This is a genomic window from Paenibacillus sp. FSL P4-0081, from assembly GCF_000758565.1.
Classification (GTDB): domain Bacteria; phylum Bacillota; class Bacilli; order Paenibacillales; family Paenibacillaceae; genus Paenibacillus_AQ; species Paenibacillus_AQ phytohabitans.
On record NZ_CP009280.1, the window covers coordinates 1,960,831 to 2,076,173 of the forward strand.

Consider the following 115,343-nt stretch of genomic DNA (forward strand, 5'->3'; position numbering starts at 1 on the left):
GGACTTGCTAAACTTCCTTCTTGCTTGGACGTTGTATCTGTCCGTGTGACATCGAATTTCCTTGTAAAAGGCCGGCAAAGCCTGTTCTGCTTGATGGAAGCCGCTGTTCGCGGCAGCAATCCGTTGACTGCATTGCATTTGTAAACAGAATGGAGAGAAGAGATGAGGCTGACGTTATATACCGACTACTCCTTGCGAATCCTCATGTATCTCGGAGCGAAGCAGCGGGAAGAGCTTACAACTATACAGGATATCTCCAGCGCATATGGCATTTCCAAGAATCATCTGATGAAGGTCTCGCATGAACTAGGCAAGGCGGGCTATATTGAAACGGTCAGAGGGCGCGGGGGAGGGATCAGGCTTGCGCTTGCGCCGGGGAAGATCAATATCGGGGAGGTCGTACGCCGGATGGAGGATGATTTCTATCTCGTCGAATGCTTCCATCCTTCAGGCGGCAGTTGTCCGATCTCCCCGGTGTGCGGACTCAAAGGCGTGCTGGGCAGAGCCCTGCAAGCTTATCTGCAGGTACTGGGCGAGTATACGCTTGAGGACCTGTTGATGAATAGAGATGATCTGCGTGCCATTCTGCAGGAGAGCAGCAGCCGTGCTACTCCGCGAACAGAAGACGTTCCTCATCCCGGCTATGAACCGCGTTCACTACCAGCAGTGCGTGGAACTGGTGAACAACCTCAGGAGTGAGACCTTCTTCTGCCAGCATTACTTTGACATCCTGAACTATAATCCGCAGTAAATCATGATCACGTGCAAGCCGGAGAACTGCGTCTTGCAGGCCGGGATTCTTCCCGGCCATCTCCTGATAGAATCCGTCCTCCTCCGCATCGGCGTGGCTGATAATCCGCGTCTCCCAGTACTCGATTAAATGCTCGGCGGCCTGGTGCGCCACTTCGAATTCCTTCGCTTCCAGCAGTTCCTCCATTTCTTCCGTCTTGGCTATAGCGCCGGAGAGCCCGCCCTGATGAATGGCATGGTGAGCGTGCAATTGGCGCAGTGAGGGTCCTGGCATATTGCTTCATCCTCCCGTTTTTGTGTCAGTATAACACAGAGATTTGTAATGTAATTCCCGCTAAGGCATTCCCCGGACAAGAAAGAGGGAAGTCCCTAACAGGCCCCCTGCCGGGTACAATAAACGGCCAGAACCAAGCTTTTCTCCTCAGCGGGAAAGGCTTATTTGCATTGGATTCAGATCAAGGGAATTCCCGAGGTTCAATAGGTGTTTCCCTAATGGGAAGCCGGGCCGGGGAGATCCATAATGGACTTAACTGAATAGATTTTGAAGGGAGTGTTCCTGAGCGATGAAGAAGAAATTCGGCCTTAACTTTTTTAAACCGGTGGAGAGCTATTCCGGGAACTGGTCCATTCTTGAAGAGAAAAACAGAGATTGGGAGAATATGTACCGCCAGCGCTGGTCTCACGATAAAGTAGTGCGCACCACTCACGGTGTCAACTGTACAGGCTCCTGCAGCTGGAAGGTGTTCGTGAAGAACGGAATCATCACCTGGGAGAACCAGCAGATTGATTATCCTTCCTGCGGACCGGACATGCCGGAATTTGAGCCGCGCGGCTGTCCCCGCGGAGCTACCTTCTCCTGGTACGAATACAGCCCGCTGCGCGTGAAATACCCGTATATCAGAGGGAAGCTGTGGCGGCTGTGGCAGACGGCGCTCCAGGAGCATGACAATTATGTCGACGCCTGGGCCAGCATTGTTGAAGACCCTGAGAAGGCAAGCCAGTACAAGAAGGCGCGCGGGAAAGGCGGCCATATCCGTGTGGCCTGGGACGACGCGCTGCGGCTTATCTCCGCACAGCTGATCTATACGATCCGTAAATACGGCCCCGACCGGATCGCCGGCTTCACCCCGATTCCGGCTATGTCGATGGTCAGCTACGCCTCGGGGGCGCGGTTCATCTCCCTCCTCGGCGGTCAAATGCTGAGCTTCTATGACTGGTATGCCGATCTTCCTCCGGCTTCGCCGCAGATCTGGGGGGAGCAGACGGATGTGCCGGAATCTTCGGACTGGTACAACGCCGGTTACCTGATGATGTGGGGCTCTAATGTACCGCTAACCCGGACGCCGGATGCCCACTTTATGACGGAAGTACGCTATAAGGGAACCAAAGTCGTGTCGGTCGCGCCGGATCTCGCCGAGAACGTCAAATTCGCCGACAACTGGCTGGCTCCGAATCCAGGCTCGGACGCTGCGCTTGCCCAGGCCATGACGCATGTCATCCTGCAGGAGTTCTACCAGGAACGACAGGAGCCGATGTTCCTGAATTACGCGAAGCAATATACAGATATGCCCTTCCTGATTCTGCTTGACCCTCATGAGGATGCCCTGAAGGGCGGACGTTTCCTGCGGGCGAGTGATCTAGGAGATACCTCCCCGCACTCGGACTGGAAGCCGGTCATCTTCGACGAAGCAGCGGGTGAGATGATGGTTCCGAACGGTACGATGGGGCAGCGCTGGGAAGAGGGCAAGAAGTGGAACCTGATTCTCGAGCGGGAGGACGGCAGCAGGGTCGAGCCGGCCCTGACCATTGAGGGCCATGGGGAAGAGTGGACGGAAATCGTGTTCCCGTTCTTTGATAATGCGGGCAACGGCACGTTCAGACGGATGATTCCGGCCCGGACCATACGGCTCGCCGACGGCACAGAACGTTATGCCGCCACAGTCTATGATCTGATGATGAGCCAGTATGGCGTGGCGCGTACAGACAGCCCGCTTAATGCCAAGGGGTATGAGGATGAATCCTCTCCGTACACCCCGGCCTGGCAAGAGAAGATTACGACGGTGAAGGCGAGTGTCGTCGTGCAGATTGCCCGCGAATTCGCCCAGAATTCGCTGGATACGGGCGGGCGCTCCATGATCATCATGGGCGCAGGGATCAACCACTGGTTCAACAGTGATACCATCTACCGTTCCATTCTGAATCTGGTGGTGCTGACCGCTTCCCAGGGTGTTAACGGCGGCGGCTGGGCGCATTATGTCGGCCAGGAGAAATGCCGCCCGATTGAAGGCTGGTCAACGGTTGCCTTTGCCAAGGACTGGCAGGGTCCGGCACGCCAGCAGAACGCGACATCCTTCTTCTACTTTGCCACAGAGCAATGGCGTTATGAGGAGAGCGGCACTGATTCGCTGAAATCACCGACGGGCGGGGATGTAGCTTACCAGCATCCGGCGGACTATAACGTGCTGGCTGCACGTCTCGGCTGGCTGCCTTCCTTCCCGCAATTTAACAAGAACAGCCTGCTGTTCGCCGAGGAGGCTGCGCAGCAGGGCAAGAAGACGAATGCAGAGATTATCAGCCACACCGTGGAAGAGATCACCTCGCGGAAAACACGGTTTGCCGTGGAAGATCCCGGCGCACCGGAGAACTTCCCACGCTCCCTGTTCATCTGGCGCTCAAACCTGATCTCCAGCTCTGCCAAAGGGCAGGAATACTTCATGAAGCATCTGCTTGGAGCCTCCGATGGTCTCCTGGCCGAGCCGAATGAAGAGCAGAAGCCGGAGGAGATTGTCTGGCGCGGGGATGTGGAGGGCAAGCTCGACCTGATGGTTGCCCTGGATTTCCGGATGACCACCACACCGCTCTATGCGGATGTCGTGCTGCCGGCCGCAACGTGGTATGAGAAGACTGACCTGTCGTCCACCGACATGCATCCGTTTGTGCATCCGTTCAATCCGGCCGTGAATCCGCTATGGGAATCCCGTTCCGACTGGGATATCTACCGCCAATTGTCAGAGGTATTCTCCGAGATGGCGAAGTCGCAGCTGCCCGGCGTCTATAAGGATGTTGTGATGTCACCGTTGGGCCATGACTCCATCAGCGAAATTTCGCAGCCGATGGGTCTGGTCAAAGACTGGGCCAAGGGCGAAGTGCCGGCCATTCCGGGTAAAACTATGCCGAACTTCACCATTGTGGAGCGGGATTACACCCAGATTCATGACAAATACACTTCACTTGGACCGAATCTGGCAACCGGCAAGGCAGGCGCGCACGGCATCAGCTTCTCTGTCGCTGAAGAATATGAGGAACTCAAGAAGATCAGCGGCGTGCATTACGATGAATCGATTAAGAACGGACTGCCGAAGCTGCTAACCGCCCGTCAGGCCGCAGATACCATCCTTCATCTGTCTTCAGCCACCAACGGCCGCGTCTCCCAGAAGGCTTATGCTGCAGCGGAGAAGGATTCAGGTGTAGAGCTGAGGGATATCTCGGCAGACCGGGCGGCCGAGAAAATTACGTTCCAGAGCATTACCGCACAGCCGCGCGAAGTGATTCCGACCCCGGTATTCAGCGGCTCGAACAAGCAGGGACGGCGTTATTCCCCGTTCACCACGAATATTGAACGTCTCGTTCCGTTCCGGACCCTGACGGGAAGACAGCATTTCTACATTGACCATGAGATCTTCCAGCAGTTCGGCGAAGCGCTGCCGGTCTACAAGCCGACGCTGCCTCCGATGGTCTTCGGCCCGCGTGACAAGGCAGTGAAGGGCGGAACCGATGCCCTGGTTCTGAGATATCTGACACCGCACGGGAAATGGAACATCCATTCAACCTATCAGGATAACCAGCACATGCTGACATTGTTCCGGGGCGGTCCAACGGTGTGGATCAATAATGAGGATGCTGCGGCCCATCAGATTGCTGATAATGACTGGCTCGAGGTCTATAACCGCAACGGTGTCGTAACGGCACGCGCGGTAGTCAGCCACCGGATGCCGAGAGGTACCATGTTCATGTACCACGCCCAGGACAAGCACATTCAGGTGCCGGGTTCTGAAATTACGGATACGCGCGGCGGAAGCCACAATGCGCCTACCCGGATTCATCTGAAGCCTACCCAGATGGTCGGCGGATATGCACAGCTCAGCTACGGCTTCAACTACTATGGTCCGATCGGCAACCAGCGTGATGTCTACGTAGCCGTCCGCAAAATGAAGGAGGTCAACTGGCTTGAAAATTAAAGCGCAAGTGGCAATGGTAATGAACCTGGATAAATGCATCGGCTGCCACACCTGCAGCGTGACCTGCAAGACGACCTGGACGAACCGCAAGGGTGCGGAATATATGTGGTTCAATAACGTGGAAACGAAGCCCGGTATCGGTTATCCGAAACGCTGGGAGGACCAGGAGCTCTACAAGGGCGGCTGGCAGCTGCGCAAGGGGAGGCTGGAGCTGAAATCCGGCAATAAGCTGTCCAAGATCGCACTCGGCAAAATCTTCTACAACCCCGACATGCCGGAGATGAAGGATTATTATGAGCCGTGGACGTACAACTACGAGCATCTGACGAATGCGGGGGAACAAAAGCATTCCCCGGTGGCGCGGGCCCATTCCGCTGTAACCGGCGAGAAGATGGATCTGGAATGGGGACCGAACTGGGAGGATGATCTGGCGGGAGCCCATGTAACCGGCCCGCTGGACCCGAATATCCAGAAGATCGAAGAAGAAATCAAATTCAACTTCGAGAAATCGTTCATGATCTATCTGCCGCGCCTCTGTGAGCACTGCCTGAATCCAAGCTGTGTCGCCTCCTGTCCTTCCGGTGCGATGTACAAGCGGGATGAGGACGGCATTGTCCTCGTGGATCAGGAAGCCTGCCGCGGCTGGAGATACTGCATGACCGGCTGTCCGTACAAAAAAGTATATTTCAACTGGCAGACCAACAAAGCAGAGAAGTGCACCTTCTGCTTCCCGCGCGTGGAAGCCGGGCTGCCTACAGTATGCTCCGAGACCTGTACCGGCCGGATCCGCTATCTCGGGGTACTGCTGTATGACGCCGACAAGGTTCTTGAGGCGGCATCCACGCCGGACGAGAAGGATTTATACAAGGCGCAATGTGATCTGTTCCTGAACCCGCATGATCCGGAGATTATGGCGCAGGCGAGAAAAGACGGCATCTCCGAGGATTGGCTGGAAGCCGCCCAGAACTCGCCGGTCTATAAGCTGGCGATTGAGCACAAGCTGGCCTTCCCGCTTCACCCGGAATACCGCACACTGCCTATGGTGTGGTATGTACCGCCGCTTAGCCCGATTATGAATTATTTCGAAGGCAAGGATTCGCTGAAGAATCCCGATATGATCTTCCCGGCCATCGAGGAGATGCGCACACCGATCCAGTATCTGGCGAACATGCTGACGGCCGGCGACACGGAAACGGTCAAAGAAGCCCTGCAGCGGATGGCGATGATGCGCTCCTATATGCGCGCCCAGTCCACCGGCCGGGAATTTGATCTTACCCGTCTGGACCGTGTCGGCATGACCGCACAGCAGACTGAGGAAATGTACCGGCTGCTCGCAATTGCCAAATATGAAGACCGTTTCGTCATCCCGACCTCCCACAAGGAGCAGCACATGAATCCTTACCGTGCCCAAGGCTCGGCAGGTTACGGCAGCGGGATGGGAGACATGGGCTCCGGCTCCGGCTGTGACGGGTGCGGACCGGCCAGCCCTTCCGGCGACACCATGAAGACCGGCAAGGAAATGTATGAAGAGAATTTCTACGGGGGGATTTGGCGTGATTGATCTGATCAAACTGCATGATTACAAGGAATCCTTCGGTTATTTCGCCCTGCAGCTGATGTATCCGGAGAAGCTGGACTTTCATCCGGCTTTTCTGGAAGAGGCGTTTGACAGCACTCATCCGGGTTATGCCCACGTGCATGCCTATTGGAAGCAAATGCAGAGCTTCAGCCTGGATGAGATTCAGGAGAGCTATGCGGCCACCTTTGATTTTCAGAAGGACTGCGCGCTGTATATGACCTATTTCAAATTCGAGGAGGCCAAGGAACGGGGGCAGATGCTCGCCAAGCTGAAGCTTCTGTACGAAATGTTCGGCCTTGCCATGCCGGAGGGGGAGCTGCCTGATTATTTACCGCTGATGTGTGAATTTATATATGCCGCGCAGTGGCTGGAGGTCCCGGGAGCGCCGGAGAATTTCAGGATGCTGATGGCGATTCTTGAGGACGGCACCTACCATCTGCTCAAGGCGCTGGAGCGGAATGAAAGTCCCTATTACCATCTGGTTAAGGGATTGCGCGAAACCTTCAAAGCTTGTGTTGAACAGGAGGCCCTGAGTCAATGAATATGTCAGGTCAGTTTTTATGGGTCATTTTCCCCTATATGTGTCTGGTGGTCTTTATCGGCGGCCATATCTTCCGTTACCGTAAGGATCAATTCAACTGGACAGCTAAATCAAGTGAATTTATTGAAAAGAAACAGCTGAAATTCGGCAGCATTCTGTTTCATCTCGGCATTATGCCGGTTATTCTGGGCCATATCGGCGGGCTCGCTGTCCCGAAATCTTGGCTGGAGGCCGTCGGTGTGAGTGATCATCTCTACCACATCGGCGCGGTATATATCGGGGGAATCTTCGGCGCAGCTACCCTGCTCGGGATGCTGATCCTGACCTCGCGGCGCTTTACGCTGAAGAACGTCCGCCGGCTCAGCAGCGCATCGGACCTGATCGTCAACTCCCTCCTCCTGTTCATCGTGTTTATGGGGATGTACTCCACGATTGTAACGAATGCCGTACAGCCTGAGTTTGATTACCGTGATACGATTTCTGTCTGGTTCCGCGGTTTATTCATGTTCCGGCCGGACCCGTCGCTGATGGGTGAGGTGCCGTTTTCCTTCAAGCTTCACATTCTGTCAGGGTTTGCGATCTTTGCCTTTTGGCCGTTCACCCGGCTCGTCCATGTATGGAGTGTTCCGTTGAATTATGTAGGCAGAAGTTATATCCTATACAGAAGAAATAAATCGAATTAACGGAAAGAGCCGGGTGAATTTCTTTCCCTGTTCAAATGAGGAGAGAAACGATGAACAATAAGGTGGATTACCAAATCGAGCTTGACCGGATGCGCATAGCTTTGGGATATGACTTCATGTCGCTGGCTTTCGCTGAACCGGCGGAATATGACTATGTCATCCGGTGGAAATACGCCTCAGGGAACACAACGGACCGTTACAAACGGATTGTTCTTCAATCCGGCAGAGGGATTGCCGGCATCGTGTTCAAGACCGGCAAGCCTTTCTTAATCCCGTCTGTGCAGACAGATGTGCAGCCGGACACCTTGTTTAACTATCCCATTACCAAGATGGAGAATCTGAGCAGCATCGGGGCTGTGCCGGTGTGGAATGATGCCCGTGTCGCAGGCGTGCTTCTTGGCGGTTTCAGGGGCGAACGGCAGGTAAGCCCTGACATGCTGGGGGACCTGGACAGGGCAGCGCGTAAGGGGATTGGAGACTTGAACGGAAAGGAATTGTTGCTCAGTTGATGACACCCGGAACGGATCTGCAGAGTCTGCTCATGACAAAGCTGTTTGAGAACAGCTCGGAGGCGATGTTCTTTTTTGACCGGCAAGGGAAAGCCCTGGCCATGAATCCGGCTGCCGAGAACATCGTGGACAAGGATATTCTGAAGCAGCTGTATCAGGGGAATCCTGAGGCGCTTTGCGGGACCTGCCGGGGATACACGAGTGAGACGGAGCTCCGTACCTGCCTCAATTGTTATTTTCATACACCGGACTCCGAGGAGTTCACCTCATACCAGGTATATCTGGAGACGAAGGATAAGGGGATTGTCCCTTATGCCGCCACCTTTCACACCATAGATGACGAGAAGGGTATCAGAGTATTTATGCTTAGGGATCTGACCAGACAGTTCAAGACGCAAGAGAAGTTCTACCAGAACAAAATGATGAAGCATATCATTGAGGCGCAGGAGAATGAACGCAAGCGGATCTCCCGGGAACTGCATGACAGCGTAGCCCAGGAGCTGATGAGTGCCGTGATTGATCTGCGTGTGCTGAAATATATGACAGCGGATGAGCAGCTGCTGAAGAAGATGAAGCAGACCGAGGTCTCCATGACCCGGCTTCTGAATGATATCCGCAACCTTTCGGTAGAGCTTAGGCCGGCGGCCCTGGATGATTTCGGTCTGGAGGCCGCATTCCGGTCACACTTCAAGCGGGTGGAGCAAACCTATGGCCTGGTGATTGATTATGAGTCCCGGCTCTCCGAGAAACGGTATGGGAGTGAGATCGAAACCGTCATGTACCGTGTGTGCCAGGAGGCGGTGCTGAACGCCCTGAAGTATGCGCAGGTTGACAGTGTTAAAGTTTCCCTTACCGAAAAGGACGGCGTACTGCTGCTTCGGGTAGAGGATAAGGGAACCGGCTTTAATCAGGGTGACGAGCCGGATGGAACCGGACTTGGCCTGTTTGGCATGCAGGAGCGGGCGGAGCTGGTGGGCGGCACCTTCAGCGTAGATTCAGAGATAGGCAGGGGTACGGTGATTATTTTACAGGTGCCTGTATGATTTGCGCGAGGAAAGGAATGAGCTTCTGATGAAGATCGTCATTGCAGACGACCATGCGATCGTACGCAGCGGATTCTCCATGATTCTCAATTTTCAGAATGACATTGAAGTGATCGGGGCGGCGGCAGACGGCAGGGAAGCTTACACTATGGTCGCCAAATTCCGGCCGGACATTCTGATTATGGATTTAAGCATGCCCCCGGGAGAGAGCGGGCTGACCGCTACCGGCAAGATTAAAGAGGATTACCCCGATACCAAAATCCTGATTCTGACGATGCATGATGATGATGAATATCTCTTCCATGTGCTGAAGAACGGGGCCTCCGGTTATGTGCTCAAGAGTGCGCCGGACGAGGAGCTGCTGCTGGCCATCCGGACCATTTATGAAGGCGGCACCTATATTCATCCCAAGATGGCAACCTCGCTGGTCCGTGAGTTCATTAAGCAGGATAAAACGGCAGGCACAGAGGATCTGTTCGAGCTGTTATCCAAGCGGGAGCTGGAGATCCTGCCGCTCATCGCCAAGGGATACGGGAACAAGGAAATCGCCGAGAAGCTGTTCATTTCAGTGAAAACAGTGGAAGCCCACAAGGCGAAAATTATGGAGAAATTAAACCTTAAGAGCCGGCCCGAGCTGGTCGAGTATGCTTTGAGGAAAAAAATGCTGGATTTCTGACCGGCGAATGGAGGTAAGCCTTGATGCCGGAACATGCAGGGCTCAAGTTTACGGTGCCCGCCATGCGCATTCTTGAGAATGAACACCGCTATTTATCCTTTCTGATGGAAGAATGGCATGAGATCGTACTTTGGTTTGAGGGGGAGCAGCCCGCTCCGGAAGAAGCCAGAGCTCAGCTTCATAAGCTGCGTAAGGCGGTTCTGGAGTTTACGGGCCCGCTGAAGAAGCATACCGTGAAGGAAGAAACGCATTTTTTTCCGCTGCTGGGCCGTTACATCGGTTTTGAACAAGGGCCGCTGGTCGGCCTTCAGGAGGAGCACCGCGAGATTGAAGGGTATATTGGACATTTCCTGCATCACACAGAGGGCAATGCCGAACTGATGACGCTTGAGGATATCCATGCTGCGGTGAAGGATGCAGGGGAAGCTTTTGAGGTGCTGACGGTACACTTTGTCAAAGAAGAGACGGTTATCTTTCCGATGGCTGAGCATCAGCTTAGCGCGAAGGACAAAGAGCGGTTAAGCCAACAGCTGAATACGCTTATTACGTGAGAATGCATGAACAGGCTGCTCCTATGTGGGGCGGCTTTTTTTGTGCACAGCAAATTAGACAACAAGAAATGTGGATAAATCGGGGGAGGCAGATTAAGTCACTTGTAACAGCATGGGTTAGGTTTAAATGCAGCTTCTTCCGAAAATAATTGGATTTTCTCCACTTGTTAGTGAACAAAGCCTACCCTGTCAAACAGCAGTTGGAAAAACGGCACTTAATATGCTGCAAACAGTCAGATTAGAGGAAATAAATAAAATTAAGTGACGTTTATCCAACTAATTCCTTTACATGATCCGGAATAATAAAATTAAGATACGTTTTTCCAACTAATGTAACAGAGGCCGAAGTCCGAAGAAGGCGAAAGAGAATATGTAAGATGTTTCGTTTGTGGCAGGAGTTGCAGGAGTGAATCAGGTCTGGAGCAATGCCCCGCTGTGCGGGGTTATTTTTTTTAGGGTTTCCCCTGTCAGGGAAAGGGGACTCCCCTATATCTGAGCCGGGGGACCGGCGGATACAATGAGTACAGGAAGTATTCATACGAATAATCAAGAGAATAAACGGCGAAAAGGTGAGTCGAATGATTAAAAAAGTGCAATTGCCGCTACAAACCTTAAACTTGATTACCGGATTCATGGTGTGGGTGATCATCTCTTCCCTGATGCCCTTTATTTCCGAGGACATCAGCATCCCTCCGGGAAGACTTGCGATGGTCACAGCGATTCCGGTGGTGCTTGGCTCGATTCTAAGAATTCCTTTGGGCTATTATGCGAACATTCTGGGAGCACGCATTATTTTTATGTCCAGCTTTATCCTGCTGTTGTTTCCGGTCTACTTCATCAGTGAAGCGTCCACGGTTACTCACTTGATTATCGGAGGCCTGTTCCTTGGAATCGGCGGGGCCGTATTCTCGGTGGGGGTGACCTCTCTGCCGAAATATTTTCCCAAAGATAAGCATGGTCTGGTCAACGGGATCTACGGAATCGGGAATATCGGCACGGCGGTCACAACCTTCTCGGCTCCGATGGTGGCGGCACAGATAGGCTGGGCCCCTGCGGTGAAAATGTATCTGATTCTGCTGCTGGTGTTCATCGCCTTGAATTTCTTCTTCGGGGACCGTCATGAGCCTAAGCTCAAAACACCGATTATCGAGCAAATCAAAGGCGTATCCAAAAATGAGAAGCTCTGGCTGTTCTCCTTGTTCTATTTCATTACCTTTGGCTCCTTTGTGGCCTTCACGATTTATCTGCCTAACTTTCTGGTATCGAATTTCGGTCTGGACAAGGTGGATGCCGGGATGCGCACAGCCGGCTTCATCGCCGTTGCGACCTTCTTCCGTCCGGTAGGCGGCTGGCTTGCCGACAAGTTCCAGCCGTTGTTCCTGCTTACCGGCACATTCAGTATCTATACAATTGCAGCTATTATCCTGGCCTTTATGCCAGATATGGGATTATATACAGCCGGATGCCTTGCGATTGCGTTCAGTGCAGGAATCGGTAACGGAGTCATTTTCAAATTAGTTCCGCTGTACTTCAATAAGCAGGCGGGTGTCGCGAACGGAATTGTATCGATGATGGGCGGCCTGGGCGGCTTTTTCCCTCCGATCATGCTGTCGGTGATTTATTCGGCGACCGGGCAATATTCCATCGGGTTCATGCTGCTCTCCCAGGTGGCGCTGGCCAGTCTGGTGCTGGTCGTGTGGCTCTATTTCCAGGACCGGCTTGCGCTTACCTCTGAAGTGTTCAATTCTACCGGACAGGGGATTCTGGTTACCGATGTTTCCGGTTTGATTAAGACCGTCAATCCGGCCTTCACGAAGCTCACCGGCTATACGGAAGACGAGGTTCTCGGCAGACAGCCCAGCATTCTCAAGTCAGGCCGCCAATCCAAAGAATTTTACCGCGTTATGTGGGGGGAGGTCAGGGACAAGGGAATGTGGCAGGGGGAGATCTGGAACAGGCGCAAGAACGGGGAAGAGTATCTGCAGTGGCTGAACATCAGCGCTGTGAAGGATGACACCGGCGAGGATGTCCGGTATGTAGGCACATTCAGCGATATTACGCAGAAATAACCGGAGGAAGTGGCGTTGAACCGCTGCAGCCAATCCCTTTCCATACAGGACGGCATAGCCGGTTCTACTGGGTCCGGCATCAAGTTAGGAGCAGATGAAGGTGGAAAAGACCAGAAATCCGGTTACCGTGGCGGAGGCTGTATTCCGGGTAACCGAAAGAGTGTGCTGCACAGGTACAGAAAGAGTGCCGCTTGCCGCAAGCTATGGACGCATCCTGGCGGAGCCGCTGACGGCAACCCATGATGTTCCGCATTTTACGCGGTCACCCTATGACGGGTATGCAATTGCTTCGGCAGATTCAGTTGGTGCTTCCGGCAACAGCCGGATCAGCTTCACGGTTGTAGATCATATCGGCGCAGGGGAGATATCTCAGGTTACGCTTGGGGCATTCGAAGCCGTCCGTCTGATGACGGGAGCCGCGCTGCCGGCGGGTGCAGATGCGGTAGTCATGTTCGAACAGGCCTCGGAAGCGGGCCGGACGTTTACCATCCGCAAAGCCTTTGCCCCGCAGGAGAATCTGTCCCTGCAGGGTGAAGATATGCGGTCAGGAGAAAGGATCGTTCCTGCAGGCAGCTTCATTCATCCCGGAACTGTGGCGCTGCTGGCTACCTTCGGGTACGGGGAGGTGCGGGTCGGCAAGCGGCCGGTTGTAGGCATATTGTCAACGGGAACCGAGCTGCTGGAGGTGACGGCTCCGCTCGTACCCGGTAGAATCCGCAACAGCAACGGGCCGATGATCGCTGCCCAGCTCGCCCGGATGGGGATCCCTTACCGGATGTACGATACGGCAGCGGACCAGCTGGAAGAATGCCTGCTGACGGTCCGGCAGGCGATGACAGAAACAGACTGCCTGATCACCACAGGCGGCGTATCTGTCGGCGACTATGACTACTTGCCGGAAATATACAAGCGCCTCGGGGCCGATGTACTGTTCAACAAGGTGGCGATGCGTCCGGGCAGCGTGACTACAGTCGCGGTTGCCGGGGAGAAGTGCCTGTTCGGATTGTCCGGCAATCCGTCGGCGTGCTTCACAGGCTTCGAGCTGTTTGTCAGGCCCGCCCTGCTCACGATGATGGGGGCAGATAAAGTCTATCTGCCGCGTACGACAGCCGTACTGGCAGAGGATTTCCCGAAGGCCAATCCGTTCACCCGGTTTATCCGGGCTGTTCATGACCGGACCTCGGTGCGTCCCGCCGGCTTCAATAAATCGAATGCGGTATCTTCCATCGCACGCGGGAATTCGCTGATTGTGCTGCCGGGCGGGACAAGAGGTTATGCTGCAGGGGATCCTGTTGATGTACTGCTCCTCGGCGTTGAAGAAGGTACGGACGAATGGGTGCTGTAAGCTTACCGGAAGGGGGATAGACATATGACTGCTCATCCATTGCAGGACCAGCTGCGGCGGCCGATTCATGATTTGCGGATTTCGGTAACGGACCGGTGTAATTTCCGCTGTTCCTACTGCATGCCGAAGGAAGTGTTCGGAGAGGATTATGCCTTCCTCCCGGCAAGCGGGCTGCTTACCTTTGCTGAAATTCTCCGGCTGACGAAGCTCTTCGTCTCCCTTGGCGTAAGCAAAATCAGACTTACCGGAGGCGAGCCGCTCATGCGGCGGAGCCTGCCCGAGCTTGTTGCCGGAATCCGTGCTATAAGTGGTGTCGAAGATATGGGGCTGACGACGAACGGGGTACTGCTGGGCGGGCAGGCAATGCCGCTCTATGCTGCGGGACTCCGCAGGCTGAATGTCAGTCTGGATGCTCTGGAGCCTGGGCTGTTCGGCAGAATGAACGGGCGGGGTTACAAGCCTGGAGTGATTTTAAGGCATATTGATTATGCCATAGCAGCCGGCTTTGAGGTCAAAGTAAACATGGTGGTACAAAGAGGGGTGAACGAATCGGAGATTGTGCCGATGGCGGCCTACTTCAAGGATAGAAATATAACGCTGCGCTTCATCGAATTCATGGATGCCGGCAACGACAACGGCTGGAGCTATGAGAAGGTCGTTACCAAAAAAGAAATTCTGGAGCGCCTCCAGGGTACATTTGTGCTGGAAGCCCTGGAGCACGATTATTTCGGCGAGGTGGCGCAGCGTTATGGCTACAAAGGCAGTCAGGCGCAGATCGGCTTTATCACTTCCGTATCCGAATCCTTCTGCTCCTCCTGCACGCGGGCCCGGCTGTCTTCCGATGGCAAGCTGTATACCTGCCTGTTCGCAACGGAGGGCTTTGATCTCAGGGCAATGCTCCGCAGCGGTGCGGATGATCAACATCTGCTGGCTGCCATTAGAGACGTCTGGGAGAAGCGCGCTGACCGCTATTCCGATGAGCGGACAGAACAGACCGCGGGGAACAGAACCAAGATCGGCATGTCCTATATTGGAGGTTAAGCACAGAACGCATTATTCAGCGGTTGAGCGGGCAGGAATGCAGCCTGTAACTACATTATATATGACGGGAGACGAACTGAACTTATGAACGGAGCACAGCTGCTGATTGAGATGCTGATCGAGAAAAAGATTGAGACCCTGTTCGGCTACCCCGGCGGTGCCGTATTGCCTTTATACGACGCGCTGTATGATTGTGACCGGATTCAGCATGTGCTGGTCAGACATGAACAGGCTGCGGTCCATGCTGCGGACGGATACGCAAGAGCGACGGGACGCCCGGGGGTAGCCCTTGTTACCAGCGGTCCTGGAGCAACCAATGCCGTCACCGGAATTGCTACCGCCTTCATGGATTCGGTTCCGTTAATTGTCCTTACCGGCCAGGTATCCACCGAGCTTATTGGTCTGGACAGCTTTCAGGAAGTGGATATTTACGGGATGACGATGCCGGTTACGAAACACAATTATATCGTAAGGGAGATCAAGGAGCTTCCAAGAATTATACATGAGGCGTTCCATGTGGCGACAACAGGGCGGCCCGGTCCGGTTCTGATCGATCTGCCGAAGAATGTCATGAATGCGGAATTCACTGCAGCAGGTGACTTCTCCGTTCAGTCCTCCCCGCCGGTTATCCGGGGGTACCAGACCGATTATTTCATAGATCCTGCGGATATTCAGCTGGCGGCAGAGCGGCTGAACCGTGCGCAGCGGCCGCTTGTGCTTATTGGCGGAGGCTGTATTCAAGGGGAGACCCCGGCACTCCTGAAGGAATTCGCCGAGCAGCTGGGACTTCCTGTAGCCAGCACGCTGATGGGCCTCGGAGCTTTCCCGTCCGGACACTCCCTGCATCTGGGCATGGTCGGGATGCATGGAACAGTGGCTGCCAACCGTGCACTCCAGGGTGCTGACGTTGTGCTGTGTCTCGGTGTGCGGTTCAGTGACCGGGTAACGGGCAACCGTAAGGCGTTCTCGCCGGGTTCCTATAAAATTCAAGTAGATCTGGATACCTCCGAGCTGAACAAGAACATTCCCATAGATCTTGCGGTCACCGGTTCTTGTGCAGATTTCCTTAGCGGATTACGGGGACAAGTACAGGCAGCGGAGCATTCCGCCTGGGATCAGCAGATCATGGCCTGGCTGAAGCGTCCGGTGAAATCAGGCAAGGGCCAGGATGCCAAGATGACTCCCCAGGAGGTTATCGGATGCATTCAAAAGGCTACAGCGGGCGATGCGATTATAGCCACAGATGTCGGCCAGCATCAGATATGGACGGCTACGCATTACGAGTTCTCGGAAGCACGGTCGTTCCTGACCTCCGGCGGACTGGGCACCATGGGGTACGGCTTGCCTGCTGCAATCGGCGCCGCTGTTGCTTTTCCTGACCGCCATGTGGTTTGTATTACAGGCGACGGAAGCTTTCAGATGAATATGCAGGAGATTATGACGGCTGTTGATCATGGGCTGAACGTCAAGGTTGCGATCTTTAAGAACGGGTATCTGGGGATGGTAAGACAGTGGCAGCAGCTGTTTCTGGGCCGGCGGTATTCCTCGGTGCGGATCAGCTCGCCGGATTTTGTCGCTTTGGCGGAGTCCTTCGGCGCCCACGGGTTCCGGGCACACACGCTTGCTGAAGCGGAGCAGATTATTGAACTTGCGCTGCATACGGAGGGGCTTGTTGTTATGGAGTTCGATATTACCGAGGAGAGCAATGTATACCCCATTGTGCCGCCGGGATCGAGCAATCAGGATATGATTGTGGAATAGCATTACGCAGCAAAAAGGAAGCTCCTCTACCGTGATTACCGGCAGAAGAGCTTCCTGATTTTATACGTTTGGGGTTATTTTATACGCTAGAAGTAGAGCACAAGCACAGACACATATAACATAACGGAGAAGCCGATCTCGATGATTCCGGTACGTTTGGCAGTGATGCCCGTCTTAGGCAGGATGGCCGCCCGCAGGAGCAGGATCAGCAGCGGAACCAGCAGAGACGGAAACAGGAAGAGTCCGGCTGCTGCAACCAGCAGATGATAGAGCACCGAGCCGTAATAGAAGCGGATATTGTTCCGTTCACGGATGACGGTTTTGACATATAATGCGGTTCCTGTGAAGTACAGCACGGCCAGCACGAACAGCTCGGTCGCAGTCTGCCAGCTCCCGCCCTGACCGACATAGAAGACCGGATAGATGATCAGGCAGAAGGCCACTATGGCCGAGATGTCATTGAGCAGGGCCCGTTCATTTTTGGTTCTGGCATAATAGAGATTCACAGCGAACAAAGGCACGAGCGGCAGAACAAACCATAACAGCACAGGTTCAGCTGCCACCAGATAGATGATCAAAGGGAGCAGCAGAATGCCATACAGCTTCAAGGGCTGGGCATAACGCTTGAATTTCCTTGTCTTCACCCCCTGCAGCAAAGGAAAGCTGAACAAATAGATCAGCAGCCAGCAGACAAACAGCGGAATATGTATAAGCTGCCCCCGGGATGCGGCTACCCCGAACAGAAAGGGCAGAACGAGCATCGCCCAGGCGCCGTGTTGGTTAGGGATATATTTCTTCATACTAAACATGACCTCCTACCCTGAACTATCATGGCATGTGAGGATGCCAGACTCCTTAACTATACTTTTTTTGATGGGGGACGCGGGTGATTTGAAGCACAAGATATGCGCTGCTCCCCAGGGTTATCACTGAACGTTATTATGACGAAGGAGAGGCTGCAACGTGACTATGGAATCTCATCATGCAGCAGTACGCGGACCGGTTCCTGTACTGCAAATTGTCGGTTATAAGAATAGCGGAAAAACAACCCTGGCCTGCCGTTTAATCCGCGCCTTATCCGCCCGTGGGCTGCGTGTCGGGTCGGCCAAACATGATGCCCACCACTTTGAATTGGATGATCCGGGCACAGACAGCAGCAAGCATCTGCTGCACGGTGCAGTTGAAGCTGTACTGACCTCGTCAGAAGCTACAAGAATCATGCGGAAATCCGAAACCTCATTGGAAGATATCGCAGCGTCTATGTACGGTAAGGTTGATCTGCTGGTTGCAGAAGGCTTCAAGTCTGCGGATTATCCCAAAATCGCATTGATCCGCAATGCAGACGAGATGAGCCTGCTGCGAAACCAGACTGCGAATATATGCCTATGGCTGAGCTGGGAGGAGAACGCGGTTGAGCATCGTGCAGCCTCTCCGGTCAGCCCGAATACTATCCCTGTACTGCCGCTGCAGGATCAAGTGCTTGTTGATGAAGAAGTTCTTTCTCTGGCTTATTCACTTCTCTAATCAAATGGAGCCGGAATACTTACGGGAGGTGCTTGATTTGCTGACTGGAATCATACTGGCAGGCGGACAGAATTCCCGGATGAAGGGCCGGAATAAAGCGCTCCTGACCTATCAAGGGGAGCGTTTCGTGGATAGACAGCTGAAGGAAATGCGAACCGTCTGCTCTAAAATAATTGTTGTTACGAACGATGCTTCTCCGTACATGGACTACCCTCCCCAAGGAGATATCCGGTATATTCCGGACATCTGTGCGGGGCTTGGACCGCTGAGCGGGTTTCATGCTGCTTTTGCCGGGGTGGAGACGGAATATGCCTGGGTTGTGGGCTGTGATCTCCCTAAGATTTCCGCTCCCGCCGCTTCGTGGATGCTTACCCGGCTCATGGAAGAGGACTATGAGGCTGTTCTTCCCCTGATGAATGGCAAACATCAGATGCTCCATGGAGTATACTGGCCGCACCGGATCCTGGCAGATATTATTGAAAGACTGGATACACGGCAGTACCGGCTATCTGGATTATTAGATTCGATGCACTGGTTAGGGGTAGACAAGGACGATCTTGCTGGTGCGGGTATACATGAGGATTTCACTGCAGATATTGATACACCTGAGCAATATAAGGACTTGCTGCACGCAGATATGGAAAGGGAGTGATCACTTGGGCAGTGCATTATTCGAAATTACAGACAACCCGATTCAGCCGCAGGCGGTCTCTGATAAAGTTCTGCGGAGAGAAGCGGGAGCGGTCACTTTATTCATAGGTACGGTAAGGGAGCTCACGCAGGGTAAGCGGACATTATATCTTGAATATGAAGCGTATCCGCTTATGGCGCTCACGCAATTGGAACGCATCGGGCAGGAGGTCAGAGAACGCTGGCCGGATACCAGGGTTGCTGTGACACATCGGGTAGGAAAGCTTGAAATTATGGATATCGCTGTGGTGATCGCTGTATCTTCTCCGCACCGTAAGGCTGCTTACGAAGCGAATGAATATGTGATAGACCGGATTAAACAGATTGTACCGATCTGGAAAAAAGAAACGGGCGAAGACGGCAAAGCATGGATTGGCGACCAGCTGAATCAATGTGCTTATCCGGAAGGGCGGCCCCTCTTGCCGGATATTCCTGTGGAAGACAGGAAGTAAAGAAGCCGCAATTCACTATCTGATGAACTATCGGATCGCTGATCTGAATGCATTAAGGGAGCTCCCGTAACGGGGCTCCCTGTTTTTGGGTATTCCGGATATACACAAAGCGGTGCAGAGATAGAGCGCGGATACCCGCAGGCTCTGCTTCTGCTTGTTACACATACTCGCACTTAAACTCCGTGAACTCCGCCGATGAACCTTCCCCGCATGCATACAGTCCGATCAGGACACCCGTGAATCCTCCGGCAACCTCGGAAGAGAGGTATCTGGTCTGGGCCGACCCGAGGGGGATTTCCCCGTGTTCATTACTAATGAAGAAGCTGTAGCGCTCCTTACCGGATTTGATCAACAGCGTGGCCTGATTGCTACTGCCCAGAGCCACTTCATGCTGGATGGATTTTACATCTCCAATATTGAGGCGCTCGATCACCCGGTACTGCGCTTCGTCTTGGCGGATTGCCAGATCATAATGATGATTCTCGTCCATATAGAGCGTGATGCCGGCTTCTCCGCCTGTCAGCGTTATGTTGCAGGTAATCACCGCGTCGAAATCCCGTTGGCGGAGGCCTATAAAGGTCGGGGATGCCGGAACATCCAGCGTTACCTCTGTACCTCGTAACGTCAGCTTGTCTTGTCCCAGTAGATAATTCTCTGTGGCCGGATGGCGGAGATAAGCCCAGTCCAGATTCCAGCCGGTATTCTCAAAAGTATAGCTCTTCTTCTCCTGCTGAACCACCGTGTCCGGAATGCGGTCAGTCTCGAAGCTCAGAAGCACCGTTCCGTTATGCCCGGCTGTGAACCAGCCGTCTTCGCCGAAGGTCACCGGAGTCAGGAACACTTCCCGGCCCAGATGGTGGTAAGTGAGCCAGCGTCCGGTTTGCCGGAATCCCAGATGCAAGAGCCACCAGTTCCCTGCGTCATCCTGGATCAGATCGCTGTGCCCGACACCCTGCAGCTCGTAACCGCCCAGATTGCGGTTGGTCAGGACAGGATTCTCCGCATAGGCCTCGAATGGGCCGGAAGGGGAAGTCCCCCGCGCATAAGTCGCCATATGTCCGTATTCGGTTCCGCCTTCGGCTGCGAGCAGGTAGTAGTACCCGTTGATTTTATAGAGATGAGGGCTTTCCAGATAACGTCCGCCCGTTCCCTGCCAGATAGACTGGCTCGGCGATAGCTTGCTGCCTGTCTCAATGTTAATTTCACACTGAATCACACCTGGAGTGCCGTTATCGTCCAACCCGTTGCTCATAAACAAAGTCTTGCCGTCTTCAAAATACAAATCCGGATCGATTCCGCCCTGATCGACATAGACCGGTTCCGACCATTCGCCGTAAATATCGTCCGTCCAGACATAGAAGTTCTGGCGGGTCGTGTCATTGGTAGTCACCATGTAGAAGCAGCCGTTATTGTGGCGGATGGTAGGGGCGAACACGCCGCCGGAGCTGCTCACCGTACCCAGCTGGATCTGGCTCTCGCGGGTCAGGCAATGGCCGATTTGCTTCCAGTTAAGCAGGTCTGTGCTCTCGAAGATAGGCACTCCAGGGAAATACTGAAAGGAGCTGCAGACCATATAATAGATGCCGTCTACTTTGCATACGCTGGGGTCAGGGTAGAAGCCTTTGATTACGGGATTGTTGTATTTCATACATACACCTCTTCTATAAATTCATATATATATAAATTCAATATGATCACTTCTAAGGAAATTAAACACCAACTTGAGATTCATAGCAATAGATTAAGCTTGTCTGCGGGATTTAAATCGGTTAAATTAATAGAAATATGAATTCAGTGATCAGGAGATAATCATGATGATAAAAGCGGACGGGAAACCGGAGTACATGCCTTTATACGAGGCGCTGGCCAGTGAAGTCAGGTGGAGAATTATGAGCCTTATTGCCGAGCGTGAAATGAATGTGAAGGATATCGCGGATAAGCTTGCGCTCAGCCCGTCCATCGTCACCCTGCACATCCGGAAGCTCGAAGCCGCCGGGCTGACGGGGAGCCGCAGGGTCCGGCTGAACGGGGGAACGCATAAGCTGTGCTTCCTCAAAGCAGCAAGCATTGATATCCAGCTGCCGTCTGCCCGCAAGGACGCGAAGATGCTCGAGCAGAGTATTTCTGTGGGTCATTATACGGCGTTTGAAGTTCATCCAACCTGCGGGCTGGGTACACATGAGATGGAGATCGGGGTGTGGGATGATCCGCGTTATTTTTTGGATCCCGAGCGGGTTAACGCCGCTATTCTATGGTTTGGCAGAGGATACGTGGAGTATAAAATGCCCAACTATCTGGCCGCCGGACAGACGGCGGACTTCCTTGAAATTTCCATGGAGCTGGCTTCGGAAGCGCCCGGCTTAAGGGACGAATGGCCGTCGGATATCGGCTTCACGTTTAACGGTGTGTTCCTTGGAGCCTGGACGAGTCCGGCGGATTTCGGCAGAGCGGCACGCGGCAGATACACGCCCGAATGGTGGCACCGGAATGTGAATCAGTACGGGCTGCTCAAGACGATCCGCATTGACGCTTCGGGTACTTTTATAGATGGAGTGCAGATGTCGGAGGTGACCATTCAGGAGGTGAAGCTGCAGGAGCCGTTCTGGACGCTTCGGTTCACTGTGGACGAGCAGGCAGAACATGTAGGCGGATTGACGCTGTATGGAGCGGGCTTCGGCAATCATGATCAGGATATTGTGGTTCGGGTGTATCTCCGGTAGGTTGCGGCTGCGCGAACCGTACAGTACAATTTCAGTAGCCGGTTATGCCGGTCAGGCTTAAGGGATTACTTTGAAGAGAATACTTCGGATAAAGGGAGTGTTATATAATGAATGCAGAAATGGTCATGCAGGAGCTGGAAGAGCTCGGCAAGGAACGAACCAAGAAAATATACAGCTCGAATGGCGCGCAGGAACCGCTTTTTGGTGTAGCTACCGGGGCGATGAAGCCGATTTTCAAAAAAACTAAAATTAATCAGCCGCTGGCTGAAAAGCTATATGCGACGGGGAATTATGACGCGATGTATTTTGCCGGAATCATTGCCGACCCTAACGGGATGACGGAAGCCGATTATGACCGGTGGATGGACGGGGCTTATTTCTATATGCTGTCTGATTTCGTGGTGGCCGTAACTCTGGCGGAGGCGGATATTGCCCAGCAGGTTGCCGATAAATGGATCGCGAGCGGGGAGGACCTGAGAATGTCGGCGGGCTGGAGCTGTTACTGCTGGCTGCTGGGAAGCCGCCCGGATAAGGAATTCTCTGAGAGCAAGCTGGCGGGTATGCTGGAGCTGGTGAGCAGGACGATTCATGACGCCCCGGAGCGTACCAAATATTCAATGAACAACTTCCTGTACACCGTAGCCGTATCCTATTCGCCGCTGCATGACTTGGCGAGTGAGACAGCGAAGAAAGTAGGTCCGGTAGAGGTGGGCAAGGACAAGCCTGCAGGCAAATCCATTAATGCCTACGACAATATTCAAAAGGCGGTCGAAAAAGGCCGCGTCGGATTTAAACGCAAGCATGTGCGCTGCTAGGCGGGTATCCGCTGAATCTGGTACTTTAATTAACATCTGCCTCTTAACGTGGGCAGGTGTTTTTTTTGTTGGCGCGAAGCTCACGATTGTATGCTGTCTGCAAAATACATTCCACTAATGTTTAACTAACGTTCCACCACGTCAACCCTTTTCCACCCACGTCAACCCTGTTCAGCACATGCTCAACCCACGTTTAACCTGTTTTTTGCGCAGCTGGAATCCGGTTGCCTTAATAATCTTGCACAGAATACAACATAATCCTCTTAATCCCGGACATAATCGCGAATTGTTGTATAGAATACAATAATGCTCCTCCTCCAAGCGGCTTTTCAGGAAAATTCTTGTATTTCGTACAACAATTCTCCCGAACTCCCCGGTTTTTGGGCGTCTGAGTTGTAGAACGTACAACATTTCCGTGCTAAGCTTCGGCGGCCGCAGCCATTGTCCGAAAGGATGGACGGATTATGCCTGCGGCCGCTCGCCCCGGGAACCGGGGAGCCGCCCGTGTAGTGCTATGGCTGGACCGCTAGTTGTAACGCATGGTTTTTACATAACGAGATCAACAGAGTCTTATCTGTTGGTCTCTTTTTTAACGCCTGAAACGGAAAAAAATGTCACGCAATCCCCTGCTCAAGTGTTATATCTATATTGATAGCAGAAAGGAGACAAACGTGGACTCTATAGAAGAGAAGATCAGGCGGATACAGGCTGGGGAAGCTTCCCTTTTTTCGGATATTATCAGGCTGTACCAGCAGCGCATTTACCTATACTGCTTCCGCTTGCTGAACAACAAGGAAGAGGCCGAGGATGCAGTGCAGGATGTCCTCATCAAGGCTTATCAGAACATCGGGCAGTTCAGGCCGCAGGCGGATTTCGTCTCATGGCTCTACAAGGTCGCTTATCATCATTGCTTAAACCAGCTGCGCCGGCAGAAATTTCAGCATCAGCTGCGGAAATTACTCAGGCAGGAGGTTACGGTGACAAGCGCCGAACAAACACTAGAGAACCGCCTGTTCAGTGAGCCGGTCTCAGCCGCTTTGGAGCAGCTTAATATGGAAGACCGGAATTTATTGATTCTGCGTATTTTTGAAGATAAATCCTTTGCGGAAATCGGAGAGATTCTGGGTGTCAGCACAGCTACGGTACGCAAAAGATATGAACGGACCAGAGGCAAGCTTAAAAAAGCTATCGAGCGGAGGGAGAAACAACTATGGGCAAGGGCGAATTGACCTCAGAAGAGCAATTTGTAAAAGATGGAGATCGTTCTGCTGAATTTCCGCCCGTTGATGTCCATGACCCTGTGATGGAAGCCATCGGGTTCGGTAAGGTACGCCTTACTGCCGATCTGCAGGCATCGCTGCATGATGGGGACGCTCCTGAGATTATGCAGAGGATAGAGACGGTAACCGGGATAAAGCGCAGCCGTAAACGGATATTACGGATTCCGGTTAGAGGCTGGGCAGCAGCGCTAATCCTGATTGTCTTATTGGGAGGCGGCTATTCCCTATATTCCTCCGTTCCCCGGCAGGCAGCCAAATTCCAATATGAAGTGCAGCCCTATGAGCCGCTTCAGGCGACGGAGGAAGGCGGAACGATAGAAATAATGAAAATGCCTTTAACCCCCGGGCCTGATCTTCCCCAGGCGGAGCCTAGTAAAGAAGATGAGCTGATGAGTGCCAAATATAAGGAAGGCTACGAGGCGATCGGGAAATTATTGCTTCCCGGAGAATACGCTACATTCGTATTAAGACATGAAGGCGGGGACGGACGTTCTCAGATTGGCATATTTAGCCCGCTGATGATATTTACTGACTATTCCAGTTATGTGACCAGTGCAGAGAAGCACACAGCTCCGATTTTGAAGCAGCCTGGATATATGGCGGACGGATATACTTTTGACCAGGCCTATGTTTCCCCCTCGTTCAAACAGATGAATGAGGAAGAACTGCTTGCCCTGTCCGGCGGAATTGAGCTTGAAGGCGGCTTCCGGGTGACCTGGAGACGGGAGCCTGCGGATAACATTACTTTTGATTCCGCTGCATTGGAGTATAAGAATGGTGAAAGTAAGGTAAGAATTAGCGCCAAACGTATGAAGCAGAATACCGGACCTGTAGAAACTCTGATGTGGACCAAAACTACAAACGTAGAGACCATTCATGTCAACGGAAAGCAGCTGATTTATCTTGAACCCTCCAATAACGAAGATTTCAAAATAGGCTATAAGTATAGACTTATCTGGGCTGATCCGGAAACGCGGATGATCTATGATGTGACTGCCCCACCGGAGAATACCACATTAACCAAAGATGACATTATCCATATTGCTGCCGGTATGATGAATTAAGTATTTGCAAATAGAGAAAGGTGGAATCTTAATGAATTACAGAAAAACAATCATGGCTATGACGAGTGCAGCGCTGTTGCTGGGTATAGGGTACGGGGATTCCGGACAGGCATTTGCTGACCCTTCCAGGCTTCAATCTGCAGCAGCTTTGCCTGCCGTCCAGGCGGACACTAAATATATGGCGCAAGTCAGTCAGGAGGAAGCCAAGGCGAAAGCGGAGCAGGAGCTGAAGAAATTCAAGAGTCTCCTGGACCAGCAGAAGAAAGCGTTAAGTGGTACTTATCAGCCTGGAGAGATCAGGTATGTGTACATTAATGACAAGGAATACCAAGCCAGTCCCAGCAGCTCGCCCTATGCGAGTAACTCTTATTCGCTTATATTCAGAAATTATGATGAATACACCAAGAAGAATGCAGCCGGCAAGACCGCAATGCCACTGGAGCTGAAAGAGCTCCCGCATGGCTACAACTTTACTCTGGCAAGAATTGCCCCCTATCAAACATCTTCCGAACAGAAGAAGATGTTCAACCAGGTGATTGCTGAAGGGAAGGCATCCGGCAAGAAAATATATGTTAAGAAGCTGCAGGAGAAGCGTATTTCCATAGAGCTAATCTATACGATGACCGCTCCGGTCAATGGAATAACAGGGGTCCTCGCTATCAGAGCCGAGCCCGCAGGGGCTGCAGGGAAGGCGGTTGAATCGGAGCCGGTACAGCCGCAGTCGGAGAAGCTGAAAGTCGATGGGCAAGAGGTGATATATACCGCTAACGATAAGCAGGAGCACAAGTCGGTGGTATGGATGAATGCAAAAACACATGTCAATTATATTCTCCGGGAAGACCGCGGGCATCTGAACAAGGAGGAACTGCTGGCTTTGGCGGGACAGGTTATGGAGGCATCGAAATAGCCGCAGGCTCTGCTTGCTTGACAATCACCCGCTCCGCTACGTGAAGACCTGCCGGATAGCACCTTCAAAATTGCCCCCTATCTCTAGGATGGGGGACAGCCTTGGAGGTTTTTTTGTGTGCACGCAGACTTCATTTCCGGGAGATTTTATAATAATTCGTGCATTGCTCTTATATGAACTTCAAATCCTAATTGTTACTATAACAATGTAGTAAGAGAATACAGATTTATACAGGAGGGTTAAAGATGTTGAAATGGAAGCGTTCTCTTTCGGTGTTGGCCATGACAGCTATATTGGGTACACTGGCTGCCTGCGGCGGCGGAGGGAATGGAGCAAACAATGCAGGAGCTTCTACTGCGGCACCTGCCAGTACTTATGCTGCGGCAACTACAGCTCCTAGCAGCGGTAGTGGTGAACCTGTCAAACTCCGGATTATGTGGTGGGGCTCCCAGCCGCGCCACGAGGCAACCTTGGCTGCGCTGGACTTGTACACGAAGAATAATCCGAATGTAACGTTTGAGCCGGAGTATTCCGGGATGGACGGATATCTGGACAAATTATCTACCCAGGCTGCGGCCAATAACGCTCCGGATATCGTGCAGCTCGATCCGGGCTGGATGCCGGACTGGATGGCCCGCAAGCAACTCACTGAATTGGCGCCAGAGGTGGATGTCAGCAAATTTGATGAGAAGCTGCTGGCCGGCGGCCAGCTGGACGGCAAACAGTATGCCGTTCCGCTGGGCTCGGTAGCCTTCGGTATGGTTTATGATAAAGCCGCTATGGATAAGCTGGGGATTGCCAATCCGGCCAACGGCTGGACCTGGGATGATTTCTTTGCCTTAGCCAAGGAATCCCAAGCAAAGCTGCCGGACGGCCAGTATTTCACCCTGGACTATGCTGGGAACTACTTCATGTATTCGGCTTACCAATACGCCAGGGGGAAAGGGCAGGTTATCACGGATGAAGGTCATTTCAATGTGGATGAAGCCACGTACCTGGAATGGACCCGGAAATTTGAGGAGCTGCGTAAAGAAGGCCTGGTTCCTCCGGCGGATGTGAATGCATCCGATAAGGAGAATGATCCGCAAATGGACCTGCTGGCAGCAGGGAAAGTCCTGTTCCGGTACAGCTTCTCTAACAACCTGGGAACCTGGGACAGTATTAAACCGGGGGCTTACGCCCTTGTAACGATGCCGCGTGCCGAAGAAGCCGGAGGCTGGCTGAAGCCGTCCATGTTCCTGGCCGTTTCGAAGAATTCTAAGCATGCAGAAGAAGCCAAGAAATTCATCAACTGGTTCGTGAATGATCCGGAGGCAGCCCAAGTCACCCAAACCTTCCGCGGCCTGCCGGCCAATAAGGATAATGCCGCCCTTCTGGAAGCGAACATGAGTGAACTGGATAAAGTAGGGTTAGGACTCCTTCGTGCTACCGAGCCGGATGGCCAGACCTGGTCGGCCGGAGCCGGAGGCTGGACCAACTTCGTGGATAAAGACTGGGTGCTTGTCCGTGACCAGCTCAGCTTCGGGAAATCCACGCCGGAGGAAGCTTATAAGCAGCTTAAGGAAGCAGCGCAATCCTACGAGAAATAGAAGGATTATTGATAGCATAAGGCATATAAATTCTATAGTTGAACGAAAAGCCCGGGACAGCCCTGTCCCGGGCTTTATTCCGGACTATTTTGTTCCCTGGAATTACCGTTATATTTTGAAAGAATTCGAGCATTCCCCTCATTTAGCCGGGTGTGGGCCAATTATATACTTGAGTTATCCAAATTGACCACAAGAGGTGACCACAGATGAACCGTTCCACAACGACTTTAGCCGAAGCGGCTCCATTGCCGAAAAAAAGCTCCTACTTTCGCAGCAGATGGAACGCTCCGCTTGCGGGCTATTTGTTTATTGCGCCCTGGCTGATCGGGTTTCTGGCGCTGACGGCGTATCCGTTATTCTTATCGCTGTACTATTCGTTTACCGACTACACTTTGATGCAGCCGATGCAATGGATCGGGTCCCGCAATTATGAGCGGATATTTACAGCGGACCCGAAATTTATACAATCTGCCAAAGTAACCGTCATGTATGTGCTTGCATCTGTGCCCCTGAAGCTGGCAGCCGCTCTATTCGTTGCCATGATTCTCAGCAAAGCAGTGAGAGGAATTAGTGCTTACCGTACGGCTATCTATTTTCCGTCGCTTATCGGCGGCAGCATCGGAGTTTCCCTGCTCTGGCGTAACATTTTCGGGGTAGAAGGGATTTTTAACAAGCTGATTGCTGTGTTTGGAATAGAGGGTAAAAGCTGGATTACCAATCCCGACACAGCTCTTGGCACATTGATTCTACTGACCGTCTGGCAATTCGGCTCCACCATGGTAATCTTTCTGGCAGGACTGAAGCAGATCCCGAATGATCTTTACGAGGCGTCCTCGGTTGACGGGGCCAGCAAGAGAACGCAATTCTTCAGAATCACCCTGCCGATGCTGTCACCGATCCTCTACTTCAATCTTATCATGGCTGTTATTGGCGCCTTCCAGATGTTCACTTCCGCTTTTGTGATTACGAACGGAGGGCCGATGAACTCCACCTATGTCTATGCAATGTATCTGTATGAGAGGGCCTTCAGCCGTTACGAGCTGGGTTACGCTTCCGCACTGGCCTGGATCATGCTGGTCGCCATCGTTGCTGCAACCGTCCTGATCTCCTACACCTCGAAGTATTGGGTATTCTATGAAACAGACACTGGAGGGAAACAACGTAAATGACAACATTGAAATGGAAGCCGGCAATCCGTCATCTGTTCATGATTCTCTTCAGCTTCGTCATGGTCTATCCGATTGTCTGGTGGATTGGAGCATCGCTGAAAGACAGCACCGAGCTTGGCTCACCGGGGATCTTCCCGGCGGTCCCGCATTGGGACAACTTCACCAAGGGCTGGAATTCGGTTCCCGGCCATACCTTTACGGACTTTTATCTCAACACCTTCGGGCTTGAAATTGCTGTGATTATCGCAACCCTGTTATCCTGCACGCTGGTTGCCTTCGGTTTCGCGAGACTGGATTTTCCGCTGAAGAATTTCTGGTTCTCCATTCTGATGCTGACCCTGATGATGCCCGGACAGGTGCTGATCATCCCGCAATATGCCTTGTTTTATCAGCTGGGCTGGGTCAATACGTATTTACCGTTTATCATTCCCCATCTGCTGGCGGGCGGGGCGGGCGGGAGCTTCTTCGTCTTCCTGCTGATCCAGTTCATCCGCGGGGTTCCAAGAGAGCTTGATGAATCAGCCAAAATCGACGGATGCTCCTGGTTCGGCATCTTCTGGAGAGTCGTTATGCCGCTGGCTTTCCCGGCGATTGTTACGGTGACCATCTTCTGCTTCCTGTGGAACTGGGATGATTTCCTGGGCCATCTCCTCTACATCAACACGGTGGATAAGTATACAGTAGGCCTTGCGCTGCGCATGATCAACGATTCCCAATCCGCGGCGGAGTGGGGCCAGCTGCTTGCTATGTCGCTTGTATCCATTCTTCCGGCTACTATTGTCTTCATGTTCCTGCAGAAGTATTTCGTAGACGGGATTGCGACAACAGGGATAAAGGGATAAGATGTAAAAAAACATCCGTCACATAACGGTAAAGCGCCCGAGCCTCATTCGCAGCTTTACCGTTTCTTTCGTGTGAACCGGAAGTGAAGGAAGGTAAGGACTTGACCAATCCTTTTAAAAAATTCAGGATCGACCGCCTGTTTTTCCACAGCTTTGCTATTGTGCTCATTCTAGTAATCGCAGTTACAGCATGGACAAGCTACAGCAATTCATCCAAAGCCCTCGTGCAGACGACCTCCCATTACCAGCAGCGGCTGCTGGACGAACTGAATAATGAAATCACAACGCGGCTGGATATGATTGAGCAGATTTCACTGTCCAGCTCACGGGACAACGAACTGACCACTTTTCTCCGGAACAGGCAGGATGATTTCGAGCGCTACCGCAGGCGTGTAGGCGTAGAAAGTGCGCTCGCCAATCTGACCTATGCCATTCCTTTAATTCAGGGAATTGATCTGTATATGGATGAACCTATGCCGAGTGAGAGCCAAAGCTACATCCAGTTCCGGAATATTATTGATCTGGATAAGCAGGAATGGTCCAAGCGTCTGGTGAAAAGCGATTTCGCCTGGTCCGGGGAATATACCATTCCCAGCTTTCAGGGGGACGTCCCGGTGCTTAGCTTCGCCCGGAAAATCATGTATGAGAATGACTATCTGGGCGTGCTGGTCGTCCATATTAAGGCCAAGGAAATCCGGCAGCTGCTGACCGGCAATTCCTCCGGGTCAAACCGCATCATGGCCGACAGCGAAGGGAAGCAGATTCTGAGGATCGGGGAGACGCTCGAACAGAACGAGTGGTCTAAGTGGATCGATCTCAAGAGTAAGAAGTCGGGCTATGTGCATATTCCGGGCAAAGCAGGTTCCGGCAACACTCTGCTGGTCTATTCCCGAATGGATAACTCCATCTGGACGCTGATCGAATTCACGTCATGGAAGCAGATTACGGCAAGCAGTCTGAAGCTCGCAGAGTGGATTGGCCTGATCGGTATCGCAGCGATCCTGCTGGTGCTACTGCTGACTCACTATCTGAGTAAGCGATTTACCAAGCCGATCAAGCAGCTTGTAAGCGCTATGAAGATGTACTCTGTTGGAGGGCATAAAGAGGAGCTGCCCACAGATTATGAGAATGAATTCGGTTATTTATTCTCCGGCTACCGCAAGCAGAATGAGCGGATTGAGGAGCTGTATCTCTCGCTGGAACTGCGTTATGAGCAGCAGCGGAAAGCCGAGATTGAGGCGCTGCAGGCCAATATCAATCCCCATTTCCTCTATAATATGCTGGATCAGCTGAACTGGATGGCAATCGATGCCGGGCAGGAGGAGCTCAGCCGGATTCTGGAGCTGATGGGACAGATGTTCCGGATCGGCTTATCCAACGGGGCGAGCTTCATTAAGATCTCTGAAGAGCTGCTGCACATCCGGTGTTATCTCGAAATCCAGCAGCTCCGCTGGGGGGAAGGGCTGGAATACAAGATAGAGGCAGCCCCGGAGCTGCAGGATGTGTACATCCCGAAGCTTACCCTGCAGCCGTTCGTGGAGAATTCAATCGTACACGGCTTTAATAAGCAGAGCAGCGGTGTTGTATCTGTCTATATAGGCAGAGCGGAGGAGGCGCTGCAGATTATTATTGATGATAACGGAGCAGGCTTGAAGCAGCCGGAGGAGCGGCCGCGTAACCGCCATACCGGCGGCTATGGCATTCGCAATGTGCGGGAGAGAATTGCCGGATATTTCGGCAATGACTATGGGGTTACGCTGAAGGAACGTGAAGAAGGCGGAACCAGAGTAGAGGTGAGTCTGCCTCTGCTTGCAGAGGCCCCGGGGCAGCGGCTAAGCGAGCATAGAAAGAGCTAAGTGGAAGGCAGAAGTGGCAGCGCTTCCCTTGCTGTGCAGGGCAGATAACGTTGCAGCGGATAGTGATAGCAAGGAAACTTAAGGAGGCATAGACGATGTGGAAAATCGCCATTATTGATGATGAGCGCCAGGTCCTCCAGGGGATGAAGCGGGCGATCCCATGGGATGAGCTGGATGCAGAATGGGCCGGGGAAGCACTTAACGGGGAGGATGGCCTGGAGATGATCCGCGCAGCCTGTCCGGATATTGTGATCACCGATATCTATATGCCGGTGATGAGCGGCCTTACGATGATGGAGCATCTGAGGAAGGAAGGCTTCAAGGGCAAGATTATTATTTTGAGCGGATATTCAGACTTTGAGCATGCCAGGCAAGCACTCAGGCTTCAAGTAAGTGACTATGTCTCCAAGCCGATCAGTCTGCCGACGCTTAAGTCGATACTGGGCAAGATCATTGAGGAGCTGATCAAGGAGGAGGAGGAGCGGATCAGACAGGGGGAGCTTGAGCTGAAGATGCTGCTGTATGAGCCCTTTGTCGAGAAAGAATGGGTTCGTTCCGCAGCAGTCGGCACCTTGGACCCCTCTTACCGGAACAATACCCACCTGCCGCCTTCTTATCAGTATTGGCTGGAACGCAAGCATGCCACCATCGGTATTGAGCTGATCCGCGATGAGCGGGCCAGCTCCTTCTCTGTCTCCGACTGGAATCTGTTTCGCTTCGCCGTCAGCAATATTGCCTGTGAGGTTGCGCGCAGGTTTTTCACGGACATGGAATATACAGAGCTGAACAGCTATAGGGCATTATTAATTATTCATCCCGGGGAAGAATGTGCGGAGCAGCTGGAAGAGCTTGGAACCCGGCTGATCGATAGCATCAGCTCGTATCTGAGACTGGTAATACGTATCGGAATCGGAGGACTGAAAGAAACGTGGATCAAGATCCCCGAATCGACGGAAGAGGCCTTCCGTGCGATGGATCAGGGAGCCTTGCGGATGAATCCGGCTTATGAAGTGTATCAGTACCGGGAGAGCAGCAGCGGCGGGCAGGAGAGGGGGGCGTTGTTTCCGGTCAAGTTCTCCTATAAGCTGGCTGCTGCGATGAAGGCTACACAGGAAGCCGAAGCGCAGCAGCTTGTAAGCGAATATGTCACCGAGCTGCAGAAACAGCAAGGGGTCTCAGCCGGCTACGTGCAGATGCTTGGCAGTGAACTGTGGGGGATCATAACCTACTCGCTGTATGAATCGGGACTGGTGCTGGATGATCTGTTCACCAATGACCAGATTGCCAAAGAGATCGGCAATCTGGCAGTGCCCGACCAGCTGGCAGGCTGGTTGTCCGCCAAAATAACCGTGATCTGCGCCAGCCGGCAATGGAAAGGCAGCAGCAAACACAGGCAGGTTGTTGATTTCATGACCAGTTACATTCATGAGCACTATGCGGAAGAACTTACGCTGGCCGATCTGTCAGATAAGGTATACATCTCGCGGAATCATCTGTCCATTATATTCAAGAATATTACGGGTGAAACCTTCAACAATTACCTGACCCGGGTGCGGATTGAGAAAGCAAGAGAGCTGTTAATGGAACGGAAGATGCTGGTCTACGAAGTGGCGGAACGGGTAGGCTACAAAAACATCCCTTACTTCAGCACGCTGTTCAAGAAAATTACCGGCATGAACCCTACAGAGCTGATCAACTAAGTAAAGAGTAAATGTAACATTTGGAAATTCGGGAGCGTGAGAGATTATGATTCGCATAGCTATAATCGGTACGGGTTCAATAGCGGCTGTTCATCTGCAGGCCTTCACCATGTTTGCAGACCGCTGCACAGTAGTTGCGCTGGCGGACAACAAGGAAGAGCGGGCTAATGTGCTCCGGGACCGATTCCGGCTGGAGAGCAGGTTTGTACAGGATTACCGCGAATTGCTTAACGATGAGGAAGTGGATATGGTGTCCATCTGCACACCCCCTCATTCCCATGCGCAGATTGCTGCCGACTTCCTGCGGGCTGGCAAGCATGTGCTGGTGGAGAAGCCTATGGCACTGTCGCTTGAAGAGTGCGACTGCATGCTGGCGGCGGCAGCTGAATCGGGCCGTATCCTGTCCGTCGTCGGACAGAACCGTTTCCTGGATTCCAACAGGAGATTGAAGGCTACACTGGACTCCGGAATATTGGGCAGGATTGTGCATGCCCAGGCGGATTCCTTCTGGTGGAGAGGGCAGAGCTACTATGATGTATGGTGGAGGGGAACCTGGGAGGCAGAAGGGGGAGGCTCGACGCTGGGTCATGGAGTACATCAAATGGATCTGCTGCTGTGGATGATAGGCATGCCGGAGACGGTTCAGGCAGTCATACGGAATACCTCGCATGACAAGTCGCAGCTGGAGGATCTGTCAATCGCCATTCTGTCTTATCCGGGAGGCGGTTTGGCCCAGGTTACCAGCTCCATCGTTCATCACGGAGAAGAACAGCAGCTGGTATTTCAGGGGGAGAAGGCGCGTATCTCAGCACCCTGGAAGGTGTATGCCTCTACTTCGCGTGAAGATGGATTCCCGGAGCGGAATACCGGGCTGGAGGAAGAGATCGGGCGGTATTGCAGCAGCATAGCCCCCCTGCAATATACGGGACATGCCGGACAAATGGACGATATGCTGAAGGCTATCGGGGACCCGGCGCGGCGTGTTCTGATTGACGGGCATGAAGGAAGGAAGACGCTGGAGCTGGTCACCGCCATCTATGAAGCCTCGATAACCGGGCGGCCGGTAACTCTTCCAATAACTAAGGACAGTATGCTGTATACGAGGGACGGTATTCTCGCCAATGCCCTGCGGTTCCCTCTCGGCAGCTGATAAGGGAGGTAAGATTATGACAGTGAAATTCAGCATTATCGGCGGAGCGGGCTTCCGCGCACAATATTTCCTCAGAATCGCCCGTTCCTTGCCGGAACGCTTTCAGATTAGCGGGCTTGTGGTAAGGGATGCTGCCAAAGGCAGAGCCATGGAAGAAGCAAGGGGGGTTCAGACTTACCGTTCTCTTGAAGAGTTGCTTATGAGCGAAACCCCGGATTTCGTGCTTGTCTCGGTCAGCGGCCGGGCCTCTCTGGATTATTTGTACCGCCTGGCAGAGAGAGGCATCCCGGCGTTGACGGAGACGCCGCCTGCCGCAAGTCTGGAGGAGCTTGTGCAGCTGCACAAGGAACTGACTATGCACGGAGCGCGGGTTCAAGTAGCCGAGCAGTATCCTTATCATCCGGTGCAAGAGGCGCGGCTGTCGCTGATCCGTTCGGGCAGACTCGGACGGATCACGGAAACGACGGTGTCTGTTTCGCATATGTATCATGGAGCAAGCCTGATCCGCAGGATGCTTGGGCTCGGTTTCGAGGAAGCTAACATTAGAGCCATGCGGTTCGGGTCCCGCTGGGTTAACGGCCCTACCCGCAGCGGCCCTCCGGTTGAAGACAAGCTGATTCCTCTGCAAAGGGATCTGGCCTGGCTGGATTTCGGAGACCGGCTGGGGATTTACGACTTCACCAAGGATCAGCACCGCTCCTGGACGCGTTCGAATCACCTCTCCGTGCGCGGAGAACGGGGAGAAATCTTCGATAACCGTGTGCTGATCCAGCAGGATAACCTGGTTCCGCTTCAGCTGGAGCTGAAGCGCATTAACAAGGGGGAACAGGAGAATGCCGAAGGCTATTATCTTCAAGGGATAATCTGCGGGGAACAATGGCTCTACAACAATCCGTTCACCCCTGCAAGACTGTACGATGATGAGATCGCGATTGCGGCTTGCCTGGACAAGATGTCCGCCTATGCCACCGGAGGTTCCGGATTCTATGGACTGGACGAGGCTTCACAGGACGTGTACCTCGGGCTGATGATTGAGCAGGCAATACAGACCGGTGATACCGTGAGAACTGAGCGGCAGTGCTGGGCGGTTGAGAGATAACACGAGTTAACTTGATTCCACAAAGTCTGTATCAGCTAACCTATTCAATAAGAGATTTCCTTGCGCGGGTGTTGTAGCAATTTCCGCCCTGCGGGAATCTCTTCGTATTTTTAGGTCTGCCAGAGACTTCTGGTTGGCCTATTTTATTGTACTTTTGACACTGGTAAGATGCCTCTTTCTTAGCAAAGTGATTAAGACTAAAGAGTGAATCTGCGGTTAATCCAAAATTTTATATTAAATTTACAATTTCAAAGGAATAATTATCCAGAATAAGATATAATATGATCTGTGTTATATTTCTCATTTAATAAGATGTGGAGGTTGAAATGATGAGGAGAACTGTCGATAAATGCATCCGTCTCTCTTTAATCGGAATCCTTATTGCGGGTGCAGCCAGTCTGGGTGTAAGTACTACGAAGGCCTATGCGGCGGATTATGCAGCGGATAACTTCACCCTGGCAGCAGGGAATAGCTCTGCCTTGTCCGTGACTCTGTTCGCTCAGCCGCCATGGCCGCCCAATGTAACTGCGGATGATGTTGCGAACACCATTACAGGTGCGAACGAGAAGATGGAGTATTCCACCGATGAGGGCTTGAATTGGACTGCCTATGATCCAGTCAACCCGCCGGTCTTCTACGGTGCGGTAAAGGTGCTGGTGCGGATAGCGGGAGACAGCGTGAATTACATTCCGGCAGGGTTCATCACAACGCTGACCTTTACGCCGGATTAATATCAGCTCCCCATCTAGTTCAACGTGAGACCCTCAAGTTCGACGCTCATTGGAACAGATTTCTGCGATACCGGAGCAGCCATAAGGTGATAATGCTCTACCCAAAGAGATTGGCAGGCTTTATCTGCTGATCTCTTTTTTTGCGGAGTAAGCAAGGATTTAGCCTTAGAAATTACTGCCTCAAGCACCATATCCCTAATCCGCAGCGGTTGCTATAATGTGGAAGCAGAGGATAAATTAAAATGTATTCACGAAAGGATAGATCAGATTGAGAACAATCAAACTGGTGGTTGCCGGACTGATTGCGGGTACGATTGCGGGTGCCGTCACACCGGATTATCCGGTTAGAGCGGATTCAGTGAGCTATGAGGAAACAGCGGATGACAATGACACGGGAGTCACCTCTCCTATTTTCCCGGATATTCAAGGTCATTGGTCGGAGCGGTGGGTACGCTGGGCGCTGGGGAATCAGTATATAACCGGTTATTCAGACCTGACTTTCCGGCCGGACCAGCCGATTACGGAAGCTGAATTTCTGAAGGTGTACTATCTCTCCTTCGGCTATCCGAAGGCAACGATCTTTGGGGAAGAGTGGACCGCTGGACCTTATCGAATGGCGAAAAATTGGAAGCATCCCATCCCGGGTCTTCAGGACCCCCAGGCACAAGCTGCGCCTATAACCAGACAGACAGCAGCGCAGTTTATAGCTTCTGCTCTGGGCAAAAACTATAGTGAAAGGGATTCCATTATTTTTCTGCTTGGAAATCAGCTGCTTCCGCTTCCGGAAGAGCCTACTGTGGAGGGATTCAAGGGGAACACAACGTTAACCCGGGCAGAGGCGTTGGAGTGGATCAGGATGTTGAAGCTGAAAGGAAATATATTGAAACCCCGGCCGCAGGAGCTGTCAGAACCAGAGTTGCTGCCCCCATTACCGGACAAGGGTACGGGATTAAAGGATTTCACAGCGGTACCTGTTACTGAGGCGGATTTCGGGATAGGTGATCCGGACGGGAAGCTCATTATGGAATGGAGCAGCCCGAGGTCTCTGGTTGAACAATATTATGGAGCCTCCACCGGACAAGATGTGTTTAATAATGAGATGTATAAGGATGTATACGTCCATTATGATTCGTCAGGCAAGATGGATTCATGGTCGGTAAAAGCAGACGAAGATGCTGGGGAACCGGCTTTGACCGCTACCTTGCAGCATATCCGGCCCGGAGTAAGTACGCTGGAGGATGTACTGAAGGTGTATGGTACATATGCAGAAGTAAGCAACACATATGGAGTTATTCTAAGCTACACATTTGAGAATATGGACGGGGTGTTGATCCCGCGCCTGCTTCGAGGCGATAAGGTCAATTCCGATAGAGGATATGTCATGGCGTTTAGCTTCGATGAGGAGACGTTAAAAGTAACACATATGAAATTATCTACGCTCCAGCGGGCCATATACCCTGACGATAACTGATCAGCGATTCCGGCTGTTACCGGAGGCCGACGAGTTCATTGACGCCGGGAAGCAGCAAGAACTATAATCTATAAAACGGATGAAGCACATCCCGTACCCATGGATTTTTGGGTGCGGGATTTTTTGTGTGCGATACTCCGCCAGAAACTATAGGTTCTGGAGTCTACGCCGAGCAACCGGGCAATCAAAGAAGACAAGGCTCCTCTTTGCGGGGGGCGGGGGATTTTGCAGAGGAGGAATAGAGGAATGGGGTTCGCTGAAGAGCATCACCAATGGCTGGAGTATCACAAGAAACGGAGAACCGGGGAACGTCTGGACCGGCTGGAACGGGGACACCGGCATGGTGAGCAAATGTTTGTGGAGCGGGTGTGGTGGCCGATTTTTGGTAATATGGACGATCTTCACCCGGAGTATGAGGTAGCGGATTGGCGGGGAAGACCTTATTTTGTTGACTTTGTATGGAAGCCGGGTCAGGTTAAGATAGCTATTGAGGTGAAAGGATACGGGCCGCATGTTCAGAACACAGACCGGACCAGATACCGCCAGGAACTTAATAGGGAAACATATCTGCAAATTGCCGGGTACCGTGTGGTTGCGATCCCTTACGATGATTTGGAGTCTACACCGGAGCTGACAATCTCTCTGCTGAAAGCCTTACTTACTCCATGTTTGTTGAAAAATACGGATGAGGGAAGCCGACAATTTACGAGGATAGAGTTGGATATTCTGCGGATTGCCAGCCGTAAGAACGGGTTCCTCCGGCCAGTGGAGGTGGTGAACGAACTTGCGATTGATCAACGTACAGTAAAGAAATATATGAATTCTCTATGTGAAAAAGGTAAGTTTAAACCTGTGTTGGTGCAGGGGGGGGACAGAGTGTGCCGGTATGAGCTTATTCCATCTTTTATGGACCTAGAGTTATGGTAGAGTACTAACGCTAGAGGGATAAATCCCACTAATGCTGCCCCAAACGGGCGGAATGCTGGAATTAGAGGGATAAATCCCACTAATGCTGCTCCAAGCGGGCGGAATGCTGAAATTAGAGGGATAATCCCACTAATGCCGCTCCAAACGGGCGGAATGCTGGAATTAGAGGGATAAATCCCACTAATGCTGCCCCAAACGGGCGGAATGCTGGAATTAGAGGGATAAATCCCACTAATGCCGCTCCAAACGGGCGGAATGCTGGAATTAGAGGGATAAATCCCACTAATGCTGCTCCAAGCGGGCGGAATGCTGGAATTAGAGGGATAAATCCCACTAATGCTGCCCCAAACGGGCGGAATGCTGGAATTAGAGGGATAAATCCCACTAATGCCGTCCCGACTGGGCGAAATGCTGGAATTAGAGGGATAAATCCCACTAATGCCGCTCCAAGTGGGCGGTATAGCGTAAAAGAGGGGCAGAAGTACCCCAGAGTCCGCCGAGAGCGGCGGTCAGGTGACACTGAGGAGCAACTGCTCCGCCGCTACCCTCCTCTTCCCCCGCTCTCCCCTCCTCTTCGTCTGCCGCTCCCGCTCACTCTCCCGCAACCGGCAGCTTGATCGTAAACGCCGAGCCTTGCCCCGGCTCGCTGCGCACCTCAATGGTTCCCTTGCTTAAGCTGATGATGCGCGCGGTCAGCGGCAGGCCGAGGCCGTTGCCTCCGGCCGCGCGGGCGGGGTCGCCCTGGTAGAATTTCTCGAAGATATGCTTACGCACCTTCGGAGTCATGCCGATCCCGGTGTCGGAGATCATTACGGAGATCCAGGAGCTGTCCGCTTGAATGGAGACCGAAATTTCACCGCCTTCCGGCGTGAATTTGATCGCATTGCCAAGCACATTGAGCCACACCTGCATCATCAGCTCTTCATTTCCATAATAGCGCTGCTCCTCCAGGTCGAGATTAAGATTAAGCTGCTTGGCAGACCAGAGGGACTCCAGCAGCAACAGCGCCTGGCGGAGCTGCTCATCCAGAGGGTATTCAGCCAGCTCGGTAAGCATTTCCTGATTTTCGAGCTTGGATATTTTGAGGATATTGCCGGACAGATTGGACAGCTGACGTGAGCTCTCGATGATCATCCCGGTGTATTCGTCATGCTCCTCTTTGCTCAGGTTCTCTTCCTGCAGAAGCATGGCGTAGCCTTCGATAGCTGCAATAGGGGTCTTGAACTCATGAGACACATTGACAACGAAATCATTCCGCAGGGTCTCGATGCTGCGCAGCTCCTGGACCATGAGGTTAAAGTGATGTGCCACCTCACTGATCTCATTGACGCGGTGCGACTCATTCAAATAGATATCGAAGTTGCCGCCTGCGATCTCCTTGGCCGCTTTGCTGAAGTCCGTAATCGGGGACAATATTTTGCGGCCTACCATAATGCTGATGGTGGTCCCGATGACCAGACTGAATAACACCATAGTCAGAATAGGCGGGAAGGGGTTCCCGTGCTCCCAGGTGTTATTTTCTACCCGGAAATACAGGAAGGCCAGCACAGCCATAATGAAGACAAACGACAGAATGATGATAAATACCATGGATACAAAATACCACCACAGGCCGCTGTTTTTGCCGCTCCTCATCCCCGTTTCACCGCCTTATAGCCAAGCCCCCTGACGGTGACGATTTCAAAATCAGCGCTATCCCTGAATCGCTCACGCAGGCGGTTAATATGAACCACCACCGTATGCTCATCGGATTCGGAATCCATCCCCCATATTTCATCCATCAGCTGCTGCTTGGTGAAGATTTTATTGGGATAAGAGATCATTTTATAGAGGAGATAGAATTCCTTCTGCGGAAGCAGGATACTCTCAGGGCCCTGAATTACAGTTAACGTATCATAATCCAGCACGGTTTCTCCCCATTCAATTTTGCGTTCGCTGATGATTTTGGCCCGGCGCAGCAGCGCCCCGACACGCAGGATCATCTCATTCACATTGATCGGCTTGACCATATAATCATCGATTCCGACGAGGAAGCCCTGCTGCTTATCGGCAAAATTCTCCCGTGCGGTCACCATAAGAATGGGAAGCTGCTGATTGTTGTCCCTAAGCGTCCGCGTCAGCTCGAAGCCATCCATCCGGGGCATCATAATATCGCAGATAATCAGATCAATATATTCCTTATCCAGCACGTCCAGCGCATCCTCGCCATTCACGGCCGGCAAGGCCTGGTATCCATTTCTGGTGAGCACGGTACAGAAAAGCTGGCGTAACTTGGCATCATCCTCAACCACAAGAATATTAAACATAAGGTCTCCTCCTGGAACGGTTCCATGTTATTCAACGTATAGCTTGTTTATATGGTTATGGGTTCCCCGCAAAGTACCGGAGTAACCCTCGAAGCCAAAGTACTTGTTTTAGTATACCTCATCAAGATCAAGCCAGTCTCAACTGGGAGTTTAGGTTTAGTTTATATTGGGCGGCTATACTGGGGTACAGTAAGACTAGAAGATTTCAGAGAGACTAATGATTACAGGGATGGAAAGGGAGATCGGACAATGCTGCAATTAAAAAACATCACCAAGAGCTACAAGACCGGCGAATTTACACAGGTTGCACTGGATAAAGTGAATCTCAATTTCAGGGAAAGCGAATTCGTTGCGATTCTGGGCCAAAGCGGCTCGGGCAAGACCACGCTGCTGAATATCGTCGGCGGGCTGGATCAGTATGACAGCGGAGAGCTGATCATCAACGGCCAATCGACAGAGCGCTTCAAAGACAGCGAGTGGGATGCGTACCGTAATAATAGTGTCGGCTTTATTTTTCAAAGCTATAATCTGATCTCACATCTGAGCATTACAGACAACGTGGAGATGGGGATGACGCTCAGCGGGATAGCTTCAGCCGAGAAGCACCGCAAGGCGCTTGAAGTACTGGAGAAGGTTGGACTGAAGGATCATGTGCACAAAAAGCCGAATCAGCTGTCAGGCGGACAGATGCAGCGTGTAGCGATTGCCCGTGCGCTGGCGAACAATCCGGACATTATCCTGGCGGATGAGCCTACAGGCGCCTTGGATTCAGAGACCAGTGAGCAGATCATGGAGCTGATCAAGACCATTGCGGAGGATAAGCTGGTGATCATGGTTACCCATAATCCGGAGCTGGCAGAGAGCTATGCAGACCGCGTCATCCGCTTCTCGGACGGTCATGCGATCTCGGACAGCAATCCGCTGGCCACGCAGAAGACCTCAAGTGCTTATAAGCTGAAACAAACGAGCATGAGCTTTTTCACAGCACTGAAATTATCCGGTAAAAATATCGCCACCAAGAAATGGCGTACGGGGTTGACCGCTTTTGCCTCAAGTATCGGAATTATTGGCATCGCGCTGATCCTGTCCTTGTCCAACGGCTTCGATAAACAGATCAGCTCGTATGAAACCGGGGCCTTGTCCAACTTCCCGATCTCTATTAACCAGACGGCGATTAATTTGCAGAATGCAGGTCCTCCGGGTCAAGAGTCAACGGAACTTACCTCATATCCGGCAGATAAAAAGCTCTATCCGTATGACCCGACCGTAAACTCAGCCATGCATACGAATGTATTGACCAAGGAGTATATCGAGTATCTGGATGGAATCGATCCTAAGCTGATTGACGGCGTCTCTTATACCCGTACCGTGAATATGAACTGGCTGGTTATGGATGGGGACAAGGCAACCACGCTGGATAAAAGCAATATCACTGTAGCCCCATATCCAAGCAAACAGGGCAGTGCCTCGGGAAGCTACCTGGAGCAGTACTATGACCTGCTGGAAGGATCATTCCCTACAGAGAAGACCGATCTTGTGCTCATCGTGGATGAATACAACCGTCTGACCGATGCAGCAGTGGATGCTCTGGGGCTGGATTATAAAGCTAAGAGCATCAATCTGAGCGATCTTGTCGGAACTCAATTGAAGCTGGTAATGAACAATGATTATTATAAGAAAAATGGCGAGCAGTTTGTTGTCAATGGAACAGCTGCTGATCTGACCGGTCTCTACAACAGTCCTAATGCCGTGACGCTGAACATTGTTGGTGTTCTCCGCGGGCAGGAAGGTTCCAGCATTTCTACGCTGTCTCCCGGCATTGTCTATTCTGATGAGCTGGCCGCAACGTTCATTGCCGATGCACAGAAATCTGAGATTGTACTTGCACAGGAAGCCGCAGATATCAATGTGTTGACAGGGCAGGCCTTGTCAGAAGGGGTAGCCGGCATGGGTTCAAGCGGCGCAATGGGCGGGTCACCACTCATGAACGCTGGTATGGCAGCAGCAGGCAGTATGGCTTCCTTGACAAAAGACGATGCACTTGCCGCTCTGGGGGCAACTGAAATTCCAAGCGCAGTCTCGCTGTACCCGATTGATTTCAGTGCCAAAGAATCCGTTACAGCCTATCTGGACAAATGGAATGAAGGGAAGGCAACGGAGGATCAGGTGCAGTATACCGATCTGGCGGCTATTGTCACCAACATTTCCGGCGGGATTATGGATGGAATTACGATGGTGCTGATTGCTTTTGCAGCGATTTCCCTCGTGGTCTCACTGATTATGATTGCGATCATCACTTACATTTCCGTTATGGAACGGACGAAGGAGATCGGCGTACTGCGTGCGCTGGGTGCCCGCAAGAAGGACATTACACGGGTCTTCAATGCCGAGACCTTCATTATCGGGGCTTGCTCGGGGATTCTGGGGATCGGCATTACCTATCTGCTGACCATTCCGGTTAACGCGATTCTGTATAACCTGACCGAGCTGAAGAATGTGGCTCAGCTTAACCCGCTGCATGCGCTCATTCTAGGCGTGATCAGCGTCCTGCTGACCATGCTCGGCGGTGCGATTCCGGCCAAGATGGCAGCAAAGAAGGACCCGGTTGCTGCACTGCGCAGTGAATAACCAGGCTTAGTCCTGAGCCATCTGAATGAAATGCTGAAGAACCAAGGGAATCCGTTCCTTTGGTTCTTTGTGCGTTAATTGCCATTAATCACAGACAAGCAAGAATTGTATGGGATAAAATAACATAAATGAGAGTTATTTAAGTGCACAGGAGGGATCGAATGAAAACGAGAAATATCATCCAAATCATTGCGTGTTTTGTTGGACTGGCGGCTGTGATTACAATGCAGGATATGTTCAAGAATCAGAATCTGAGGATAGTGTTGTCTTTAGCCATCGCTGTTGCCGCTGCCTACCTCATTTCAAGAAGCGCCATTCCGAAGCAGGTATCCGCCAGAACCATGACCGTGGTATTAGCGTCATTTTTTGTATTTACTTGTCTGTATCATATCCTACTCTCCGCAGCATTAGGGCAGAGTATATTCGCTAATTACTTTTGGGGTTTCTTATGCGTGATCTATTTGCTGGCCTGGCTGCGTGTCCGGCAAGACCAGAAGGGGTAACTGCCGGGCTCTGGTTAAACCGATCAGCCAGGAAACGGGCTATTCCGCAGGCGGCAGCTGGGCGCGCGTGGACTTCTTTTTGTTAATCTCCTTGGACAGCTCTAAATGCTGCTGGGAGATTTTTTTGAGTTCTGCCTGTAATTTGGTGATCCGGCTCATTTTGCTGCTAAGTGCGCTGGGGGAAGTGCTTAATTTGCAGTCTTTTTCGATCTGGGTAATTTTGAGCCGGGTCTTGTGGGTCTTCTTCTGTAGCTCTGCTATACCCGATTCCATCTCTGTAATTTCCTGATTTAAGCGGTTAAGCATAGATTTCGTGAAGCTAATAGCCATCCGGGCACCTCTTACTCTTCTTCTATATTGTATAGCCAAGATATTATTGTACTACAAGCGTTTGGTTTATGCGAGGAGGCAGGCAGTACCTACTGTGACGTCAACAAAAAAGGGGCTATCCCAAGCAGCCATTTCATGGCTTTTGGGATAGCCCCTTTTGCATAACCTAGACTTCCTTGGCAACAACCGTCTTCAGCTTCATTTCGGGTTCTTTCTCCGAGGCCTGGCCTACCTTCTTGATGAAGAAGGAGAGCAGCAGGCCGATGATGCCGATACCCACGATGACCAGATACGCATCATTGATCCCCTGGATGGTAGCTGCTGTAATCATGTGTTCTTTGGTGTCTTGCACGCCACTGACCATCATATCCTTCATGTGGGTAGTGGTACGGCTGGTCATTACGGTAACCAGCAGGGAAGTACCCACAGCGCCAGCCACTTGTCTTACAGTATTCGAGATGGCTGTACCATGCGAATTAAGCTTGGATGGCAGCTGGTTCAGGCCCAGGGTCTGAATCGGCATGAGCAGCAGCGCCATTCCGATCCGGCGTCCGGTGGACATGAGCATCAGATAGGCATAGCTTGTCGAGTCGGTCAGATTCACGAAGCTCAGGGTAGCGAGGATCGTGATCAGCAGGCCGATAATGGCCAGCCATTTCGCACCGAAGCGGTCAAACAGCTTGCCGGTAACCGGCATGAGCAAGCCCATAATAACTGCGCCGGGAAGAAGCAGCAGGCCGGATTCCATCGCCGTGAAGCCGCGTGCGTTCTGCAGGTAGAGCGGCAGCAGCATCATATCTGCATACATCACAATCGTGACCATGACACTGATAACAGTGGTCAGGGAGAACATATTATATTTGAAGGCCCGCAGATCCAGCAGCGGGCTATCCGAAGCCAGCTGTCTCCATACGAACAAGCCGAGGGAAATCACACCTGCAGCAAGCGACAACAGCACCTCTGCGCTCGACCAGCCTGCGCTGGCCGCCCGGCTGAAGCCGTACAGCAAGGTTCCGAATCCGATGGTGGACAAGGCCACGCTGGTTAAGTCGACCTTTGGATAAGAACGCTCTGCTACATTTCTCAGATAAATAAATCCGCATACGATAACGATGACTGTGAGTGGAAGCATGCCGTAGAACATAGTCTCCCAAGAGTAGTGTTCCATAATATATCCGGCCAGAGTTGGGCCGATCGCCGGGGCGAAGATAATGGCGAGCCCGACCATACCCATGGCGGCGCCTCTTTTCTCACGCGGGAACAGGGTTAAAATGACATTGGTCAGCAGCGGCATAATAATACCGGCACCGGCTGCCTGAATCATACGTCCGGTAAGCAGAATCGGGAAGCTTGTCGCCATAGCGGAAACGACCGTTCCTGCGAAGAAGATAAACATAGATGCCTGGAACAGCTCACGTGTAGTGAAACGCTGCATCAAATAAGCTGTGATTGGAATCAGTACACCGTTAACCAGCATATACCCGGTGGTCAGCCACTGGGCCGTTGCAGCCGTGATGTTGAAGTCATGCATTAACTCCGGTGTGGCAACGCTCATTATCGTCTGATTCAGTGTGGCCAGAAAGGCACCGAGAATCATTACGAAAAGAATAGGTCCCTTTTTGATGGAACTGTCTTTAATGTCTGTCTTGTTACTCACTATTCTCCATCCTTTCAAATCGCCGAATCATGGACTAAATTTACAGTGTGTTGTATAGTTTACAATGTATAAAGTAGATTATAGATGAAATTTTCATGTAATCAAGCAACGATTTCTGAAAAACTGTATATTAGTTTACGATTAAGACATTAATGTAGTTTATATAGGTGATAAACGACATTTTATTGAAAAGTGTAGTCTGCGATTTGAACGTTGAAGAATGGAGTGGTTAAAATGACGAAAGCTCCCCCGCACACGGACCCTCGTGTCCTGCGTACACGCCAATTGCTGAGAGAGGCTGTAATTGATCTGATGGAAGAAATGAGCATTGAGAAAATTACGGTCAACCGTATCGCGGAACGGGCCAAAATTAACCGGGTGACCTTCTATCTGCATTACCGGGATATCCCCGATATGATGGAGAAGATGGCGGATGATATGGCCGAGGACGTGCTTCAAGTGGTAAGCGGTTATATGGAGAATCCGGAAGCGGCAGAAGGAGAACAATGGCCGATGCTGGAGCGCCTGCTGACGCATATTGCGGAGAATGCCAAATTCTATAAAATTGTGCTAACGTCGCGGAAGAGTACGATATTCACCGATCGTCTGTTCAGGCTGATGGCGGATATCATTTCCACCCGGGTGGAGAGAAGATTGGCTACCCGCAACGCTTCGGAAGTAACGGTTCAGAAGGATATTGCCGTATGGTACGGCTCAGCAGCCCTTATCGGTACGATCATCGCCTGGCTCCGGGAGGATATGCCGTATTCGCCGCAGTATCTGGCCAAACAGATCACTTCGCTGCGTTCGAGCTAAGGAAGGTTCATCGGTCCAAGAACCGCCAATTCATTCCGCATATATATAGTAGATATCACTGTGCATCGCGAATCTATTGATATGAGGTGGTTCCAAGTGAAGAGGCAGACAGGTCCAAAACGGAAAAGGGTGCTTCCTGCAAAGCGCCAGGCTGTGCCCGGAGTGAAACGCAGAATAAAGGCTCAGACCGTCGAATTTGCGGTGTTTGGCGACAGCCATGTAGGATACGGAAACAGCTTGAGTATTTTTAAAAGTCTTTTGCCCAAAGCAGTGAGCAGCGGCAATAAGCGCTTTTTCATCTTTGGCGGAGATAATGCACAGGCAGGAGCGGATCACGGGAACAATGCGAACGCGTATTACAAAGACTTCAAAGATTCAGTAACAAGCACACTTGGAAGCATCCCGTATAAGGCCTCTATAGGAAATTGGGAGGCAAGCACCCGGTCCCTATTTACGCAATACTTGGGGGCGGTTACCGGACAGATGAATTTCCCGGGCACACAGGGGAAGGTGAAATATGTATGGCTTGATTGTGCTCTGGGACAATTCACTCCGGCAAGTATCACTCTGCTGCGCAATCTGGATGACCGCTATTTCTATATTATTGATTTCCACTGGCCGCTAAGAGTGCAGGGAATTACGGTTGAATCCAGTCATGTGCTCAGCGCTGCGGAGACATCCAGGTTCTTCTCGGCGATTCCGGTAAAAGCCAGAGACAGGGTCCTGGCTATCTTCACACATCATGGACATAAATTCTACCGGAAGCTTAGCAATATTAATCCGGGATACCCACGGACGAAATTCTTCGTCTGCGGCTGCTCCGGGGATTATAAATGCAAGCCGGATGGAAACATGGGTTACTATAATGCCAAATTAACCAGCAGCGGCTCGGGATATAAAGTCGACGCTTATATTGCACACTGAGTCTGTTCCGGCTCCAGGTTATATTTAGAATCGAAGAGCTACCGGGCGATGATCAGCGAGATGAAGGTATGTGAAGGTATGTGAAGGTATGTGAAGGTATATATAGAAGAGAACTTCGATAATCCCGATCTTTCGCTTAAGCATCTAAGCGACCGGTTCCAGATCTCGGGCAAATATGCCGGCCATTTGTTCAAAGAGGAATTTAATATGAAATTCGTCGATTTCCTGACCCAGCTGCGGATGCAGCGCGCGGAATATCTGCTCGCCACAACCAGCGATAATCTGCAGGATATCGCCCTGAAGCTGGGCTATACCAGTTCGATTACGTTCGGCCGGGTCTTCAAGCGGGTCGTCGGGGTTACACCGGGCGACTACCGCAAGCACCGGATGAAGCCGGGAGCGGAGGATTAAGACAAAGGATAAGGGTGTCCGGTGCATCGCACGTAAGACTATAACCAGCAAGAGTACCAATCCATAGGTGATGGGAGAAGTCGTGCGCCTTATATAATTTGCTGATAATGAGGGCCTCTCAAGTTGACGACTGGAGAATTGTTGTATAAATTGCAACTCTAGCCCGTAGATTCCGGAGTATTTGAGCAGATTGTTGTACGAAATACAAGAATTGTTTCATTAATCAGCTTGAATGGGGAGAATTGCTGCCTTTTGTACAACAATTCCCGCTTACGGCCGATTTGACGGTCAGAATGTTGTATTCTGTGCAGGAATTCAGAGCGGCTCATTACTTTAGTCGGTAGTCACCGGGTCTCCGGCACATCCGGAGGGTTAAGTCGGTGATTCTTGCGGACAGTCACTTGAAGTGCAAGGATTTGCTGCTCTGAAGAGCAAAATCTGTTGTCTTTTACGGGGAGTCATCTCTGTGCCAGGCTTGACAGCCCTTTCATCGTTTGGGTATGGTAGTCTGGTCAGATAGAAGGAGGTATAGCCTGATGTCAGGATTGCTTGGGAATCACTTCATTACGCAGATTGGAATTCTGGTGAACGATATCGAGAAGGTAAGCGCGGCGTATGCGGACTTCTTTGGCATCGAGAAACCGGAGATCGGCATTACAGATACGGCAGATATTGCTCAGACTAACTATAATGGCGGGGCGACGGAGGCTCGGGCGAAGCTCGCTTTTTTCGATATGGGCTCTCTGCAGCTGGAACTGATTGAACCGGACCATCAGCCGAGCACATGGCGCGACTATCTGAATGAGCACGGGGAAGGGCTTCACCACATTGCTTTTGCAGTAGAGGGAATGAAGGAGAAGATTATGCTGCTCGAAGGCAAGGGCTTCCCGCTTCAACAGAAGGGGGAGTACACCGGAGGACGTTATGCTTATATGGATACGTTCAAAGAGTTGAAGGTGATCCTGGAGCTGCTGGAGAACGATAAATAAGTAAGAGTGTCATAGAGGAGGGATGATCTTATGAATATACTGATTACAGGAGCCGGACGCGGACTGGGGATTGATCTTGTTGCAATAGCGCTGGAACGCGGACATTCAGTCATTGCCGGTGTGCGTGATCTGAGCCGGGGACAAGAGGCATTGTCCGGGCTTGCCGCAGATTATGGAGACAAGCTGACGGTGGCTGCGCTCGATGTTACGGACGAAGAGGGGATCGCGGCGCTTGCTGCCAGCCTCAAGGAAGAGGGGCGGACGCTGGGCTCCATTGTTAATAATGCTGCCGTGCTGAATGCCTCGGATACTCCGCTTGAAGAGCTGGATATTGCCGAGATGCAGCTTGCGCTCGATATTAACCTGTATGGACCGATGCGGGTGGTCAAGCACTTCCTGCCGCTGCTTACAGAGCCGGATGCGTCGATCATCAACATCTCGTCCGAGGCGGGCAGCATTACGAATGCTTACCCGGGCAACTACCCGTACACCATCTCCAAGACAGCACTTAATATGTTCTCGCAGAAGCTGCATGTTACCCTGAAAGAGCGTGGTGTACATGTACTAAGCGTGCACCCCGGCTGGATGCCCACCGATATGGGCGGAGCGAAAGCGCCAACGAGCCCGCGTATCAGTGCCGAAGGCATTATCAGCCTGATTGAGCAGCGCACCGCGCCGGAGGGGCACTTCATGTTCGTGGATTACACGGGTAAGGATATGGAGATTTAGACTTATATATATATTGAAAAAGAGATCAGCGGATCGTTCACCGCCGGTCTCTTTTTGTGTCCTGCCGTAATTTTAGGTCATATCATCTGGTCTGAGCGCTGGAGCTCCGCTTGTTCGAGATAGGGATGATCATAACCGCCGCTCATGCCTGCTGATCCAAACAGTACTTCTTCCAGCGCACCAAGTTCAATAGGCTTCAGCAGAGAATCGATGCCCCCCTGGCAGAAGGCTTTCAGGACAAATTCATGGCTGCTGGTGACGATGATTCTGCCGTTTGTCTGCTGATCATACCACTGGTCGAGCGGCATATCTTCGCTAAGCAGCAGCAGCCTGGCATCTGTAATAATGAGTTCAGGCCTATGCTTCTGAATAAGCCGCAGGGCTGAAGGCTCGCAGCCGGATTCCAGAATATCCGCCGCTTCGGGGAAGAGCAGCTCCAGCATGTGCTTCAGGCGATCACGTACATGAGGGTTATCGTCAATGAGTAGTATTTGCATAGGAATTCCTCCTGTCAGGATGCCATCTGATGGGTAATCTTCTCTTCCGGGGAACGCTGCGGCCATAGCAGCAGTCCCAGTGAACATACAATAAGGATCAGGCACAGCCAATAAGAATGCCGGTAGCCGACCCACTGTGCGGCTGCTCCGCCTGTCAGGCTTCCGGTCAGTCTGCCAATCGTTGTAGCATTGGTATACAGCGTTGATGCGTAGCCCGGGAGGTCCGGCAGCAGGTCCTGGATATAGCTGATTCCAATCGCTGAGATTACGGCTACGAAGAAAGCCAGCAGCACCTGTCCGGCAATGAGCTGCCACAGCTCTCCGGCTCCAAGCACCAGCAGGTAATAGACTGCGCCGAGCGCGATTCCCCAGCCCATCAGCAGCTTGTTAGAATATTTGGCGGATAACAAGCCAAGCATGAACATGAATGGAATTTCCAGCAGTGCGCATATACTTGCAACCGAAGCCACATTCTGCGTATTGCCTCCAAGCGTATTGATGATGAAGAGTGAAATGTTCAGGTTGTTGGCCCAGTGTCCGGCATAGAGCAGGGTCAGGACGAGAAAAGGCACCAGCACCCGGGTATTCCGGTGCAGCCGTACCGGCTTGTGTACACTTTTGCTGGCCTGTCTGACGGCTGCAACTGCGGATGAACGTACGAAACTAAATACAAGCAGCGCATTGAGTAAGAAAAATATGGTGGTAGACAGGAACACACCCTGATAACCGAAATGGCCCAGCAGAACGGCTCCTGCCAGGGGACCGCTGATGAATCCGAGTGAGAACATAGAGCGTAAGGTAGAATTAGCAAAGGCATGGTCAGCGGACGCGCTGGCGTTCACAGCTTCCCTGCTACTAGCGAATAATTGCGGCATCGCCGGGGCACCGGCTGCGGTGAACACAGTCATATAGATCAGCAGCGGGTAGAAGTCATGAATAAATATATATCCGGCAAAAGCGATGGCATTAAACGTCATGCAGATGACCATAAGCTTGCGGCGGCTCAGGCCGGTATCCGAGCGTTTGGCAATTAACATACTTATAACGACACCGCTGATGAGCGTCACGGCAGTGAAGATTCCGAAGGTTCCGGCGGATACGCCAAGCTCTTCCGTGAAGTAGACCGCCAGGAACGGGGCACTGATCGAAATGGCCATTCCCTGCAGCAGCATGCAGAGCATGAATATCGGATAGGTTGGAATCAGAAGCAGGGCATAGGTTCTTTTCAGCATGGAGGCAGTGAAGTTCCTTTCGGCATAAGCTTGCAGACTTATCTTTGATTTGGTTATAGTATAGTTAATTATTTAGGAATATTGAATGTTTTATTTGATTATAAAAATATACTATTTGGCTGGGATGGTGACGATTGTGGACGTGAGACTGCATGCCTGCGCGTATTCTTTTCATACGCTGCCCTTCAAAACCTCCTTCACTCCTCCGCCGTTCTTCCTCTTCCGGCTGCAGGTGGTGGGCAGCTGCAAGGCGCTGGTCAACGGGAGAATGACTAGTATTCAACCCGGGGATTTGCTCATCTATCAGCCCGGAGAGCCTTATCATCTGGTGGTGGAGGAAATGGACGGCAGGATTGAGAGCGGCGATTATTACCTGCTCTGTGAGGGCTCGTGGATTCAGCAGTGGTGGGAATCGCGGCCCCGTCTGCTGCATCAGCGGATCCATCTGGATGCCGGCATGCTGTCCCTGTGGCAGCAGCTCAGCATGGAGCAGCACCGGATCGTCCAGGACAGCCCCGAGCTGATCCGCCATCTGCTCTGCGCGCTCTGCCTGTCGCTTGACCGCTTGTCGGTGGAAGCCGCCAATGTTGAGGATGCGCCGAAGCGGTCCAATGAAATGGTGATGAGAATGCGCCGCTACATTAACGAGCATGCGCTCAGTCCGCTACGGGTAGAGGATGTTGCGGATCATGCCGGGCTCAGCGTGTCGCGTGCGGTGCATCTTTTCAAGGAGCTGTCGGGGTATACCATCATTCAATACACGCAGGAAATCCGGCTGTCGAACGCCCTGGAGCGTATCCGTTATACCGACTTCAGTCTGGAGAATATTGCGAATGCCTGCGGCTTCGCGACCTATTCCTATTTCCACAAAGTATTCAAGGCCAGGTACGGCATCTCCCCCAAAGAGATCCGCAAGCGGCCGCTGGAGAACAAGCCGGAAGGGGATTATGTAATTACGAGCGGGGACCTTAAATTTACCGGATTGTCGGCCGATGCGCTGAAGTTTCATTATCCGCACGGAGATCCCCCGCAGCCCGGCAACTCCTGATTTCAGCTGATGATTCTCTAATTATGAACTGATTTTTATGTCAATTGTTCAGGTGTTGCTGTAAGCGCTAATCTTTTATGATGGGGAAGGATAGAACAACCGGGCTGTGCGGAGGATTGTGAACGCCTGGCTTTGGATGAGATGAAACCGTTATCATAAAGGTTGAAGGAGCGATTATTAATGGAAACAGCTACATATCCGTTTAGACAAATTGAAGTACAGCTGAATGAACGTGTTCAGGATCTGCTCTCCCGGCTGACGCTGGAGGAGAAGGTAAGTCTGATGCCGCAATATCAGGCGGCGATTGACCGTATTGGTGTAGGCGGTTACAAGCATGGTACGGAAGGGGCGCACGGGATTTCGTGGCTGGGCAAAGCAACCTCATTCCCGCAGCCAAGCGGACTGGCCTGTACCTGGAACCCGGAGCTGCTGCAGCGGATCGGTTCGGCGATCGGTGATGAGGCCCGGGCGTTCTACCGGAAGAATCCAACCGTTAACGGCCTGACCCTATGGGCACCGACCGTGGACATGGAGCGGGACCCGCGCTGGGGCAGAACAGAGGAAGCCTACGGGGAAGATCCTGAGCTGACGGGACAGCTGAGCACCGCACTTGTCAAAGGCATCCAGGGCGATCATCCGGTGTATTTGAAAGCGGTAGCAACCCTTAAGCATTTCCTCGGCAACAACAATGAAATTGACCGCGGTGTGGCTTCATCCAGCATTGATCCGCGGAATATGCGTGAATATTATCTGGAAGCCTTCAAGCCGGCCTTCAAGGAAGGCGGAGCACAATCCATGATGACCGCCTACAACTCCGTGAATGGCGTGCCGGTTATCCTGCACCCGGCCGTGATGGAGATTGTGAAGGGTGAATGGGAAATGGACGGGTTCATTGTAAGCGATGCCGGGGACCTGTTCGGGATTGTGAAGGACCATAAGTATTACGATTCATTCGCCCAGTCGATGGCTGAGTCGATCAAGAACGGGATTGATAGTGTAACTGAAGAGACGGAGGAGACCATTAAAGTCATCCATGAGGCGCTCCGTGAAGGCCTGCTGACCGAGGAAGATCTGGACCGTGCGCTGGCGAACACCTTCCGCATCCGCTTCCGGCTGGGTGAGTTCGATCCGGAGGAAGGTAATCCCTATGCGGCAATTGATGATTCCGTCATTCTCAGTAAATCGCATAGCGACTTGTCTCTTGAAGCGGCCAAAGAATCCATTGTCCTGCTGAAGAATGACAACGCAGCCCTCCCGCTGAGTGCATCCGCGCTGTCCAAGGTAGCCGTAATCGGCCCGCTGGGGGACGAAGCCTTCAGAGACTGGTATTCCGGCACACTGCCTTATGCGGTGACACCTCTGCAGGGAGTGACCAAGAAGCTGGCAGGCAAGCAGGTCTCCTTCGAGAGCGGCAGTGACCGGATTCTCTTAACCTCAGCGGCCAGCGGCCGGACGGTGGGCATCACCGGTGAAGACGGACGATTGGCGGCGCTGCATGACAAGCCGGAGCGCGGTGAATTGTTCCGCCATACGGCTTGGGGCTGGACCGCTAATACCCTGGAGGCTACAAGCAGGGGGCAGTATGTCACCTTGACGGATGCCGGCACACTGACAGCTTCCGCTGATGAGATCTACGGCTGGTATGTGAAGGAGTCGCTGAATCTGGTGCCGGAAGCGGAAGGTACGGTATCGCTGCGGACCTGGAACAATAAGCCGCTATTTATTAGTGATGAGGACGGAACCATTCGCGCTGCTGAAGAAGAAACATCTGCCGCAGCTGAGCTATTCCATAAGAACGTTGTAGTGAACGGCGTAGAAGCTGCGGTAGAAGCGGCCAAAGCCGCCGAGGTTGCGGTCGTATTCGTCGGCAACCATCCGCTGCTGAACGGCAAGGAAGAGATTGACCGGCCGGATATTGTACTGCCTGAAGGGCAGGAGAATCTGGTTAAGGCCGTCTATGCTGCTAATCCGAATACGGTGGTTGTAATCGTGGGCAGCTACCCGATCTCCTCCACCTGGATCGATGAACATATCCCGGCGGTGCTGTACACCTCCCACAGCGGGCAAGAGCTCGGCAATGCGGTGGCAGATGTCCTGTTCGGCGATTACAGCCCGTCCGGCAGACTGAATATGACCTGGTACCGCTCTGTGGATCAGCTTCCGGAATTTATGGACTACGACATCATCAAAGGCAAAAGAACCTACTTGTATTTCGACGGGGAGCCGCTGTATCCGTTCGGCCATGGTCTGGGCTATGCGCAGGTGGCTTACAACAAGCTGTCGCTGGAAGCAGAAGAAGTGCAGGAGGATGGCACGATCAGCTTGACGGTAGAGCTGGAGAACAGCGGCAGCGTAGACGGCGCTGAAGTGGTTCAGGTGTATGTGCAGTCCTTGTCGACCCGGATCAGACGCCCGCTCAAGCAGCTGAAGGGTTTTGACAAAATCTATCTGGCCGCAGGACAATCGCAGACCGTAGCCTTTACTCTGCCGGTGTCTGATCTCGCCTTCTGGGATGTAAGCCGTGAGCAATACTGTGTGGAAGATGGAGAATATAACATTCTCGTGGGCCGTTCCTCCGGCGATATCAAGCTGTCGGCCAAGATTAGAGTACACGGTGACACTGTACCGGCGCGTAACCTGTACACAGCCGTCAAAGCCGAGAACTACGATTATTATGAAGCGGTATTCCTGGATGAATGCAAGGCAGGCGGAGCTTCGGTACATCCGGTGAAGGATGGGGCCTGGATTGCCTTCAATAATGTACAGTTTGCCAAAGGCGCAGCTGGCGTCGAAGTGCTCGTGTCCTCCGTGAAGGGCGGCAGCATTGAAGTCAGAACCGGAAGCCCTTCAGGCAAGCTGGCAGCAACGCTGGAGATCCCGGCAGGCGAAGCCCAGAAATGGCATAGCCAGTCCGCGATTGCGGGTGTAGATGCCGGAACCGACGATGTGTATCTGGTATTTACTGGTGAGGTATTGCTCAGCCGCTTTCAGTTTACTTTGTAAAAGGCAGCAGTTGGCAGATTATTACAGCTTAAGCTAACTATTATATGTGATGTCCAAAAAGCTTCTGAATTGCCTTCGTGCAGTTCGGGGGCTTTTTAATTGGATAGTAATTCCTTCCTTAGGGTACCCCTGTTCATGGGATAACTGTAATTTGTACAACTAAATCGAGCTATTATTGCTTCGGGGGAGGTTTAATTGCACTCTGTACACCTATATAACTCTCCTGTGCCATAAAAGGACACTTTTCCGTTTTTTAGCTGTACAGAATACAGTTATCCCTGCTCATGCGGTTATTCGCCGGTTTTTAGCTGTACGAAATACAACTATCCGCTATGCACTCCGCAGTGCCAGCTCAAGTACACCTTGCTTCCCAGTGGCCTGTCACTCATGCCCGGTACATTTTTAAGTCCCCCCAATTTAGATATATATATTAGGAGATAAGTCACTGACTGTACAGAACGTATGTTCTATTATGGAGTGGTTGGATTAACTTTCCGGGAGGATGATAGTTATGATGGACAAGATCAAGTTTCTGATGGAGGCCAAGCAAGCAACCTATGCAGGTAAGGGTCCGGAGTTAACCCCGTCCCGTCCGGCGTCTCATGATCTGGAATTTGTGCGCGGGAACTTGAAATACATAGACACCTACCTCGGTTCGGAGAAGTTTGCCGGAGAGGAAGCCTTGTGGGAGGATGACCAGCCGCTGTGGGCGATGAATTACGCCGGGCGTGTGACCGCGGAAGGCTTCAGCGGAGACTTCCTGAAAGCCGCATTGTTCCTGGTGCCGGAGGATAAACCCTTCCGCGGTCCGGAGCATTATACGGATGGCCATCTCATCTATAAATGCTCAGTAGACGGGGACTTCTCCTGGTTCAACGGGTCAGAGGTGATTTGGGCCGGAGATATAATGGTCTATGAATGTATGTTTCATGGCGGTGTAATTAAGGAGTAGCACGCGGAACGTCCTTTCCTGCCAAACGCCCGCCCGAACCATCATGCTCATACACAAAAAGCCTCCCAAGCAGCCCATTCATGGCCTAGAGGAGACTCTATTGTTCAGTCAATCGCCGCCACCGCCGCCGCCGGAATCGCCACCACCGCCGGAATCGCCACCACCACCACCGAAATCGCCGCCGCCATGTCCTCCATGACCGCCGCTGTCCCAGCCGCCGTGGCCGCCGTGATGGCTGCCGCTATCCCAGCTGCTGCCGCCATGGCTGTGGTTGTGATGCCCGTGGTGATGGCTGGCTCCGCTGTGCCCGTCATTGTGACGGTGATCATCGCTGCGGCTGTCCCCGGCAGAGTTGTTCAGATCTGGCCCCGGAAAGAAATAATTATCAGCGGAATTATTTCTGTTCCCGTAATGCCTGTTCTTGCGTTGAAGACGATTACTGTGATTAATCCCCAGCACAGCGACATATACAACTACTCCAACAAATACAATGCTACCGATCATGCTGAATCGCTCCTTTGTAAGAAAGTATAAAAGCGTCCTTAACCGGATCATACCATAATTTTGCAAATCTATGCTGTGATTGTACGGAAAGGCAGAGCGCAGGCGCGGAATAACTCGGAATAATCAGAAGCTTATTTCAGCTGTCTGCTTAGGTGAAGCGGGAGAACCGCTCTGAATCCTGCTTGTATTGTCCGGGAGTGAGGCCCGTGTATTTCTTGAACACTTTGGTGAAATAACTCTGGTCGTTGAAATGCAGACGGGAGGCGATGTCCGACAGCGTAATGCCGGGCAGCTCCATCAGCCGTTTGGCTTCTTCGATCCGCTCCTGCCGGATATAATCGCTGATGGCGGTTCCGGTCTCTTTTTTGAACAGCTGGGACAGATAACTGGCGTTCAGTCCGGTGAATTCGGCCAGCCTGCTGAGCGGAATCTCTTCATATAAATGATTGTATATATAATTCTGGCACAGCGCGGAGATGCGGGAGAGCTTCGAACTGCGGCTGCCCAGCACCTGGTCGGCGAAGTCACAGAGAGCGGCAAGCTGGGCGCGGTCCACGGCCGGAATATCGTGAAGCTCTTCAATATGCTGGATGTGAAAGTCGCTGAGGGTATAGGCAATCTCCCAGAACAGCCCGCCTTCGATCGCTGCGCGTGTCGCAAGTGTAATGGAGGAGACGGCCAGATTTTTTTTGCTGCGCAGCTGGCTTTTCTTCGACAACCGTCCGTAGCTCTCTTCCGAAAAAGAAGCCTGGGTCCGCAGCAGCCCTGCTTTGTCCCCGTTCCGGATATAGCGGAACATCTCCCGCTCCAGCATCGGATCATGGTGCAGCCAGGTGTTCTCGCGGCGGTAGGACAGGTCCAGATCCGGGCTGTCATCCGGCTGCGGGCCAGACTGATCCGCCTTGCCCGCAGCCAGCAGCAGCTCCGTAATGGACAATGCCTCACCGGTAGCGAGGGTGTAGAGCAGCAGCGCTGCGTGATACCAGCGCATCCGGCTGAGCACGGGCAAGCTGCGGTAATACTGCAGCCAGCCATCCTGCTGCCCCGGCGGAATGTTGTAATCGCGCATCAGACTGGCCGCGTTATCTCCGGTGACCGGTGCGCTTAGTACCGGACCGATGACGATGGCCCCACCGGTGCGATCTGCTTCAGGCAGCTGGAGAATGATGAAATTCTCCAGGAAGCCGGTGGTATGCAGATACGGCGGAGCAGTCATGCGGGCAGCCTTCCCGGCAGCCGTTGCCGCATGACTGCTCCTGCGTGCCATATCCATGACCTCGAGAAGCAGGCCGTGATCTCCCTGGACGGCCTGGCGGCATTCGAATGCTGGAGGCAGGGTCAGCTGGGGAGTGTCTGCGGCATCCAGCCACATGACCGGAACCCGGTAAGCCTCATATATCAGCTTGCAGATATATTCTATTCCTTCGCGTTCTTCCATGTCCTCGGGCATAACTAACACTTCCTTTTCTCATATAACCAAATTACCAAAAATCCAATTAAAATGCCATAAATTCCGGAACAAGTCGTTTAAAATAAAGAAAAGAAAACGCATTCTTAGGAGGGCTACATTATGGCAACGGCAACAGCGGCGGATATCCGGCAGCTTATTTCACAAATGACACTTGAAGAGAAAGCCGGACTTTGCTCCGGACATGATTTCTGGAATACCAAAGGCATTGAACGGCTGGGCATTCCTTCACTGATGGTAACGGACGGGCCTCATGGTCTCCGCAAGCAGCAGGGAAGTGCGGACCATCTGGGCCTGCATAACAGCGTACCGGCGACTTGTTTTCCGTCAGCGGCGGGTCTGGCTTCTTCCTGGGACCGTAAGCTGATTGCCCGGGTAGGCGAGGCATTGGGGGCGGAATGTCAGGTCGAGAATGTCGCTGTTCTGCTCGGGCCGGGCAATAATATCAAGCGTTCACCACTGAATGGCCGGAACTTTGAATATTTCTCGGAAGATCCTTATTTGGCTTCGGAGATGGCCGCGTATCATGTGAAGGGAGTGCAGAGCCAGGGTGTCGGCACTTCACTGAAGCATTTTGCCGCCAATAATCAGGAACACCGCCGGATGTCCGTGGATGCCGTTATTGATGAGCGGACCCTGCGCGAGATTTATCTGGCCAGCTTCGAAGGCACGGTGAAGCAGAGCCAGCCTTGGAGCGTTATGTGTTCCTATAACCAGGTGAACGGTGAGTATGCTTCAGAGAGCCACAAGCTGCTGACGCAAGTGCTTCGCGACGAGTGGGGCTTTGAAGGCTTTGTTGTGTCCGACTGGGGCGCGGTCAATGAGCGGGTGAAGGCGCTGCAGGCGGGTCTGGAGCTGGAAATGCCGTCAAGCGGAGGCATCGGCGACGCCAAGATCGTAGCTGCAGTGAACAACGGGGAGCTGTCCGTGGAGACTCTGGATCTTGCGGTAGAGCGGATGCTGGCCTTTATCTTCAAGAGTGCGGACAGCCGGGACGAAGAGGCAGTCTTCGATCAGGACAAACATCATGCGCTCGCACGTGAGGTGGCCCGGGAGAGCATGGTGCTGCTGAAGAATGAGGATGGCATTCTGCCCCTCGCGAAGAGCGGCACACTTGCAATCATCGGTGAATTCGCCAAGACACCGCGCTATCAGGGCGGCGGCAGCTCGCATGTGAATCCGACGAAGCTGGATGATGCTTTCATCGAGATGCAGGCGGTTGCTGGTGATGCGGCAAGCTTCCTCTACGCACAGGGGTATGAGCTGGCCAGCGATGAGGTTAATGAGGAGCTGCTGCAGGAAGCCCGGGATACAGCAAGGAAGACGGATGCTGCCGTGCTGTTCCTCGGATTGCCTGACCGCTATGAATCGGAAGGATATGACCGCAGCCATCTGTCGCTTCCGGCGAGCCATCTGGCGCTGATCCATGCTGTGGCTGAGGTTCAGAGTAACATTATCGTGGTGCTTAGCAACGGATCTCCTGTAGAAATGCCTTGGCTGCCGCAGACGAAGGCCGTGCTGGAAGGATATCTCGGGGGGCAGGCTTTTGGCGGCGCGGTGGCCGATCTGCTCTTTGGTGAAGTAAGCCCAAGCGGCAAGCTGGCGGAGACGTTCCCGCAGAAGCTGAGCGACAATCCTTCATTCCTGAACTTCCCCGGGGAAGGCGATACTGTGGAGTATAAGGAAGGTTTGTTTGTAGGCTACCGCTATTATGATAAAAAAGAAATTGAGCCGCTGTTCCCGTTCGGCTTCGGACTCAGCTATACAGAATTCGAGTACAGCAATTTGTCGCTGGATCAGACCAGCATCAGGGATACGGACACCGTACAGGTTTCGGTCACTGTTAAGAACACCGGCAGCAGAACAGGTAAAGAAACCGTGCAGCTCTATGTCAGCGATGTAGAGAGCAGCGTAATCCGTCCGCTGCAGGAGCTGAAGGGCTTCGACAAGATTGAACTGCAGCCGGGGGAAGAGCGCGAGGTAACCTTTACACTGGATAAGCGCTCCTTTGCCTATTACAATGTGAAGCTGGCCGACTGGCATGTGGAGAGCGGAGTGTTCACTATCGCCGTAGGCTCATCCTCACGGGATATCCGCCTCACCGCAGAGCTGGAGGTAGTATCGACGACGAAACTGGCCGTAAGGTTCCACCGTAACTCTACGGTTGGTGATCTGCTGGCGAATCCGCTCACTGAGGGCAAAGCCAAGAATTACGGCAGTATCTTCGGGATGGAAGAAGCGATGGGAGATAATCCCGAAATGTTCCTGGCCATGATGAAATACATGCCGCTGCGCGCGCTGATCGGCTTCGGCCAGGGAAAATATACCGAAGCCGATCTGGCTGAGGATTTGCGTGAATTGAACGTGTTGGCCGGACAGGAGTAAGACGCAGCAGCGGTGCCGGAAGAATATAGGGGTTGCTTTTCGCAGCGCAATTTGCTAACATACGATGTAACTTAATAATGCTTTATTTGTTCTCTAGGGTTCCGCAGCTGTTGTGCGATACTGGTCTGGTCCGAGGGAGAACGCACGGAGTGTACCATGGCCGTGTATACACGGAGGGATAAAAGCCCGGGAGGTATCGTCATACGACGATAACCTTCCGGGCTTATTTTATTTTCAGGAGGCAGAAGAGAAATGAGCAAAAATAACAACAGCAAGTCATGGGCAATGATTGCAGGTGCCGCCTGCTTTGAAGTGGTATGGGTAATCGGGCTGAAGCACGCTGTGGCCCCCTGGGAATGGGCGATAACGATAGTAGCAATATTGGTCAGCTTCTACGCCCTCATATGGGCCAGCGGCAAACTGCCGGTCGGTACAGTCTACGCTGTATTTGTCGGGCTCGGGACTGCGGGAACCGTTCTGGCCGGAGGAATCCTGTTCGGTGAGCCGCTGCGTCCGCTGAAGCTGATATTGATACTGGTGCTGCTGGCCGGAGTCGTCGGTCTGAAGCTGGCCACGCCTGCGGATGGGCCGGATAAGCAAGCAAAGGAGCTGAATTAATATGGCATGGGTAATGTTGATTGCTGCCGGGTTATGTGAAATGTTCGGGGTGGCCATGATTGGTAAGCTGCATAAGAACCGCAACTGGCAGTCTGCAGGCCTGCTTGTGCTCGGTTTTGGTGCAAGCTTCCTGCTGCTTTCACTGGCGATGGAGAGCCTGCCGATGGGGATAGCTTACGCAATCTGGACAGGGATTGGCGCGTCTGGAGCGGCGATTATGGGTATGGTGTTCTATGGTGAGGCCCGCGATCCGCGGCGCATTTTCTGCATTGTGCTGATTCTTGGAGCTGTAGCCGGGCTAAAGCTGATCGGCTGATTTCGCTGCCTCTGCTGAAAGTTTATGATTTGGACACTTGCCGGATGTTTCGGGAAGGTTAATATGGTAAGTATAGTAAGTAGCAAGCCACACCATTCATCCTATAAGGAGACTTCCATTATTATGAGCAAACCTGTATCTGATACTATCCTTATGCCGGACGGAGCTGTGCTGCCCAGACTGGGCCAGGGAACCTGGACCATGGGCGAGCATGCAGCAAACCGGGCTGAAGAAATTGCTGCATTGCGCCACGGTGTTGAGCTGGGAATGAATCTGATTGATACTGCTGAAATGTATGGAGACGGCCGTTCCGAGGAGCTTGTCGGTGAAGCGGTGCGGGGAATCCGTGACAAGGTGTTCCTGGTCTCCAAGGTCTATCCGCATAATGCTGCAGGAGCCGCACTAATCCGCAGCTGTGAAGCAAGCCTGAAGCGGCTGGGCACCGATCATCTGGATCTGTACCTGCTTCACTGGCGGGGGACTCTTCCGCTTGAGGAGACTGTAGAGGGAATGGAGGCTCTGGTCGCTTCCGGCAAAATCGCGCGCTGGGGCGTCTCCAATTTCGATACGCCCGACATGCAGGAGCTGCTGCGTATTCCCGGCGGCAATCACTGCGCAGTGAACCAGGTGCTCTACCATCTCGGCTCCAGAGGCATCGAGCATGAGCTGCTGCCATGGCTGAGCGGACACAAGATTCCGGTAATGGCGTATTCTCCGCTGGCCCAGGCGGGAACGCTGAGAAAAGGATTGACGGAGAATGAAACCGTGCAGAGGATTGCCCGGGACCATGAAGCGACTCCGCTGCAGATTCTGCTCGCCTGGAGCATCCGTGAAGCAGAGGTGATGGCGATTCCCAAGGCGGGCACCCGCCAGCATGTGGAAGAGAATGCAGCCGCCGGCAAGCTTGTGCTTACGTCGGATGAGCTTTGGCAGCTGGACGATGCTTTTCCGCAGCCGTCATGGAAGGTTCCGCTGGATATGATTTGAGAACGAGAACTAAGTATGATACGCATGACAAACATCACAAGACAAGGCTGTCCTCATAAAGGGGGCAGTTTTTTTGTTGTTTGGAAATCATGATATTCTGCGAGGGTAAACGGGCCGAATGTATGCGAAAAATCGAATACAATGAGCTACTGCGAGGGTAGCCGGGCCGAATGCGAAAAACCGAACACAATGAGCTACTGCGAGGGTAACCGGGCAAATGTATGCGAAAAACCGAATACAATGTGCTGCTGCGAGGGTAAACGGGCCAAATGTATGCGAAAAATCGAATACAATGAGCCGCTGCGAGGGTAACCGGGCAAATGTATGCGAAAAACCGAACACAATGAGCTACTGCGAGAATAACCGGGCCAAATGTATGCGAAAAACCGAATACAATTTGCATCCCTAGAAGAAATGAGGAGCATAAGTAGCAACTGGCAATCCAGCAACTTTGTGCGGTTATTTTGTGCGGCGAGGCTGGCGGATATGATAAATAACGGTATTCGGGTGCATCCTAAAAGGGGAATGCGGCGGACAGAAGGTTTTGTCAACAGAGCGGAGTATCCTTATTAACAGGCCAGCAATAGGTCATTCGGAGTAGTGAAAACACCATACTTAAGCCCCTTGGCAGGAACTCTTAAATGATGTCAACAACATTCATGACGAAACCGTGTTTTCAATTTGGTGACAAAGAAAGCGCTTTGATTTACGATGTGTTCATAGGAGATAACCTTTCACAAAGAAGTAAACGAAGGGGTCTCATTCAATTAATTAGGGGGGCATTTTAAATGGCCACAACGGCAACTCAGCAAACTTCATCCGGTGGTGCGCGGGTAAAAGTCCAGCAATTCGGACGCATGCTCAGCGGTATGGTTATGCCGAATATCGGCGCATTCATCGCATGGGGGTTAATTACAGCATTATTTATTCCAACCGGCTGGTATCCAAATGAAAGCCTAGCAGCTCTGGTTGATCCAATGATCAAATATTTGCTTCCGCTGCTGATCGGATATACCGGCGGTCAGATGGTTCACGGCAAACGCGGCGGTGTTATCGGGGCAGTAGTTACAATGGGGGTTATTGTCGGATCCTCTATTCCGATGTTCCTTGGAGCTATGCTGGTCGGTCCGCTGGCTGGCTGGGTATTGAAGCAATTTGACAAAGCGGTTGACGGCAAAATCAAAGCCGGCTTCGAAATGCTCGTTAATAACTTCTCACTTGGTATTATCGGTGGCCTACTATCCGTTGGAGCACTTAAAGGTATTGGACCTCTGGTTGAAGGCTTGACCAACATATTGTCCAATGGTGTTGAGTTCCTGGTAAATCATAATCTGCTGCCGCTCATCAATATTATCATTGAGCCAGCCAAAGTATTGTTCCTGAACAATGCGATCAACCATGGTGTACTTGGACCAATCGCGCTTGAACAATCACAACGGGTAGGTAAATCTATTCTATTCATGCTTGAATCGAACCCTGGTCCAGGTCTTGGTATCCTGCTTGCTTACTGGCTGGTTGGTAAAGGCTCTGCTAAATCTTCCGCACCGGGCGCAATCATCATTCACTTCCTGGGCGGTATTCATGAAATCTACTTCCCTTACATCCTGATGAACCCGCGTCTGATCCTTGCCGTTATCGGTGGCGGTGTATCCGGTACATTCACCTTCCAGATGCTGGGTGCAGGTCTTGTAGCTTCTCCTTCTCCAGGCAGTATCTTTGCATACTTCGCGATGACACCTAAGGGCGGATATCTTCCAATGCTGGCCGGGGTTATCGTTGCAACCGTCGTGTCCTTCGCTCTTGCAGCCCTGTTGTTGAAGACTGTTAAGAAGAACGACGAAGAAGAAATGGATATTGAGGAAGCAGCAGCCAAGGTGAAAGACATGAAATCTGCCGGAACTGCAGCTCAAACTGCGGCAACTGCAACTACTGTAGCTGCTAATGTACGCACTAAAGCCAATGTGAACAAAATCGTCTTCGCTTGTGACGCAGGGATGGGTTCCAGTGCGATGGGCGCTTCCGTCCTGCGCAAGAAACTGCAAAGCGCAGGGGTTAACATTACGGTTGTGAACTCTGCTGTCAGTGAAATTCCTGCGGATGCCGACATCGTAGTTACGCAGAAGACACTTACTGACCGTGCCATTGCCGTGAATCCAAACGCTGAGCACATCTCGATCGACAACTTCCTGAAGAGCCCGAAATATGATGAGCTCGTGGAACGTTTGAAGTAAGACGCAGAAGTGTAAGATAAATTAATAAGCATAATGTCAAATAAGGAGACGCTGGCCGCCAAAGCCAGCGTTTGTCCCCAAATATAAGAAAGTATATGTTCCACTATACTTTACCTTATATTTCTTGCTGAAACGGATGCCGTCCCTTAGAGGACGGCATAGCCGTTTCTACTTGGTGTAGGGCGGAGGGTGTTCGCGGAATATGAGGAAAATTACCGCCAGACAGCGCCAGATTATATGGCTTCTGCTCGGAGTCAGCGGAGAAATTACGGCTGCTGAAATCGCTGAGGCTACCGGTGTGAGTGTAAGAACCGTTCACCGGGAGATGGAGGACATAGAGTCTGCGCTGAAGAATTTTGGTGTGAATCTGATCAAAAAATCGGGAAAAGGCATACAATTGAACGGCCCGGAGGCCGGTCTTGCGGAGCTGCGCCTGTTTTTGCGGGAAGAGAAGCCGGCGGAATATTCTGGAGAAGACCGCAAGGTGTATGAGCTCTGCGCCCTGCTGGAGGCGGAAGAGCCGGTGAAGCTGTTCACGCTCGCGCATTCACTTAAGGTAACAGTCGCTTCTGTAAGTTACGATCTGGATGAACTGGAGCAATGGGTCCGTAAATTCGGCCTGGAGCTGGTCCGCAGAAGAGGCTACGGCGTTGAAATCACCGGCAGTGAGATCGATAAGCGCCGGGCGATTGGCCGGCTGGCCGCCGAGCATCTGGATCTGTCTGATCTGGTTGGCCATGGCTCCCAGACCGAGAGCAACCCGGTCTTCCGTGTTCTGTTGTCTACGGTAGGGAAATCCAATCTCATGGAGGTAGAGAATACCCTGTGGGATATGGAATGGAAATGGACCGCTGAGCTTCCGGAAATTGTCTACATGGAAATGCTGCTGGGTCTAGCCGTGACGACCAGGCGGATTGAAATTGGCCGGAGCATTGACAGCGGTGAAGAAGCGGGGTATTCCAGAATGTCTGATCACCGCAACATTGCCGGGTCCGAGAACTTTGTCCAGCAGCTCGGAGCGGCGCTTGGGATGGAAATTCCTCGGGCAGAGGTCTTGTATATCGCTGGATTATTCGACCGGGTGCAGGATTCATTCTCTTCTGCCGGCTTTGCCTACGGCGATATTGAGTTAATGGAGATCGTCTACAAGCTGACGGAGAGTGTGGTCAAACGGACAGGGCTTCCTTTCCAGAGTGACCGTTCCCTGCGCGAAGGATTGCTGGAGCATATCGATCCCGCCCTGAAGCGGATTCGGGAAGGCACACGCATCCGCAATCCGCTGCTTGGGCCGATCCGCCGGGATTATGAGTATCTGTTCAACATCGTCCGTGCCTCCGTAGAGGATATGCAGCTTGAGCTTGAAATTCCGGATGAAGAAATCGGATTTCTGGTGATGCATTTCGGGGCTTCCGTCGAGCGGCTTAATCAGCTAAGGCGTAATGTCAGAGCCATTCTGGTCTGTGCCAGCGGACTCAGCTCCTCCCGTCTGCTGGCTACCCGGCTGACCAAAGAAATGCCGCAGATTGAGATTCTCGGCAATATTTCCTGGTATGAAGCCGCACGGCTGCCGGATGTGGACTACGACCTGATTATATCTACCATTGATCTGCCGATTGATAAGGAACGTTATATCAAAATCAGCCCCCTGCTCACAGGGGAAGAGATAGAGAAACTGCTGAATTATATTCAGAATACAACGCTGCGTGAGCGGGAATCAGGCCCATTAGGTGAGCAGGACCGGACTATGCGGGATGAGGCTTCACTGGAGCGGCTGAAGAGCTACAAGGGGATTCTTGATGAAATGGTCAGCCTGCTGGAGCGGTTCCGGTTCCATCCCATTGACAACAAGGATATGGATTTGTCTGCAACACTGGTGGAAATGCTGGCACTGCTGAATGGAAGCGGCGTAATTGGGGATGCGGACATTGTGCTGGAGCGCCTGCTGGAGCGGGAGCGGATGACCAGTCAGGTAATACCGGACACGGGGCTGGCGCTTTTCCACACCCGGAGCAGCCATATTCATCTGTCATCGCTTACGTTGTACCGGCTGCGCCAGCCTGTGATTCTGGAGGGAGACACTGAGGTTAGAGTGATTCTGCTTATGCTGGCTCCGCGCAGACTGTCCAAGGAGAGTCTGGAGGTGCTCAGCGAGATCAGCGCTTTGCTGCTTAATTCCGAACTGGTACAATTGCTGGAGGAGCGTACGGAGCCTGAGATCCGGGGATATTTGTCCTCGGAGCTGCTTCATTTTTTCCAAAATAAAATTTAATTTGAAAGTGAGAGAAACCATATGAGTATACTGTCAGAAAATAAAGTAATTATGCACGGTGCCGCTAAAGATAAATACGAAGCGATCACTATGGCGGGTAAGCTGCTTGTCGATGCAGGACACGTAACGGAAGAATATATTCCCAAGATGCTGGAGCGCGAGGAAGTGGTGTCCACCTACATGGGCGGAGGGCTGGCGATTCCCCACGGTACCAAGGAAGCACGGCCGTTCATCAAATCCACAGGACTGTCTGTAATCCGTTTTCCGGACGGTGTGGATTTCGGCGGGGATGAGCCGGCATTCATAGTGATCGGTATTGCTGCCGCAGGCGACGGGCATATGGAGGTCCTGACCAACGTGGCGATGATTTTCACAGAAGATGATGCCATTGAGCGCGTAATGAATGCTCCAACGGCTGCTGATGTGATCGCGATCTTCGAAGGAGGCATGGAATAATGAAGGCTGTCCATTTCGGAGCGGGCAATATCGGCAGAGGTTTCATCGGACTGCTGCTGTCGCAGGCAGGGTATGAAGTAACTTTCGTGGATGTAAATGAGGCGTTTGTATCCCAGCTTCAGGAGCGCGGCGAGTATCCGGTAACGCTGGCCAGCGATGGTCAGGAAACGGTAGTCGTCAAAAATGTAACTGCACTCAGCAGCGTAACTCACGGTGAAGAAGTTGCCGCAGCCATTGCTGAAGCCGATCTGGTTACCACAGCTGTCGGCGTGTCGATTCTGAAGCATATTGCGGGGGTTCTGGCTGATGGCATCAGCAGACGGGTAGCGGTCTCTTCCGCACCGCTGCATGTGATTGCCTGCGAGAACGCGATTGGCGGCAGTGCCCAGCTCAAAGAGCTGGTGTATGCCAAGCTTGATGAAGCAGCCCGCGCCAAAGCGGACGCTTCTGTTGCCTTCCCGAACGCAGCTGTGGACCGGATTGTTCCATTGCAGCAGCATGAGGATATTCTGAAGGTAGTCGTAGAGCCATTCTATGAGTGGGTCGTAGATTCCTCCCAGATGATTCCGGGCTATACACCGGTTGAAGGTGTGCATTACGTGGATAACCTGGAGCCTTATATCGAGCGTAAATTGTTCACCGTGAATACCGGACACTGCTCCGCAGCGTATCTTGGCTTCCTGCGCGGGTACGAAACCATCCAGCAGGCTATGGCAGATGAAGCTTTGACTGCACAGGTCCGTGAAGTGCTGGAAGAAACCGGCGCAGTGCTGATCCAGAAGCATGGCTTCGATCAGGCAGAACACAGCAAGTATATCGACAAAATCCTTGAGCGCTTCCGCAACCCGGCGCTGACCGATGAAGTGTCCCGTGTAGGCCGTTCGCCGCTGCGCAAGCTGTCGCCGAATGACCGTCTGGTGTCACCGGCTCTCCAGGCTTATGACAGAGGGCTAAATTATGCTGCCCTGACCCGCTCTATGGCCGGCGCATTGCTGTTCAATGTCAGCGATGACCCGGAAGCAGTGGAACTGCAGGCAGCGATTGCCGAGCTAGGCGCAGAAGCTGCTCTGGCGAAGTATACCGGCATTGCTGCTGACCATCCGGTTCATAAGTCCGCGATGGAGCAATATGCGAAGCTGAAATAAATCAATAGAAGTACAGCCGCAGGGGCAACCTATCCCTGCGGCTTTTTGCGCTTCCGGTGCGTATAATCACGGCATAACAAATACGGCGCCCCCTTTGTAAGAGAGGCACCGTAGTAAGTAAGGCTGGCATAACCATACCCGCCGAATTAAAGCACTGCTTAGCTGTTTTCAAGAATCGTCTGCAGTGTAGTGCGGTCCAGGCCTTCAACCAGCTTGACCAGCAGCTCCTTGGCTGCTGCATAATCATCGCTATGAATAATGGAAGTAGCCGTATGGATATAGCGTGAACAGATTCCGATAACCGCCGAAGGAATGCCGATCCCGCTGACATGCACCTGACCGGCGTCCGTTCCCCCCTGGGAGACGAAATACTGGTATTTAATCCGGTGAGTGTCCGCCGTATCCTGAACGTATTCAATCAGCCCGCGGTGGGTAATCATCGTAGGATCGAAGATGCGCAGCAGCGCGCCTTGTCCCAGGTGGCCGAAGGCCTGACGGTCGCCGGTCATATCGGCAGCAGCACTGGCATCCAGGCCGAAGAAAATATCCGGCTGAAGCAGATTGGCCGCGGTCCGCGCACCGCGCAGTCCGACTTCTTCCTGGACAGTGGCGCCGGAATAGACGGTATTCGGTAATTTTTTGCCATGTAATTCCTTCATTAATTCAATCGCCAGACCTACGCCATAGCGGTTGTCCCAGGCTTTGGCCATAATCTTCTTCGGATTGGCCAGCGGGGTGAACGGACAGACCGGCACAATCTGCTGCCCCGGGGCAACGCCGAAGCTCTGAGCTTCCTCGCGGCTGTCCGCTCCGATATCTATGTACATTTTGCCGATATCGCCGGTCTTGCCCCGCTCTTCGGCGCTCAGCAGGTGGATCGGTGTGCTGCCGACAACGCCATTCAATGTACCCTTTGGGGTAACAATCTGCAGCCGCTGCGAAGCCACAGCCGAAGCAAGCCATCCGCCCAGCGGCGTGAACCGGATCATTCCGTTGTCCGTGATGCCGGTAACCATGAATCCCACTTCATCCAAATGTCCGGCGACCATGATCTTGGGGCCGTTCGCCTCACCGCGCAGTACTCCGAACAGGCTGCCCAGGCGGTCCTGCACGAATTCATCGGTGTAAGGCATCATCGCCTCTTTGACGTAAGCGCGTAATTCACGCTCGAAGCCGGGGGCTGAAGGAAATTCAGTCAATGTTTTGAATAAGTCGAGTGTTTCTGGATTCATACACATATCGCTCCTTTTTACACTTATATAGGATGAACTTAAGTTATCGATAAAAGATAAAAATTTATATGCTCCGCGCATAAATTATCCTTATCTTTCTCGCTGAAACGGTACCTTCCTAAAAAGGACGGCAAGGCCGTTTCCACTTGTCAGGATCAGGTGTTATTGCAGTTCCTTCTCGCTTTTGGTTATTTTCTTTTGTTCATCTTACCCAGTATGAACATTGTTACGCCGATTGTCCATGGCAGGAGGGCATATGAACACAGTGACCCGGGAAGCGAATACTATGTTGTAAGGGCTCTGCAGGCAGGAGCCGGGAAAGGAAGCGAGGAGAATGTGGCTATCAGGAAGCGTAGCCGCAGCAGGCAATCGGGGAGTGCCCAGGAAGGTGCAGGCCCGCGGGCTGCACAAGCGGTACCCCCGCCGGTACCGGCGGGACAATGAAGCTGTGCTGATACTGGTGCTGTTTATGCTGCTGATTGTTGTGCTGCTTTATTTTTCCTGAGCTTAAGGGGACATAACGGGGCCGCCTATAGTGAACAATAAGGAAAAACATTGTATTGAAGCACAACCCGGAGGGACGGGAAATGCGTATCCCGCTGCCCGCTCCCTTTCGTATCCTACAGGAGGTGTCTATATTGCCGGCGAAAACAAAGAAATCAGGCGTCAAGCTGCGGCTTGATACTTTGACCCCGCAGGATTATCAGGAATTGGCCAAGCCTTATGTGCCATCCCGTCCTGTATTCAAGAATTGTATGCGAGCCTTCCTATCCGGCGGCTTGATCTGTGTGCTTGGACAAGGCATCCAGGAAGCATTCATGGCAATATTCGATATGACTTCCCGCGAAGCAGCCAGTCCAACAGTTGCTATTCTGATTCTGCTCTCGGTCATTCTCACCAGCTTCGGTGTATATGACAAGCTTGCCCAGTGGTGCGGTGCGGGTTCAGCGGTGCCCGTCACAGGTTTCGCCAACAGTATGTGCTCCGCTGCTCTTGAACACCGGGCTGAAGGGCTCGTACTCGGCGTTGGCGGCAATATGTTCAAGCTGGCCGGATCAGTCATTGTGTTCGGTGTGGTTGCCGCATTTGTTGTAGGTGTAGTGTATGCCGTTATGGGCTGGGGAGGTGCACATTAAACGATGAAGCAGCTCGGCAGTCAGACCTGGGAATTTACCAACCGTCCGGTCATTCTAGGCTCTTCCGCAGTAGTAGGTCCGGAGGAGGGAGAGGGCCCGCTTGCTTCAAGCTTTGATTTTATCTACGACTCACTGGAAATGGGCGAGAAGACATGGGAGAAGGCAGAGCGCGCATTGTTCGAAAAAGCTTCCAAGCTCGCGCTCATGAACGCGAATCTGGAGCAGGAGAAGCTGGAGTTTTTTGTCGGCGGTGATCTAATGAACCAGATCATCAGCAGCTCCTTCGCCGCGCGGAAGCTTGGCGTGCCTTATCTTGGCGTCTTCGGCGCCTGCTCCACTTCCATGGAGAGTCTGGCTATCGCCTCCATGATTGTCGACTCCGGCGGCGGCAAGTACGCACTGGCAGGCACATCAAGCCATAACTGTACGGTGGAGAAACAATTCCGTTATCCTACAGAATACGGCTCCCAGAAGCCCCCAACCGCCCAATATACCGTTACAGGCTCAGGTTGTGCAGTAATTGGTGTTAATGATGGTACTGTAAAGGGCCCTCTTGTGGTATCAGCGACGCTTGGGCGTATTATGGACCTTGGCCTGAAGGACCCGTTCAATATGGGAACCGCCATGGCACCGGCTGCTGCTGATACCATTACAGCACATTTCAGGGATACGGGATTGTCGCCCGGCCATTACGATCTTATCGTGACGGGGGACCTTGCTTCCGTTGGTCTGCCGATTGCCAAAGATCTGCTGGCCAAAGAGGGCATTCCCATGGAGCAGACAGTCTTTAACGACTGTGGTCTTATGATCTATGACCTGGACAAGCAGAAATATGTCATTGCCGGAGGAAGCGGCTGCGGCTGTTCTGCGGTAGTGACCTACGGGCACATTCTGAGCCGGTTGAAAAAAGGTGAATTGAAACGGGTACTGATTGTGGCGACCGGAGCACTGCTATCACCTTTGTCTTATCAGCAAGGGGAGAGTATTCCGTGCGTAGCCCATGCGGTAGCCCTGGAGAGCGGAGGTGAAGGAGCATGATTTATTTGTGGGCTTTTCTGGTCGGGGGAGCCATTTGCGTTATCGGGCAGCTGATGTTCGATGTGCTCAAGCTGACGCCCGCCCATACCATGAGTACGCTGGTCGTACTCGGTGCGGTGGCCGATGCGTTCGGGATTTATGATCCGCTGGTGAAGTTCGCCGGTGCGGGGGCGAGCGTCCCCATTACCAGCTTCGGGAATTCCCTGGTCCATGGCGCGCTGACAGAGCTGGAGCGGGACGGATGGGTCGGGGTAGTCACCGGGATCTTCGACGTAACCAGTGCGGGGATATCCTCCGCGATTGTTTTCTCATTCCTGGCGGCGCTTGTTGTCCGGCCGAAGGGCTAGGGTGAACGGAAATGGTTTTGGGATGAGGATAAGTGAGAATAGGAAGGCCGCCTTTGGCGGTCTTTTTACTTTGGCATTAGCCTGTAAACCTGAACAAAGTCAACTGATTTTAAAGATAGTAACTATAAATTTGCGGTATGCGATTGCGGTGGAGAGTGGGTGGAATAAGGGAAGGGAGAGAGTCGCTTTGATATTCCGGGAAGTAGAGGTACCTTTGAGAGAAATTGAGATAGGCTAAGTGTTGGTATGTGAGGTGTAAGTACGTCTGACTGTGAGCTTGAGGTATAGGCTAGATGCTGGAATGTGAGGTAGAGGTAACTTTGAATTGGATTCAATAGGCTATTAGAGAAAATGAGGTGCCGCTGAAAGGGCTGGAAGTTGGCTGAGTGCGAGAATGAGAAGTGCTAATGAAAGGGCTGGAAGTTAGCTGAGTGCGAGAATGAGAAGTGCTAATGAAAGGGTATGAAGTGAGCTTAGCGTGCAAAAGTGGATATAGCAGTAACTCTGGACCGGCAGGTTAGCGGAGCGCTAAGAAGAACCGACAGAAATCTTTCACAAATTACAACAATTCAGAGATCAAATCTGCCGAAACGCAAAAATCTTGCAGGATATACAACAATACAGCGCTCTAAGCCGCCAAGTCGCCGGAAATGTTGTAAAAAGTACAACAATACCGGATTTGCCCCCTCTAAACGCGAGAAATCCTGCAAAAAGTACAACATTATCTATTTGCCTACGAACACACCAGCTCCCGAACACCCTAGCTCTACCCAACGCACCAGCGCTCCAAACAGATCACCCTCGAACGAACCAAACCAGCCCTACCCAACACCTCAGCCCCGAACGCACCAGCGCTAACGCACGTACCAGCCTTCCCGAACACCCCCAACTCTACCAACACCCCAGCCCTACCTAACACCCCAGCCCCGCCTGCTAATTCCGCCATGAAGTCAGTATTTCTTCGAACTCGGTAAAAGCGGGCAACCGCAACTAAATGAGAGATAGCTGTGACGCTCACCTTGCCAGTGGCTTCCCGGCGGGCTCTCCTCCGGGCTATTTGTCAGCAGCCGCCCTGCCGGCGGGACTGTCATCAATAGCAGACACTCAGCACGGGAAATGCCGCAGACGGAAGATGCTGTGTTTTGCTGCGCCCCATAAGTGTTTCTTTTTGACAAATCTCGTAAGCCGCTCTATAATTTCACGGCCCCTAACATGTACTTTCACTACTCGAATCATGTAAAATGTATATATTACTGCTTATTCTGACATAGGAGGTTTACCATATATGCCCGTACGTCAAGAATCTACGCAAATTATGAACGCTGTCCGCACTAATCTGGAATCCTGTATACTCGGTAAAAGCTTCGAAATCGAACTGCTGCTCACGGCACTCCTTGCCGGCGGACATGTCCTGATTGAAGATGTTCCGGGGACTGGCAAAACGCAGCTAATCCGGGCGCTATCCCGTTCCATGTCTGGTGAATACCGCCGGATTCAGTGCAATCCCGATATTCTTCCGAGTGATATTACCGGTGTATCTGTCTATCATCCGCGCGATGAGATGTTTCACTTCCGCCCGGGGCCGGTCATGACCAATATTCTGCTTGCCGATGAGATTAACCGGGCGACCACCAAGACCCAGTCCGCACTGCTTGAGGTCATGGAGGAGCGCAATGTGACGGTCGACGGGGAGACCTATCCTCTGCCGCATCCGTTCATGCTCTGCGCAACACAGAATCCGATAGACTTCGAAGGCACCTATACCCTTCCCGAGGCCCAGCTGGACCGCTTCATGCTGCGGATCAGCCTTGGTTATCCCGATGCCGAGACGGAGAAGAATCTGCTGATTACCCATCAGCAGGGCCAACCGGTGGACAAGCTGATTCCGGTCACCGGTATGGACACCATTGCCGCCATTCAGGAGGAGATCCGCGATATTTATATCAGCGATCCGGTCCTGAACTATCTGCTTGATGTAGTCCGGCAGACGCGGGAGCACCCGCTTGTACTTCTAGGCGCAAGCCCCCGGGCATCCCTGTCATTCATGATGGCATGCAAGGCTTATGCTTTCCTGCAAGGCCGCGATTATGTTCTGCCTGACGATGTGAAGACCCTTACACCTTATGCGCTGGGACACCGCATTCTGCTGCGGCCGGAATCACGCCTTGATAATGTCAGCGTGGATTCCCTGCTGCAGAAGCTGCTGCAGAGCATTCATGTGCCTGTAACCATGAGGCAATAAGATGAGAAGCATCCTAGCGGGGGCGGCCGCTGTCATTCAGCCAAGGAAGTTCATGGGCGTGCTTGCGATCTGGGTCATCACACTGCTCTATGTGCTGTTTCAGGGCGGCAAAACCTCGTTCATGCTGTTCATTATGGTATCGGTTCTGATCCTGTATCTAATCATTGGGGGACTGGGCGGAGTCCGGCGGGCCAAAGGCACCCGCAGCCTCTACTCGGAGCAGGACAAGCCTGATCTGCTCTACGCAGGCGGTTATCTGCGGGTGAAGCTGAATGTTAACATTCCGGGTTTTCTGCCTTTGCCTTATGTGGTGGTGCGGGAAATTCTGAAGCGCCATAACGGGGAATCCTGGGTGTTCGAGGAGAGTCTGGTCCCCAGCCTGAGAGGGCGGGGAGAGCTGCTGTTCCAGACACCGGTGCTGGAGCGGGGCTGCTACACCTTCGAGAGCACGGATATCCTCAGTGAGGATATCTTCGGACTGATGGAGCACAAAGGCACATTCAAGGCCGAAGGACGGTTCCGCGTGCTGCCCCGGGCAGTCGTAGTGCCGCGCTGGCAGCTGTATGAGCGGAGAGCGCGCCTGTCCGGGCCTCAAGCCTCGCTGCTCCAGTCCCGGCGCGAGACCACGCAAATCAACGGTGTCCGTGATTATGTCTACGGAGACCGGCTGACACGGATACACTGGAATGCTACCGCGAAGACAGGGGCCTGGAAGTCGAAGGAATTCGAGCATGAATCGGTCCCCCGGACCATTCTGGTGCTCGATGGCAGTGCAGGTGCATATTACAGCTCAGGACAGTTCGAGCTGGCGGTTTCGATTGCGGCGTCACTGCTCGGGTTCGGCATACGCGAGCGAATCGGGATCGGCCTGTGCTGCCTGGATAAGGATACGAAGGTGTTCAGTCCGGCAGAAGGCAGTGCCGAGCGGCAGAAGATGATCCAGTATCTGATTGATATCAATGCGGAGGGCCGGGGGCCGCTGATTACAAGGCTGGACAAGGCTCAGCGGATGTTCCCCAAAGGCGCATACTTTGTGCTGATCAGCCCGCAGAGCGGCAAGCCGGTGCTGGATACGCTGCGCTGGGCAGACAGCCGGGGGCTGACCCCTTCGCATATTCATGTCCGCAATCCTGCTGCGAAGAACCGGGGGGAAGAATGGGCCGATGTTCTCAAATCACGCGGGATCACCTGCTATAATGTCAGCTCGCTTCATGAGCTCCCTGCGGTACTTGGAGGTGATCCTATACGATGAAGCATTGGATGAACGGAGTCAAATCCTCATGGCATCACGCGTTGACGCTGCTCTGGCTGATGATCATCGCTTTACAGTGGATATCCTACACTGAGCCCTTCTGGCTGGAGGAGACCACAGCCGCTGTATTGCTGACTCTTGTTGCAGTAGCCTTAATTGAAATTATTATACCTGTTAAATGGATTTACCGCCTCATGCTTGAAGGTGTGGCGATAGTGTATCTCGTGTATCGTATTCTTCTGCATTACGGGGAATATGTTCCGAATCCCTGGCTGCCCACACTTCGTGAACGGCTGCCGGATATCATCACACATATGAATCCGTACATCTGGTTTGCGCTGGGTGCCTGGGCGCTGATGCTGCTGTCATCCTGGTGGGTGAATGGCAAGGCGCGGATTCTGATGTTCATCGGGATGAATATTACGGCGTTCGCCGCGCTGGACTCTTTTACAACATCTGTATTATGGCAGGAAGTAGCCTGGACCGTGTTTGCCGGAATGGGCTGGCTGGTCACCAGGCATTTAAGAAGCTTCCAATTGCATTATCCGCGGGGCTGGACCTATCTGCTTCAATATCCTTTCAAAGTAGCCCTTAATATAGCGATCATCTTCTCACTTGTCATTATTGCCGGAGTAAATATGCCGGATGTACGCCCTACACTAACTGACCCGTATACGGTTTGGCAGGAATGGAGCGGAAATACACCTTCCTCCGGAACTTCCGCCGGCGGCAGCGGTGAAAGCTCAAGCGGTGAAGGAACGGGAGGAGCAACCACCTCCGGCTACAGTCTGAATGATGATAATCTTGGCGGCGGCTTTAACTTTGATTATTCGCCCGTAATGACCGTCACCTCCGATTTGCGCACCTATATGCGCGGAGAGATCCGGAGTACGTATTCCGGAAAAGGCTGGAGTGACGATGATACATTCAGCCGGGGAACCTTCAGGACAGTCCAGGTAGGAGAGCCGCTGGAGCCTGTCGCGGCCCCTAAGACAGAGACCCGGACACTGACGCAGACGGTTAAGCTGCTGGGCGGCAACAACTATCCTGTGCTCTTCGGCGGCTACTCGATTGTAAAAGTGAATTCTGTGGATGGAGTAGCGGAGAGCAACGGGCTGTCATGGCGGGGTGAAGACAGTGAACTGCTGTGGAACGCGGCGGGCAGTGCACGCTCTTACCCGCAGACCTATGTGGTGACCTCGGAGGTGCCAGTGGTACCGTTTCAGGAGCTGAGCACACAGACTTATGAACAGCTGTACGGAGATCTTGTTCTTGACCCGTATCTCCAGCTGCCGGGTAACTTCCCGGAGCGGGTCCGTGCGCTCGCGGAGGAGATTACTGCCGGAGCACAGACGCCGTACGAGAAGGTCATGCTGCTGCAGCAATATCTGCAGCAAACCTTCCCGTACACGAATCAGCCGGATGTCTCACGCGCAAGAAGCAAGGATATGGTTGAGAGCTTCCTGTTTGAGATTATGGAAGGCTACTGCGATTATTATTCCACTGCACTCGTCACAATGGTGCGTTCCCTGGATATCCCGGCCCGCTGGGTCAAGGGCTATGCGCCCGGGGAACAGGCAGAAATCCCGGATAATCTGGCGCTTCAGCAAGGCGGTCTGGTGAATAATAACTATACGATCACGAACGCAGATGCCCACTCCTGGGCAGAGATTTATTTCGGTGACTATGGTTGGGTTCCGGTGGAAGCCACGCCCGGCTTCAATGTTCCGGTGCTGACCCAGACGGAGGAAGACAATGTAGAAGAACCTGAAGTACAGGAGGAAGAGCAAGCGGAGCCTGAACAGGAAGCGGCAAATACGGCCGCCGGAAGTGAAGGATTCCATCCTGGTGTCTGGGTAGTAACAGGAGCGGCGGTTGTTCTTCTGCTCTGGAGCGGCTTCCTGCTCTGGCAGCGGCGCATGAGTCTGCGGTTCCTGATCACGCGTCTGCGCATCGGCCATCAGCTGACTCCGGTACAAAAAGTTGTGGCAGAAACGCAGCGCTGGGTAAGGTATGTCCGAAGTAAGGGTATGCTGAAGAAAGAGCATGAAACTTTGCGCGAATCTGTGGAACGCTGGAGCCTTGAACGGCCTGCGGCGGCGGCAAATCTGTCCACACTCCTGGGCATGTTCGAGCGGGCGAATTACAGCCCTGAGGTTATTGAAGACAAAGACTGGCACAGCGTGTATACTGAAGCTTTGCGGCTGCGAAAAAGCATGAAATCCGGCAAGTAATGCTCCAGTATCATAAAGTACCGCTAACAGGTGGATTTTGACAGTTGGATATAGCGCTGGATACAAGTTTTACGTATGAAAATGAGGTGAAAGTATTGTTTGAAAGGTTAGTTCCCAAACTCCGGGTAAATACGGTATTTGATATTGATCTGGAAGAGCTGTTCCGTCAAGGATACCGCGGGATTATTACGGATCTGGATAATACGCTGGTCGGCGCCAAAGCGCCTCTGGCTACGCCTGAGCTGCTGCTCTGGTTCACGAAGGTGAAGGAGCTTGGCTTCAAGCTGATCATTGTTTCAAATAACAATATGGACCGGGTGTCGCGCTTTGCAACGCCGCTAAATATTGAATTTGTACATCAGGCCCGTAAGCCGAGCAATGCCCCGTTTCTGAAGGCGATGAAGCTGATGGATCTGAAGCCGGAGCAGACGGTGGTGGTCGGCGACCAGATGCTTACAGATGTATACGGCGGCAACCGGCTCGGCCTGTATACGGTGCTCGTGCTGCCGATCTCCGTCAAGGATGAAGGTGTGGGTACAAGAATCAACCGCAGGGTGGAGCAGATTGCTCTGACACGTCTGCGCAAGCAAGGATTGTGGCAAGAGGAGGATAAATCTTAATGAATGTAGTGAACGACGACAAGACACGGCCTGAGAAATGCAGCGGCTGTGGTATCAAGCTTCAGACTGTAAACAAGGAGCTTCCCGGGTATATTCCGGAGACCGCTTTTGAACGTGAACCCGTAATTTGCCAGCGCTGTTTCCGGATTAAGAATTACAACGAAGCTTCTTCCGTATCGGTGAACCAGGACGAATTCCTGAAGCTGCTCAGCGGAGTGGGCGAGAAGAACGCACTGGTAATCCACATTGTGGATATTTTTGATTTCGAAGGCAGTCTGATCTCCGGGCTGCAGCGGTTTGTCGGCAATAACCAGGTTATTCTGGCGGTCAACAAAAGCGACTTGCTCCCTAAGGTGACCAATTGGAACAGAATGCGCAACTGGATGCAGCAGCGCTGCAAGGAAGAGGGACTGCGCACGGCGGAGATTGTGCTTGTCAGCGCGAAGCGTAACCAGGGCTTCGACCGCCTGCTGGAGGCAGTAACCGAGCTGCGCGGACAGCGTGATGTCTATGTCGTCGGAGCGACCAATGTAGGCAAATCTACGCTGATCAACCGGCTGATCTCCGATTACAGCGACCTGGAAGAGGAACTGACTACCTCTCGTTACCCGGGCACAACGCTGGATATGGTCAAGATTCCGCTGGATGACGGCCATTACATTATTGATACTCCGGGGATTGTCTATCCTTGGCGGTACAGTGAACTGGTTGAACGTAAGGATCTGGGCGCTGTAATGCCGGAGAATCCGCTCAAGCCTGCAGTGTATCAGCTGAATGAGGGCCAATCGCTGTTCTTCGGCGGACTGGGACGTTTCGACTTCGTTCAGGGCGAACGCCAATCCTTCACCTGCTATATCAGCAGTACGCTGAAGATTCACCGCACGAAGCTGGAGCGCGCCGATTCGCTGTATCAGGACCACCGCGGCGAGCTTTTGTCGCCTCCGGGAACGGCGGATATGGATAAGCTGCCGCAATGGCAGCGTCATGAATTCCGCATCGCCAGGAATAGTGAGACGGACCTGTTCATCTCCGGCCTGGGCTGGATCAAGGTGAACGGTACGGCAGGTGCGGTTGTGGCCATACATGTGCCGCGCGGCATTAAGGTGCTTACCCGTCCTTCGCTGATCTAACTTAAGCGGATGCTGACAGAACCTGCAGGAGGGCGATACTATGGCTGAGACAGGCCTGAATGGTAAGGATGGAAACCCGGAGCTTCTGCTGGGCGTAATGGGCGACCCGATTGCCCAGTCCAAATCTCCGCTGATGCACGGTGCGGCGCTGAAGGCGCTTGGACTCTCCGGCGCTTATGTGCCGCTGCATATCACTCCGGACAAGCTGGGGGATGCCGTGCAGGCGGTCAAGACCCTCGGCTTCCGCGGGGTGAATGTAACCATTCCGCACAAGGTTGCGGTGATGGACTATCTGGATAAGCTGGATGCCAGCGCGGTGGATGTCGGTGCGGTCAACACGATTGTTAACGACAACGGTGTGCTGACCGGCTTCAATACGGATGGAATCGGATATGTCCGTTCGCTCAAGGCGGAGGCTGCACCCGAACTCGCAGGCACCCGTATTCTGGTGATTGGAGCCGGCGGGGCAGCCAGAGGCATTGTCTCGGCACTGCTGCAGGAGCGTCCGGCGTCTATCCTCATCGCCAACCGTAATGAGGAGCGGGCCCATCAGCTGGCAGATGGCTTCCGGAATAGAGGAAACGTAGCCGGAGCCGGCATGGAAGCCGTTCCTTCCGTCATTGGCAGCATGGATATTGTGATCAATACGACCTCAGTAGGCATGTACCCCCACATGGAGGAGATGCCGATAGATCCGGCTTGGCTTCATGAAGGAATGATCGTAAGCGATCTGATATACAATCCGCTGCACACCCGGCTGCTTACGGAGAGCCTGCAGCGGGGCTGCATCATTCACGGAGGGCTGGGAATGTTCGTCTACCAGGGTGCTTATGCGCTGGAGTACTGGACAGGACTCGCAGCACCCGTAGATATCATGCGGCAGACTATTGTGGATTGCCTCGGCGGGAGTGCCGGGGAAATGATTTCGGCGAGGTAAGGTAATAATATATGTTAATTAAGGAGTTTGTTCATTTATGTTAACTGGTAAACAAAAACGCTATCTCCGCTCTTTGGCCCATCATCTGGATGCTGTATTCCAGGTCGGCAAAGGCGGCGTCAACGATCATCTGATCCGTCACATTGAAGAAGCTATTGAGAAACGCGAGCTGATGAAGATCAGTGTGCTGAACAACAATGCCGATGATCCTAAGGAAATTGGTGCCGCGCTTGCCGAGCAGTCCGGTTCGGAGCTTGTTCAGGTAATCGGCAAGACGATCGTTCTGTACAAGGAATCACGTGATAACAAAACGATTGAGCTTCCCCGCTAAGGATTGATGCCGCAGCTCCCGCACCTGTGCGAGAGTTGCAGCCGGATGAAGTTCATCGGATAATAGGGGGAGGTAACCTCTTGAAAGTAGGAATAATGGGAGGAACCTTCGATCCTCTGCATATCGGCCATATGATGGCCGCGGAAACCGCGCGGGAGAGCTACGGTCTGCAGGAGGTCTGGTTTATGCCTTCGCATATTCCGCCTCATAAGCATGAGGCCGGAGCAAGCGGCGAGGACAGGCTGTCTATGGTGCAGGAAGCGGTTAAGGACCATCCTGCTTTTGGCATTCTCGACTGGGAAGTGGTCAGAGGCGGAGTGTCCTATACCCTGGAAACGGTGATCAGCCTGCAGGAGGAGTATCCGCAGCATGAGTTCTTTTTCATTGTCGGAGCGGATATGGTTCAGTATTTGCCCAAATGGCAGGGGATTGAGGAACTGGTGCAGAGGTTGACCTTCATCGGTGTCGGGCGTCCCGGGACTCCGCTTGATCTTGGGCTGCTGCCCGGTTTCATTGCGGAGCGGGTAGTGCTGGCGGATATGCCGCTGGTGGACCTCTCCTCCACAATGCTCAGAGCCCGGGCTGCCGAAGGGAAATCCATCCGCTATATGGTGCCGGACGCTGTGTTTGATTATGTTCAAAGGAGTGGATTGTATGGGGTACAGCCGCGAAGCGCTGATTGAAGCGGTCTCTGACCAGATGCCGGACAAACGCTGGAAGCATACACTCGGCGTAATGGAATCCTCTGTGAAGCTGGCGCAGCGTTATGGCGCTGATCCTGAACGGGCCGAGACAGCGGCAATTCTGCATGATGTCGCCAAGTACTGGCCTGTAGAGCGGATGCGGGAGATCATTGAACAGAACGGGTTATCCACCGAGCTTTTGAAATACGACAAGCAGCTATGGCATGCTGAGGTGGGCGCTTTTGCCGCTGAGCATGATTATGGAATTACGGATATTGAGGTACTGGATGCCATCCGCTACCACACCTCGGGACGGGAGAACATGAGCCTGCTGGAAAAAATCGTCTGTCTGGCCGATTATATTGAGCCTGGACGGGATTTCCCCGGTGTGGATGAGATACGCAGGCTGGCTAAGGTCAGCCTGGAGGAAGGGCTGGTAGCGGGACTGGATTCTACCATCAGCCTGCTGCTGGAGAAGCGCCGGATCGTGTTCCCGCTTACGGTGCTGGCGCGCAACGATTTAGTAAGAATACTGGAGGATAAAATATGAGTGTACAATCAAACAAACTTCTGGAGCTGGCGCTAAACGCCGTTCAGGACAAAAAAGCAATGAACGTGGTGGCACTGGACCTGCGCAGCGTGTCACCGATCAGTGATTATTTCATTATCTGCCACGGTAATTCGGATACCCAGGTGCAAGCGATTGCTACTGAGGTTCGCAAGGTAGTTCATGAAGCCGGAGGAATGATCAAAGGCATCGAAGGTATGGACGCAGCCCGCTGGGTACTGATGGATCTTGGGGATGTTATCGTCCATGTCTTCCACCGCGATGAACGCGAATATTACAACATCGAGCGTCTGTGGTCTGATGCCAAGGTTGTGGAAACGGTATGAGTCTGATAGCTGGAACTACGGTTACGCTTGAAGTGATGCGGGAGGTATCCCCTTACGGGTACTTCCTGAGCGCCGGTGACCAGGATATCATGCTTCACTACACCGAGCTGGTCGGCAGCAAGCCGAAGATCGGTGACAAGGTTGAAGTGTTCATCTTCTTCGATACCGAGGACCGTCCTGCAGCTACAATGAAGACGCCTTACCTGACGCTGGGTGAAATGGCGCTGCTTGAAGTGGCCGATATTCATCCGCGTCTGGGCTGCTTCCTGGAGATGGGGCTTGGACGACAGCTGCTGCTGCCGATCGGCGAGCTTCCGGAGCTGGTGGAGCTGCGTCCGCAGATCGGTGACAAGGTATTCGCCATTATGGAGCATGACAAGCAGGGGCGTCTTCGGGCCAAGCTGGCCGGAGAGCAGGAGCTGGCGCCGCTGGCACTGCCCGCACCTGAATCATGGCAGGGCCAGACTGTAACTGCGCGGGTATACAAACCTCTGCAGATGGGGACCTTTGTGCTTGTAGATGCTGGTGTACTCGGCTTCGGCATCATTGGTATGGTTCATTCCTCTGAGCGCAGCCGGCTCTTGCGTCTGGGTGAAGTGATTGAAGCACGGGTAGCGCATATCCGTGAGGATGGCCGCGTCAACCTCAGCATGGGCCACCGCAAGGAAGTGGGCCGTGATGTGGATTCAGCGGCACTGCTGGATTTCCTGGCTACCCGTCCGGGCGGCGGCATGCCGTATTCGGATGCAACGCCTCCGGATATTATCAAGCAGCGCTTCGGCATCAGCAAGTCAGCCTTCAAGCGTGCGCTGGGCAAGCTGATGAAGGAAGGGCTGGTTACCCAGAAAGAGAACTGGACCTATCTGGCCGGCAAGGAAGAGGCCGATTCGGAGCCTGAATCTGACAACCAATAGTTTATAGAAAGCGGTGTACGCAGTGTCTTCCTATGGGAAATTTGCTTATGTATACGATGAGCTGATGGCGGATATGCCGTATCCGGATTGGCTGACCTTCGCAGAGACAGCATGGAGTAAATACGGCAAGCCGCGTACAGTAGCCGAACTCGGCTGCGGTACCGGCAGCCTGACCATTCCGCTGGCCGCGGCAGGTTATCATATGACGGGGATTGATCTCTCTTCGGACATGCTGGCTGTGGCGCAGCGCAAGCTGGAGCAGCAGCCGCAGGGGCGGCGCTTTTTGCGGGAAGGCAGTGTACGCTGGGTTAGACAGAATATGAAGGAATGGGAGATGCCGGAGCCTGTGGATTCGGTTATTTCCTTCTGCGATTGCCTCAATTACGTACTGGAGGAACAGGATGTCAAGGACGTATTTGCCTGTACCTATGCCGGACTTAAGCCGGGTGGAACCTTCCTGTTCGATGTACATCATCCGAATACGCTGACGCGCTACGAGGAAGAACAGCCCTTCGTGCAGGATGAGCCGAACGTATCGTATATCTGGACCTGTGAGCTCGATGTGCCGCGCCGTGAGATTGAGCATCACCTGTCTATCTTCGCCCGTGAAGAGGGCCGCCAGGATGTGTACCGGCGTTTTGAAGAGACGCATACCCAGCGCGCCTATGATCCGGACTGGATGAAGCAGGAGCTGCTGAAGGCCGGATTCAAGGACGTTAAGATCTATGCGGACTTCGAGTGGATCGAAGCTGACGATTCCGCCCAGCGGCTGTTTTATGTAGCTGTGAAATAAACGTTATGTATACAGTGGTCCTTACCCGTAGGAGGGTGGGGGCCTTTTTTGGTTGTTTCCGTATATTGTGATAAAAGGAACCGGCCCGCAGCATCGTGCGGGCCGGCATCTTCCAATGTGCTTACCTGTGTTCGAACAAATCGATGGTGCCGAGTACAATATGCGCCAGACCAAATCCAAGAATGCCTGTTGCAGCCATTTTATATCTGCTGCCTAAAAAAGCTGCGCTGGAAGCAGTTACTACGGTTCCAAGAACGGCGGGTATCAACCCTTCACGCATTCGAAACACTCCCTCACGGTAGTTTGAAAGACATTCGTTAGTGTGGGTTACGGAGGGGACAATTATACGGGGAGTTCCTTACCCGGCCGGGAAACTGCATTTGTTATGAAAAAAAGACCATCCACCGCCCGGGAGGATAGTCTTGCTGATTGCAAAGCCAGTCAGTCTATGGCCCCCGCCGTTGTCACAGGGCGGGAGGGATCGTCCACCTCATGCACATTATAGAGCACACGTGCCAGCAGATCCTGGCTGTAATTGCCGAAATGCTTGCCGTAAATGGTCAAGCCGCGTTTGTTGACCGGCTTGTCGGTGACGGCAATGCGGAAGGTCAGCTCGCTTTTGTAATCCAGCTTGATATCGTCAAGGGTGATGTCCGAGATGCGGCAGCCGTCAATGAAGCTTCCTTCATTGTTGATCCGGATCAGCTTCAGCATGCCGTACTGGTTAAGATGAGGCGGCCACCAGTCGGGATTGAAGGTACCGCGGGCATCTCCGAAGTCGCCGGGGCTGGTCCAGAAACCGATTTCGATTCCATTCACATAGAAGTACAGGTCTGAAGGATAGTTGTCGTTGAATCCGGGAGCCTCAGAGCCAATCTCCATGGAGAATTGAATCTCACGGAAGGTCTGGTTGGCTTTGAGATAGTTCGGAATCCGGTATTCCAGGAACCCTTCGGCCATCCAGATAATCTCGGAATCAATCCGCTGGGGATCGGCGAAATAACGCGGCTCGTCGAAGTCACCGATAATGCTGTCTTTGGTGGCCAGTCCGCAGGTAGGGACCGCCTGATAATTGCTGTAATGGCCAACCTGGATTTCGACCTCGTACAGATTGTCGACATCCTTGCTGCGCAGATCCACCATCAGCTTATCCTTATTCAGATAGCAGACCTTCTGGATACCATGCTTGCCTACCGAGGTGTTGATCTCGATCAGGCCGCTCTCCTCCAGCTTCTTGATATGCATCGTAATTGCACCATTGCTGAGTTTAAGCTTCTTGGCAATTTCATTCAGGTTCAGCGCCTGGTTGGTGGCCAGCAGCTCGAGAATCTGAATCCGGATCTCGGAGCTGAGCGCCTTGAAAATATCAATCCCGCTCATCAGATCTTTAATGTAAATCATATTTAGGATACCTTCTTCCAGTGAGGTCGTTTAGAACAAACTATTTTATAAAATTATAAACCATTTGAGTTAAAAAGGAAAGATTTCTTCCTTTATTTGTAGTTTATAATTAAAAATCAGCTAAATATGATTTGAAATATACCTTTACTTTATATTTATTCAAATGAATTAAGCGGTTTTATTACAAAAAACGAGGTTATGTTTCAGAAAACGCGCCATTTATTGATTTTCGTTTGTATATATATAAATAGATTTATACTTTTATGTTTACAGAGGTCTTTATATATGTTATTTTATACCTGTAAGCGAATACATTCAAATATTTTCTAATTATTTCACTATTATATGAAACGGTTGGTGATGATATGACTTCTGGTGCATTAAAGGCAACGCTGATTGTAGATAAATCCTTTGTAATTGCTGAAGTGGATAAGCGGATCTACGGCTCATTCATAGAACATCTGGGGCGGGCGGTCTACGGCGGAATATACGAGCCCGGACATCCCACTTCAGGCGCTTCCGGCTTCAGAGCCGATGTGAAATCACTGGTGAAGGAACTGGATGTGCCAATTATCCGATATCCCGGAGGAAATTTTGTATCCGGTTACAATTGGGAGGATGGTGTAGGTCCGGTAGAACAGCGTCCCAGACGTCTTGAACTGGCCTGGAGGACGGTTGAGCCTAATGAGGTAGGTACCAATGAATTCATGAACTGGGCCAGAGAAGCGGGTTCAGAGGTCATGATGGCAGTCAATCTCGGAACACGCGGAGTAGATGCAGCACGTAACCTGCTGGAATATTGCAATCATCCCGGAGGAACGTACTGGAGTGATCTGCGGAGAAGCCACGGAGTAGAGCAGGCCCATAAGATCAAGACCTGGTGTCTGGGCAATGAAATGGACGGACCCTGGCAGATCGGTCAGAAGACGGCTGTGGAATATGGGCGGCTGGCTTATGAGACAGGAAAGGCGATGCGCCTGGTAGACCCGGACATTGAGCTTGTCTCCTGCGGAAGCTCAAGCTCGGCGATGCCGACCTTCCCTGAATGGGAAGCGGTTACTCTGGATCATACCTACGACGTAGCCGATTATGTTTCACTGCATCAATATTACGGAAACCGTGATAACGATTCGGCGAACTTCCTGGCACGCAGCATGGACCTGGAGCATTTCATCAAGACGGTCACAGCCACCTGTGACTATATCAAGGCGAAGAAACGCAGCAAGAAGACGATGTATCTCAGCTTCGATGAATGGAATGTATGGTACCACTCGAACGAATCAGATACGAAGATTGATCCCTGGACCATCGGTCCGCCGCAGCTTGAAGATCACTACAACTTCGAGGATGCCCTGCTGGTCGGCAGCATGCTGATTACGTTCCTGAGACATGCAGACCGGGTGAAGATGGCTTGTCTGGCCCAGCTTGTCAATGTAATTGCACCAATAATGACGGAAGCAGGCGGTGCTGCCTGGAAGCAGACCATCTTCTATCCTTATCTGCATGCTTCCAAATATGGACGCGGTGTTTCGCTTCAGCCGATTGTGAATTCACCGAAGTACGATGCACAGGATTACACTGATGTTCCTTACCTGGACAGCGCGATTGTACATAATGCGGAGCAGGGGGAGCTGACTATTTTTGCGGTGAACCGTCATTTGGAGGAAGGCCTGCACCTGAAGGCCGATATCCGGGGCTTCGAGGGGTATACCCTGCTTGAGCATATCGTTCTGAAGCATGATGACCTGAAAGCTGTGAATACGCCCGCAGAACAGAAGGTACAGCCGGTGCAGGCTGCCGGTACCGTATGCAAGGATGGTTACGTAGACACACTTCTCTCCAAAGCTTCGTGGAACGTAATCCGGCTGAAGAAAAGCGCAGGCTTGTGAGCCGGACTGTAAGAGCAGTTCTTATATAACTGATATTTTGTACACAAATAAGGGAGGTTTAAGGATGAAGAAGAAGGGGTTTCTCGCATTAATGGTAGTGGCTATGGTAGTATTCCTGGCGGGTTGTGGAGGGTCATCGAAGGAAGAGGGCGGAGAAAGTTCGGTACTTAATGCCGGTGCCGGCGAGAGTGCGACTGAACTCTCCTACTGGACATTCGTTGAATTACACGGCCAGCATTTTGAGAAAATGCTAGAGAAATGGAATGCGGCCAATCCTGATCGTCAGATCAAGCTGAATGTTACAGTAATGCCTTATGACGATATGCACAACAAGTTATCGATTGCCGTGCAGACGGGCGTAGGCGCACCGGATATTGCCGATATTGAATTGGGTAAATTTCCTGACTTCCTGGCCGGAACACCACAGCTGGAACCGCTTAATGATGTAGCTGAGCCTTTCAAGGGTACAGTTGTGCAATCCCAGCTGGATTTGTACAGCAAAGAAGGTAATATCTACGGCCTGTCTACTCACGTAGGGGCAACCGTTGCCTTTTATAACACAGAAATTCTCGAACAGGCAGGAGTCGATTACAAGACGATCGTAACCTGGGATGATTTCAAGAAAGCCGGCATGCAAGTGTACGAAAAAACCGGCAAATACATGGGTACCGCTGACACAAGCGCTATCTGGCAAGAATCGCTCCTTTTGGCACAGCAAGGCTCTGACCTCACTGATGAAGCCGGCAATCCAAAGGTGAATTCACCGGAGCTGGTGAAAGCCCTTACTATGCTCAAGGATCTGCAGGACAACAATGTAATCTCCACCATCGCCGGAGGGCAGCCGGATACAGAAGAAGCTTATGGTGAATACAACTCCGGTAACTATGCAGCAGCCTTCATGCCGCTATGGCAAATGTCGAGATACACGAACTACATGGCGGACTTGCAGGGCAAGATTGCCATTGCTCCGCTTCCGGTGTTTGAGAAAGGAATGCCAAGATCGTATGGCGGCGGCGGAACCGGTACTGTCGTAACCAAAACAGCCAAAGATGTGCAGCTGGCTAAAGACTTCATTGCTTATGCGAAGCTTTCCCTGGATGCCAATATCGAAATCTGGAACACTCTCGGCTTTGACCCGATCAACATGAGCGTATGGGATATGAAAGACGTGACTCATAATCCTGAGAATCAGTTTGTGAAGTATTTTGTCAACAACCCGTTCGATGTATTAAATGAAATTAAAGACGAAATCCAGCTGATCAAATCCACATCGGCTTCACCGACCATCAATAATGTTCTTTGCACAGTTACCCTAAATGAAATCTTCGAGGACGGCAAGGATGTACAGAAGGCGCTCGATGACGCACAGGCACAAATTGAACAAGAGTTGAAATAACCGGATAGTTAAACTGGGAGAGCTACTCTGCGGGCAGAGTAGCTCTATTTAAAAATATAAGAATTTATATGTTTCACACCTTAATTTATCCTTCTATTTCTCGCTGAAACGATACCGTCCTTATGAGGACAGCAAAGCCGTTTCCACTTGAACTAAAGCACTATCCAAGTTCCACCATGAAAGGAGTAGAGCAATGTTTAAAAACTTTCTGTACTCGCAAAAGGTCGCTCCTTACGTGTTCGTGCTGCCCTTTGTGCTGGTGTTCCTCATTTTTTGGGTATATCCCCTGCTTAGCTCGTTCGGTATGAGTTTTCAAAAGGTAACACTAGGCCAGGAGGCGCAGTGGGTAGGAATCGATAATTATACTAAGCTGATGAGCGACACGATCTTCTTCAAGGCCGTCCGCAACAGCGGCGTATATATGATCCTGACACTGCTTATTCTCATTCCTTTTCCAATGCTGTTCGCGGTCCTGATCAACAATAAATTTATGTGGGGACGGGAATTCTTCAAATCCTCCTTCTTCTTTCCGGCACTGACCTCGGTGGTTGTAGCCGGTACGATCTTCAGATTAATGTTCGGTGAAATGGAGGGCTCATTGATCAACAGCCTTCTGGGCGTATTCGGTGTAGAGCCGGTTAAATTTCTGAAGGGGCAGGTCACGGGATTTATCGCCCTGGTCGCCTTGGCCAGCTGGAGATGGATGGGGGTCAATATGCTGTATTTTCTGTCCGGCCTGAAGAACATTCCGGATGATTATTATGAAGCGGCATCGATTGACGGAGCGTCAGCTTTTCAGAAATTCACAAGAATCACCATGCCTTTGTTGAAGCCTACAACCATATATGTACTGACGATCAGTATTTACGCCGGTCTGGCCATGTTTATTGAGAGCATGATGTTATGGAACGGCAATAATTCCCCGAAGAATATAGGCCTTACCATTGTCGGGTATCTGTACCGCCAGGGAATTGAAAAGAACAATCTTGGATATGCGGCTGCGGTGGGTATTGTGCTGCTCTTGATTACCATGGTGATCAACCTGACACAACTGGCCTTTAGCGGCATGTTTAAGAAGGAGGATTAAGATGAAAAAAGAAACTGCAATCAAAATCGTCCTCTTTGCCTTCTTTACGGTAGTATGCATCCTGATCCTGATACCGTTCTATGCAGTAACGATTGCCTCCTTTAAGCCTGGTGAAGATTTGATCCGATATGGGCTGAATCTGAAGTTCGACCTTTCGGTAATGAATTTCGATAACTTCGTGTACCTGTTTACAGGCGATCATGCCTACTTTACATGGTTCTTCAATTCGGTGGTGCTTACGCTGGTGCAGGTAACGTTGACCTTGCTGGTAAGTGCCACAGTGGCTTATGGTTTCTCGGCATATGAATTCAGAGGGAAGAACTTCCTTTTTATATGTGTGCTTCTTATCATGATGGTTCCATTTGAGATTCTGCTGCTGCCTCTGTATACCTTGACCAATAATATGGGGCTGATGAACAGCTACTCTGCAATTATTCTGCCGGGGATAGCCGGTGCAGCGACGATCTTCTTCTTCAGACAATATTTAAGCGGAATTCCGAAGGAAATCATTGCTGCCGGCAGAGTGGACGGGGCCAGTGAATACGGGATTTATTTGCGCCTGATTCTGCCTATTATGAAGCCTTCATTCGCCGCAATGGCGATCCTGAACGGTATGAACAGCTGGAACAACTTCCTCTGGCCGTTCATGGTGCTTAGCAGTGAGCACAAATATACCCTGCCTATCGGACTCAAGACACTCCTGACTCCATATGGCAACAATTATGATTTACTTATTGTCGGCTCTTTTTTCTCCATTCTTCCCATTCTGGCCTTATTCCTGGCCTTCCAAAAGTATTTCATCGACGGGATGACCGCAGGAGCGGTGAAAGGGTAAGGCTTGCCTGTAATGTTCTTAGATGAATTCTTAGATAAAAAGATCAGATTAAAGGAGAAACCATGATGAGCACAAATAGAGAGTACAGTAATCCGCTTGTAGAGCAGAGGGCGGACCCTTGGGTGTACAAACATACAGACGGCTATTACTATTTCACGGCTTCCGTACCGGAGTATGACCGGATTGAAGTACGCAGAGCTGCAACAATTGAAGGGCTGAGAGAAGCGGTACCAGTCGTAGCCTGGCGCAAATATGAGAGTGGTCCGCTCAGTGCCAATATCTGGGCTCCCGAAATTCATTACATTGACGGCAAATGGTATATTTATTTCGCTGCCGCCCGGACCACCGAAACGAAGGAAGGGCTGTTCGACCACCGCATGTTCGTGCTGGAGAATGCTTCGGCGAACCCGCTGGAAGGGGAATGGGTAGAGAAAGGCCAGATGAAGACTGCCTGGGAATCCTTCGCCCTGGATGCCACTTCGTTCGAGCACAAGGGAGTGCGGTACTATGTATGGGCGCAAAAAGACCCCGATATCGAGGGGAATTCCAACCTGTATATCTCGGCCATGGCGAACGGCTGGACGTTAACAGGTCCGCAGACCATGATCGCCACGCCGGAGTATCCGTGGGAGATTATTGGCTTCCGGGTGAATGAAGGCGCAGCAGTGCTGAAGCGCAACGGCAAGATCTTCATGAGCTTCTCCGCGAGCGCCACTGACTACAATTACTGCATGGGCCTGCTCACGGCGGATGAGGACAGCGATCTGCTGGACGCGGCCTCCTGGACCAAACATCCTGAGCCGGTCTTCAAGACCAGTGAGGAGAATGGGCAATACGGCCCGGGGCATAACAGCTTCACAGTGGATGAGAACGGTGAGGATGTGCTGATCTACCATGCCCGCAACTATAAAGAGATTACCGGAGACCCGCTGTACGATCCGAACCGCCACACCCGGGCCCAGCGCCTGCATTGGAATGAAGACGGCACGCCGGATTTCGGCGTGCCTGTGAAGGACGGCGGGAAGTAACGGACCGGTTCCCGTCCCGGAGCCGCAATGGCAGATGACGGGCCTGCGGATGCAGAAAGTTTCTGCTATATAGAGTGAACTTAAGTTCAGCTTATGTAGACACAAAAATCCCGCAACCCTGATAGGGGAGCGGGATTTTTTGCGTCTTGCTTTTAGTTGATGGGTTATAACTGTATTTAGTACAACTAAAGTCACCAGTTATTGCGCGGTAAGTATTATAGTTGTATTCTCTGCAACTATATTGACCTTTGTGCCGCATAGGAGCACTTTTCTATACTTTTAGTTGTACAGAATACAATTAAGAGGCCGAATTTGCTTAGGGGCCGTCTTTTAAGTGTACGGAATACAACTATCGGTGAGAGTAGCTACTCTTAAGATATTCTTGATAACCTGACGTTTGTGTGAGTGCTCTGAGTGGTCTATTGAATTCATGCGAGATCATGCACAAAATACAACATTTTCCTCAGGATATTGGTCCTAATCCAAGATTGTTGTATGAAATACAGCATTTCTTCTCCGCCAGACGGTTTAGCCGGATAATTCTTGTATTTCGTACAACATTCCTCCCAAACATCCGGATATACAGGGGGCCAAGTTGTAAAACGTACAACATTTATGCCTAGGTGAAGCTCTGTGCCGCGAATTGTGGATTGAACACCGAACACCGAACACCGAACATAGGAAGCTCACTCCACTCCTGCTGCCCGGCGCGGCACTTCGGAGACAATAGTGTATTTCTAATGTTTCTTGCCATCTATAGGAACTGTAATGGTCTTGTTATAAGTCTTAATGTAGTGGTATCCATCCAGCAGCAGGAACTGCGGCGCATCCTCCGTATTGAACGAATAGGTCCGTTCCCACAGGATGTTGCCGTTCTTCAAGTCCCACGGACGGGACTGGGATATAGAAGCAACGGGAACTGTGGTTCCTCCGGCTTGAACAGCTAAAGTCTCTGTGTCGAGGAAGGTGAACTGCTTCCCGGCGATCACGATATCATAGCCGGTACCGGTCCGGGTAACACTGCGGATCCAGAGCTTCTCCTCGCCAAGCAGAATGGAGCGGTCAGAGGGTGCGGCCAGGGAGACAGGCTGTTCTATTTGCTCATATCCGGTGAAATTATCGAGTACCAGTTCAACGCTTTGCAGCTTGTCTGTCGGGAGCACATCGTATTCGATTTCAAAATCCGTGAGTCCCGTTTTGCCGGAACGTGCCGAACGCATGGACCAGTAATTCACTTCAATCCCATTCACATAGAGCTTGGTTACAGCCGAGAATCTCGGAGTCTCCCCATCTTCCAGTTCATAATGCCCCTTCACAAGGGTTGAGGTCGGAGAAGCTGTAATAGAATCATAGTGGACAGTTCCCTGATCAACCGGAACAGCTTGGGATATATCCGCTGTGAGCAGGCTTTTCATGGCTTGGTTCGCTTCAAATTTGAAGGAGACAGGATAGTGTGCCACTGTTCCATTCTCCAGCCACTCGCTGAATGTAACGGTCAATGTTCTGGAGAAGGGGCTGGCCGGCTCAAATTTGTATACTCCCTCGAAACGGGTACCGTCTTTGCTGCTGCCGCCGCTCCCCCCCAGGGGATCTGAATCCGTCAGGAACCCTTCCAGTTTATCTACTCCGTAACGGAGAGAATAGTTGCCGGCAGGGAAGTCGCCAGTATATACACTGCCTGAAGCCGGATCAATGCTGTAATACATCGTCAGGGCGTTGTCGTCCGCAATTACCCCGTTAATGGTAATAACCGTTCCGTCATCTAACGTTTTGCTTTTATGGACGCTTTGACCGTATCCGTGATCCGCCAATTCAGTGAAGGCCATGGTATCCAGTTCGCTTTTACTAAACAGCTTCCCGCCGTAATAAGCAAATGCAGGATATTGATAGATGCCCACCGTCAGAATAAAGGCTGCAGCTGCTGAGGCAACCCAGGTTCTCACTCTACTCCGGGTTCTTGTCTTCACAGGAACACGCTCAAGCGCTGTTCGAAGTCTGCCCTCAAGTTCTGATGGGGTCATGGTCTGCTGATGCTCCTGTAATCTCTCCTCGATCGTTCTCATAACGGTCACCTCCGATCATGGCTTTTAGTTTCTGTATGCCCTGCGAGATTCTTGACTTGATTGTACCGACCGGTGAATCGGTCATATCGGCAATTGTCTGATAGGGAAGATCATGAACATAGCGGAGTTCAATCGCTTCCCGCTGCCGCGGGTTCAGGTGAGCAAGCAGCGCCGACATGTCCATCTCAGACTCCGTATAGCGGTAGGGGTTATCTGCAGTCCATGCGGCAAGTGAAGGCTCCAGGTCGTCTTCACCGTCCAGAGGAAGATAACGCTCCTGCTTGCGGAGGACGGTCTTGCAGCGGTTCACGAGTATCGTTTTGCTCCAGCTGTAGAAGGCCTCCCTATTGTTCAACTGCTCCAGCTTCTCGTAAAGCGTAACAATCATATCTTCCATGACATCCATGGCATCGTGCTCATTGCCCATATAGCTGTAGGCAAGCCTGTAATAAGCGTCCTGTTCAGCTAAAATTAATTGTAATAAGGCTTCTTTGTTACCCCGCTGGGCTTGTCTCACAAGACGGCTTACATTCATGTTCTCACCTCTTTCATAGATAAGAGTCCGCAGAGGTTCTAAAAGTTCATCATGCACAAAAAAAATCTCCACAGCCTGTTCTCGGGGGAATGAGTAGCCCCTGGGAAGCCGCGGAGGAATTAGTATGATGAGCTTTCTTAATTCATTCGTAGAACAGCAGACGTTTGGCATAAGCGTTGCGGAAGTCGGTGGGGGTGAGGCCGACGATCTTTTTGAACGATTTCATGAAATTATGGCAATCCTTATAGCCGAGCTGCAGCGAGACTTCACTGACATTCTGGTTGGTGTCGGCCAGCAGGAATTTCGCCAGCTCCATCTTCTGCTGCAGAATATATTGCTTCAGGGAGATCCCGGAGATCACGGTGAACAGATGGGAGAGATATTTCTCATTGTAGCCGAAGTAGGCGGCGATTTGCGATACCTTGATGTGTTCACTGCGGCTCCACTTGATGTAGTCCACAATATCGTTATAGAGCTGCTCCTGCTTCGTCTTTTTGAGCGGGTCAGCATCGGCATTGCAGGTCTGGTTGTACAGCTCGCATAGAATCACAGTAGCCATGTAGTTGTTGAGTGTAGTCTGATTGTAGCCCCGCACCGAATCCTGCAGCTGCTTCATCATTACGATGATTTTCTCCAGGCTCCGGAGGGTTCCGTACTGGGGCAATAGAATCCGGTTATCTTCCTTGTCATAGGTGCGCGGGGAGAGATCGGTAACCTGAATTCCGCTGGTGGAATGAAAGTGCAGCCAGTAGAAACTGCATTCAGAGGGTTTGTACCCGTATTGCTTGGTGAGCGGAGGGAGGAGCAGATATTCCCCTTTGGAGACCACGAATTGCTGGTTGTCACCGGCCAGGTAGAGCACCCCTTCGGTCATAACGATAAGCTCATAATCCTGCAAAATCCTGCTCAGATGGACCCATTCTGCAGAGGGGGCGACAAACTTGCCGGTAATCTCCAGATTCACTGGCTTATCCACAATCAGCTCGAAGGCAGTCATTTGCATGTCCCCTTTTTTCTGACTTTAGTACACTTCTTCTAACCTTTATTATTCCTTAATCCCGGCATGAAGTAAAGCGCTTCCCAAATAAAAAGTTTAGGTAATGACTAACCTTTTTACACATATTCGAACATTAAACTATTTATCCGAATTTGAAATAAGGGTAAGCTGTAGATAAGACAAACAGACAAACTTAACCCATATTCAAACAAAGGAGATGAGGCAAAAAGCTTGTGAAATATGGCATTTGCGCTACAAATGGCGAGGGCATATTTTTTTAGAGTCTTATGTAAGCGTATACATTTTTGTGCGGGCAAAAAGCCGGAAACAAATTGGATCAGAAATGTGTGAGGAAAAATCCGGAAAAACAGAAGCGGTTTCGGTTAATTTTAACAAATGTTGAAATATATCTTGCTTGACCATAGAGGCGGACAGAAAAAGGGAGGATACAAAATGAAGAAGTTACTAACGGGTATGCTCGCGCTTATACTCGGTGCGGCGGCGTTATCGGGATGCTCCGGCGGCAACAATACAAATACAAATACAAATACAAATACAAATACAGATGCTGCCGGTGGCGGAGATACGGGCAAGAAGGTGAAGCTTACAGCAATTATGACCAAACATCCGCTGACCCAGGAATTCTCCAAAATGCAATGGCTGCAGGAGGCCGAGGAACGCGCCGGCGTTGAAATTGAGTGGCAGGAGGTAACGGCGGACTGGGATCAGAAGAAGGGCACACTGCTTGCCAGCGGCGATATTCCTGACCTGATTGTAGGCGTGAATTCCATTACGGATGCCGACTTCTCGCAGTTCCCGGGCCTCTTCGAGGATATGACCGGACTGATCAAGGATTACGGCCCTAACGTGCAGGCGATGTTCGATGCCAAACCGGAGACCAAAGTGATTGCCACACAGCTGGACGGCAAAATCTACGGCCTGCCCAAATACCAGAGATTCTGGCCGGAAACCACAACACGCCAGTTCATCAACCAGAAGTGGCTCGACAATCTCGGCCTGCAGATGCCTACGAACTGGGATGAGCTGTTCGATGTGCTGAAAGCATTCAAGGATGAGGATGCCAACGGAAACGGCGATAAGAATGACGAAATTCCGATGGATTTTGCCCCTACAGGAACTGTGGCGTTCGGAGCCTTTATGCCGACCGTGCTGATGGGCAGCGAAGGGATCACGCTGACGGATAACAGCGGACTGGGTTATTTCGTCGAAGACGGCAAGGTGAAGAACTTCTTCACGGATGAGCGCTACAAAACACTGGTCGCGTTCCTGAACAAATGCTTCAGCGCCGGACTGATCAATCCTGAAGTGTTCACCCAGGACTATACCAAATACCAGTCCGTTGCCCGCGGCAACGGTGAGACAGCAGCCGTCGGCTTCACCTGGGGCTGGGAGGTCACGGACAGAGTCGGTAATACGCTGGCTCCGCAGTATGCCTCGATGTCCCCGCTCAAAGTATCGGCTGATTCAACCAGCAAGATTTCCTGGAGCTATGATTACAACTCCCTGAACTATGGGGTGAATGCAGTACAGATGTCCGCCCAATCCAAACACAAGGAAGCGGCCATGAAGTTCATCAATGAATTGTATGATCCTACTGTAAGTATGCAGGTGCTATTCGGCTCCCTCGGAACGAATATCGGTGACAACGGAGACGGCAGCTACAGTATTCTGCCTCCTGCGGATGCCGCGATGGACCCTGGTACCTGGAAATGGACCTCCTCCTGGGCGGATAACGGAGCTATGTATATTGCCGATTCCCTTAAGCTGACGCTGGGTACGGATATGCAGTCTGTCGGCAGCCAGACCGAGCCGCTCAAAGCAGCGCTGGACGGGATCAATAAGGATACGGATGTGCTGCCGAGCATGTTCATCAAGTACAGCGCGGCGGATAACAACACGATGAGCTTGAATAACACCGGTATGATGTCACTCGCCCTGTCGAAATGGTCGCAATGGATTACCAAGGGCGGCATTGATGCCGAGTGGGATGACTATGTGAAGAATATCGGGAAGACCGGTGTGGACAAGAATATTGAGATCATCCAGAAATATTATGACGATTACAAAAAGAATCAGTAAGCGCAGATAAGCACCGTAAGTGCTATAAGAGAATCCGGGACCGGAAGAAGCGTCAGCGGACAATCTGGCTGAGACTGCTTGTTCCGGCTCCTTGATGGAAGGGGTGGTTCTGATGATATCGAAGAATCTGTATGAGCATCCGGCTCAGCCAAGGGCGCATAAGAAGCCCACCGTACTGAATACCTTCAAGCGGGATCATCAGCTGTGGATTATGATTTTTCCGGCCATTGTCGTGATCTTTATCTTCAACTATATCCCGATGTACGGCATTCAGCTGGCGTTCCGCGATTATGATTTCAGCAAAGGGCTCACCGGGGGCGCGTGGAGAGGACTGTTCTATTTCCGGCAGTTTTTTGACAGCTATATGTTTGCCGATCTGATGAAAAACACGGTAGCGATCAGTCTCGCCACTGTAATTCTAAGCTTCCCCGCGCCCATCATTCTGGCGCTGCTGATCAACCAGGTGCGCTGGAAGCGCGCCAAAAAAACACTTCAGACGACCGTGTATCTGCCGCATTTTATCTCCATCGTCGTTATGGTGGGTCTGCTGAACGTACTGCTCTCCCCGAATTCGGGGGTAATCGGACATATCCTCAGCTCGGTCGGATTGGGTGATGTCAATCTGCTAGGCTCGACGGGGACGTTCGTTCCGGTCTATGTGCTCTCGGAGATCTGGCAGCATTGCGGGTGGAACAGCATCATCTATCTGGCCGCACTGTCTACTGTGGACCCGCAGCTCTATGACTCCTCCAAAATCGACGGGGCCAGCCGCTGGCAGACGATCAAGCATGTCGATATCCCGGCGCTGATTCCGACCATTATCATTCTGTTCGTGCTTAGTATGGGGAATGTGCTCAGTACAGGCTTCGAGAAGGTATTCCTGATGCAGAATGCCCTGAACCTTCCGGTGTCCGAGGTCATCGCAACCTATGTCTACAAAATCGGGATTATCAGCAACCAGTTCAGCTATTCCGCCGCCATCGGGTTGTTTAATACCGTGATCAACTTTGTGTTCCTGTACGCGATGAATATGATTGCCCGCAAGTCCTCGGATATCAGCCTGTGGTAGCAGAGCTTACGGAAGGAGTGGAGCAGCATGCAGCTAATCACTAACAGTAAAGGTAAAAATAAAACCGACATCCTCTTCGATGCTGTCGTATATCTGGTCTGCCTGCTCATCTTTTTGAGCATTGTGTACCCGCTGTATTTCGTCATTATCGCCTCTGTCAGTGACTCCACGCTGGTGTCGACAGGTCAGGTGACGATTTTCCCCAAGAATATAAGCTTCTTCGGCTATAGTGAAATCTTCAAGGATTCGCGGATCTGGACAGGGTATAGCAATACGCTGCTCTATACGGTGCTCGGGACGGCCGTGAACCTGCTATTCACCCTGCCTGCGGCGTATGTGCTGTCCAGACAGGAGTTCCGGGCCCGGCGGTTTCTGATGCTGACGTTCGTAATCACACTGTTCTTCAACGGCGGACTGATTCCAACCTACCTGCTGATGAAGGATATGCACATGACGAATACGATGTGGGTGTTCATTATCCCGTTCTGCGTGAATGTCTATAATCTGATTATTGCCCGCTCGTTCTTCGAGAATTCGATCCCGCGGGAGCTGTTTGAGGCGGCTTCGATGGACGGGTGTACGCATTTCAAATTCTTCCTGAAGGTCGCCCTGCCGCTCTCCAAAGCGGTGGTGTCCGTTATCGGACTGTATTATCTGGTCGCCCACTGGAATGACTTCTTCACCGGACTGATCTATATCCGCAGCAATAACCTGCAGCCGCTGCAGATAGTGCTGAGAGATATTCTGCTATCCAACCAGGTATTCTCGCAAGGGGCGGGAGCGGGCGGTTCTGCCGGAGGTTATGCCCAGCAGTATGCGGATCAGGTGAAGTATGGAGTCATCATCGTATCTACCCTGCCGATTCTGATTGTGTACCCGTTCATCCAGAAGTACTTCGATAAAGGGGTCATGATCGGCTCGGTCAAAGGTTAAAGAGGAGGATGAGTGATGAACACAGATACGAATAATAATGCGGCAGTAAACTCAGGCATGCTGTACCAGCCGGGTACGGTAAAAATAACCCCTGCTATGCAGGCCTTCGGCTACAGCCATGTCGCGCTTAAGCCCGGCCACTGGAAACAGCAGCAGGATGAGACCATCGAGATGTATCTGGGCATTCCGGATGAGGATCTGCTGCATATTTTCCGGGTCAAGGCGGGTGTGCCCTCGGAGGCTGACGGTTTAGCCGGCTGGTACGGGGCGGGGGCAAGCACCTTCGGCCAGAAGCTGGGGGCGTATGCGAAGCTGTACCGGGTGACCGGGGATTTCAGACTGCAGGAAAAAGCAGAGCTGCTCGCAGATGAGTGGATCGCCTGCGCCGAGCAGTCCGCTGAATTATTCGACAATGATACTTATGTCTATGAGAAGCTGCTTGGTGGCTTCCTCGATCTGTATGAGTACCTGGGCTATGAGCGAATTCTCCCTTATGTGCTGAAGCTGACGGAAGCTGCGATGAACCGCTTCAAGCAGGATATTGCCAGGGACGGGCTGCAGGACCACGGGCTGTGGTCCAGTCATATGATCGAATGGTACACGCTGCCGGAGAATCTGTACCGTGCGTATCAGCTGACCGGAGAAGAGAAGTACAAGGACTTCGCCAAGGTATGGGACTACGATTACTTGTGGGATAAGCTGAACAGCAGGGATTTCGCGATCGGCCCGCGTCATGCCTACAGCCAGGTGAACAGTCTATGCAGCGCAGCGCGCGCCTATGAAGTGACCGGGGATGAACGTTATCTGTCGGCGATGAAGATCGCTTACGATGAGCTTACGGCCCATCATATTTTTGCCACCGGCGGCTATGGGCCTGCGGAATGCCTGTTCACGGAGAAGGAGGGCTACCTGGGGGATTCACTGAAATCCACCTGGGACTCTACGTTGTCGAGCCTGACCTATACCAATTTCGCCGGGACGGAAGTCACCCGCAATGACACCTGGGGCAGCTGCGAGGTCTCCTGCTGTGCCTGGGCCGTGTTCAAATTCAGCAGCTACCTGCTGCAATATACCGGGGAAGCCAAGTACGGCGAATGGGTGGAGAAGCTGTTGTATAACGGAACGGGTGCGCAGCTCCCGGTGAAGCCGGACGGAAGAGTGATGTATTATGCCAACTACTTTCTGGATGGTGCGGTGAAGACGGTAGAGGACCGGAGACTGCAGGAGGGCGGACATAACTTCGAGTGGCAATGCTGCACAGGCACCTTCCCGCAGGATGTAGCGGAGTATAGCAATATGCTCTATTATCACAGCGAGGATAGCCTGTATGTAACGCAGTATCTGCCCTCCCGGGTGAAGTGGGCCAAAGACCTCATGGATATTACGGTGGAAAACTATTCGCAGTATCCGGAAGTGGAGGGGCCGGTCAAGCTGCGGATCAGTCTGGAGGGAAGGGCGGAGTTCGGGCTGAAGCTGCGCGTTCCGGCCTGGGCCACAGGACTGAACAGCTTGAAGATCAACGGGGAAGAGGTGGAGACGGCGGTTGTGTCCGGTGAGTGGGCTTCAGTCCGCAGGGAGTGGAATGATGGAGACATCGTAGAGATCGACTTGCCGTTCCCGCTCTATTTCAGAGCTGTGGATGCCGCGAATCCCGGCATTGCCGCCTTGAACTACGGCCCGCTGGTGCTGGTAGCCGATAAGATGACCCGGTTCATCGGTGACACCGCCGACCCGTCCGGCTGGATACACCCGGTAGAAGGGCAGCCGTATACCTTCGAGACGGACAAAGGCCATGTGGCAGGATACACTCACCTGACCCGCAGCTTCCAGCCGTATTACAAAATCGGAGAAATGCAGTGGTATTATATGTATAACGAAATCCAGCCGCGTTAGCGGCTGGATTCTTTGTTGTGGTTATGAATCGTAATACGAGCGTTGCTAGATAAGCTGAACATAAAACTTTAACATGAAACCTGAAAAAACTTTAACATAAAACTTTAACATAAAACTTTAACATAAAACTTGAACATGAAATTTTAACATAAAACTAACCTTCACCTTGTGAATATTTGAACCTCCGGCGTAGCGTCAAGAGGTTTGTGTGAAAGAGTAGAAGTACCTCCCTGGGTATGGGTACGAGTATGGGTACGAGTATGGGTAGGAGTATGGGGATGGGTAGGGGTATGAGTACGAGTATGGGGATGGGTAGGGGTAGGGGTATGAGTATGAGTATGAGTATGGGTATGGGTATGTGTGAGGGTACGGGTTCGCCTGTTGTTGCAGGAAGCCCTTGATTCATCCGCTTTCTGTGGCAGAGATCAGCTGACTTGCACCGACTTTTATAAAATCCTGCACATAATACAACATTTCCCTCGTCTTATCGGCCGAAATCCAAAATTGTTGTATCAAATGCAGGATTTCAGCTTTTCCCGGTGGTTTAGGAGGATTATTGTTGTATTTCCTACAACAATCCTCCCGGATACCCGGCTATCCATCAATCCAAGTTGCACAACGTACAACATTTATGTCTACAGTCCCTCCGAAGAGGTCTCTATTCTTCTGCAGGTCACGAATTAAGTACAGGGCATTGACGTATTCCGCCAGCCTCGCTGTGACTGACCGGTAACCTGCAGGTGTGTTGTCTAAAGTGCAGCTTATATAGCGTACTTATTCTTTCACGATTGTAATCACATATTCCTGCTCCGTCGTATGATCCTCTGCCTTAACCGTGAGGTTCAGCGTCGTGCGTTCCTCAGTCAGCTTAACCTGGCGCGGGAGCGAGTCCTCGATCAGAATTCCGCCCGCATAGACCAGGGCATTCTTATGCTCTGGTGTGACATTCAGCTGTACACTGCCGGCCGCTTGCGGAACGGTTAGGGTATAAGCGGTTACGCCGCTGCTGAAGGGAGCCGAGAGCGTGCCTTCGCTAAAAGCAAGCTGGCGCAGCCCTGCGCTACGGCTGTAGCCGGTCATCATGCGCAGCAGATCGAATATACCATTTTCCTGCCCCGGAATGACGAATTTGACCTCCACTTCGGTCTTGCCGCTGATGACTTCAGCCGGGATAAGATAACTCCGGTTGTAGAAGCTGCGCGCCTGATCGGTGTGCAGAATTTCGCGGCTGATCAGTTCACCGTCCGCATAAATAGCGAGCTCCTTGCCGTTGCTGCCGGAGAAATAGGTAACCGAGAGGTAGTTGTCACTCTGTGGTGCCACCTTCAACCTGTAGCTGAACCAGCCGGCATTCTCCGCCTTGCGGATATTGTATCCGTCCCATGTAGCCACAGAGGTATTCTCCCCTTGAATTCCGTGCTCCAGCTCGTATTGGTCATTGCCGACAGGCAGACTGTCAAGGGTGGCATCCTGCACACGCTGCAGGATTTTTCCCTGCAGAATATGCTGCTGCAGCTCCGCCGAATCGGCTTCCACCAGCCGCCAATAGATGCCGTAACGCTCATTATGCTGCTTATAATGGGGCGTAAATACCAGCCGGTTGTCTTCATCCGTTCCCTGAAGCGCAAACGCCAGTTCATTCTGCTCCAGGCGGACACAGCGGTCTGCCAACTTCTCCAGCCACATCTCCGGACTCTCGTTCACCGTGGTGATGAAATCCTTCACCAGCATATTGCGGGTCGGCACACTGACATCCACACCTGTGGCAGACACAGCCAGATCACTCCGGCCCAGTGCGGCGCTGAGCACTGCCGGCCCGTATTTGAAGGCTGCAACATGCCGGGCATCCGGGAGATTGAAGTAAGCAAGCTTCATCGGCAGCCGGAGCTGCAGAGTATCGCCGTCTTCCCATACTCTGCCCACTACAGCATATGTTCCGCTCCCGTTGAATACAACATTGACCGGTTCCCCGTTCAATAGGAGCTCCGCTTCCCCGGCCAGCCAGTCCGGCAGGCGCAGCTTGAGCGCAAGGGGGCTGGCCTGAGGCTGCAGGGTATTTATTGTGAATTGTACAGCATCGCTATAAGGCAAATTGGCCGATTGTGTCAGCTTCAGCCCGTGTTCACTGGAGTGGAGGGTGGAGCTTAGGTACTGATTGACCACAATGCTTGCGGCATCATAGAAATACAGGCTGTCATTCAGCTTGGTGAAGCTCTCCATGCCGGTTCCGGTGCAGCACCAGAAATGCTCAAACGGTGAGCTGTATACTTTGAAGTAACCCGTTGCCATAGGCTGAAAATACATCGTCATCCCGGTATGCGGATGCTGTGAGGACACGATCGCATTCAGGTAGGTATTCTCGTAAAACTCAGCGTATTTGGAGTCTCCGGTGATTTTGAACAGCTCTCGTGTCAGCTTCAGCATATTATAGGTGTTGCAGGTCTCCGCTGTGAAATTGGAGCGTTCCCGGTCCAGCATATCCGGATCGCCGAAATGCTCCCACTCGCTGTTGCCGCCGGTAATGTAGCTGTGATGATGCACAACCATATCCCAGAACTGCCCGGCGGCCTCCAGATAAAAGACCTCACTCTCCCCAAGGGTCCGGTAACGGTTCAGCGCCCCGAGGAACTTCGGAATGGTTGTATTGGCATGTTTGCCTTTGAGGATATCTTTGCCTTCATGGACTGGAGTGAACAAAGTCAGCTCATCAAAGCTATGAGCGGCGCTTAAGTGGTTAAAGTTGCCGCTGACTTTGTACAGCTCATAAAGGCAGTCGTTCATCCCGCCATATTCGACGGATAATACGCGCTGCTGTATTTCGTCAGACCAGGAAGCCGTACGGTTGTACACCCAATCCCCCAGCTTGTTCACTACGCTATACGCTGTTGCGCTGCCGGTGGCAGAGTAGGCGGCGGTGAGTCCGGCGATAATCTTGTGCATTGTGTACCAAGGCACCCAGGCAGGCTGTTTATTCTCGATATTATCGAACAACTGCTCATCGAACGCTGACAGGTAACCGCTCTCATGCTGGCACAACGCAAGCTCACTGAGCAAGTATTCCAGTCTGAGCGCAAGCGCATCATCCTGGGAGGTGGCATAAGCCTGGGACAAGGCAGAGAGATAATGGCCCAGCGTATGCCCGCGGATTTCGGTATTCTCCCAGCCCGGATACTTCTCGCTCTTCTTCGGGAGTCCCCGGTTCTCACGGAAGCCGGCCAGCAGACGGTCAGGTTCCAAGCTGGTGAGGTACGCTACTTCTTTGGCAAAGGCGTTGACGATATACGGATCGGCGATGGAAACCTGATGCATGCGGTACTCCTGATACATGGGTTTGCCCTGAGTCTGGGCCGCAGACTGCGTTTGGGGTGTAATTGTCACTTTTTATCACCATTCCTATGGATTCTATAATGTTAAAGCAAGGCTGGTATCCTATGAATAAGCTTATATTTAAAGGGCTTGTCGGTAAATAGTGATAGGTTCGAATATGTGTGAAAAGGTTAGATTTCCGAGGTGGAGTGGGACAAGAGAAAAGTACCCCCGAATCCCCAACCCCTGATGTTTGCTACTGCGGTGTCATCGATCGTTGGAATATGGGCATCCAAAACCCTATGTGGACTCCAGAGCCGTTATTTTCTTGAAACTAGCTATTTTCAGCCTGAAGCGGACTCCAGTTCCGTTATGCTCCAAATCATCGTCCAAATCTCTGTTTCCAGAGAAAATAAGCGATCTCCAGTCCGCGTGGAGGTGAAAACAGCGAAAATCAGCTGAATAAGGGATTCTCAGTCCGCTTCCCTGCCGATTCAACTCTTCGGAGCCGATTCGTGAATCCGTGGGGCGGAAGCTTTTTGGAGGTCAGGCTTTCTGTTCAGCCCTTCCGCAGAATCGTTAGGGCCGCTGATTGATCTAGCCGGCTAAAAAGCACACAAAAAAACCGCAGCTGCTGCTTAGGGCAACAGACTGCGGCTTGCGTGTGATAGACAATAAAGCTTATTGAACCCATATGTCTTACTTAAGGTGTGTACTGCTGCACGATGGAGACGATCTGTCCGTTCTGGATGGTGATGTGGTAAGGAGATTGGCTTAGATCGAAAACATCAGTTTTGGCAAATTCCTGAGTGAACTGCTGCAGGCTGAGCGCCTCGTTCCAGTTAATGTCCAGTTCCTCAATATTACCAGTGTGGTCGTAGATCTGCATAGTTACTTTAGCATTAGGGGCTACCGGGTAGGAAGTCAGCGAATCGCTGTCATTCACGATATAGTAACCGTCGGGTACACCGCCGATTTCGGCTGCGGCTTCAGGCTCACGTTCAGCGAAGATAGCATCGGCCGCTGCGCCTTCGTACCATGTGATTTCGTCTCCGGTAAGGGTGGTTTGACCCTTATTGGTGTCGAGTGCGTGTATGTAAACCGTCAAGTGCTGGATATGATCGCTACTCTGGGCTTCTGCGGTCTTCATGGTCGTGCTGGCCGTAGTCACGAGGGAGAGGAACAACAGGACCAATACAGGAAACAGATAGACATTTTTGTTTTTTAACATTGTGGAATTTCCCCCTTGGCATAATATGACACGGTGTAAGTCTATATACCTAATTACCCTTCGGTATAGTTCTCAAACGTGTTCATACCCTAATAACGTTGATTTTCAAAAAATGTTGCAAATATATTTTCAGATCTCCCTGCAGGAGCCGATCCAATTATTGGGTTGCTTACCTCCAGCATCATCGCGTTGCCAGTTATCGTCGTATAAAGCCTTAATCCGGGGCATATTAAGTTATCCAACTATCGGCTGAGAGGTGACTGGGATTGAAGGAGATCTGGCAAATATACAAGAGGGATTGGCTGAGGCTGTTCAGGATACCTGTGGCCATGCTGCTGATTGCAGCGCTTGTTGTGCTGCCCTCAGTCTATGACTGGGTGAATGTGGCGGCCGTATGGGACCCGTACAGCAACACCTCCGGGATCAAAATCGCCGTAGCCAGTCTGGATGAAGGTGCGGCCGTGCAGGGTACAAGCTTCAATATCGGTGCGGAGGTACTGGAAAGCCTGCGGAGCAATAAGTCACTCGGCTGGAGGTTTACAGATGCGGAGGCTGCGGTGGACGGGGTGCGGCGGGGGGATTACTATGCGAGCATTGTGATTCCGGCGGACTTCTCTGAGCGGATGACCGGAATTCTTGAAGGTAAGCTGGAGAAGCCGGAGATTGAATATACCGTTAATGAAAAAATTAATGCGATTGCTCCAAAAATTACAGCCAAGGGTGCTTCCACGATCACCACGCAGATCACCGAGCACTTCACGGAAACGATCAGCAGTACGGTTCTGACCGCCCTGCGCGGGGTAGATGAGGAATTCCAGTCCGAGCTGCCCGCTATCCGCAGAGTGGAGGCCGGGCTGTTCAAGCTGGAGGCGGAGCTGCCGGAGATTGAGCAAGCCGGCAGGCTGGTACTGAAGCTGCAGCAGGATTGGCCGGAGATCTCCTCTTCTGCGGAGCGGATTGCCGGACTGGCCTCCAGGCTCCCCGAGATAGAGCAGGCGGGAAAAGCCGTGGAGCAGATCGACGAATATTGGCCGCAGATTACGGCTGCCGCAGGACATCTGGAGGAGCTGCAGGAGAAGCTGCCCCGGTTTGAGCGTGCTGCCCTGCTGGTATCCGAGCTGGATTCGAACTTCAGCAAGGTGGATGGTGTGCTGGACCGGGCAGAGGCCCGGTTGGAAGAGGCCGCAGCCGCAGTGGACACTGCGGCCAAGGTTCTGCCGCAGGCTGACCGGATCACCGCTGCCGGCAGCAGCTTCGGGCTTGCGCTGCAGCAGTTCCTGGCCGGGAACGGCACAGCCTTTGCGGCTGTCCCCGGGGCCCTGCAGCAGAACTTGTATCTGCTGCAGCAGGCCGGGGAAGCGGCCGTGCAGTTGACCGCGCAGCTGCGGCAAGATGCCGCGCAGCCAAGCGAAGCGCTGCAGCAAGACGGCGCGCAGCCAAGCGAAGCGCTGCGGCAAGATGCCGCGCAGCCAAGCGAGGCGCTGCACCAGAGTGCGGTGCAGCAGGAGCCCGCGCAGCGCTCTGCTGCGCGGCAGCTGCAGCTTGCCTCGGCCCGGCTGGCCGCGGCAAGCGAAGGGCTCGCCCACACAGCGCAGCTGCTGGGCGCCCTGAACACACTTGCGCCCGGGACCGCGGGCGCAAGTGATCTCCGCGCCGTCGAAGCGGCGCGGAAGCCCTATGCCGCCGCAGCTGCGCAGGCGGCGGCACTGGCACAGGCTGCGCAGGCAGGCGCGCAGCCCACGGAGGCTGAGCTGGACCAGCTCAGCCTAGCGGCAGGGCAGGCGGGAGCTGCCCTGGAGGGGGTCATCCCGCGGTACAACGCGGGAATTCTGCCCGCAGCGGAGCAGGTGCTGCAGCAGCTGACTGCGGATGCGGGGAATGCTGCGGCAGCGCTGCAGCATATTCCGCAGCGGCTGGCCGCGCTGGACACCATACTGGAGGAGGCGGGGACCGCCATCCAGTATGGACAATCCGGCCTGGCAGCCCTGCGGCAGGATTTGCCGGCCATCCGCGAAGAGGTGCATAACGCAGCGGGGGGCATGACAGAAAAGATGGCGGCATTCAGCAATCTGGTCACTAACGTACTTCCGCGTATTAAGGAAGGACTGCCGGGGGCCGGGGCGCAGATTCACGAAGCGGCCGAATTTGCCAGAACCGGACTGCCTGCGGCGGAGGTGAGGTTCCGCAAGGCAGCGGATTTCATTACTGCCGGATTGCCGCGGGCAGACCAGGGAGTGGAACGTGCGGCGGAGCTGGTGCGCAGCGACTTGCCTGCGCTGATGGCATCGGTCCGCAAAGCGGCAGCAACACTCCGCGATATCAAGGAGGAGGTTGATCTGGAGGAGATTGCCCAGCTGCTGGGCGGCGATATCCAGAGCCAGAGTGATTTCCTGGCGAATCCGGTTGTACTGAAGCAGCAGACGTTATATCCGATTCCCAACTATGGATCGGCCATGACGCCTTTTTATGTCGTGCTGTCCCTATGGGTAGGCGGTACCCTGCTGATCTCGCTGCTGCGCACGGCTGTAGATACCGGCGGAATCCGCTACCTTGGGTATCAGCTCTATTTCGGACGCCTGCTGACCTTTCTTACAGTCGGTATTCTTCAGGCGCTGGTGGCAGTGCTGGGCAATATCTTCCTGCTAGGCTGTTATGTTGCTGATCCGGTATGGTTTGTCCTGTTTGCCGTACTGATCAGCGTGGTATTCGTGACGATTGTCTTCACGCTGGTCTCGGTGTTCGGCAGTATCGGCAAAGGGATTGCCATCGTATTTATGGTGCTGCAGTTCTCCAGCTCCGGCGGCACCTTTCCTATTAGTACCACCGGACACTTCTTTCAGGTACTGAATCCGTTTATGCCCTTTACCTATGCGATCAGCCTGCTGCGTGAAGCTGTAGGCGGTCTGCTGCCGGAGGTAGCGATCCGTGATGCGCTGCTGCTGGTCTTGTTCGGCGTGCTTGCGCTGCTGCTGGGTCTTACGCTGCAAAAGCCGCTGCAGGGCTTCATCCGCAAAGCGGCCGCGCAGGCAGAAGAGTCGAAGCTGATTTCGTAGATAAAATGGGGATATATAACATTTATTCCGTCTTTGTCAACCTATTTTGAACCGTTCAAACCGGATTGACCTGTATAATTGGGGGACTTATTATATAGGAATATCTGGATTAATATTCGAATATATGGTTTTTTGAGGGGCGGTATTGGTTTGCATCATAAGACTACAATTCAAGCGGAACTGGCCGCTTTCCTAAGAAATGAAGGAATGACGATTAATCAATTCGCAGGGGTATCCGGCGTTAACTCCGGAACACTGAGCAGTATTATTAACGGCAACCGTCCCATTGCCATGCAGCAGCTGGACCGGATTACCTCCGGGATGGGGCTGGCTGAAGGGGCGTTTTACGAACTCTATATAGATGAATGTGTCATTCATTCCACTCCCGACTGGCGGCGTCTGGGCCCATTCCTCCACCGCTGCGCGGAGCTGAACAAACTGGAGTGTATCCGGCAGGTCGTCCTTATTATAATGGACAATATTACATATGCCCCTGTGCTGTTTGATACAGCGGAGCAATTCTACGGGCAAGGCAACTATCAGGCGGCGGCTCTGCTCTATGAGGGCGTTGCCGATAGTGAGAAATACCAGCATTCGGAGCGTCTGGCCTTATGCCAGTACCGGCTGTTCACCATTAGGGTCGGCCAGGACCGGGAGGCGGATTTCCGTGCAGCCACGCGGTTCGAATATTTCGTGGAGCGGCTGGATGAGAGCGATCAATTAGGCGCTTTGCAGCAGCTGGCCGATGTCTATCTGTCATTGCAGTACTGGGATAAGGTATGGCTGCTGGCCGAAGAGCTGTACCGTAAGACAGCGATTCAATATGAGATTAAGCATCACAAAGTCAGAAAGCAGAAAGAGCTGAAGGAACCTCCGAAGCCGTTATGCTTCTATATTTTATACGCCTACTGGTTGCAGTCCGTGGTATGTGACGGGCGGGGCGAATATGAGCGTGCTTTGCATTATGTAACTTTATATTCAGAAATGGACTGGATTGTGGAAGATTCAGAGGAAGTCCGGCAAATTAAAGAGTATTTCAGCAGTCAGGCAATAGTTAATACTTATCTGTTCCGTTTAATGTGCGGAGATTTGGAAGTGCTTCATAACTATGTGGAATATATCGGCACGGGCGGCACCGGCCTGCTCCCCGGAATGCTGAAGGCCGTTCAGGCAGCCAACCGGTTTCACTGGAATGTGGATGAGCTGATCGGGCGATTCCTGCCGCAGGTAGAGCAGGAGTGGTCTGCCCCGGGGCATGGCAAGCCGGGAGCGGACCTGCGGGATAAATACGCGGAATTGCTCTATGAACTGGCGGGATATTACCTGCGTGCCGGAGAACAGGAGCAAGGATTCCGCTACTTATTCCTAAGCCTGGAGGCTTCGGCGGAACTGGGCAGCGAGACCTGTGTGATCCGCTGTGTGCGATTGTTTGAGCAATATCGGCCGCAGGCTTCGGCTGCGCAGCAAGAGGATTATAAGCAGCTGATCAATAAAGTACAGACAGCCCATGCCAGCAGACACCTCGCGCCGGCAGGCAAATTGTAAGAGGAATATTATCCGCTATAGGCTTGCAACTACTTAAAAGCACCGTCCCATTTCGCGGACGGTGCTTTTAAGTGCAGGTATTTGCTGCAAATTGAATTGCAGGGCGGGCTATGCCGTATAAGAACACAATATGACATCTTCTCCTCCCGCAGGTGCTTATCTTGCAGGTGCAAAATCAGCCACCTGCGGTCATTCACACCATCGCCCATCGGGAAAAACACCTTGGTGCTAAGCACATAATCCGACCGTGTATAGGAGCGCAGGGCGGCGCCGACTGCTTTTTCACCTTCACCGCAGTTATAGGCATTAGCTGTATCAAAGAAATTGATACCGCATTCAAAAGCTTTGGCAACACAGGCATTCTGCCGCCTTCTGTTCCGCCGCCGTGCCATAAGTATGCCAGCTGCCCAGGCCGATTTCACTGACTTTAAGTCCTGTATTGCCCAGTTTTCTGTATTTCATCTTCTTCCCATTCCTTTCATAGTTTTTTTGTGCACTTTTTTAGGTTGTCTCTGTGTTTTTTCTGTTATGATGAGGACCAGTCCAGTTGATCGTAACATATCCTCTTAATTAAGAGTAAGAACATAGAGAGTTTCCTATCTAACTTATCCCAATGGCTTATAATGCCGGCTCTGACTGGACAATCGGGCAGTGCAAGATGAACGGTGACAAATAGGAATAACGGGCAAAGTTCATACACTGTGGAAATTAAAAATAAGTAAAATAGTAAATATGGATTTTGGAATGGAGTTCTAGAAAGATGATGGAGAAGATGAATACCCGGAGTCCGGTCATTTGCAATTTAGAGGATGCTGCAGACCGGATGATTGAACTGCTAAGCCAGATTTTTACGTCAAATACGATTATGATTACGATTCACGGTTTAGGCTTGGTTCCCCTGCTGCGGACCTTCAACCGGGAAGCGCCTATCATGAAGGAGGAGGACAATTTCGCCCTTCTTGATCCTATTCGCAGTCTGGTTATTCTTAATGACAATAAGCCGACACTGGTCGCTGACACGCATAATCATCCCGGGTCCACTGCCCTTGAATTTATACATGCACGGGGCATACACTCGTTCATTGGCGTTCCTCTGATCACGGAGCAAGGGGAGTCTGTGGGGACGATCTGTCTGATGGACCCTGCAGCCGGCCTGCATACGAAGGAAGACCTGGATATAATAAGCGCCATGGCCTATTTTTTCACCTATATTATGAATTTGGAACGAAAAGTTGAATTCATAGAACGGCAGAGCCAATCCAAGCTGGACCTGTTTGCCATGCTCAGTCATGAAATCCGCACCCCGATGAACGGCATTATCGGCATGACCGATCTGATGATGACGACTGAAATGGACGAGCAGCAGCAGTATTACATGGAGATCATTGAGTCGAGTAATGCCAAGCTGCTGCAATTTTTGAATGATGTTCTGGATTTCAGCAAGATGGAAGCGGGCAAGCTGGTCATTGAAAAGGAACCGTTTGATATTATTACCGCACTGGAGGAGAGCGTCTATTTGTTCTCCACCAAGGCTTTTGAGAAAAATCTGGAAGTCATTCTGAATGTGGATTCGGAAATTCCCCTGTATGTTCTGGGTGATGCCCCCAAGGTACGCCAGATCATCATGAATATAGTAAGCAACGCCCTGAAGTTCACCCACGCCGGGGAAATCCTTATCGAGCTGAAATCGTTGCCTGTCCGCGGTGAAGAAATAGGGATAAGGATTACGGTGCAGGATTCTGGAATAGGTATTGCGGAAGACAAACTGAAGCTGCTGTTCAACAAATATACCCAGGTTCACCAGAGCAGCGAGCTTCATCATTACGGAGGCACCGGACTGGGACTGGCAATCTGCAGACAACTGGTGGAGCTGATGGGGGGAGAGATCTCCGTTGAGAGCCGGGAAGGGGTAGGGACGAAGCTGGAAGTCACTCTGTATCTCGAAAAATATACAAGCCTGCCCTCGATTCCCTTCGAGAAAGATGTGCTTGACGCAATTAAAATCCTGGTTGTTGATGATAATCAGACCAGTCTGCATGTCATCTCTTCGGTACTAGAGGACTGGAGTGTGGCAGTTACTTCCGCCGAGACTGCCAAGCAGGCAATGGACTTTTTGGCAGCTAACAACGATTATGATCTGATCCTTATGGACAAGGATATTGAGGGCACAGAGGCTACAGAGATTGCCAAGCAAATGCGTCAGCTTGCTCCGGACAGGAAGCTGCCCGTAATTCTGCTTGCTCCCCTGGGAACGAATCTGGACGAGGAGACCAAAGCGCAGTTCGCCTCCATCATTATCAAGCCCATCCGCAAGGTGCATCTGCTCAATAACATATTGGCTTTGCTGAAGCACAGTAAGCCGGAATCCTAATTGCGCATTCTCCTGATATAATTGAATCAAATTATAAGGCGAAAGGTGAGTATACATGTCTATATCCATTTCCGGAGCTAACAAGGTATTTCTGTTTCAAGGGGATTCCATTACAGATGGCAACCGTGACCGGGGCAATGATCTTAACCATATCCTCGGGCACGGCTATGCATACATAGTTGGCAGCAAATTAGGCAATGAGCTGGCGGAGCTGCGGCCGGTATTCCATAACCGCGGGGTGAGCGGAGACCGGATCTCCGATCTGTATGCGCGCTGGAACGAGGATGCGATCTATCTGCAGCCGGATGTGCTCAGTATCCTGGTCGGGGTTAATGATATCTGGAGAACGATGATGGGCGACCCGGGCGGCATCACGGACCGCTTCGAACGCGCTTACCGCCATGTACTGGAAGAGACACGCGAAGTGCTGCCGCAGACCCGGCTTGTACTCTGCGAGCCCTTTCTCCTGAAGGTAGGGGCACCGGCAGAGAATTGGCCGGAATGGCTGAAGATCCTGACTCATTATCAGGAGGTTGTCCGCAGCCTTGCGGAGGAGTTCGAGGCTGTGCATGTACCGCTTCAGGACGTTTTTGAGGCGGCCGCAGCAAGAACGGATGCCGTATACTGGGTCTGGGACGGTGTGCATCCAACGGCGGCCGGGCATGATCTGATCGCTGCAGAGTGGCTGAGAATTGTGGGGCAGAGCGGGATTCTGCAAGGGTAAGCCAGCCCGTTCTCAGCTCCTCTTAGACAAATTCGGGTTACAGCGACAATAGTGACAACAGAAATAAGAGTAGCTCCAGTAAAGGCAAAAGTAAGAGTAAGAGTAAAAGTAAAATAACAGTAAAAGCAAAAGTAAAGTAAAGTAAAAGCAATTGTAGGGTATTTGCAGCAAAGTATACAAATACCGCAGCACTAGAGCCTGTTTGAAGCCGGGATGTTACCGGAATTCAAGCGGGCTTTTTGGTTAGGTTACTGTAGGGAATCATGAGTTTCGCCTGTTGCGGATAAGTTTCATTGGGATGTGGAGCGGATCTGCCAGTCAAAGGGATAAATCCTTCTGAAGCCGCCGAAAGCGGGAGGCAGACGGGAATGAGGGGCATTAGTGCCCCTGAATTCCCGAAAGCGGGTGGCAGGCGGGAATGAGGGGCAAAAGTGCCCCTGAATCTGCCGAAAGTGGGCAGCAGGCGGGAATGAGGGGCAAAAGTGCCCCTGAACCTGCCGAAAGCGGGCGGCAGGCGGGAATGAGGGGCAAAAGTGCCCCTGAATCCGCCGAAAGCGGGCAGCAGGCGGGAATGAGGGGCAAAAGTGCCCCTGAATCCGCCGAAAGCGGGCAGCAGGCGGGAATGAGGGGCAAAAGTGCCCCTGAATCCGCCGAGAGCGGGCGGCAGGCGGGAATGAAGGGAAAAAGTGCCCCTGAATCCGCCTAAAGCGGGCGGCAGGCGGGAATGAAGGGAAAAAGTGCCCCTGAATCTGCCGAAAGTGGGCAGCAGGAGGAAATGAGGGGCAAAAGTACACTTGATTTCACCGGCGGCTGCCCGGAAGTAGTCTGTCTGGAGTGGAGTGGCGTGGCGTGGGTGGCCTTAATCTACTTAAGCTGCACAGGCTCCATCAACTCCATAATTTTATAAGCTCCAGCTCAATTTGCCTTG

98 protein-coding genes, 2 pseudogenes and 1 riboswitch are annotated in these 115,343 nt (G+C 52.3%); of the genes and pseudogenes, 80 read left to right on the forward strand and 20 right to left on the reverse strand.

Annotated elements, in window-relative coordinates; translation table 11 throughout:
* Window positions 1–162: 162 nt before the first annotated feature.
* Window positions 163–699 (forward strand): RrF2 family transcriptional regulator, encoded by a 537-nt coding sequence (locus tag P40081_RS08395; protein ID WP_042134699.1) that lies wholly within the window; start codon window positions 163–165, stop codon window positions 697–699.
* Here P40081_RS08395 and P40081_RS08400 read toward each other — a convergent pair.
* Window positions 608–1,024, reverse strand: a complete 417-nt coding sequence (locus P40081_RS08400) for a hypothetical protein (RefSeq protein WP_042134701.1) — start codon at window positions 1,022–1,024, stop codon at window positions 608–610. The genes P40081_RS08395 and P40081_RS08400 overlap by 92 nt on opposite strands.
* 289 nt (window positions 1,025–1,313) lie before the next feature.
* Between P40081_RS08400 and P40081_RS08405 the strand changes: the two genes are divergently transcribed.
* The 12 genes from P40081_RS08405 (at window position 1,314) to ilvB (ending at window position 16,786) form a co-directional block, all read left to right on the forward strand.
* Window positions 1,314–4,988 carry a nitrate reductase subunit alpha gene (locus P40081_RS08405; RefSeq protein ID WP_042134703.1) on the forward strand — a complete coding sequence of 1,225 codons (3,675 nt, stop codon included), beginning with the start codon at window positions 1,314–1,316 and terminating at the stop codon, window positions 4,986–4,988.
* The gene (gene narH, locus P40081_RS08410; protein ID WP_039308158.1) at window positions 4,978–6,549 is read left to right on the forward strand and encodes a nitrate reductase subunit beta; all 1,572 of its coding nucleotides are present in this window, start codon (window positions 4,978–4,980) and stop codon (window positions 6,547–6,549) included. Before P40081_RS08405 ends, narH begins: the two co-directional genes overlap by 11 nt.
* Window positions 6,542–7,108, forward strand: coding sequence for a nitrate reductase molybdenum cofactor assembly chaperone (gene narJ, locus P40081_RS08415; RefSeq protein ID WP_039308160.1), 567 nt, complete (start codon window positions 6,542–6,544; stop codon window positions 7,106–7,108). The genes narH and narJ overlap by 8 nt, the downstream gene beginning before the upstream one ends.
* The gene (narI, locus tag P40081_RS08420) at window positions 7,105–7,791 is read left to right on the forward strand and encodes a respiratory nitrate reductase subunit gamma (RefSeq protein WP_042134707.1); all 687 of its coding nucleotides are present in this window, start codon (window positions 7,105–7,107) and stop codon (window positions 7,789–7,791) included. The genes narJ and narI overlap by 4 nt, the downstream gene beginning before the upstream one ends.
* Before the next feature lie 50 nt (window positions 7,792–7,841).
* Window positions 7,842–8,300 carry a GAF domain-containing protein gene (locus P40081_RS08425; RefSeq protein ID WP_042134708.1) on the forward strand — a complete coding sequence of 153 codons (459 nt, stop codon included), beginning with the start codon at window positions 7,842–7,844 and terminating at the stop codon, window positions 8,298–8,300.
* On the forward strand, window positions 8,300–9,343 hold the full coding sequence (locus P40081_RS08430) for a PAS domain-containing sensor histidine kinase (protein ID WP_042134710.1): 1,044 nt from the start codon (window positions 8,300–8,302) through the stop codon (window positions 9,341–9,343). Before P40081_RS08425 ends, P40081_RS08430 begins: the two co-directional genes overlap by 1 nt.
* A 28-nt stretch (window positions 9,344–9,371) precedes the next feature.
* Window positions 9,372–10,019 carry a response regulator transcription factor gene (locus tag P40081_RS08435; protein WP_039308190.1) on the forward strand — a complete coding sequence of 216 codons (648 nt, stop codon included), beginning with the start codon at window positions 9,372–9,374 and terminating at the stop codon, window positions 10,017–10,019.
* A gap of 23 nt (window positions 10,020–10,042) precedes the next feature.
* A complete protein-coding gene (locus P40081_RS08440; protein WP_042134712.1) occupies window positions 10,043–10,570 on the forward strand; it encodes a hemerythrin domain-containing protein in 528 nt (175 codons plus the stop codon).
* A gap of 578 nt (window positions 10,571–11,148) precedes the next feature.
* Complete coding sequence (locus P40081_RS08445) at window positions 11,149–12,639, forward strand: MFS transporter (RefSeq protein WP_042134714.1); 1,491 nt, start codon at window positions 11,149–11,151, stop codon at window positions 12,637–12,639.
* 94 nt (window positions 12,640–12,733) lie between these two features.
* Window positions 12,734–13,984 (forward strand): molybdopterin molybdotransferase MoeA, encoded by a 1,251-nt coding sequence (locus P40081_RS08450; protein WP_042134716.1) that lies wholly within the window; start codon window positions 12,734–12,736, stop codon window positions 13,982–13,984.
* Between the two features lie 24 nt (window positions 13,985–14,008).
* On the forward strand, window positions 14,009–15,025 hold the full coding sequence (gene moaA / locus P40081_RS08455) for a GTP 3',8-cyclase MoaA (protein WP_042134718.1): 1,017 nt from the start codon (window positions 14,009–14,011) through the stop codon (window positions 15,023–15,025).
* 84 nt (window positions 15,026–15,109) lie between these two features.
* Complete coding sequence (gene ilvB, locus P40081_RS08460; RefSeq protein ID WP_042134720.1) at window positions 15,110–16,786, forward strand: biosynthetic-type acetolactate synthase large subunit; 1,677 nt, start codon at window positions 15,110–15,112, stop codon at window positions 16,784–16,786.
* 86 nt (window positions 16,787–16,872) lie between these two features.
* Here the strand turns inward: ilvB and P40081_RS08465 are convergent, their stop codons facing one another.
* Entirely contained in the window at window positions 16,873–17,586 is a 714-nt protein-coding gene (locus tag P40081_RS08465; protein WP_039309846.1) for a YwiC-like family protein, read from the reverse strand.
* 169 nt (window positions 17,587–17,755) lie between these two features.
* On the opposite strand from P40081_RS08465, the gene mobB reads away from it, so the two are divergent.
* The 3 genes from mobB to P40081_RS08480 are packed head-to-tail and all read left to right on the forward strand — an operon-like array spanning window position 17,756 to window position 19,452.
* Complete coding sequence (mobB, locus tag P40081_RS08470) at window positions 17,756–18,310, forward strand: molybdopterin-guanine dinucleotide biosynthesis protein B (protein WP_231575403.1); 555 nt, start codon at window positions 17,756–17,758, stop codon at window positions 18,308–18,310.
* Window positions 18,311–18,347: 37 nt separating this feature from the next.
* Entirely contained in the window at window positions 18,348–18,962 is a 615-nt protein-coding gene (gene mobA / locus P40081_RS08475) for a molybdenum cofactor guanylyltransferase (protein ID WP_052421725.1), read from the forward strand.
* A gap of 4 nt (window positions 18,963–18,966) precedes the next feature.
* Complete coding sequence (locus tag P40081_RS08480) at window positions 18,967–19,452, forward strand: molybdenum cofactor biosynthesis protein MoaE (RefSeq protein ID WP_042134724.1); 486 nt, start codon at window positions 18,967–18,969, stop codon at window positions 19,450–19,452.
* Between the two features lie 157 nt (window positions 19,453–19,609).
* Here the strand turns inward: P40081_RS08480 and P40081_RS08485 are convergent, their stop codons facing one another.
* Window positions 19,610–21,100 (reverse strand): glycoside hydrolase family 43 protein, encoded by a 1,491-nt coding sequence (locus tag P40081_RS08485; RefSeq protein WP_042134726.1) that lies wholly within the window; start codon window positions 21,098–21,100, stop codon window positions 19,610–19,612.
* Window positions 21,101–21,266: 166 nt separating this feature from the next.
* Between P40081_RS08485 and P40081_RS08490 the strand changes: the two genes are divergently transcribed.
* The 15 genes from P40081_RS08490 to P40081_RS08560 all read left to right on the forward strand — a co-directional run bounded on the left by P40081_RS08490 (window position 21,267) and on the right by P40081_RS08560 (window position 38,772).
* Window positions 21,267–22,172: an ArsR/SmtB family transcription factor gene (locus P40081_RS08490; protein WP_042134728.1), complete on the forward strand. Its 906-nt coding sequence runs from the start codon at window positions 21,267–21,269 to the stop codon at window positions 22,170–22,172.
* Window positions 22,173–22,279: 107 nt separating this feature from the next.
* Window positions 22,280–22,987, forward strand: a complete 708-nt coding sequence (locus P40081_RS08495) for a DNA alkylation repair protein (protein ID WP_042134730.1) — start codon at window positions 22,280–22,282, stop codon at window positions 22,985–22,987.
* A gap of 671 nt (window positions 22,988–23,658) precedes the next feature.
* Window positions 23,659–24,216, forward strand: a complete 558-nt coding sequence (locus P40081_RS08500; protein ID WP_231575308.1) for an RNA polymerase sigma factor — start codon at window positions 23,659–23,661, stop codon at window positions 24,214–24,216.
* Window positions 24,198–25,331 carry a DUF4367 domain-containing protein gene (locus P40081_RS08505; protein ID WP_042134734.1) on the forward strand — a complete coding sequence of 378 codons (1,134 nt, stop codon included), beginning with the start codon at window positions 24,198–24,200 and terminating at the stop codon, window positions 25,329–25,331. Before P40081_RS08500 ends, P40081_RS08505 begins: the two co-directional genes overlap by 19 nt.
* A gap of 31 nt (window positions 25,332–25,362) precedes the next feature.
* The gene (locus P40081_RS08510; RefSeq protein WP_042134736.1) at window positions 25,363–26,238 is read left to right on the forward strand and encodes a hypothetical protein; all 876 of its coding nucleotides are present in this window, start codon (window positions 25,363–25,365) and stop codon (window positions 26,236–26,238) included.
* A 245-nt stretch (window positions 26,239–26,483) separates the two neighbouring features.
* A complete protein-coding gene (locus tag P40081_RS08515) occupies window positions 26,484–27,827 on the forward strand; it encodes an ABC transporter substrate-binding protein (RefSeq protein WP_042134737.1) in 1,344 nt (447 codons plus the stop codon).
* A gap of 206 nt (window positions 27,828–28,033) precedes the next feature.
* The gene (locus tag P40081_RS08520) at window positions 28,034–28,996 is read left to right on the forward strand and encodes a carbohydrate ABC transporter permease (RefSeq protein ID WP_042134739.1); all 963 of its coding nucleotides are present in this window, start codon (window positions 28,034–28,036) and stop codon (window positions 28,994–28,996) included.
* Entirely contained in the window at window positions 28,993–29,838 is an 846-nt protein-coding gene (locus tag P40081_RS08525) for a carbohydrate ABC transporter permease (protein ID WP_042134741.1), read from the forward strand. Before P40081_RS08520 ends, P40081_RS08525 begins: the two co-directional genes overlap by 4 nt.
* Before the next feature lie 101 nt (window positions 29,839–29,939).
* Entirely contained in the window at window positions 29,940–31,694 is a 1,755-nt protein-coding gene (locus P40081_RS08530; RefSeq protein WP_042134743.1) for a sensor histidine kinase, read from the forward strand.
* 95 nt (window positions 31,695–31,789) lie between these two features.
* Window positions 31,790–33,394 (forward strand): response regulator, encoded by a 1,605-nt coding sequence (locus P40081_RS08535; RefSeq protein WP_042134745.1) that lies wholly within the window; start codon window positions 31,790–31,792, stop codon window positions 33,392–33,394.
* A 46-nt stretch (window positions 33,395–33,440) separates the two neighbouring features.
* Complete coding sequence (locus tag P40081_RS08540) at window positions 33,441–34,544, forward strand: Gfo/Idh/MocA family protein (RefSeq protein WP_042134747.1); 1,104 nt, start codon at window positions 33,441–33,443, stop codon at window positions 34,542–34,544.
* A gap of 16 nt (window positions 34,545–34,560) precedes the next feature.
* On the forward strand, window positions 34,561–35,643 hold the full coding sequence (locus tag P40081_RS08545; RefSeq protein WP_042134749.1) for a Gfo/Idh/MocA family protein: 1,083 nt from the start codon (window positions 34,561–34,563) through the stop codon (window positions 35,641–35,643).
* A gap of 326 nt (window positions 35,644–35,969) precedes the next feature.
* The gene (locus tag P40081_RS08550; RefSeq protein WP_081969883.1) at window positions 35,970–36,374 is read left to right on the forward strand and encodes a DUF4073 domain-containing protein; all 405 of its coding nucleotides are present in this window, start codon (window positions 35,970–35,972) and stop codon (window positions 36,372–36,374) included.
* 268 nt (window positions 36,375–36,642) lie between these two features.
* Window positions 36,643–37,845: an S-layer homology domain-containing protein gene (locus tag P40081_RS08555; protein ID WP_042134753.1), complete on the forward strand. Its 1,203-nt coding sequence runs from the start codon at window positions 36,643–36,645 to the stop codon at window positions 37,843–37,845.
* Window positions 37,846–38,091: 246 nt separating this feature from the next.
* On the forward strand, window positions 38,092–38,772 hold the full coding sequence (locus P40081_RS08560) for a hypothetical protein (RefSeq protein ID WP_042134754.1): 681 nt from the start codon (window positions 38,092–38,094) through the stop codon (window positions 38,770–38,772).
* A 591-nt stretch (window positions 38,773–39,363) separates the two neighbouring features.
* Here the strand turns inward: P40081_RS08560 and P40081_RS08565 are convergent.
* Both P40081_RS08565 and P40081_RS08570 read right to left on the reverse strand, forming a co-directional pair.
* Window positions 39,364–40,407, reverse strand: coding sequence for a HAMP domain-containing sensor histidine kinase (locus P40081_RS08565; RefSeq protein ID WP_042134756.1), 1,044 nt, complete (start codon window positions 40,405–40,407; stop codon window positions 39,364–39,366).
* Window positions 40,404–41,078 (reverse strand): response regulator transcription factor, encoded by a 675-nt coding sequence (locus P40081_RS08570; RefSeq protein ID WP_042134758.1) that lies wholly within the window; start codon window positions 41,076–41,078, stop codon window positions 40,404–40,406. The genes P40081_RS08565 and P40081_RS08570 overlap by 4 nt, the downstream gene beginning before the upstream one ends.
* Before the next feature lie 249 nt (window positions 41,079–41,327).
* On the opposite strand from P40081_RS08570, the gene P40081_RS08575 reads away from it, so the two are divergent.
* Entirely contained in the window at window positions 41,328–43,706 is a 2,379-nt protein-coding gene (locus P40081_RS08575; protein ID WP_042134760.1) for an ABC transporter ATP-binding protein/permease, read from the forward strand.
* Window positions 43,707–43,867: 161 nt separating this feature from the next.
* The gene (locus P40081_RS08580) at window positions 43,868–44,209 is read left to right on the forward strand and encodes a hypothetical protein (protein WP_042134761.1); all 342 of its coding nucleotides are present in this window, start codon (window positions 43,868–43,870) and stop codon (window positions 44,207–44,209) included.
* A 39-nt stretch (window positions 44,210–44,248) separates the two neighbouring features.
* On the opposite strand, the gene P40081_RS08585 is transcribed toward P40081_RS08580, so the two are convergent.
* Window positions 44,249–44,539, reverse strand: a complete 291-nt coding sequence (locus P40081_RS08585; RefSeq protein ID WP_042134763.1) for a hypothetical protein — start codon at window positions 44,537–44,539, stop codon at window positions 44,249–44,251.
* A 166-nt stretch (window positions 44,540–44,705) separates the two neighbouring features.
* Complete coding sequence (locus tag P40081_RS08590; RefSeq protein WP_042134765.1) at window positions 44,706–46,196, reverse strand: DHA2 family efflux MFS transporter permease subunit; 1,491 nt, start codon at window positions 46,194–46,196, stop codon at window positions 44,706–44,708.
* Window positions 46,197–46,430: 234 nt separating this feature from the next.
* Here P40081_RS08590 and P40081_RS08595 point away from each other — a divergent pair, with 234 nt between their 5' ends.
* From P40081_RS08595 to P40081_RS08615, 5 genes and pseudogenes are all read left to right on the forward strand, one after another.
* Entirely contained in the window at window positions 46,431–47,012 is a 582-nt protein-coding gene (locus P40081_RS08595; protein ID WP_042134767.1) for a TetR/AcrR family transcriptional regulator, read from the forward strand.
* 162 nt (window positions 47,013–47,174) lie between these two features.
* Entirely contained in the window at window positions 47,175–47,936 is a 762-nt protein-coding gene (locus P40081_RS08600) for a metallophosphoesterase (RefSeq protein ID WP_231575309.1), read from the forward strand.
* A gap of 27 nt (window positions 47,937–47,963) precedes the next feature.
* A pseudogene (locus P40081_RS08605) lies at window positions 47,964–48,347 on the forward strand (helix-turn-helix domain-containing protein); the annotation flags it as partial.
* 533 nt (window positions 48,348–48,880) lie between these two features.
* Window positions 48,881–49,336, forward strand: a complete 456-nt coding sequence (locus P40081_RS08610) for a VOC family protein (RefSeq protein WP_042140871.1) — start codon at window positions 48,881–48,883, stop codon at window positions 49,334–49,336.
* 30 nt (window positions 49,337–49,366) lie between these two features.
* A complete protein-coding gene (locus P40081_RS08615; RefSeq protein WP_042134771.1) occupies window positions 49,367–50,065 on the forward strand; it encodes an SDR family oxidoreductase in 699 nt (232 codons plus the stop codon).
* Window positions 50,066–50,142: 77 nt separating this feature from the next.
* Here the strand turns inward: P40081_RS08615 and P40081_RS08620 are convergent, their stop codons facing one another.
* A complete protein-coding gene (locus tag P40081_RS08620; RefSeq protein ID WP_042134773.1) occupies window positions 50,143–50,562 on the reverse strand; it encodes a response regulator in 420 nt (139 codons plus the stop codon).
* A gap of 14 nt (window positions 50,563–50,576) precedes the next feature.
* Window positions 50,577–51,794 (reverse strand): sugar efflux transporter, encoded by a 1,218-nt coding sequence (locus P40081_RS08625; RefSeq protein ID WP_042134776.1) that lies wholly within the window; start codon window positions 51,792–51,794, stop codon window positions 50,577–50,579.
* A gap of 136 nt (window positions 51,795–51,930) precedes the next feature.
* Here P40081_RS08625 and P40081_RS08630 point away from each other — a divergent pair, with 136 nt between their 5' ends.
* From P40081_RS08630 to P40081_RS08640, 3 genes are all read left to right on the forward strand, one after another.
* Entirely contained in the window at window positions 51,931–52,842 is a 912-nt protein-coding gene (locus P40081_RS08630; protein ID WP_197074340.1) for a helix-turn-helix domain-containing protein, read from the forward strand.
* Window positions 52,843–53,022: 180 nt separating this feature from the next.
* The gene (locus P40081_RS08635) at window positions 53,023–55,845 is read left to right on the forward strand and encodes a glycoside hydrolase family 3 protein (protein ID WP_042134778.1); all 2,823 of its coding nucleotides are present in this window, start codon (window positions 53,023–53,025) and stop codon (window positions 55,843–55,845) included.
* Between the two features lie 511 nt (window positions 55,846–56,356).
* On the forward strand, window positions 56,357–56,797 hold the full coding sequence (locus tag P40081_RS08640) for a DUF5680 domain-containing protein (RefSeq protein ID WP_197074341.1): 441 nt from the start codon (window positions 56,357–56,359) through the stop codon (window positions 56,795–56,797).
* 108 nt (window positions 56,798–56,905) lie between these two features.
* Here P40081_RS08640 and P40081_RS38940 read toward each other — a convergent pair whose 3' ends face one another.
* A complete protein-coding gene (locus P40081_RS38940) occupies window positions 56,906–57,301 on the reverse strand; it encodes a hypothetical protein (protein ID WP_042134780.1) in 396 nt (131 codons plus the stop codon).
* Between the two features lie 148 nt (window positions 57,302–57,449).
* A complete protein-coding gene (locus tag P40081_RS08650; protein WP_052421727.1) occupies window positions 57,450–58,751 on the reverse strand; it encodes a helix-turn-helix domain-containing protein in 1,302 nt (433 codons plus the stop codon).
* A gap of 120 nt (window positions 58,752–58,871) precedes the next feature.
* Between P40081_RS08650 and P40081_RS08655 the strand changes: the two genes are divergently transcribed.
* The 8 genes from P40081_RS08655 (at window position 58,872) to P40081_RS08690 (ending at window position 69,176) form a co-directional block, all read left to right on the forward strand.
* On the forward strand, window positions 58,872–61,154 hold the full coding sequence (locus P40081_RS08655; RefSeq protein ID WP_042134782.1) for a glycoside hydrolase family 3 C-terminal domain-containing protein: 2,283 nt from the start codon (window positions 58,872–58,874) through the stop codon (window positions 61,152–61,154).
* A gap of 82 nt (window positions 61,155–61,236) precedes the next feature.
* Window positions 61,237–61,349: riboswitch (guanidine-I (ykkC/yxkD leader) on the forward strand.
* 57 nt (window positions 61,350–61,406) lie between these two features.
* Window positions 61,407–61,772, forward strand: coding sequence for a DMT family transporter (locus tag P40081_RS08660; RefSeq protein WP_042134785.1), 366 nt, complete (start codon window positions 61,407–61,409; stop codon window positions 61,770–61,772).
* A gap of 1 nt (window position 61,773) precedes the next feature.
* On the forward strand, window positions 61,774–62,088 hold the full coding sequence (locus tag P40081_RS08665; protein WP_042134787.1) for a DMT family transporter: 315 nt from the start codon (window positions 61,774–61,776) through the stop codon (window positions 62,086–62,088).
* Window positions 62,089–62,211: 123 nt separating this feature from the next.
* The gene (locus P40081_RS08670) at window positions 62,212–63,075 is read left to right on the forward strand and encodes an aldo/keto reductase (RefSeq protein ID WP_042134789.1); all 864 of its coding nucleotides are present in this window, start codon (window positions 62,212–62,214) and stop codon (window positions 63,073–63,075) included.
* Window positions 63,076–63,863: 788 nt separating this feature from the next.
* Window positions 63,864–65,306 (forward strand): PTS mannitol transporter subunit IIBC, encoded by a 1,443-nt coding sequence (locus P40081_RS08675; RefSeq protein ID WP_042134790.1) that lies wholly within the window; start codon window positions 63,864–63,866, stop codon window positions 65,304–65,306.
* 202 nt (window positions 65,307–65,508) lie between these two features.
* Window positions 65,509–67,575 (forward strand): BglG family transcription antiterminator, encoded by a 2,067-nt coding sequence (locus P40081_RS08680; RefSeq protein WP_042134792.1) that lies wholly within the window; start codon window positions 65,509–65,511, stop codon window positions 67,573–67,575.
* Window positions 67,576–67,596: 21 nt separating this feature from the next.
* Complete coding sequence (locus P40081_RS08685; protein WP_039308269.1) at window positions 67,597–68,031, forward strand: PTS mannitol transporter subunit IIA; 435 nt, start codon at window positions 67,597–67,599, stop codon at window positions 68,029–68,031.
* Complete coding sequence (locus P40081_RS08690) at window positions 68,031–69,176, forward strand: mannitol-1-phosphate 5-dehydrogenase (RefSeq protein ID WP_042134794.1); 1,146 nt, start codon at window positions 68,031–68,033, stop codon at window positions 69,174–69,176. Before P40081_RS08685 ends, P40081_RS08690 begins: the two co-directional genes overlap by 1 nt.
* A gap of 158 nt (window positions 69,177–69,334) precedes the next feature.
* Here P40081_RS08690 and P40081_RS08695 read toward each other — a convergent pair whose 3' ends face one another.
* A complete protein-coding gene (locus tag P40081_RS08695; protein ID WP_042134796.1) occupies window positions 69,335–70,408 on the reverse strand; it encodes a M42 family metallopeptidase in 1,074 nt (357 codons plus the stop codon).
* A gap of 334 nt (window positions 70,409–70,742) precedes the next feature.
* Here P40081_RS08695 and P40081_RS38325 point away from each other — a divergent pair, with 334 nt between their 5' ends.
* The 16 genes from P40081_RS38325 (at window position 70,743) to P40081_RS08775 (ending at window position 84,959) form a co-directional block, all read left to right on the forward strand.
* Window positions 70,743–70,913 carry a hypothetical protein gene (locus P40081_RS38325; protein ID WP_156118565.1) on the forward strand — a complete coding sequence of 57 codons (171 nt, stop codon included), beginning with the start codon at window positions 70,743–70,745 and terminating at the stop codon, window positions 70,911–70,913.
* A gap of 133 nt (window positions 70,914–71,046) precedes the next feature.
* The gene (spoVAC, locus tag P40081_RS08700; protein ID WP_042134798.1) at window positions 71,047–71,544 is read left to right on the forward strand and encodes a stage V sporulation protein AC; all 498 of its coding nucleotides are present in this window, start codon (window positions 71,047–71,049) and stop codon (window positions 71,542–71,544) included.
* 3 nt (window positions 71,545–71,547) lie between these two features.
* Window positions 71,548–72,582 (forward strand): stage V sporulation protein AD, encoded by a 1,035-nt coding sequence (gene spoVAD, locus P40081_RS08705; protein ID WP_042134800.1) that lies wholly within the window; start codon window positions 71,548–71,550, stop codon window positions 72,580–72,582.
* Window positions 72,579–72,929 carry a stage V sporulation protein AE gene (gene spoVAE / locus P40081_RS08710; protein ID WP_042134802.1) on the forward strand — a complete coding sequence of 117 codons (351 nt, stop codon included), beginning with the start codon at window positions 72,579–72,581 and terminating at the stop codon, window positions 72,927–72,929. The genes spoVAD and spoVAE overlap by 4 nt, the downstream gene beginning before the upstream one ends.
* A gap of 1,285 nt (window positions 72,930–74,214) precedes the next feature.
* Window positions 74,215–75,171, forward strand: coding sequence for an AAA family ATPase (locus P40081_RS08720; protein ID WP_042134806.1), 957 nt, complete (start codon window positions 74,215–74,217; stop codon window positions 75,169–75,171).
* A gap of 1 nt (window position 75,172) precedes the next feature.
* Window positions 75,173–76,423: a DUF58 domain-containing protein gene (locus tag P40081_RS08725; RefSeq protein WP_042134808.1), complete on the forward strand. Its 1,251-nt coding sequence runs from the start codon at window positions 75,173–75,175 to the stop codon at window positions 76,421–76,423.
* Window positions 76,420–78,657: a transglutaminase-like domain-containing protein gene (locus P40081_RS08730; RefSeq protein ID WP_042134810.1), complete on the forward strand. Its 2,238-nt coding sequence runs from the start codon at window positions 76,420–76,422 to the stop codon at window positions 78,655–78,657. Before P40081_RS08725 ends, P40081_RS08730 begins: the two co-directional genes overlap by 4 nt.
* A 95-nt stretch (window positions 78,658–78,752) precedes the next feature.
* Window positions 78,753–79,277, forward strand: coding sequence for a YqeG family HAD IIIA-type phosphatase (locus P40081_RS08735; RefSeq protein ID WP_042140875.1), 525 nt, complete (start codon window positions 78,753–78,755; stop codon window positions 79,275–79,277).
* Window positions 79,277–80,407 (forward strand): ribosome biogenesis GTPase YqeH, encoded by a 1,131-nt coding sequence (gene yqeH, locus P40081_RS08740; protein ID WP_042134812.1) that lies wholly within the window; start codon window positions 79,277–79,279, stop codon window positions 80,405–80,407. Before P40081_RS08735 ends, yqeH begins: the two co-directional genes overlap by 1 nt.
* A gap of 40 nt (window positions 80,408–80,447) precedes the next feature.
* On the forward strand, window positions 80,448–81,344 hold the full coding sequence (aroE, locus tag P40081_RS08745; RefSeq protein WP_042134814.1) for a shikimate dehydrogenase: 897 nt from the start codon (window positions 80,448–80,450) through the stop codon (window positions 81,342–81,344).
* Between the two features lie 37 nt (window positions 81,345–81,381).
* Window positions 81,382–81,675 carry a ribosome assembly RNA-binding protein YhbY gene (yhbY, locus tag P40081_RS08750; RefSeq protein ID WP_036697934.1) on the forward strand — a complete coding sequence of 98 codons (294 nt, stop codon included), beginning with the start codon at window positions 81,382–81,384 and terminating at the stop codon, window positions 81,673–81,675.
* An 80-nt stretch (window positions 81,676–81,755) separates the two neighbouring features.
* A complete protein-coding gene (locus P40081_RS08755) occupies window positions 81,756–82,358 on the forward strand; it encodes a nicotinate-nucleotide adenylyltransferase (RefSeq protein WP_042134817.1) in 603 nt (200 codons plus the stop codon).
* Window positions 82,330–82,908, forward strand: a complete 579-nt coding sequence (gene yqeK / locus P40081_RS08760; RefSeq protein WP_042134819.1) for a bis(5'-nucleosyl)-tetraphosphatase (symmetrical) YqeK — start codon at window positions 82,330–82,332, stop codon at window positions 82,906–82,908. Before P40081_RS08755 ends, yqeK begins: the two co-directional genes overlap by 29 nt.
* A complete protein-coding gene (gene rsfS, locus P40081_RS08765; protein WP_039308297.1) occupies window positions 82,905–83,252 on the forward strand; it encodes a ribosome silencing factor in 348 nt (115 codons plus the stop codon). The genes yqeK and rsfS overlap by 4 nt, the downstream gene beginning before the upstream one ends.
* Complete coding sequence (locus P40081_RS08770) at window positions 83,249–84,166, forward strand: CvfB family protein (protein WP_042134821.1); 918 nt, start codon at window positions 83,249–83,251, stop codon at window positions 84,164–84,166. The genes rsfS and P40081_RS08770 overlap by 4 nt, the downstream gene beginning before the upstream one ends.
* 22 nt (window positions 84,167–84,188) lie before the next feature.
* Window positions 84,189–84,959: a class I SAM-dependent DNA methyltransferase gene (locus tag P40081_RS08775; protein WP_042134823.1), complete on the forward strand. Its 771-nt coding sequence runs from the start codon at window positions 84,189–84,191 to the stop codon at window positions 84,957–84,959.
* 121 nt (window positions 84,960–85,080) lie between these two features.
* Here P40081_RS08775 and P40081_RS08780 read toward each other — a convergent pair whose 3' ends face one another.
* Window positions 85,081–85,239 carry a hypothetical protein gene (locus P40081_RS08780; protein ID WP_019912516.1) on the reverse strand — a complete coding sequence of 53 codons (159 nt, stop codon included), beginning with the start codon at window positions 85,237–85,239 and terminating at the stop codon, window positions 85,081–85,083.
* A 161-nt stretch (window positions 85,240–85,400) separates the two neighbouring features.
* Window positions 85,401–86,360: an ArsR/SmtB family transcription factor gene (locus tag P40081_RS08785; protein WP_042134824.1), complete on the reverse strand. Its 960-nt coding sequence runs from the start codon at window positions 86,358–86,360 to the stop codon at window positions 85,401–85,403.
* A gap of 365 nt (window positions 86,361–86,725) precedes the next feature.
* Here P40081_RS08785 and arfA point away from each other — a divergent pair, with 365 nt between their 5' ends.
* The 5 genes from arfA to P40081_RS08810 all read left to right on the forward strand — a co-directional run bounded on the left by arfA (window position 86,726) and on the right by P40081_RS08810 (window position 92,595).
* The gene (gene arfA, locus P40081_RS08790) at window positions 86,726–88,249 is read left to right on the forward strand and encodes an arabinosylfuranosidase ArfA (RefSeq protein ID WP_042134827.1); all 1,524 of its coding nucleotides are present in this window, start codon (window positions 86,726–86,728) and stop codon (window positions 88,247–88,249) included.
* A gap of 64 nt (window positions 88,250–88,313) precedes the next feature.
* Window positions 88,314–89,645: an ABC transporter substrate-binding protein gene (locus P40081_RS08795; protein WP_042134829.1), complete on the forward strand. Its 1,332-nt coding sequence runs from the start codon at window positions 88,314–88,316 to the stop codon at window positions 89,643–89,645.
* A 193-nt stretch (window positions 89,646–89,838) separates the two neighbouring features.
* On the forward strand, window positions 89,839–90,732 hold the full coding sequence (locus P40081_RS08800) for a carbohydrate ABC transporter permease (protein ID WP_039310521.1): 894 nt from the start codon (window positions 89,839–89,841) through the stop codon (window positions 90,730–90,732).
* A 1-nt stretch (window position 90,733) separates the two neighbouring features.
* Window positions 90,734–91,567: a carbohydrate ABC transporter permease gene (locus P40081_RS08805; RefSeq protein ID WP_042134832.1), complete on the forward strand. Its 834-nt coding sequence runs from the start codon at window positions 90,734–90,736 to the stop codon at window positions 91,565–91,567.
* Window positions 91,568–91,632: 65 nt separating this feature from the next.
* Window positions 91,633–92,595: a glycoside hydrolase family 43 protein gene (locus tag P40081_RS08810; RefSeq protein ID WP_042134833.1), complete on the forward strand. Its 963-nt coding sequence runs from the start codon at window positions 91,633–91,635 to the stop codon at window positions 92,593–92,595.
* A gap of 737 nt (window positions 92,596–93,332) precedes the next feature.
* Here P40081_RS08810 and P40081_RS08815 read toward each other — a convergent pair.
* From P40081_RS08815 to P40081_RS08825, 3 genes are all read right to left on the reverse strand, one after another.
* A complete protein-coding gene (locus P40081_RS08815) occupies window positions 93,333–94,658 on the reverse strand; it encodes a DUF4179 domain-containing protein (RefSeq protein WP_042134834.1) in 1,326 nt (441 codons plus the stop codon).
* Window positions 94,597–95,193 (reverse strand): RNA polymerase sigma factor, encoded by a 597-nt coding sequence (locus P40081_RS08820; protein ID WP_042134836.1) that lies wholly within the window; start codon window positions 95,191–95,193, stop codon window positions 94,597–94,599. The genes P40081_RS08815 and P40081_RS08820 overlap by 62 nt, the downstream gene beginning before the upstream one ends.
* 142 nt (window positions 95,194–95,335) lie before the next feature.
* A complete protein-coding gene (locus P40081_RS08825; protein WP_042134839.1) occupies window positions 95,336–96,190 on the reverse strand; it encodes an AraC family transcriptional regulator in 855 nt (284 codons plus the stop codon).
* Between the two features lie 453 nt (window positions 96,191–96,643).
* Between P40081_RS08825 and P40081_RS08830 the strand changes: the two genes are divergently transcribed.
* The 4 genes from P40081_RS08830 to P40081_RS08845 all read left to right on the forward strand — a co-directional run bounded on the left by P40081_RS08830 (window position 96,644) and on the right by P40081_RS08845 (window position 102,185).
* Window positions 96,644–98,290 (forward strand): type 2 periplasmic-binding domain-containing protein, encoded by a 1,647-nt coding sequence (locus P40081_RS08830; RefSeq protein ID WP_042134841.1) that lies wholly within the window; start codon window positions 96,644–96,646, stop codon window positions 98,288–98,290.
* Between the two features lie 112 nt (window positions 98,291–98,402).
* Window positions 98,403–99,359 (forward strand): ABC transporter permease, encoded by a 957-nt coding sequence (locus P40081_RS08835; protein WP_042134843.1) that lies wholly within the window; start codon window positions 98,403–98,405, stop codon window positions 99,357–99,359.
* Window positions 99,360–99,386: 27 nt separating this feature from the next.
* Window positions 99,387–100,292, forward strand: coding sequence for a carbohydrate ABC transporter permease (locus P40081_RS08840; protein ID WP_042134844.1), 906 nt, complete (start codon window positions 99,387–99,389; stop codon window positions 100,290–100,292).
* A gap of 15 nt (window positions 100,293–100,307) precedes the next feature.
* Window positions 100,308–102,185 carry a beta-L-arabinofuranosidase domain-containing protein gene (locus tag P40081_RS08845; RefSeq protein ID WP_042134846.1) on the forward strand — a complete coding sequence of 626 codons (1,878 nt, stop codon included), beginning with the start codon at window positions 100,308–100,310 and terminating at the stop codon, window positions 102,183–102,185.
* A 774-nt stretch (window positions 102,186–102,959) separates the two neighbouring features.
* Here P40081_RS08845 and P40081_RS08850 read toward each other — a convergent pair.
* Window positions 102,960–105,563, reverse strand: coding sequence for a beta-L-arabinofuranosidase domain-containing protein (locus tag P40081_RS08850; protein WP_331281710.1), 2,604 nt, complete (start codon window positions 105,561–105,563; stop codon window positions 102,960–102,962).
* Between the two features lie 631 nt (window positions 105,564–106,194).
* Window positions 106,195–106,722, reverse strand: coding sequence for a hypothetical protein (locus P40081_RS08855; protein ID WP_042134849.1), 528 nt, complete (start codon window positions 106,720–106,722; stop codon window positions 106,195–106,197).
* Window positions 106,723–106,988: 266 nt separating this feature from the next.
* Here P40081_RS08855 and P40081_RS08860 point away from each other — a divergent pair, with 266 nt between their 5' ends.
* Window positions 106,989–109,775, forward strand: a complete 2,787-nt coding sequence (locus P40081_RS08860) for a YhgE/Pip domain-containing protein (RefSeq protein WP_042134851.1) — start codon at window positions 106,989–106,991, stop codon at window positions 109,773–109,775.
* A gap of 207 nt (window positions 109,776–109,982) precedes the next feature.
* Window positions 109,983–111,320: a hypothetical protein gene (locus P40081_RS08865; protein ID WP_042140876.1), complete on the forward strand. Its 1,338-nt coding sequence runs from the start codon at window positions 109,983–109,985 to the stop codon at window positions 111,318–111,320.
* 140 nt (window positions 111,321–111,460) lie between these two features.
* On the opposite strand, the pseudogene P40081_RS08870 reads toward P40081_RS08865, so the two are convergent.
* Window positions 111,461–111,782, reverse strand: a pseudogene (locus P40081_RS08870) (aldo/keto reductase); the annotation flags it as partial.
* Between the two features lie 298 nt (window positions 111,783–112,080).
* On the opposite strand from P40081_RS08870, the gene P40081_RS08875 reads away from it, so the two are divergent.
* The 4 genes from P40081_RS08875 (at window position 112,081) to P40081_RS38330 (ending at window position 115,322) form a co-directional block, all read left to right on the forward strand.
* Window positions 112,081–113,691 (forward strand): GAF domain-containing hybrid sensor histidine kinase/response regulator, encoded by a 1,611-nt coding sequence (locus P40081_RS08875; protein WP_042134855.1) that lies wholly within the window; start codon window positions 112,081–112,083, stop codon window positions 113,689–113,691.
* A 55-nt stretch (window positions 113,692–113,746) separates the two neighbouring features.
* A complete protein-coding gene (locus tag P40081_RS08880; protein WP_042134857.1) occupies window positions 113,747–114,415 on the forward strand; it encodes an SGNH/GDSL hydrolase family protein in 669 nt (222 codons plus the stop codon).
* A 418-nt stretch (window positions 114,416–114,833) separates the two neighbouring features.
* Complete coding sequence (locus P40081_RS08885; protein ID WP_042134859.1) at window positions 114,834–115,121, forward strand: hypothetical protein; 288 nt, start codon at window positions 114,834–114,836, stop codon at window positions 115,119–115,121.
* A gap of 18 nt (window positions 115,122–115,139) precedes the next feature.
* Window positions 115,140–115,322 (forward strand): hypothetical protein, encoded by a 183-nt coding sequence (locus tag P40081_RS38330; RefSeq protein WP_042134861.1) that lies wholly within the window; start codon window positions 115,140–115,142, stop codon window positions 115,320–115,322.
* The last annotated feature ends 21 nt before the right edge of the window (window positions 115,323–115,343 follow it).

Coding starts and splice junctions, on each gene's coding strand:
- P40081_RS08395 (WP_042134699.1), top strand. CDS start 163: ATGAGGCTGACGTTATATACCGACTACTCCTTGCGAATCCTCATGTAT.
- P40081_RS08400 (WP_042134701.1), bottom strand. CDS start 1,024: ATGCCAGGACCCTCACTGCGCCAATTGCACGCTCACCATGCCATTCAT.
- P40081_RS08405 (WP_042134703.1), top strand. CDS start 1,314: ATGAAGAAGAAATTCGGCCTTAACTTTTTTAAACCGGTGGAGAGCTAT.
- narI (WP_042134707.1), top strand. CDS start 7,105: ATGAATATGTCAGGTCAGTTTTTATGGGTCATTTTCCCCTATATGTGT.
- P40081_RS08425 (WP_042134708.1), top strand. CDS start 7,842: ATGAACAATAAGGTGGATTACCAAATCGAGCTTGACCGGATGCGCATA.
- P40081_RS08430 (WP_042134710.1), top strand. CDS start 8,300: ATGACACCCGGAACGGATCTGCAGAGTCTGCTCATGACAAAGCTGTTT.
- P40081_RS08435 (WP_039308190.1), top strand. CDS start 9,372: ATGAAGATCGTCATTGCAGACGACCATGCGATCGTACGCAGCGGATTC.
- P40081_RS08440 (WP_042134712.1), top strand. CDS start 10,043: ATGCCGGAACATGCAGGGCTCAAGTTTACGGTGCCCGCCATGCGCATT.
- P40081_RS08445 (WP_042134714.1), top strand. CDS start 11,149: ATGATTAAAAAAGTGCAATTGCCGCTACAAACCTTAAACTTGATTACC.
- P40081_RS08450 (WP_042134716.1), top strand. CDS start 12,734: ATGAAGGTGGAAAAGACCAGAAATCCGGTTACCGTGGCGGAGGCTGTA.
- moaA (WP_042134718.1), top strand. CDS start 14,009: ATGACTGCTCATCCATTGCAGGACCAGCTGCGGCGGCCGATTCATGAT.
- ilvB (WP_042134720.1), top strand. CDS start 15,110: ATGAACGGAGCACAGCTGCTGATTGAGATGCTGATCGAGAAAAAGATT.
- P40081_RS08465 (WP_039309846.1), bottom strand. CDS start 17,586: ATGAAGAAATATATCCCTAACCAACACGGCGCCTGGGCGATGCTCGTT.
- mobB (WP_231575403.1), top strand. CDS start 17,756: ATGGAATCTCATCATGCAGCAGTACGCGGACCGGTTCCTGTACTGCAA.
- P40081_RS08485 (WP_042134726.1), bottom strand. CDS start 21,100: ATGAAATACAACAATCCCGTAATCAAAGGCTTCTACCCTGACCCCAGC.
- P40081_RS08490 (WP_042134728.1), top strand. CDS start 21,267: ATGATAAAAGCGGACGGGAAACCGGAGTACATGCCTTTATACGAGGCG.
- P40081_RS08495 (WP_042134730.1), top strand. CDS start 22,280: ATGAATGCAGAAATGGTCATGCAGGAGCTGGAAGAGCTCGGCAAGGAA.
- P40081_RS08505 (WP_042134734.1), top strand. CDS start 24,198: ATGGGCAAGGGCGAATTGACCTCAGAAGAGCAATTTGTAAAAGATGGA.
- P40081_RS08510 (WP_042134736.1), top strand. CDS start 25,363: ATGAATTACAGAAAAACAATCATGGCTATGACGAGTGCAGCGCTGTTG.
- P40081_RS08515 (WP_042134737.1), top strand. CDS start 26,484: ATGTTGAAATGGAAGCGTTCTCTTTCGGTGTTGGCCATGACAGCTATA.
- P40081_RS08520 (WP_042134739.1), top strand. CDS start 28,034: ATGAACCGTTCCACAACGACTTTAGCCGAAGCGGCTCCATTGCCGAAA.
- P40081_RS08525 (WP_042134741.1), top strand. CDS start 28,993: ATGACAACATTGAAATGGAAGCCGGCAATCCGTCATCTGTTCATGATT.
- P40081_RS08535 (WP_042134745.1), top strand. CDS start 31,790: ATGTGGAAAATCGCCATTATTGATGATGAGCGCCAGGTCCTCCAGGGG.
- P40081_RS08540 (WP_042134747.1), top strand. CDS start 33,441: ATGATTCGCATAGCTATAATCGGTACGGGTTCAATAGCGGCTGTTCAT.
- P40081_RS08545 (WP_042134749.1), top strand. CDS start 34,561: ATGACAGTGAAATTCAGCATTATCGGCGGAGCGGGCTTCCGCGCACAA.
- P40081_RS08550 (WP_081969883.1), top strand. CDS start 35,970: ATGATGAGGAGAACTGTCGATAAATGCATCCGTCTCTCTTTAATCGGA.
- P40081_RS08560 (WP_042134754.1), top strand. CDS start 38,092: ATGGGGTTCGCTGAAGAGCATCACCAATGGCTGGAGTATCACAAGAAA.
- P40081_RS08565 (WP_042134756.1), bottom strand. CDS start 40,407: ATGAGGAGCGGCAAAAACAGCGGCCTGTGGTGGTATTTTGTATCCATG.
- P40081_RS08570 (WP_042134758.1), bottom strand. CDS start 41,078: ATGTTTAATATTCTTGTGGTTGAGGATGATGCCAAGTTACGCCAGCTT.
- P40081_RS08575 (WP_042134760.1), top strand. CDS start 41,328: ATGCTGCAATTAAAAAACATCACCAAGAGCTACAAGACCGGCGAATTT.
- P40081_RS08580 (WP_042134761.1), top strand. CDS start 43,868: ATGAAAACGAGAAATATCATCCAAATCATTGCGTGTTTTGTTGGACTG.
- P40081_RS08585 (WP_042134763.1), bottom strand. CDS start 44,539: ATGGCTATTAGCTTCACGAAATCTATGCTTAACCGCTTAAATCAGGAA.
- P40081_RS08595 (WP_042134767.1), top strand. CDS start 46,431: ATGACGAAAGCTCCCCCGCACACGGACCCTCGTGTCCTGCGTACACGC.
- P40081_RS08615 (WP_042134771.1), top strand. CDS start 49,367: ATGAATATACTGATTACAGGAGCCGGACGCGGACTGGGGATTGATCTT.
- P40081_RS08620 (WP_042134773.1), bottom strand. CDS start 50,562: ATGCAAATACTACTCATTGACGATAACCCTCATGTACGTGATCGCCTG.
- P40081_RS08625 (WP_042134776.1), bottom strand. CDS start 51,794: ATGCTGAAAAGAACCTATGCCCTGCTTCTGATTCCAACCTATCCGATA.
- P40081_RS08635 (WP_042134778.1), top strand. CDS start 53,023: ATGGAAACAGCTACATATCCGTTTAGACAAATTGAAGTACAGCTGAAT.
- P40081_RS08640 (WP_197074341.1), top strand. CDS start 56,357: ATGATGGACAAGATCAAGTTTCTGATGGAGGCCAAGCAAGCAACCTAT.
- P40081_RS38940 (WP_042134780.1), bottom strand. CDS start 57,301: ATGATCGGTAGCATTGTATTTGTTGGAGTAGTTGTATATGTCGCTGTG.
- P40081_RS08650 (WP_052421727.1), bottom strand. CDS start 58,751: ATGCCCGAGGACATGGAAGAACGCGAAGGAATAGAATATATCTGCAAG.
- P40081_RS08655 (WP_042134782.1), top strand. CDS start 58,872: ATGGCAACGGCAACAGCGGCGGATATCCGGCAGCTTATTTCACAAATG.
- P40081_RS08660 (WP_042134785.1), top strand. CDS start 61,407: ATGAGCAAAAATAACAACAGCAAGTCATGGGCAATGATTGCAGGTGCC.
- P40081_RS08665 (WP_042134787.1), top strand. CDS start 61,774: ATGGCATGGGTAATGTTGATTGCTGCCGGGTTATGTGAAATGTTCGGG.
- P40081_RS08670 (WP_042134789.1), top strand. CDS start 62,212: ATGAGCAAACCTGTATCTGATACTATCCTTATGCCGGACGGAGCTGTG.
- P40081_RS08675 (WP_042134790.1), top strand. CDS start 63,864: ATGGCCACAACGGCAACTCAGCAAACTTCATCCGGTGGTGCGCGGGTA.
- P40081_RS08680 (WP_042134792.1), top strand. CDS start 65,509: ATGAGGAAAATTACCGCCAGACAGCGCCAGATTATATGGCTTCTGCTC.
- P40081_RS08685 (WP_039308269.1), top strand. CDS start 67,597: ATGAGTATACTGTCAGAAAATAAAGTAATTATGCACGGTGCCGCTAAA.
- P40081_RS08690 (WP_042134794.1), top strand. CDS start 68,031: ATGAAGGCTGTCCATTTCGGAGCGGGCAATATCGGCAGAGGTTTCATC.
- P40081_RS08695 (WP_042134796.1), bottom strand. CDS start 70,408: ATGAATCCAGAAACACTCGACTTATTCAAAACATTGACTGAATTTCCT.
- P40081_RS38325 (WP_156118565.1), top strand. CDS start 70,743: ATGTGGCTATCAGGAAGCGTAGCCGCAGCAGGCAATCGGGGAGTGCCC.
- spoVAD (WP_042134800.1), top strand. CDS start 71,548: ATGAAGCAGCTCGGCAGTCAGACCTGGGAATTTACCAACCGTCCGGTC.
- spoVAE (WP_042134802.1), top strand. CDS start 72,579: ATGATTTATTTGTGGGCTTTTCTGGTCGGGGGAGCCATTTGCGTTATC.
- P40081_RS08720 (WP_042134806.1), top strand. CDS start 74,215: ATGCCCGTACGTCAAGAATCTACGCAAATTATGAACGCTGTCCGCACT.
- P40081_RS08725 (WP_042134808.1), top strand. CDS start 75,173: ATGAGAAGCATCCTAGCGGGGGCGGCCGCTGTCATTCAGCCAAGGAAG.
- P40081_RS08730 (WP_042134810.1), top strand. CDS start 76,420: ATGAAGCATTGGATGAACGGAGTCAAATCCTCATGGCATCACGCGTTG.
- yqeH (WP_042134812.1), top strand. CDS start 79,277: ATGAATGTAGTGAACGACGACAAGACACGGCCTGAGAAATGCAGCGGC.
- aroE (WP_042134814.1), top strand. CDS start 80,448: ATGGCTGAGACAGGCCTGAATGGTAAGGATGGAAACCCGGAGCTTCTG.
- yhbY (WP_036697934.1), top strand. CDS start 81,382: ATGTTAACTGGTAAACAAAAACGCTATCTCCGCTCTTTGGCCCATCAT.
- yqeK (WP_042134819.1), top strand. CDS start 82,330: ATGGGGTACAGCCGCGAAGCGCTGATTGAAGCGGTCTCTGACCAGATG.
- rsfS (WP_039308297.1), top strand. CDS start 82,905: ATGAGTGTACAATCAAACAAACTTCTGGAGCTGGCGCTAAACGCCGTT.
- P40081_RS08770 (WP_042134821.1), top strand. CDS start 83,249: ATGAGTCTGATAGCTGGAACTACGGTTACGCTTGAAGTGATGCGGGAG.
- P40081_RS08780 (WP_019912516.1), bottom strand. CDS start 85,239: ATGCGTGAAGGGTTGATACCCGCCGTTCTTGGAACCGTAGTAACTGCT.
- P40081_RS08785 (WP_042134824.1), bottom strand. CDS start 86,360: ATGATTTACATTAAAGATCTGATGAGCGGGATTGATATTTTCAAGGCG.
- arfA (WP_042134827.1), top strand. CDS start 86,726: ATGACTTCTGGTGCATTAAAGGCAACGCTGATTGTAGATAAATCCTTT.
- P40081_RS08795 (WP_042134829.1), top strand. CDS start 88,314: ATGAAGAAGAAGGGGTTTCTCGCATTAATGGTAGTGGCTATGGTAGTA.
- P40081_RS08800 (WP_039310521.1), top strand. CDS start 89,839: ATGTTTAAAAACTTTCTGTACTCGCAAAAGGTCGCTCCTTACGTGTTC.
- P40081_RS08805 (WP_042134832.1), top strand. CDS start 90,734: ATGAAAAAAGAAACTGCAATCAAAATCGTCCTCTTTGCCTTCTTTACG.
- P40081_RS08810 (WP_042134833.1), top strand. CDS start 91,633: ATGAGCACAAATAGAGAGTACAGTAATCCGCTTGTAGAGCAGAGGGCG.
- P40081_RS08815 (WP_042134834.1), bottom strand. CDS start 94,658: ATGAGAACGATCGAGGAGAGATTACAGGAGCATCAGCAGACCATGACC.
- P40081_RS08820 (WP_042134836.1), bottom strand. CDS start 95,193: ATGAATGTAAGCCGTCTTGTGAGACAAGCCCAGCGGGGTAACAAAGAA.
- P40081_RS08825 (WP_042134839.1), bottom strand. CDS start 96,190: ATGACTGCCTTCGAGCTGATTGTGGATAAGCCAGTGAATCTGGAGATT.
- P40081_RS08830 (WP_042134841.1), top strand. CDS start 96,644: ATGAAGAAGTTACTAACGGGTATGCTCGCGCTTATACTCGGTGCGGCG.
- P40081_RS08835 (WP_042134843.1), top strand. CDS start 98,403: ATGATATCGAAGAATCTGTATGAGCATCCGGCTCAGCCAAGGGCGCAT.
- P40081_RS08840 (WP_042134844.1), top strand. CDS start 99,387: ATGCAGCTAATCACTAACAGTAAAGGTAAAAATAAAACCGACATCCTC.
- P40081_RS08845 (WP_042134846.1), top strand. CDS start 100,308: ATGAACACAGATACGAATAATAATGCGGCAGTAAACTCAGGCATGCTG.
- P40081_RS08855 (WP_042134849.1), bottom strand. CDS start 106,722: ATGTTAAAAAACAAAAATGTCTATCTGTTTCCTGTATTGGTCCTGTTG.
- P40081_RS08865 (WP_042140876.1), top strand. CDS start 109,983: ATGACGATTAATCAATTCGCAGGGGTATCCGGCGTTAACTCCGGAACA.
- P40081_RS08875 (WP_042134855.1), top strand. CDS start 112,081: ATGATGGAGAAGATGAATACCCGGAGTCCGGTCATTTGCAATTTAGAG.
- P40081_RS08880 (WP_042134857.1), top strand. CDS start 113,747: ATGTCTATATCCATTTCCGGAGCTAACAAGGTATTTCTGTTTCAAGGG.
- P40081_RS08885 (WP_042134859.1), top strand. CDS start 114,834: ATGAGGGGCAAAAGTGCCCCTGAATCTGCCGAAAGTGGGCAGCAGGCG.
- P40081_RS38330 (WP_042134861.1), top strand. CDS start 115,140: ATGAAGGGAAAAAGTGCCCCTGAATCTGCCGAAAGTGGGCAGCAGGAG.